General features: G+C 63.0%; 114 protein-coding genes and 1 tRNA gene (1 of these 115 only partly in view). 60 read left to right on the top strand and 55 right to left on the bottom strand.

The features are described from left to right. Window positions 1-4 precede the first annotated feature (4 nt). Together ONR57_RS02780 and ONR57_RS02775 are read right to left on the bottom strand one after the other, a co-directional pair. Window positions 5-577 (bottom strand): YdeI/OmpD-associated family protein, encoded by a 573-nt coding sequence (locus tag ONR57_RS02780; protein WP_265121353.1) that lies wholly within the window; start codon window positions 575-577, stop codon window positions 5-7. A gap of 406 nt (window positions 578-983) precedes the next feature. Next, the gene (locus ONR57_RS02775; protein ID WP_265121351.1) at window positions 984-2399 is read right to left on the bottom strand and encodes an amidase; all 1416 of its coding nucleotides are present in this window, start codon (window positions 2397-2399) and stop codon (window positions 984-986) included. 103 nt (window positions 2400-2502) lie between these two features. Between ONR57_RS02775 and ONR57_RS02770 the strand changes: the two genes are divergently transcribed. From ONR57_RS02770 to ONR57_RS02730, 9 genes are all read left to right on the top strand, one after another. Next, window positions 2503-3135, top strand: a complete 633-nt coding sequence (locus tag ONR57_RS02770; protein WP_265121350.1) for a TetR/AcrR family transcriptional regulator — start codon at window positions 2503-2505, stop codon at window positions 3133-3135. 261 nt (window positions 3136-3396) lie between these two features. Beyond that, complete coding sequence (locus ONR57_RS02765) at window positions 3397-4236, top strand: nitrile hydratase subunit beta (RefSeq protein WP_265121348.1); 840 nt, start codon at window positions 3397-3399, stop codon at window positions 4234-4236. Between the two features lie 18 nt (window positions 4237-4254). Then, the gene (scnC, locus tag ONR57_RS02760; protein ID WP_265121347.1) at window positions 4255-4962 is read left to right on the top strand and encodes a thiocyanate hydrolase subunit gamma; all 708 of its coding nucleotides are present in this window, start codon (window positions 4255-4257) and stop codon (window positions 4960-4962) included. 88 nt (window positions 4963-5050) lie between these two features. After that, entirely contained in the window at window positions 5051-5332 is a 282-nt protein-coding gene (locus tag ONR57_RS02755; RefSeq protein WP_265121745.1) for a thiocyanate hydrolase, read from the top strand. 89 nt (window positions 5333-5421) lie between these two features. Beyond that, the gene (locus ONR57_RS02750; RefSeq protein ID WP_265121346.1) at window positions 5422-6204 is read left to right on the top strand and encodes a sigma 54 modulation/S30EA ribosomal C-terminal domain-containing protein; all 783 of its coding nucleotides are present in this window, start codon (window positions 5422-5424) and stop codon (window positions 6202-6204) included. Window positions 6205-6234: 30 nt separating this feature from the next. Continuing rightward, window positions 6235-6546, top strand: coding sequence for a DUF1918 domain-containing protein (locus tag ONR57_RS02745; RefSeq protein ID WP_265121345.1), 312 nt, complete (start codon window positions 6235-6237; stop codon window positions 6544-6546). Between the two features lie 155 nt (window positions 6547-6701). Continuing rightward, entirely contained in the window at window positions 6702-8444 is a 1743-nt protein-coding gene (gene treS / locus ONR57_RS02740) for a maltose alpha-D-glucosyltransferase (RefSeq protein ID WP_265121743.1), read from the top strand. Further along, the gene (locus ONR57_RS02735) at window positions 8441-9796 is read left to right on the top strand and encodes a phosphotransferase (RefSeq protein WP_265121344.1); all 1356 of its coding nucleotides are present in this window, start codon (window positions 8441-8443) and stop codon (window positions 9794-9796) included. Before treS ends, ONR57_RS02735 begins: the two co-directional genes overlap by 4 nt. Window positions 9797-10068: 272 nt before the next feature. Beyond that, the gene (locus tag ONR57_RS02730) at window positions 10069-10650 is read left to right on the top strand and encodes a hypothetical protein (protein WP_265121343.1); all 582 of its coding nucleotides are present in this window, start codon (window positions 10069-10071) and stop codon (window positions 10648-10650) included. A gap of 6 nt (window positions 10651-10656) precedes the next feature. Here ONR57_RS02730 and ONR57_RS02725 read toward each other — a convergent pair whose 3' ends face one another. The 3 genes from ONR57_RS02725 to ONR57_RS02715 form a co-directional block, all read right to left on the bottom strand. Next, on the bottom strand, window positions 10657-11142 hold the full coding sequence (locus tag ONR57_RS02725) for an RDD family protein (RefSeq protein ID WP_265121341.1): 486 nt from the start codon (window positions 11140-11142) through the stop codon (window positions 10657-10659). 179 nt (window positions 11143-11321) lie between these two features. Next, complete coding sequence (locus ONR57_RS02720; protein WP_265121339.1) at window positions 11322-12758, bottom strand: GNAT family N-acetyltransferase; 1437 nt, start codon at window positions 12756-12758, stop codon at window positions 11322-11324. 134 nt (window positions 12759-12892) lie between these two features. Beyond that, on the bottom strand, window positions 12893-13333 hold the full coding sequence (locus ONR57_RS02715) for an SPW repeat protein (protein ID WP_265121337.1): 441 nt from the start codon (window positions 13331-13333) through the stop codon (window positions 12893-12895). Between the two features lie 270 nt (window positions 13334-13603). Between ONR57_RS02715 and ONR57_RS02710 the strand changes: the two genes are divergently transcribed. Further along, on the top strand, window positions 13604-13825 hold the full coding sequence (locus ONR57_RS02710; RefSeq protein ID WP_265121336.1) for a hypothetical protein: 222 nt from the start codon (window positions 13604-13606) through the stop codon (window positions 13823-13825). 4 nt (window positions 13826-13829) lie between these two features. On the opposite strand, the gene ONR57_RS02705 is transcribed toward ONR57_RS02710, so the two are convergent. Then, complete coding sequence (locus ONR57_RS02705; RefSeq protein WP_265121335.1) at window positions 13830-14603, bottom strand: NAD(P)H-dependent oxidoreductase; 774 nt, start codon at window positions 14601-14603, stop codon at window positions 13830-13832. A gap of 112 nt (window positions 14604-14715) precedes the next feature. On the opposite strand from ONR57_RS02705, the gene ONR57_RS02700 reads away from it, so the two are divergent. From ONR57_RS02700 to ONR57_RS02685, 4 genes are read left to right on the top strand one after another with little or no spacing between them, the layout of a single operon-like run. After that, a complete protein-coding gene (locus tag ONR57_RS02700) occupies window positions 14716-15054 on the top strand; it encodes a helix-turn-helix domain-containing protein (protein WP_265121333.1) in 339 nt (112 codons plus the stop codon). A 9-nt stretch (window positions 15055-15063) separates the two neighbouring features. Further along, the gene (gene lhgO / locus ONR57_RS02695; RefSeq protein WP_265121331.1) at window positions 15064-16248 is read left to right on the top strand and encodes an L-2-hydroxyglutarate oxidase; all 1185 of its coding nucleotides are present in this window, start codon (window positions 15064-15066) and stop codon (window positions 16246-16248) included. A 33-nt stretch (window positions 16249-16281) separates the two neighbouring features. Continuing rightward, window positions 16282-16713, top strand: a complete 432-nt coding sequence (locus tag ONR57_RS02690; protein WP_265121330.1) for a nitroreductase family deazaflavin-dependent oxidoreductase — start codon at window positions 16282-16284, stop codon at window positions 16711-16713. Window positions 16714-16763: 50 nt separating this feature from the next. Then, entirely contained in the window at window positions 16764-17171 is a 408-nt protein-coding gene (locus ONR57_RS02685; protein ID WP_265121329.1) for a VOC family protein, read from the top strand. Here ONR57_RS02685 and ONR57_RS02680 read toward each other — a convergent pair. Together ONR57_RS02680 and ONR57_RS02675 are read right to left on the bottom strand one after the other, a co-directional pair. Further along, entirely contained in the window at window positions 17152-17787 is a 636-nt protein-coding gene (locus tag ONR57_RS02680; RefSeq protein ID WP_265121328.1) for a helix-turn-helix domain-containing protein, read from the bottom strand. The two genes, ONR57_RS02685 and ONR57_RS02680, sit on opposite strands and share 20 nt — an antisense overlap. 51 nt (window positions 17788-17838) lie before the next feature. Beyond that, the gene (locus tag ONR57_RS02675; protein ID WP_265121327.1) at window positions 17839-18768 is read right to left on the bottom strand and encodes an EamA family transporter; all 930 of its coding nucleotides are present in this window, start codon (window positions 18766-18768) and stop codon (window positions 17839-17841) included. Between the two features lie 122 nt (window positions 18769-18890). On the opposite strand from ONR57_RS02675, the gene ONR57_RS02670 reads away from it, so the two are divergent. Further along, entirely contained in the window at window positions 18891-19424 is a 534-nt protein-coding gene (locus ONR57_RS02670; RefSeq protein WP_265121326.1) for a MarR family winged helix-turn-helix transcriptional regulator, read from the top strand. A 71-nt stretch (window positions 19425-19495) separates the two neighbouring features. On the opposite strand, the gene eda is transcribed toward ONR57_RS02670, so the two are convergent. Genes eda through zwf form a run of 4 tightly spaced genes read right to left on the bottom strand, consistent with a single transcriptional unit; the run spans window position 19496 to window position 24484 of the window. Continuing rightward, on the bottom strand, window positions 19496-20152 hold the full coding sequence (gene eda, locus ONR57_RS02665) for a bifunctional 4-hydroxy-2-oxoglutarate aldolase/2-dehydro-3-deoxy-phosphogluconate aldolase (RefSeq protein ID WP_265121325.1): 657 nt from the start codon (window positions 20150-20152) through the stop codon (window positions 19496-19498). Beyond that, window positions 20149-21165: a glucokinase gene (glk, locus tag ONR57_RS02660; protein ID WP_265121324.1), complete on the bottom strand. Its 1017-nt coding sequence runs from the start codon at window positions 21163-21165 to the stop codon at window positions 20149-20151. The genes eda and glk overlap by 4 nt, the downstream gene beginning before the upstream one ends. Next, the gene (edd, locus tag ONR57_RS02655) at window positions 21162-23006 is read right to left on the bottom strand and encodes a phosphogluconate dehydratase (protein WP_265121323.1); all 1845 of its coding nucleotides are present in this window, start codon (window positions 23004-23006) and stop codon (window positions 21162-21164) included. The genes glk and edd overlap by 4 nt, the downstream gene beginning before the upstream one ends. A 2-nt stretch (window positions 23007-23008) precedes the next feature. After that, window positions 23009-24484 (bottom strand): glucose-6-phosphate dehydrogenase, encoded by a 1476-nt coding sequence (gene zwf / locus ONR57_RS02650; protein WP_265121321.1) that lies wholly within the window; start codon window positions 24482-24484, stop codon window positions 23009-23011. 211 nt (window positions 24485-24695) lie between these two features. Between zwf and ONR57_RS02645 the strand changes: the two genes are divergently transcribed. Next, entirely contained in the window at window positions 24696-25877 is a 1182-nt protein-coding gene (locus ONR57_RS02645) for an ROK family transcriptional regulator (protein WP_265121319.1), read from the top strand. Here ONR57_RS02645 and ONR57_RS02640 read toward each other — a convergent pair. Continuing rightward, a complete protein-coding gene (locus ONR57_RS02640) occupies window positions 25857-26912 on the bottom strand; it encodes a LacI family DNA-binding transcriptional regulator (protein WP_265121318.1) in 1056 nt (351 codons plus the stop codon). The two genes, ONR57_RS02645 and ONR57_RS02640, sit on opposite strands and share 21 nt — an antisense overlap. 122 nt (window positions 26913-27034) lie before the next feature. Here ONR57_RS02640 and ONR57_RS02635 point away from each other — a divergent pair, with 122 nt between their 5' ends. The 3 genes from ONR57_RS02635 to ONR57_RS02625 all read left to right on the top strand — a co-directional run bounded on the left by ONR57_RS02635 (window position 27035) and on the right by ONR57_RS02625 (window position 30626). Next, window positions 27035-28732, top strand: coding sequence for a glycoside hydrolase family 13 protein (locus ONR57_RS02635; RefSeq protein ID WP_374116374.1), 1698 nt, complete (start codon window positions 27035-27037; stop codon window positions 28730-28732). A gap of 176 nt (window positions 28733-28908) precedes the next feature. Next, complete coding sequence (locus ONR57_RS02630; protein WP_265121315.1) at window positions 28909-30006, top strand: bifunctional 2-polyprenyl-6-hydroxyphenol methylase/3-demethylubiquinol 3-O-methyltransferase UbiG; 1098 nt, start codon at window positions 28909-28911, stop codon at window positions 30004-30006. A gap of 32 nt (window positions 30007-30038) precedes the next feature. Then, complete coding sequence (locus tag ONR57_RS02625) at window positions 30039-30626, top strand: hypothetical protein (RefSeq protein ID WP_265121314.1); 588 nt, start codon at window positions 30039-30041, stop codon at window positions 30624-30626. A 5-nt stretch (window positions 30627-30631) separates the two neighbouring features. Here ONR57_RS02625 and ONR57_RS02620 read toward each other — a convergent pair whose 3' ends face one another. The 5 genes from ONR57_RS02620 to ONR57_RS02600 form a co-directional block, all read right to left on the bottom strand. Next, entirely contained in the window at window positions 30632-31705 is a 1074-nt protein-coding gene (locus tag ONR57_RS02620; RefSeq protein WP_265121313.1) for a sorbosone dehydrogenase family protein, read from the bottom strand. Between the two features lie 6 nt (window positions 31706-31711). After that, window positions 31712-32086: a hypothetical protein gene (locus ONR57_RS02615; RefSeq protein WP_265121312.1), complete on the bottom strand. Its 375-nt coding sequence runs from the start codon at window positions 32084-32086 to the stop codon at window positions 31712-31714. Window positions 32087-32125: 39 nt separating this feature from the next. Further along, window positions 32126-32590, bottom strand: coding sequence for a very short patch repair endonuclease (locus tag ONR57_RS02610; RefSeq protein ID WP_265121311.1), 465 nt, complete (start codon window positions 32588-32590; stop codon window positions 32126-32128). Between the two features lie 40 nt (window positions 32591-32630). Further along, the gene (locus ONR57_RS02605; RefSeq protein WP_374116373.1) at window positions 32631-33554 is read right to left on the bottom strand and encodes an alpha/beta fold hydrolase; all 924 of its coding nucleotides are present in this window, start codon (window positions 33552-33554) and stop codon (window positions 32631-32633) included. Window positions 33555-33648: 94 nt separating this feature from the next. Continuing rightward, on the bottom strand, window positions 33649-35082 hold the full coding sequence (locus tag ONR57_RS02600) for a threonine/serine exporter ThrE family protein (RefSeq protein WP_265121309.1): 1434 nt from the start codon (window positions 35080-35082) through the stop codon (window positions 33649-33651). 260 nt (window positions 35083-35342) lie between these two features. Here ONR57_RS02600 and ONR57_RS02595 point away from each other — a divergent pair, with 260 nt between their 5' ends. Beyond that, the gene (locus ONR57_RS02595) at window positions 35343-36326 is read left to right on the top strand and encodes a DNA cytosine methyltransferase (RefSeq protein ID WP_279347400.1); all 984 of its coding nucleotides are present in this window, start codon (window positions 35343-35345) and stop codon (window positions 36324-36326) included. Here ONR57_RS02595 and ONR57_RS02590 read toward each other — a convergent pair. Further along, the gene (locus ONR57_RS02590; RefSeq protein ID WP_265121307.1) at window positions 36310-37395 is read right to left on the bottom strand and encodes a NaeI family type II restriction endonuclease; all 1086 of its coding nucleotides are present in this window, start codon (window positions 37393-37395) and stop codon (window positions 36310-36312) included. The genes ONR57_RS02595 and ONR57_RS02590 overlap by 17 nt on opposite strands. An 80-nt stretch (window positions 37396-37475) precedes the next feature. Here ONR57_RS02590 and ONR57_RS02585 point away from each other — a divergent pair, with 80 nt between their 5' ends. Together ONR57_RS02585 and ONR57_RS02580 are read left to right on the top strand one after the other, a co-directional pair. After that, window positions 37476-38225 carry an alpha/beta fold hydrolase gene (locus ONR57_RS02585; protein ID WP_265121306.1) on the top strand — a complete coding sequence of 250 codons (750 nt, stop codon included), beginning with the start codon at window positions 37476-37478 and terminating at the stop codon, window positions 38223-38225. Continuing rightward, on the top strand, window positions 38218-38718 hold the full coding sequence (locus tag ONR57_RS02580; protein WP_265121305.1) for a vitamin K epoxide reductase family protein: 501 nt from the start codon (window positions 38218-38220) through the stop codon (window positions 38716-38718). Before ONR57_RS02585 ends, ONR57_RS02580 begins: the two co-directional genes overlap by 8 nt. Here ONR57_RS02580 and nadE read toward each other — a convergent pair. The 3 genes from nadE to ONR57_RS02565 all read right to left on the bottom strand — a co-directional run bounded on the left by nadE (window position 38665) and on the right by ONR57_RS02565 (window position 40724). Then, complete coding sequence (gene nadE, locus ONR57_RS02575) at window positions 38665-39510, bottom strand: ammonia-dependent NAD(+) synthetase (RefSeq protein WP_265121304.1); 846 nt, start codon at window positions 39508-39510, stop codon at window positions 38665-38667. The two genes, ONR57_RS02580 and nadE, sit on opposite strands and share 54 nt — an antisense overlap. 32 nt (window positions 39511-39542) lie before the next feature. Beyond that, complete coding sequence (locus tag ONR57_RS02570; protein ID WP_265121303.1) at window positions 39543-40019, bottom strand: MarR family winged helix-turn-helix transcriptional regulator; 477 nt, start codon at window positions 40017-40019, stop codon at window positions 39543-39545. A gap of 84 nt (window positions 40020-40103) precedes the next feature. After that, on the bottom strand, window positions 40104-40724 hold the full coding sequence (locus ONR57_RS02565; RefSeq protein WP_265121302.1) for a TetR/AcrR family transcriptional regulator: 621 nt from the start codon (window positions 40722-40724) through the stop codon (window positions 40104-40106). A 141-nt stretch (window positions 40725-40865) separates the two neighbouring features. Between ONR57_RS02565 and ONR57_RS02560 the strand changes: the two genes are divergently transcribed. The 3 genes from ONR57_RS02560 to ONR57_RS02550 all read left to right on the top strand — a co-directional run bounded on the left by ONR57_RS02560 (window position 40866) and on the right by ONR57_RS02550 (window position 42439). Next, entirely contained in the window at window positions 40866-41441 is a 576-nt protein-coding gene (locus ONR57_RS02560) for an NAD(P)H-dependent oxidoreductase (protein ID WP_265121301.1), read from the top strand. A gap of 58 nt (window positions 41442-41499) precedes the next feature. Next, window positions 41500-41622 (top strand): type B 50S ribosomal protein L36, encoded by a 123-nt coding sequence (gene ykgO / locus ONR57_RS02555; RefSeq protein ID WP_265121300.1) that lies wholly within the window; start codon window positions 41500-41502, stop codon window positions 41620-41622. Between the two features lie 124 nt (window positions 41623-41746). Further along, the gene (locus ONR57_RS02550) at window positions 41747-42439 is read left to right on the top strand and encodes a hypothetical protein (RefSeq protein ID WP_265121299.1); all 693 of its coding nucleotides are present in this window, start codon (window positions 41747-41749) and stop codon (window positions 42437-42439) included. A gap of 13 nt (window positions 42440-42452) precedes the next feature. Here ONR57_RS02550 and ONR57_RS02545 read toward each other — a convergent pair whose 3' ends face one another. The 3 genes from ONR57_RS02545 to ONR57_RS02535 form a co-directional block, all read right to left on the bottom strand. Then, window positions 42453-44018 (bottom strand): hypothetical protein, encoded by a 1566-nt coding sequence (locus ONR57_RS02545; RefSeq protein ID WP_265121298.1) that lies wholly within the window; start codon window positions 44016-44018, stop codon window positions 42453-42455. Next, entirely contained in the window at window positions 44003-44761 is a 759-nt protein-coding gene (locus ONR57_RS02540) for an ABC transporter ATP-binding protein (protein WP_265121297.1), read from the bottom strand. Before ONR57_RS02540 ends, ONR57_RS02545 begins: the two co-directional genes overlap by 16 nt. A 64-nt stretch (window positions 44762-44825) precedes the next feature. Then, entirely contained in the window at window positions 44826-45470 is a 645-nt protein-coding gene (locus ONR57_RS02535) for a TetR/AcrR family transcriptional regulator (protein WP_265121296.1), read from the bottom strand. A 120-nt stretch (window positions 45471-45590) separates the two neighbouring features. On the opposite strand from ONR57_RS02535, the gene ONR57_RS02530 reads away from it, so the two are divergent. From ONR57_RS02530 to nrdE, 4 genes are all read left to right on the top strand, one after another. After that, the gene (locus ONR57_RS02530; protein WP_265121295.1) at window positions 45591-46610 is read left to right on the top strand and encodes a hypothetical protein; all 1020 of its coding nucleotides are present in this window, start codon (window positions 45591-45593) and stop codon (window positions 46608-46610) included. Window positions 46611-46936: 326 nt separating this feature from the next. Further along, a complete protein-coding gene (gene nrdH / locus ONR57_RS02525) occupies window positions 46937-47170 on the top strand; it encodes a glutaredoxin-like protein NrdH (protein ID WP_265121294.1) in 234 nt (77 codons plus the stop codon). A gap of 44 nt (window positions 47171-47214) precedes the next feature. Next, window positions 47215-47631 carry a class Ib ribonucleoside-diphosphate reductase assembly flavoprotein NrdI gene (gene nrdI / locus ONR57_RS02520; RefSeq protein WP_265121292.1) on the top strand — a complete coding sequence of 139 codons (417 nt, stop codon included), beginning with the start codon at window positions 47215-47217 and terminating at the stop codon, window positions 47629-47631. Beyond that, window positions 47616-49778 carry a class 1b ribonucleoside-diphosphate reductase subunit alpha gene (gene nrdE, locus ONR57_RS02515; RefSeq protein ID WP_374116372.1) on the top strand — a complete coding sequence of 721 codons (2163 nt, stop codon included), beginning with the start codon at window positions 47616-47618 and terminating at the stop codon, window positions 49776-49778. The genes nrdI and nrdE overlap by 16 nt, the downstream gene beginning before the upstream one ends. Before the next feature lie 61 nt (window positions 49779-49839). On the opposite strand, the gene ONR57_RS02510 is transcribed toward nrdE, so the two are convergent. Continuing rightward, complete coding sequence (locus ONR57_RS02510) at window positions 49840-50400, bottom strand: maleylpyruvate isomerase family mycothiol-dependent enzyme (RefSeq protein ID WP_265121290.1); 561 nt, start codon at window positions 50398-50400, stop codon at window positions 49840-49842. A gap of 37 nt (window positions 50401-50437) precedes the next feature. Between ONR57_RS02510 and ONR57_RS02505 the strand changes: the two genes are divergently transcribed. The 4 genes from ONR57_RS02505 (at window position 50438) to ONR57_RS02490 (ending at window position 53164) form a co-directional block, all read left to right on the top strand. Continuing rightward, window positions 50438-51268 (top strand): AraC family transcriptional regulator, encoded by an 831-nt coding sequence (locus tag ONR57_RS02505; protein WP_265121289.1) that lies wholly within the window; start codon window positions 50438-50440, stop codon window positions 51266-51268. A 125-nt stretch (window positions 51269-51393) separates the two neighbouring features. Further along, window positions 51394-51831 (top strand): hypothetical protein, encoded by a 438-nt coding sequence (locus ONR57_RS02500; protein WP_265121288.1) that lies wholly within the window; start codon window positions 51394-51396, stop codon window positions 51829-51831. Window positions 51832-51894: 63 nt separating this feature from the next. Continuing rightward, complete coding sequence (locus ONR57_RS02495) at window positions 51895-52344, top strand: hypothetical protein (protein WP_265121287.1); 450 nt, start codon at window positions 51895-51897, stop codon at window positions 52342-52344. A gap of 40 nt (window positions 52345-52384) precedes the next feature. Beyond that, on the top strand, window positions 52385-53164 hold the full coding sequence (locus ONR57_RS02490) for a maleylpyruvate isomerase family mycothiol-dependent enzyme (protein ID WP_265121286.1): 780 nt from the start codon (window positions 52385-52387) through the stop codon (window positions 53162-53164). Between the two features lie 25 nt (window positions 53165-53189). Here ONR57_RS02490 and adhP read toward each other — a convergent pair whose 3' ends face one another. Beyond that, window positions 53190-54203, bottom strand: coding sequence for an alcohol dehydrogenase AdhP (gene adhP / locus ONR57_RS02485; RefSeq protein ID WP_265121285.1), 1014 nt, complete (start codon window positions 54201-54203; stop codon window positions 53190-53192). A gap of 307 nt (window positions 54204-54510) precedes the next feature. Here adhP and nrdF point away from each other — a divergent pair, with 307 nt between their 5' ends. Further along, the gene (gene nrdF / locus ONR57_RS02480) at window positions 54511-55518 is read left to right on the top strand and encodes a class 1b ribonucleoside-diphosphate reductase subunit beta (protein WP_265121284.1); all 1008 of its coding nucleotides are present in this window, start codon (window positions 54511-54513) and stop codon (window positions 55516-55518) included. Beyond that, window positions 55519-56316 carry a DUF1206 domain-containing protein gene (locus ONR57_RS02475; RefSeq protein WP_265121740.1) on the top strand — a complete coding sequence of 266 codons (798 nt, stop codon included), beginning with the start codon at window positions 55519-55521 and terminating at the stop codon, window positions 56314-56316. A gap of 90 nt (window positions 56317-56406) precedes the next feature. Here the strand turns inward: ONR57_RS02475 and ONR57_RS02470 are convergent, their stop codons facing one another. From ONR57_RS02470 to ONR57_RS02445, 6 genes are all read right to left on the bottom strand, one after another. Further along, a complete protein-coding gene (locus tag ONR57_RS02470; RefSeq protein WP_265121282.1) occupies window positions 56407-56730 on the bottom strand; it encodes a hypothetical protein in 324 nt (107 codons plus the stop codon). A gap of 253 nt (window positions 56731-56983) precedes the next feature. After that, a complete protein-coding gene (locus tag ONR57_RS02465) occupies window positions 56984-57490 on the bottom strand; it encodes an NUDIX domain-containing protein (protein ID WP_265121280.1) in 507 nt (168 codons plus the stop codon). 9 nt (window positions 57491-57499) lie between these two features. Then, window positions 57500-58540, bottom strand: a complete 1041-nt coding sequence (locus tag ONR57_RS02460; RefSeq protein WP_265121279.1) for an AAA family ATPase — start codon at window positions 58538-58540, stop codon at window positions 57500-57502. Window positions 58541-58578: 38 nt separating this feature from the next. Next, complete coding sequence (locus ONR57_RS02455) at window positions 58579-59616, bottom strand: aliphatic amidase (protein ID WP_265121278.1); 1038 nt, start codon at window positions 59614-59616, stop codon at window positions 58579-58581. Between the two features lie 35 nt (window positions 59617-59651). Further along, window positions 59652-60314, bottom strand: a complete 663-nt coding sequence (locus ONR57_RS02450) for an AmiS/UreI family transporter (protein ID WP_265121276.1) — start codon at window positions 60312-60314, stop codon at window positions 59652-59654. A 100-nt stretch (window positions 60315-60414) separates the two neighbouring features. Then, window positions 60415-61539, bottom strand: a complete 1125-nt coding sequence (locus tag ONR57_RS02445) for a substrate-binding domain-containing protein (RefSeq protein WP_265121275.1) — start codon at window positions 61537-61539, stop codon at window positions 60415-60417. Window positions 61540-61644: 105 nt separating this feature from the next. Between ONR57_RS02445 and ONR57_RS02440 the strand changes: the two genes are divergently transcribed. Genes ONR57_RS02440 through ONR57_RS02430 form a run of 3 tightly spaced genes read left to right on the top strand, consistent with a single transcriptional unit; the run spans window position 61645 to window position 63433 of the window. Then, window positions 61645-62082 (top strand): MarR family winged helix-turn-helix transcriptional regulator, encoded by a 438-nt coding sequence (locus tag ONR57_RS02440; RefSeq protein ID WP_265121273.1) that lies wholly within the window; start codon window positions 61645-61647, stop codon window positions 62080-62082. 39 nt (window positions 62083-62121) lie between these two features. After that, window positions 62122-62931, top strand: a complete 810-nt coding sequence (locus ONR57_RS02435) for a thymidylate synthase (protein WP_265121739.1) — start codon at window positions 62122-62124, stop codon at window positions 62929-62931. Window positions 62932-62944: 13 nt separating this feature from the next. Next, window positions 62945-63433 (top strand): dihydrofolate reductase, encoded by a 489-nt coding sequence (locus ONR57_RS02430; RefSeq protein ID WP_265121271.1) that lies wholly within the window; start codon window positions 62945-62947, stop codon window positions 63431-63433. Window positions 63434-63435: 2 nt separating this feature from the next. On the opposite strand, the gene ONR57_RS02425 is transcribed toward ONR57_RS02430, so the two are convergent. Beyond that, window positions 63436-64440 (bottom strand): ABC transporter substrate-binding protein, encoded by a 1005-nt coding sequence (locus ONR57_RS02425; protein WP_374116388.1) that lies wholly within the window; start codon window positions 64438-64440, stop codon window positions 63436-63438. Between the two features lie 328 nt (window positions 64441-64768). Between ONR57_RS02425 and ctaD the strand changes: the two genes are divergently transcribed. The 4 genes from ctaD (at window position 64769) to ONR57_RS02405 (ending at window position 69927) form a co-directional block, all read left to right on the top strand. Next, complete coding sequence (gene ctaD / locus ONR57_RS02420; protein ID WP_265121267.1) at window positions 64769-66538, top strand: cytochrome c oxidase subunit I; 1770 nt, start codon at window positions 64769-64771, stop codon at window positions 66536-66538. Between the two features lie 115 nt (window positions 66539-66653). Next, window positions 66654-67880: a phosphoserine phosphatase SerB gene (gene serB, locus ONR57_RS02415; protein ID WP_265121266.1), complete on the top strand. Its 1227-nt coding sequence runs from the start codon at window positions 66654-66656 to the stop codon at window positions 67878-67880. Continuing rightward, window positions 67877-68605, top strand: a complete 729-nt coding sequence (locus tag ONR57_RS02410) for an aminoacyl-tRNA hydrolase (RefSeq protein WP_374116371.1) — start codon at window positions 67877-67879, stop codon at window positions 68603-68605. Before serB ends, ONR57_RS02410 begins: the two co-directional genes overlap by 4 nt. An 80-nt stretch (window positions 68606-68685) precedes the next feature. Further along, window positions 68686-69927 carry an HNH endonuclease signature motif containing protein gene (locus ONR57_RS02405; protein ID WP_265121264.1) on the top strand — a complete coding sequence of 414 codons (1242 nt, stop codon included), beginning with the start codon at window positions 68686-68688 and terminating at the stop codon, window positions 69925-69927. An 11-nt stretch (window positions 69928-69938) separates the two neighbouring features. Here ONR57_RS02405 and ONR57_RS02400 read toward each other — a convergent pair whose 3' ends face one another. Next, complete coding sequence (locus tag ONR57_RS02400; protein ID WP_265121262.1) at window positions 69939-71405, bottom strand: sodium:alanine symporter family protein; 1467 nt, start codon at window positions 71403-71405, stop codon at window positions 69939-69941. 5 nt (window positions 71406-71410) lie between these two features. Then, the gene (locus tag ONR57_RS02395) at window positions 71411-72853 is read right to left on the bottom strand and encodes an aspartate ammonia-lyase (protein ID WP_265121737.1); all 1443 of its coding nucleotides are present in this window, start codon (window positions 72851-72853) and stop codon (window positions 71411-71413) included. A gap of 266 nt (window positions 72854-73119) precedes the next feature. Here ONR57_RS02395 and ONR57_RS02390 point away from each other — a divergent pair, with 266 nt between their 5' ends. Beyond that, window positions 73120-74067 (top strand): asparaginase, encoded by a 948-nt coding sequence (locus ONR57_RS02390; protein WP_265121261.1) that lies wholly within the window; start codon window positions 73120-73122, stop codon window positions 74065-74067. Here the strand turns inward: ONR57_RS02390 and ONR57_RS02385 are convergent. The 4 genes from ONR57_RS02385 to ONR57_RS02370 are packed head-to-tail and all read right to left on the bottom strand — an operon-like array spanning window position 74064 to window position 78584. Then, window positions 74064-74618 (bottom strand): Lrp/AsnC family transcriptional regulator, encoded by a 555-nt coding sequence (locus ONR57_RS02385; RefSeq protein WP_265121260.1) that lies wholly within the window; start codon window positions 74616-74618, stop codon window positions 74064-74066. The two genes, ONR57_RS02390 and ONR57_RS02385, sit on opposite strands and share 4 nt — an antisense overlap. 25 nt (window positions 74619-74643) lie before the next feature. Then, window positions 74644-76683, bottom strand: coding sequence for an ATP-dependent DNA helicase (locus ONR57_RS02380; RefSeq protein ID WP_308198636.1), 2040 nt, complete (start codon window positions 76681-76683; stop codon window positions 74644-74646). A gap of 9 nt (window positions 76684-76692) precedes the next feature. Next, window positions 76693-77307, bottom strand: coding sequence for a nicotinamidase (locus ONR57_RS02375; RefSeq protein WP_265121259.1), 615 nt, complete (start codon window positions 77305-77307; stop codon window positions 76693-76695). Continuing rightward, window positions 77304-78584 carry a nicotinate phosphoribosyltransferase gene (locus ONR57_RS02370; protein ID WP_374116387.1) on the bottom strand — a complete coding sequence of 427 codons (1281 nt, stop codon included), beginning with the start codon at window positions 78582-78584 and terminating at the stop codon, window positions 77304-77306. The genes ONR57_RS02375 and ONR57_RS02370 overlap by 4 nt, the downstream gene beginning before the upstream one ends. A gap of 171 nt (window positions 78585-78755) precedes the next feature. Here ONR57_RS02370 and clpS point away from each other — a divergent pair, with 171 nt between their 5' ends. The 8 genes from clpS (at window position 78756) to ONR57_RS02330 (ending at window position 84754) form a co-directional block, all read left to right on the top strand. Then, on the top strand, window positions 78756-79064 hold the full coding sequence (gene clpS / locus ONR57_RS02365) for an ATP-dependent Clp protease adapter ClpS (RefSeq protein ID WP_374116386.1): 309 nt from the start codon (window positions 78756-78758) through the stop codon (window positions 79062-79064). Between the two features lie 62 nt (window positions 79065-79126). Beyond that, window positions 79127-79717 (top strand): DUF2017 domain-containing protein, encoded by a 591-nt coding sequence (locus ONR57_RS02360; protein WP_265121256.1) that lies wholly within the window; start codon window positions 79127-79129, stop codon window positions 79715-79717. A 2-nt stretch (window positions 79718-79719) separates the two neighbouring features. Beyond that, on the top strand, window positions 79720-80805 hold the full coding sequence (locus tag ONR57_RS02355) for a P1 family peptidase (protein ID WP_265121255.1): 1086 nt from the start codon (window positions 79720-79722) through the stop codon (window positions 80803-80805). 29 nt (window positions 80806-80834) lie between these two features. Continuing rightward, on the top strand, window positions 80835-81515 hold the full coding sequence (locus tag ONR57_RS02350) for a rhomboid family intramembrane serine protease (RefSeq protein WP_265121253.1): 681 nt from the start codon (window positions 80835-80837) through the stop codon (window positions 81513-81515). Further along, complete coding sequence (murI, locus tag ONR57_RS02345; protein ID WP_374116370.1) at window positions 81512-82357, top strand: glutamate racemase; 846 nt, start codon at window positions 81512-81514, stop codon at window positions 82355-82357. Before ONR57_RS02350 ends, murI begins: the two co-directional genes overlap by 4 nt. Before the next feature lie 164 nt (window positions 82358-82521). Beyond that, a complete protein-coding gene (locus ONR57_RS02340) occupies window positions 82522-83307 on the top strand; it encodes a cyclic nucleotide-degrading phosphodiesterase (RefSeq protein ID WP_265121252.1) in 786 nt (261 codons plus the stop codon). Between the two features lie 23 nt (window positions 83308-83330). Next, window positions 83331-84122, top strand: a complete 792-nt coding sequence (gene rph / locus ONR57_RS02335) for a ribonuclease PH (protein WP_265121250.1) — start codon at window positions 83331-83333, stop codon at window positions 84120-84122. Then, entirely contained in the window at window positions 84119-84754 is a 636-nt protein-coding gene (locus tag ONR57_RS02330; protein ID WP_265121249.1) for a non-canonical purine NTP pyrophosphatase, read from the top strand. Before rph ends, ONR57_RS02330 begins: the two co-directional genes overlap by 4 nt. Here the strand turns inward: ONR57_RS02330 and ONR57_RS02325 are convergent. From ONR57_RS02325 to ONR57_RS02310, 4 genes are all read right to left on the bottom strand, one after another. Further along, window positions 84751-85467, bottom strand: coding sequence for an LpqN/LpqT family lipoprotein (locus ONR57_RS02325; protein ID WP_265121247.1), 717 nt, complete (start codon window positions 85465-85467; stop codon window positions 84751-84753). The two genes, ONR57_RS02330 and ONR57_RS02325, sit on opposite strands and share 4 nt — an antisense overlap. Before the next feature lie 52 nt (window positions 85468-85519). Beyond that, entirely contained in the window at window positions 85520-85882 is a 363-nt protein-coding gene (locus ONR57_RS02320; protein WP_265121245.1) for a DUF3817 domain-containing protein, read from the bottom strand. Further along, a complete protein-coding gene (locus ONR57_RS02315; RefSeq protein WP_265121244.1) occupies window positions 85872-86282 on the bottom strand; it encodes a transcriptional regulator in 411 nt (136 codons plus the stop codon). Before ONR57_RS02315 ends, ONR57_RS02320 begins: the two co-directional genes overlap by 11 nt. A 58-nt stretch (window positions 86283-86340) precedes the next feature. Continuing rightward, window positions 86341-86422 (bottom strand) — tRNA-Leu (locus ONR57_RS02310). Window positions 86423-86869: 447 nt separating this feature from the next. Here ONR57_RS02310 and ONR57_RS02305 point away from each other — a divergent pair. Both ONR57_RS02305 and ONR57_RS02300 read left to right on the top strand, forming a co-directional pair. Continuing rightward, window positions 86870-96025 (top strand): type I polyketide synthase, encoded by a 9156-nt coding sequence (locus ONR57_RS02305; RefSeq protein WP_265121242.1) that lies wholly within the window; start codon window positions 86870-86872, stop codon window positions 96023-96025. A gap of 6 nt (window positions 96026-96031) precedes the next feature. Continuing rightward, window positions 96032-96424: a holo-ACP synthase gene (locus ONR57_RS02300; protein ID WP_265121241.1), complete on the top strand. Its 393-nt coding sequence runs from the start codon at window positions 96032-96034 to the stop codon at window positions 96422-96424. A gap of 66 nt (window positions 96425-96490) precedes the next feature. Here ONR57_RS02300 and ONR57_RS02295 read toward each other — a convergent pair whose 3' ends face one another. Further along, entirely contained in the window at window positions 96491-97168 is a 678-nt protein-coding gene (locus tag ONR57_RS02295) for a TetR/AcrR family transcriptional regulator (RefSeq protein WP_265121734.1), read from the bottom strand. Window positions 97169-97499: 331 nt separating this feature from the next. Then, entirely contained in the window at window positions 97500-97973 is a 474-nt protein-coding gene (bcp, locus tag ONR57_RS02290; RefSeq protein ID WP_265121239.1) for a thioredoxin-dependent thiol peroxidase, read from the bottom strand. 184 nt (window positions 97974-98157) lie between these two features. Here bcp and ONR57_RS02285 point away from each other — a divergent pair, with 184 nt between their 5' ends. After that, window positions 98158-98379 (top strand): DUF3618 domain-containing protein, encoded by a 222-nt coding sequence (locus tag ONR57_RS02285; protein ID WP_265121238.1) that lies wholly within the window; start codon window positions 98158-98160, stop codon window positions 98377-98379. Here the strand turns inward: ONR57_RS02285 and ONR57_RS02280 are convergent. After that, entirely contained in the window at window positions 98376-98996 is a 621-nt protein-coding gene (locus ONR57_RS02280; RefSeq protein WP_265121237.1) for a TetR family transcriptional regulator, read from the bottom strand. The two genes, ONR57_RS02285 and ONR57_RS02280, sit on opposite strands and share 4 nt — an antisense overlap. A 186-nt stretch (window positions 98997-99182) precedes the next feature. Here ONR57_RS02280 and ONR57_RS02275 point away from each other — a divergent pair, with 186 nt between their 5' ends. Further along, window positions 99183-100358 (top strand): ferredoxin reductase, encoded by a 1176-nt coding sequence (locus tag ONR57_RS02275; protein ID WP_265121235.1) that lies wholly within the window; start codon window positions 99183-99185, stop codon window positions 100356-100358. A gap of 106 nt (window positions 100359-100464) precedes the next feature. Next, a complete protein-coding gene (locus tag ONR57_RS02270) occupies window positions 100465-101697 on the top strand; it encodes an acyl-CoA desaturase (protein ID WP_265121234.1) in 1233 nt (410 codons plus the stop codon). A gap of 56 nt (window positions 101698-101753) precedes the next feature. Here the strand turns inward: ONR57_RS02270 and gdhA are convergent, their stop codons facing one another. The 3 genes from gdhA to ONR57_RS02255 all read right to left on the bottom strand — a co-directional run bounded on the left by gdhA (window position 101754) and on the right by ONR57_RS02255 (window position 105397). Then, window positions 101754-103091, bottom strand: a complete 1338-nt coding sequence (gene gdhA, locus ONR57_RS02265) for an NADP-specific glutamate dehydrogenase (protein WP_265121233.1) — start codon at window positions 103089-103091, stop codon at window positions 101754-101756. Window positions 103092-103127: 36 nt separating this feature from the next. Continuing rightward, complete coding sequence (locus ONR57_RS02260) at window positions 103128-104309, bottom strand: lipase family protein (RefSeq protein ID WP_265121232.1); 1182 nt, start codon at window positions 104307-104309, stop codon at window positions 103128-103130. Between the two features lie 152 nt (window positions 104310-104461). Continuing rightward, on the bottom strand, window positions 104462-105397 hold the full coding sequence (locus ONR57_RS02255; protein WP_265121231.1) for an ABC transporter substrate-binding protein: 936 nt from the start codon (window positions 105395-105397) through the stop codon (window positions 104462-104464). Between the two features lie 279 nt (window positions 105398-105676). Between ONR57_RS02255 and ONR57_RS02250 the strand changes: the two genes are divergently transcribed. Both ONR57_RS02250 and ONR57_RS02245 read left to right on the top strand, forming a co-directional pair. Beyond that, window positions 105677-106930 carry a fatty acid desaturase gene (locus tag ONR57_RS02250; RefSeq protein WP_374116369.1) on the top strand — a complete coding sequence of 418 codons (1254 nt, stop codon included), beginning with the start codon at window positions 105677-105679 and terminating at the stop codon, window positions 106928-106930. A gap of 9 nt (window positions 106931-106939) precedes the next feature. Beyond that, entirely contained in the window at window positions 106940-107176 is a 237-nt protein-coding gene (locus ONR57_RS02245) for a hypothetical protein (protein ID WP_265121228.1), read from the top strand. Window positions 107177-107182: 6 nt separating this feature from the next. Here ONR57_RS02245 and ONR57_RS02240 read toward each other — a convergent pair whose 3' ends face one another. Further along, on the bottom strand, window positions 107183-108646 hold the full coding sequence (locus ONR57_RS02240; RefSeq protein ID WP_265121226.1) for an NAD-dependent succinate-semialdehyde dehydrogenase: 1464 nt from the start codon (window positions 108644-108646) through the stop codon (window positions 107183-107185). Between the two features lie 116 nt (window positions 108647-108762). Between ONR57_RS02240 and ONR57_RS02235 the strand changes: the two genes are divergently transcribed. Both ONR57_RS02235 and ONR57_RS02230 read left to right on the top strand, forming a co-directional pair. Next, window positions 108763-110004, top strand: coding sequence for an aspartate aminotransferase family protein (locus ONR57_RS02235; protein WP_265121225.1), 1242 nt, complete (start codon window positions 108763-108765; stop codon window positions 110002-110004). A 10-nt stretch (window positions 110005-110014) separates the two neighbouring features. Beyond that, window positions 110015-110518 carry a DUF3830 family protein gene (locus tag ONR57_RS02230; protein ID WP_265121224.1) on the top strand — a complete coding sequence of 168 codons (504 nt, stop codon included), beginning with the start codon at window positions 110015-110017 and terminating at the stop codon, window positions 110516-110518. A 6-nt stretch (window positions 110519-110524) separates the two neighbouring features. Here ONR57_RS02230 and ONR57_RS02225 read toward each other — a convergent pair whose 3' ends face one another. The 4 genes in view from ONR57_RS02225 to ONR57_RS02210 are tightly spaced (at most 49 nt apart) and all read right to left on the bottom strand, a layout consistent with a single transcriptional unit that may run on beyond the window. Then, on the bottom strand, window positions 110525-110839 hold the full coding sequence (locus ONR57_RS02225) for an antibiotic biosynthesis monooxygenase (RefSeq protein WP_265121223.1): 315 nt from the start codon (window positions 110837-110839) through the stop codon (window positions 110525-110527). Between the two features lie 49 nt (window positions 110840-110888). After that, complete coding sequence (locus tag ONR57_RS02220; protein ID WP_265121222.1) at window positions 110889-111647, bottom strand: ABC transporter ATP-binding protein; 759 nt, start codon at window positions 111645-111647, stop codon at window positions 110889-110891. Continuing rightward, window positions 111644-112684: an iron chelate uptake ABC transporter family permease subunit gene (locus tag ONR57_RS02215; RefSeq protein ID WP_265121221.1), complete on the bottom strand. Its 1041-nt coding sequence runs from the start codon at window positions 112682-112684 to the stop codon at window positions 111644-111646. The genes ONR57_RS02220 and ONR57_RS02215 overlap by 4 nt, the downstream gene beginning before the upstream one ends. Continuing rightward, window positions 112674-113477, bottom strand: the 3' portion of a protein-coding gene (locus ONR57_RS02210) for an ABC transporter permease (protein ID WP_265121220.1). It continues 228 nt past the right edge of the window; only the last 804 of its 1032 coding nucleotides appear in the window; its start codon lies off the right edge, out of view; it ends in the stop codon at window positions 112674-112676. Before ONR57_RS02210 ends, ONR57_RS02215 begins: the two co-directional genes overlap by 11 nt.

Here is a 113477-nt window from a genome sequence, read left to right as displayed (position 1 = left end):
GGCATCAAGTTGGTTTCGCGCCTGCGAGCTTGCCGCTTTTCGACAATTCCGGATCGGTACATGACGAGAGATCGAAACAGCACGGGCGTCGTTTGCCAGAGCGCAGTTTCGATATGCTGACCGCGACGCGACGCGCGCGCGTCTGCGGGTTCTTCGTGGCGTTGATCCAGCGCACCCATTCCCAGCGCGCCATCGACGTGATGGTGCGCCATTTCTCTGCGATATCTGGAGCCTCGAGCAGAGCGGCACGGAAGTCGTCGGGCAGTTCGGGCTCTGGCCAGTTTTTGGTCGGTTCGACTTCGAGTGTCACCGGATCGTTGGCATCGAGGACGAGAAGGTAGATCAGCGAATTCTCGACCGGAAGCCAATGACCCCGCATGCCATCAGGTTCGACAACCGTTTCAAAGGAGTGTCCATTCAACACGGCCTTTACCGCGACCTGGCCACGCGACGGCAGTTGTGCGCTCGCCTTGTCGGGAAACCGCAGAATTGCCCGTTCACCGACTTTCTGCACGCGCCCGTTGAAGACGATTGCCGACGACGCGGATGTGTTTTCGACAGGCGGTTCCTTGGTCATTGCCCTGCTCCTGGGGGTTCCGTTTATGTCAGCGTAAGCGCTTTTCGCAGGCCGGACGATCGCGGCCTACCCCGGTTTCCGAGCCGGGACTTAGCGGACGCTGGCCGACTGTCCGGCGATGCCAGGATGAGACTCGGTGAGGATCTCGCGCGGGTGTCGCGCCACAACGCGCGGCCAGCGCCCGCGATGACTCGCCACCTTGGTACCGGCGGACGATCTCGGCTGGTGTTTCGAGTGACATCCGCTGACCGAGCTTGAATGACGGGGCTGCCGTCGTCCGGGTTCGCGGGTTGCCGCCTTTTTGCGGCTGACCAGGTGCCCGGGGTTTCCTGCTTGCCCGCTCGCCGGGAATCTGCCCTGTCCACGGCCCGGGCAAATTCCCAACAGCGGGGCAGATTCCCCCCAATCACCCCACCTTCGATCGTTCCCGATCGTGAATCGTGGGAAACGGCTGCTCAGCTTCGAGCAGGTATGCCAATTCGAGCAGCGTGCGTTCGTCGCCGCGGGCGGTGGAGAGCTGGACGCCGACGGGCAGCCCGTCGGTTGAGAGGCCGGCGGGGAGGGAGATGGCCGGGGCGCCGGCGACGTTGTGCAGCGGCGTGAATGACACGTAGGTGATCAGCCGGTCGATCAGTTCGTCGAACGGCACGGTCGGCGAGAGGTGTCCAAGGCGCGGTGTGAGGTGCGACAGCACAGGGGAGAGAACGACATCATGGCGGGTGAATGATTCCGCGTAGGCGTGCCGGACGGCGTGCAATCGTTTGAGCGAGGTGGGTATCCGGTGCAGTGACCGGCGGTGGTGGTCACGCAAGCCGCGTGTCAGGCCGTCGGCTCGGCTGCTGTTCCATGAGCGGTGGAGGGCCACTTTGCCGGTGGTTGTCGCGAGGTCGGCCAAGAGCCCCCAGTAGCGGACGAAATCGTCCACGAACTCAGTGGTCACCGGTATGTCTGCCTGTTCGATGATGTGTCCCGCGCGTTCGAGCGCCGTCGCAGTGCGCTCGACCGCGGCGCGAGTTTCTGCGTCGATGGTGGCGCCGGTCGGACTTTCGAGCTGAATTCCGATGCGCAGTGTGCGCTGTGCTGGGCCGAGGACTCTGCCGATGGGAGCTAGTCGCGGGTTGCGGCGGTAGCGTTCGGCTGCGGCCAGAAATGCGGCGGTATCGCGGACTGTTCTGGTGACGACGCCCTCACTGACGATGTTGACGGGCATGAACCGGGTCGCCTCGCTGTCAACGAGACGGCCGAGGGTGGGTTTGAGGCCGACCAGTCCCGTGCAGGCGGCGGGAATGCGGATCGAGCCGCCACCGTCGTTGGCGTGGGCGATCGGCACAACTCCAGCCGCTACCAGCGCTGCGGCGCCGCCAGAGGAGGCGCCGACCGAGAAGTCCGTGTGCCACGGATTGCGGCAGGGTTCGTCCGCGCTGTACTCGGTGCTGGCGTTGAGACCGAATTCCGGGAGCCGCGTCTTTCCCAGGACGGTGACGCCGGTGGCCAGGAACTGCTTCGCGAAGTTCCCGTCTCGTGTCGCGGGGGACGCTGTGTATGCGGAACTGCCGTTTTGCGTGGGTAGTCCGGCGAGGTCCACGTTGTCTTTGACGTAAGTCGGCACTCCGGCGAGCGCGCCGGTGGCATCGGACGCGTAGCGCGGCTGGTCGTAAGGCACTGCGATGGCTCGCAGTTGCGCGTCCACGCGTCCTGCACGCGCCACGGCGGCCGAGGCGAGTTCGGCGGCGCTCACCTCGCCTGCGGCGAGGCGTTCAGCCAGTCCGACGGCATCGTCGTCGCCGAGGGCGTCATCGGCGAATGCGTGAACTCGGGTCATTAGGGCGCTCCTCAGTGTCTGGAAGTTCTTCCAGAAAGGCTAGAAACTCTTTCAGACTTTGTCTAGTAGAACTTCCAGACATGCTGATTTAGGATGGCAAGTCATGACTGCTCGACGCCACGGTCCCAGCGCCCAGGCGCGCCGCGATGCCCTGCTCCGGGCGACGCTGGAGATTGTGGCGGAGCGGGGAGTTGCTGCGGTGACGCACCGGGCCGTCACCGAGCGCGCGGGCCTGCCGCTGGCCACGGTGAGCTACTTCTTCTCCTCTATCCATGAACTGGAAGCAGAGGCTTTGCGCGTGTTTATGGCGGACGAGTGTGCGACGCAGACCGCTGCGGCCGAGCATCTGGCGTCGCAGCAGTTGACGGCCGACGAGGTCGGGCGCGAGCTCACGGCGGCTACGGCGCCCCGATACCCAGAAACCCCGGCGTTCATGGAAAGCCTTCTGCACGCCGCGCGATCCGAGGAGTTTCGTGACGCGGTTCGCGACGCGCTCGCGGGGTCACGGGCGGTGGCTGCGGCGGCGCTGCAGGCTGTTGGCACCCCCAACCCCGAAGCAGTCGCCCCGGCGTTGACCGCCCTGGCGCACGGTTTGGCGCTGAATCAATTGGCGGTACCGGGCGACATCGATGAAGAAACGTCATATCAGGCGTTCCGGGCGCTCGTGCTCGGCTACCTTCTCCAGTCTGGGCACCGCGATTTGGCGCTCTCTCTGATTGATGCCGAGAGCGAGTGAGTCGCAGAAGTTCGCAAATCGCCCTCGTGGCGACAGGTTGATTCGAATTCCCTCCGCCCTCCTGTGACGGGGCTTACATTTAACGATGTGAAGCGTTGCTGCCCCGCAGCTGGGGCCGATCACAACGTGCGCGCTGCCTCCCATCCGGCAGCGAAGTTTCTCTACTGGCCGGGTAACGCGCTGCTGCAACGGGCCAGTTCATGTCGAGTGTCGATGCGACACATCTCTTAGTCACCCGTTCCCCCATCGATGGGAGCTTTCATGAGTACTGCAGCGGAACGTGCAGCCCGCCTGGAGTTGGTGGCCCGGCTCAAATCGTCGTATCCGGAATTGCCGGACGCGCCGACGCCTGACCTCATCGATCACGATCGGTTCTACGCGTATATGAAGACAGTTCATGACGTTGGTGGTGAACCCGATGCGCCGATGAAATACGAGAACAAGCAGTACGAGGTGTGGGAGCACAACACTTACGTGATTTGTGAGGTGCTCGCTTGGCGGGGAATCTGGCTCTCCGAGGAGCGGCGCCGGATGGGAAATGTCGACGTCGGGCGCGCAATCTACCTGGGCATCCCGTATTACGGCCGCTGGCTGCTCGCTGTCGCCCGCGTCCTCGTTGAGAAGCATCACATCGGTCTTGGCGAACTGAGCGAACGGATGGTAGAGGTCGCGCAGCGCTATGAAGGCGGTCTCGACGGGAAGCCTATCGAGGCACAGCCGAAGTTCGAAGGCGATGGATCGCAGGTTCGCCGCAATCAGCATCACCTGCACGCTGTCGGCAAAGGCGATCCGCAGGTGTATGCGGGGCAGGCCGGAGAGCCAAAGTTCAGGGTCGGCGATGCCGTTGTGGTGCGTGAGTTGCCCGCGTTGTTGTACACCCGGACGCCGGAATACGTGCGTGGTGCCACCGGTGAAATCGCTTCGGTTGCTTACGAAAGCCCGGCACCAGAAGACGAGACCTGGGACCGGCCGGACGCGAAACCGGAGTGGTTCTACGTCGTCCAATTCAATCTTTCTGAATTGTGGGACGGCTACACGGGAACGACCAGTGACAGCCTGCGAACGGAAATACCCGAACGCTGGCTGCAATCGGCAGAGTAAGGCCCCAGGAAGGTAGCTATGACAGGTCACGATCACGATCACGATCACGAGCGCACCGTCGCGCCCATGGTGGAGGAAATCACAGACTTCGAAGTGCTGGAGATAGCGCTGCGCGAACTGTGCATCGAGAAAGGAATTTTCACCGCCGAGGAGCATCGCCGTTTCACCGAGTTCGCCGAACAAATAGGCCCGACACCTGCAGCGCGCCTGGTGGCGCGGGCGTGGCTGGATCCGGATTTCAAACGGCTCGCGCTCACTGACGCGATGGCTGCGAGCAAAGAAGTTGGCGTTGACTGGCTCGAACCTACGGGTTTCGGCACACCCAGCGATTTCACCGCTTTCGAGATTCTCGAGGACACCCCGACGCTGCATAACGTGATCGTGTGCGCGTTGTGCTCGTGCTATCCGCGGCCGATTCTGGGAAATTCACCGGAGTGGTACCGCACCCCCAACTACCGGCGGCGCATGGTGCGCTGGCCGCGACAGGTACTGGCCGAGTTCGGGCTCTATTTACCTGACGACGTCGAAGTCAGTGTGCAGGATTCGAATCAGAAGCATCGGTTTATGGTAATGCCGCTTCGCCCCGACGGTACGGACGACTGGACCGAGGATCAGTTGGCGGAGATCGTCACACGCGACTGTCTTATCGGCGTTGCCCTGCCTAAACCGGGTGTGACGACGAACGTCATCACCGACACCCGTCCTGCCATCCACCCCGCCGAATGATGGAGCGACAGTGGAATCGAGCCCGATCGAAAACACCGAACTAGCACCCCTCAAGAACATTGTGGCGAGGAATCAGGTGTGGTCCCGCATGACGGCAAAGTATGGGGTTAGCAACCCGGTACCGCCGTGGAAAACGAGTTTGGACGGTATGTGTGACGCCCTGGACCGTTCGGTATGTGACGCGGACATCCCCACCTTCAAAGAGCGCCGCGACGAGGAGGACGCGCTCGCAGCATCGCTGTACGCGGACGTGCCGTACCCGGAAAATCAGCTTGTGGCCCTGGCGCACACCCTGCTGGCTCGGGGAATCATCACCGAAGCGGAACTTACCGAGCGGCTTGGCAGAATTCGGGCGAGGCTGGAGTCCTGAGCCGCGGGAAGCAGTCGGGCCGAAAGTCCCCGAAATTCGGGGTCCGTAGCCTCTCACCGCGCCGCTGCAGCTGGTGTTGGTTGGAGGGTATGGCGAAGCATCTAACTATCCAGCCTGGCGACGTACGTGTGACGACGCGCGGCAGACTTCCTGGCGCAGACGAATATGCGGTCACACGGATTGGGGCAGCGTTGCGCGTTGCGCCGGAGACGGTGCATTCCGCGCACGTGAAGCTGAGCAAGCACGATGACCCAGCGGTCGCCCAACCGTATGTCGCGCAGGTGAATGTGGACATGCGCGGACGTACGGTGCGTGCTGAAGCCTGCGGCGCGACCGCTGCGGAGACAGTGGACCTGCTCGAGGCCCGATTGCGCAGGCGGCTTGAATCGTCCGCGCGCAACTGGGAGGCAGTCCGCGCGCGCGTTCCTGCACCGGGCGAGTGGCGGCATGGGCAGCTGAAGGCCCACCGCGATTCGGTGTACCCGAGGCCACCAGAGGAGCGGACAGTGCTGCGTCACAAGTCATTCGGGCTTGGGGAGCTATCTGTTTCCGAGGCCGCCGATCTTATGATCTCGATGGACTACGGATTCTACTTGTTCACAGACGCCGAGTCGGGGGTCGACAGTGTCGTGTACGAGACGCCGGACGGCCTGCGATACGCCCGTGCCGTGCCTGGACGAGTCACCGCAGTGCCGGAAAGCCCTCCGATCATGCAGAGTGACCATTCCGCTGCAGAACTCACACTCCAGCAGGCGATCGAGCGGCTGAACATTGCGGGGCAGCCGTTCTTCCGCACGCCCGGATCAGTGCGTGGCAAGGTGCTTTATCGCCGCTATGACGGTCATTACGGCCTGATCGACCCTGCCGATTGATTCTCAGTCCTTGTAGAACGAGGTGTAATCGTGCACGCAAAGATCGGAGACTGGCTGGTGGTGGAAAGCAGCCAGCTCGGTCATGAACAGCGGCGCGGACTCATCGTCGACGTGCCAGCCGGCGATGGCTCACCGCCTTATCGCGTTCACTGGCTGGATGATGACCACTTTGCGCTGGTGTTTCCCGGTCCGGACGCGCACGTCATCTCAGGAGATGCGCTGGCTGAACAAAACGCGCGGCGGCTCCGTGAGCTGACAGGCATTCAGGCTGCCATCGCCAGCAGGGCGCATCCTGGGCAGTCAATCGGTGAATCCGGCCACACTCGCGTTTCGCCCAAGTGACGCAAGGGGCTTGCGGTGCGTGCCCGCAGGTAGCAACGTAGAAGGGAGACCGAAAACGATCAAGGAAGTCGGTGTCCGCGATGGCAATCCCAGCGCACGAATGGCGTCCCGACGCCGCCTTGGGCCTCGAAGGCATTCCGCATACCGGCGAGGGGATGACCGAGGACGGTCACCTTGTCGAGCCCCAGGCTGATGCGTTCAAGCATGCCCGTGAAGCAAAGCGGGAGCCGGAATGGTACAAGACCGCGGTCTTCTATGAGGTGCTGGTCCGATCGTTCTATGACTCGAACAACGACGGCACCGGCGATATGCGCGGGCTGGTAGACAAACTCGATTACTTGCAATGGCTCGGGGTCGACTGTTTGTGGCTGCCCCCGTTCTATGCGTCACCGCTGCGCGATGGCGGTTACGACATTTCGGATTTCCGTGCTGTCTTGCCGGAATTCGGTACTGTCGACGACTTTGTCTATTTGCTCGACCATGCGCACCGGCGCAACATCCGGATCATCACCGACCTCGTCCTCAATCACACGTCGGACGCGCACCCGTGGTTCCAGGAATCCCGCAACCACCCGGACGGCCCGTACGGTGATTTTTACGTCTGGTCCGACACCGACACCGGGTATCCGGACGCGCGGATCATTTTCGTCGATACCGAGGCGTCGAACTGGACATATGACCCGGTGCGCGGCCAGTTCTACTGGCACCGGTTTTTTTCGCATCAGCCCGATCTCAACTATGAGAATCCCGAGGTCGGTGACGCGATGCTCGACGTGCTGAGGTTCTGGCTGGATCTCGGTATCGACGGCTTCCGGCTTGACGCCGTTCCCTACCTTTTCGAAGAAGAGGGCACGAACTGCGAGAACCTGCCGCGTACGCATGAGTTCCTGAAGCGCTGCCGCAAGGTGGTCGATGACGAATACCCAGGCCGGGTGCTGCTCGCCGAAGCCAACCAATGGCCGTCGGACGTGGTCGCCTACTTCGGTGATCCGGCGGTGGGCGGCGACGAGTGCCATATGGCGTTCCATTTCCCGTTGATGCCGCGAATTTTCATGGCGGTGCGCCGCGAGTCACGGTTCCCGATCTCAGAGATTCTGGCGCAGACCCCAGCGATTCCATCCGGGGCGCAGTGGGGCATCTTCCTGCGCAACCACGACGAGTTGACGCTCGAAATGGTCACCGACGACGAGCGCGACTACATGTACGCTGAGTACGCCAAAGACCCGCGAATGAAAGCGAACATCGGTATTCGCAGACGGCTGGCGCCGTTGCTCGAAAACGACATCAACCAGATGGAACTGTTCACGGCGATGTTGCTGTCACTACCCGGGTCGCCGGTTCTCTATTACGGTGACGAGATCGGCATGGGTGACAACATCTGGCTCGGTGACCGCGATGCCGTCCGCACACCGATGCAGTGGAGTCCGGACCGCAACGCCGGGTTCTCGAAATCCAACCCCGGTCGCCTCTATCTGCCCCCGATTGCGGATCCGGTGTACGGCTATCAAAGTGTGAACGTCGAAGCGCAGCTCAACAATTCGTCGTCATTGTTGCACTGGACCCGCCGGATGCTCGAGATCCGCCGTGAACACCACGCGTTCGGGCTGGGGGAGTTCATCGAGCTGGGATCGTCAAATCCCAGCATGCTTGCCTACCTGAGGCACTACAACGATCCCGCGGATGGGGATGACCTGGTGTTGTGTGTGAACAATCTGTCGCGGTTCCCGCAACCGGTGGAATTGGACCTTTCCGAATATGCGGGCAGGCAGCCAATCGAACTGACAGGGGGCGTACGGTTCCCGGTGATAGGGGACTTGCCGTATCTCCTGACCTTGCCGGGGCACGGCTTCTATTGGTTCCAGGTGTCGGACCCGATCGAGGGCGGCGACGCACCGTGACGGCCGACAGTATTATTCGTTCGCTACTTCAGCCGTTACGCGAATGGTTGCCCAGGCAGCGGTGGTTCGCGAGCAAGAACCAAGCTGTGGACACGATCGAACCGCTGACTTCTGCGTGGCTGTACGAAGGCGATCCAGGTGTGTTACATGCGTTGGTGAACGTGCACCAGCAGGGCCGGGATGAGACATACCAACTCGTCCTCGGCGTATCACGTGAGCCAGGTGACCACGTGGAGGTGATCGCGAGGACCGGCGCTTTGTCGGTCTTTGATGCGGCCGCGGAGCCTGCGCTCATGGCGCGGCTGCTGGATCTGTTCGCGAGCGGTGCGAACTGCGACGGTGTGGTCTTTCAGCTTGAGCCAGGGGTCGGCCTCGATACTGGCCTCAGGGCACGTGCTGTGGCCGCCGAGCAGAGTAACACCTCTCTGATCTTCGGTGACGCCTACATTCTTAAGCTGTACCGCCGCCCACATCCAGGGCCCCAGCGCGACCTCGAGCTGCATAGACTGCTTCATTCCGCGGGCAGCAAACACATCGCTGCACCGTTAGGCAACATCCATGCGGGTGACACGGTTCTCGGGTTTCTGCAGAACTACCTTCCGTACGCGACGGAGGGGTGGGCGGCAGCGACCGCCAGCGTCCGCGATTTGATGGCCGAGCGCGACTTGCACGCGTCGGAAGTCGGTGGGGACTTCGCTGGCGAGGCACGCCGCCTCGGCGCGGTAGTCGCGACGGTGCACGCCGATCTCGCTCGGGCTGGCGGCAGCGTCACAGCGAGCTCTCAGCAAGTGTCTGACGTCGCGGCGTCGATGCACGCGCGGCTCGACAATGTGCTCGAGCAGGTTCCAGAGGTGGGCGAGCATGAGCAGGTCGTGCGCGCCGCGTTTGATGACCTGAAAGACCTGCCGCTCACGCTGCAGCATGTGCACGGTGATTTGCATTTGGGGCAGACGCTGCGCACGACCACCGGCTGGGTGCTCATCGATTTCGAAGGTGAGCCCGCAGCAACAATGGAAGACCGTTCCGCCTTGAGCAGCCCGTTGCGGGACGTCGCGGGGATGCTCCGATCGTTCGACTATGCGGCGCACCACCTGCTCGTCGGAGAGGCGAGTGAGCGCGGAGAGCATCAGCGCGAAGTCCGCGCGAATGAGTGGGCGGAGCGCAACCGCGCCGCGTTCATTGAGGGGTACGCGGCGGTCGGCGGAGTCGAAACTGGCGCGGCGGACACCCACGCGGTCCTGCGCGCTTTCGAACTCGACAAAGTGGTGTATGAAGCCGGGTACGAGCGCCGAAACCGGCCGCTGTGGTTGCCCATTCCGCTGGCCGCACTGATGCGGCTGGCCGGCGGGTGAGGCTTCGGGGCGCATCTGGGCGGATGAATTAGTACACGACGTATTCATACTGTGATATGTAATTCGCGCGTGCAATTGTGCGGTTTGTAATTGGTTGCCGTGATCCTCGTCGCACAGATCCCTGCCGCGATAAGGCTTGACACGCTCTTAATTCTCCTGGTCAATGCTGTTTTTGCCGATTGCGCCGAGAAATTCGGACGCAGTGATCAACTTGGCACTTCACGTCAACAGTACGTATGTTCTGTGAGCAATTTGTCTCGAAAGGACATGACGTGAAGATGTACCGGCTCCCCTCAGCAAGGATGCGCGGACTGATAGCCATCACTGTGGGTATCGTCCTGGCATCCACCAATGTGGCCGTCGCCGAAGCGCCCTCACCCGTGCCCAGCGAACGCCCAACTGTCGGCATTCTCGCGCTCGAGGCAGCGCATTCCTTTATTCCACGGACCATCATTCACCCGCCGGTCGCTGAAGAGCCACCCGTCCCGTCGGTAGTTGATATCTCGCAGCGCCCGTGTCCCTTCGGGTCGCCCGAGAGCCTGGGGCTGACACCGAACGCGGCGCGCGCATACCTGGCGATCTGTGCGCTGTTCCCCGACGTCACTGCGTTCGGCGGTCTCCGGCACGGCGACTGGGGTGATCACGGCACCGGTCATGCGATCGATGCGATGATCACGAGCAACGTCGGTGACGCGATCGCGGAGTTCGCGCTCTCGCAGGCAGCCCATTTCGGTGTGAAGTACGTGATCTGGCGGCAGCGGATCCGGTATCCAGGTGGCGGATGGCAGCCCATGGAAGACCGTGGTTCAGTAACGGAGAACCATTTCGATCACGTACACATCAGTTTCCACTGAACTCGATCACCGCTTCACAACCTGGGTGCCGCCAGCGAAGCGATCGTGGAAACCCTGCTTCGATGAACTCGTACTGATCGTGAAGCCGATTGCAATGACGGCGATCAGCCACAGCAGCCAGCCCACGAACGAGATCAGATTCAGCAGCATGTAGGCGTTGCGCAACGCGGAGTCTTTCAGGCTGGGTTTCGGTTGCCCTCCTGATCCGTTGACGTGCAACCCGAAAACCTTCTTGCCGGGCGTGGAGCCGGTAGTGACCTCGAATACGAGGAAATACAGGTAGCCGAAGCCTGCACCCGGCAGGACGGCCGCCCACGCGGGGACCTCCCCACCCTGCCGGAGCAGCCAGAAAACGATCGCGCCGAGAATCCCGGCAATAATCCAGTCGATGAAGCGGGCAGCGCCGCGGGAGAAAACGCCTGCTGGGCGGGCGTTGAAACCTGCGGCGCCGAACTGTGGGTCTGTACTGGGGTTATATCCACCTGAGCTCATTGTCACTCACCTCGCCTCGGTTTTTCTATTCAGGTTACGCCAATTCGCGCAGCGTGCGATCCTTGCTGACACTTACCAGAATGAACAAACGAATGCCAGGATTTTAATTGCGTTCTCGCCATTTTTTAGCCCGAAAAAGGGCCGCGCTGGGGTGACAGGCGCTGAGTTTACGTGCAGGTTTATGCCAGCCCGCCCCGCCGCACGCGCCGCCACTCCGACACGGTGAAATCACGAATTCGCTGGCCCTGGGAACGTGCGCATTGAACGTGCTGAATATCTATTGGACGGCTGCCGACGCGCTGCAGGCGCAGCACGTCACCGCTGGGCGCAAAGTCGGGAAGCCACGCGGCGAAGCAGAAGCCCAGTCGCTCCGTATCCTCTGCCAGCGTAATCGCGGCGGGGTCGCTCAGTGGGACGTCAAGGTAGATCACCGCGAGGTCGAACGCACCGAGACCATCAACTTCTTCGGCCACTCTCGTGGCGGCGTCCGCCCCGAAGCGTTCAATCCGAATGTGCGCCACCCCAGTGGCTGGCGCCGTCATCACCCTAAGTTTCGTATGACCCACGGGGCTGCGCGCGCTTTCCGCGGAAATGCGCTCGAGACCCGCTGACGCCGCCAAATCCGCGATCAGTGCGTCAAGGTGGCGGGGCAGATGCACCACCTGGGCGCGCCGCATCAGCGGTGTGTACATGGCGAGAAGTGTGCGCCGGCCGTCGTTGGGGTTGTCGAGCTCTGCCATCGCTACCGTCGCCGGTGACGCGCCGAGAAGCAGGCCGACCTCGAGACCGCCGAGCTGAATGACTTCTCGCTGGCTTCCAGTGTGGTTCGTGACGGCCTGAGCCCACGTGCCGGGCAGTCCTTCGTCAGAGGCAATCTGACGCCGCAGCGTGGCCATTCGTTCCGCCAGGTGGCGGCCGCGGTAGCGGGGATCGACGACAAGTTTTCCCGCTTCCGGAACGGGATCTCCTTCGCGCTGCACGAAATACGCCGCGTGACCGACGACGCCCCGTTCCTGGCTCACGGCCACCACCGAATGCATGTGGCCATGTTTCAGAAGGTGGGCGATGTGCCGTGGTTCGTAGAGCGCGGGGTCTTTATACGTGTAGCCGTAGCAACGATAGATGCATTGCACGAGCCCTTCCGCGTCGTCCGGAGTCATGCGGCGAATCTCCACTGCGGCGGCCTCGTCCGCAGTGACACGTTCCGCGTTTTCCGCGAGGATGGTGCCCGCCAGACCGGCTTTACCCGCAGTCAAACTGATCGCGCAGGACGCGACGTTTCCCTCCTGCCCGTGGCTGGCAATGTGGAGTTCGTCCACGAATCCGAGCGCCGCGAGCCGCCGGGACGGCGCGGTGCGGGCCTGGCTTCCCGTCATGGGCAAGCCCTGGTCGATGACGGTTACAGTGAGGACCGCCGGGCGCGATTGCACAGCGACCTGGATATCGGGCACGGTGCCTTCATGTTCGCGCGAGAGGGCCTCGCGGACGAGTTCCTCCACGACAACGCGAAACCGTGTCGCATAGTCTTCTCGTAAACCTGCAGTTGTCGCGATGGCGCGAACGGCTGCTCCCACTGCCGTGAGAGACCCTTCGGACCCGTCGATATGGATCCTCATCAGCGCTCATGCTCCGGTCGTTGCCATAGCTTGTGAACGTACCCGGCACGTTCCTGGAGCGCGGGACTTTGCGAAAACATGCGAGACGCCAGGGGTTCAGCTCTCAGCGGGTCGGGCTGAACCCCGTGGATGCGTCACTTCCTTGAGCGCTGCATGCGCAGATACGGCATCATCGCGGCGAAGCCGAGGAGTACTACCACCGCCCCGGCGATGACGTTCGTCCATATGGTTGCCATTGCCAGCACTGTGCCGCTTACCAGCCACACAGCGACGATCGTCCAGACACCCAGGAGCGGGCAGAGGAACGTCAAGCGGTGGGTGCGGTCGAAGGCAGCTGCATAGCCGACACCTAGCGCGGCTATCACCAGTCCGACAACCAGGTTGTTCATCGCTAGAGCAACTGAAACGTCGTGGAACCCGACGATCCAGGGGGACAGGGCGACGAACAGCCCGGCGAGAACCAGTAGTGAGTCAGTGAACTGGGCGGATCGTGACTCCGAAATCTCTTCGTAGCGCGCGCTCATGGCCGCGAGATCAGGATGGGATTCGATATGGGGCGCGCTGTGCGTTGTCATCGCACACCTCCGATGTGATGAACCGTTGGTTGAGCACCATCGACCGTCCGTAATTCGGACAAAACGACCATGGTGCTGATCACAGGATACGTCAGCGAATTCCGCTCTGCACCGGCGTTCCGGCGCGGGCAATGTGCAGCTGCTGTGGTTGCTCGCGAGGGATTGTGCGGTGCATCATCCGCGCGTCTAATGGAGTAGTCAGGCTGTTTCGCGCACGGGCGGGCATGGCCTCGCTGTGCGGCTTCTATTAAGCGTCCTCGAGGAGGAGCGATGAAACGCAGGGCGACGGTTCTGGGGGCATCTGTTCTGATGGCTGCAGGTATCTCGCTGGCGGCGGCGCCGAGCGCATCGGCGCACCCGGGGATCGGGTTCCATGTGTACCCGAACCAGGCGGAGTGCCTTATGGGAATGCATCAGCACTTGATGGCCGGGCAGTGGCGGCTGTCCTGTTTGGGTGTGTTCAACACGCCCTGGATACTCATTCACTACTGAGTGTTCACGCGCAGTGCTTGTGCACCCCGAGCCCCTGCTGGCCAGGGAGAATCGTGGGTGCGAGTGTGCGGTCGGCGTCATAGTCGCCGCTGCGCAGTGCGCGGTACGGGATGGGCTGTTCGTCGGTCATCGTGGACAGGCGTGCCAGGAGGCAGCGTTCATCCTGGCCTGCGCCGGCCCAGCTGGGGGTGTCGACGGCTGGTATGAGGTGCGGCCGCAGCGGTGCGATGCCGGTGTACCAGAATGTGCCGTGGAGAATTGGCCAGAGCAGCGACTCAATATCACCGTTGATGCCGCGCGCTCCGAACGATGTGGCCCGGTCGCCTGCTGTCACGACAATTAGCGCTCGCTTTCCTTGTAGTCCGCCTTCCCCGTACTTGAGTGTTCGGCCGGATGCGGGATCTTTGACGCCGAAGGCGAATCCTTTGACGAAGACGCGATCAAACCAGCCCTTCATGATCGCCGGCATCCCGTACCACCAAAGCGGAAATTGCAGCACCACCGTGTCCGCCCACGCGATTTTGCCCTGCTCCAGGGCGATGTCGCCGGCGATGCTTCCGGAGCGGAACGCCCGGTGGGACTGCTCACTCACTGTCGCATTGTCGCGCCTGTGCTCGCCGAAGTCGTTTTGTGAGAACACCGGGTTCCAGTCCATTGCGTAAAGATCCGATGTGACGACGTCGTGTCCCGACTGCCGAAGGTGAGCTGTCCCAGCCAGGTGGAGCCGCGCATTGAGTGATTCTGCGCTGGGGTGCGCATATATCCAGTGAACTCGCATGAAGAAGTCCTTCCCTGAGGGATGCTTTCAGGTTCATGCTGGTACGTATATTCGAAGCAAGCAAGTACGGTCATTAATGTGCAGTACTAACACTTATGTAACCAAGGAGGGAATGCCGGTGCGAGATCCTGTACTCCGCGCCATGGACGTGTGTCCGGTAGAAGTGGCGATTGCGGTGCTGGGTGGCTCGTGGAAGATGACAATCGTCAAGCACCTCACGGGGGCGACCCTGCGATTCGGTGAACTGGCCCGGGCGGTCGGTGCGGTAAGCGCGCGCATGCTCACGCGCCAGCTTCGCGAACTGGAAACGGATGGCATCGTCCACCGGGAAGTGTATGCCGAGGTGCCGCCACGCGTTGAGTACTCGCTGACCGAACTCGGTGCCACCCTAGCCCCGCTGGTTGCGATGCTTGACGACTGGGGCGCGCGCTATCAATCGCAGGCGGGATAGGTTCGTGCGGTGGTCTTCGATTATTGCGTAATCGGTGCCGGGATTATCGGACTAGCTACCGCGGAGCGGCTGCAGCGCGACCGGCCCGGCGCAAGCGTGCTCGTTCTGGAGAAGGCGCCCGCACTCGGTGCGCACCAAACTGGCCATAACAGCGGCGTCATCCATTCCGGGATCTACTACCCGCCGGGCAGCCTCAAAGCGGACCTCTGCCGCCGCGGCGCTGAAGTAACGAAGGCGTTCGCGAAACAGCATGGCATCCCGTTCGACGTCCGTGGCAAACTTCTCGTCGCCACGAACTCGCGCGAACATGCACGAATGCTTGCGCTGCATGACCGTTCACGCATCAATAACCTCGAAGTGGAGCGCATCGACGGAGCGGAACTCGCCCGGCGAGAGCCGAACGTCACGGGTGTAGGGGCGCTCTTCGTCCCCAGTACGGGAATCATCGACTTCCGCCGCGTGGCAGACACATTGGCCCACCTCGTCGCCGAACGCGGTGGTGAAATACGTGTCGGTGTTGAAGTAATAGATATCGCCGAGGACACCGACGCGGTCACTGTCAGAACGCGTGCGGACACCTATCGGGCCCGTCACGTCGTCGTGTGCGGAGGATTGCAGGCGGACCGGCTCGCACGACTGGCCGGCCTGCGGATTGACTTGCGCATCATCCCGTTTCGCGGTGAATACTATCGGCTGCCGCCGCACCGCTCCGGCCTGGTGCACCACCTCATCTATCCCATACCGGATCCAGACCTGCCGTTTCTTGGGGTTCATCTGAACGCGACGATTGATGGAGAAATCACGGTCGGACCGAACGCTGTGCTCGGTTTGGCGCGGGAGGGGTATCGCAAGGGCGCGGTCAGCTTCGCGGATGTGCGGGACTATCTGTCCTTCCCTGGCTTCTACCGGGTAGCGAAGGCGAACATGCGCGTAGGGTTCCGTGAAGCCCGAAACTCACTGTTTAAGCGGGGTTATCTCGCGGAGTGCAGAAAGTACTGTCCCGCACTCACGCTCAGCGACCTTCAGCCGCGCGAAGCTGGTATCAGGGCGCAGGCGGTGCTTCGGGATGGAACATTGGTTCACGACTTTCTCATCGAGCGGACCGACCGTACTGTGCACGTTCTGAACGCGCCTTCACCAGCGGCGACATCTGCCATGCCGATCGCTGAGCACATCGTGCAACTGTTGCCGTAGTCCCTGCAGCAGATTTAGTAATAGGCTGTCGCTATGACGCAGCACAGTGCCCTTTTTAAAGCGGTCATGCGTATCGGCACCAAAGTCGAAACGTGGCGATTTCGCCGCTCTGGAGGGACGGCCACCATGGGGGGCCACGAGCAGTTGCTCTTGACGACAGTCGGCCGAAAGTCGGGGAAAGAACACACGACGCCGCTTTTCTTCACGCGTGACGGTGACCGTCTCATCGTGATCGCATCGTTCGGCGGCAGCGATACCCACCCAGCCTGGTATCTCAATCTGCGTGATCGTGGCGAGGGCTGGGTTGAGTTGGGGACCGACAAGTTTCGGGTGACTCCGACGGTTCTCGAAGGTACGGAGCGAGAGGAGCATTGGCGCGCGATGGCGCAGTTCTGGCCGGACTACGACAAGTACACGACGAAGACGACGCGTCGCATACCTGTCGTCGCGCTGACGCGCGGCTGACGTCCGATTCGTTCAAGACACGGTGAGCGATGGTTTCTACTGTGGGTAGTATGAAGCCTCGTTTGAACGTTATCGCCTTGGTGGTCGCGGATATGCGCCGCTCACTCGAGTTCTACCGCAAGCTGGGTCTAGCGATCCCTGACGACGCGGATTCGCAGCCGCACGTCGAGGCGGAACTCGGCGGCGGCATTCGCTTGGCGTGGGACGACCTGGCCACGGTGCGGTCATTTGAGCCCGATTGGCAGCCTCCGCAGTCTGGTCAGATCAGCCTCGCTTTTCAATGCGAGCGCCCGGCGGATGTTGATGCCGTCTACCGCGACCTCGTGGAAGCGGGATACGACGGCCACCTCGCGCCCTGGGACGCTTTCTGGGGTCAGCGCTATGCTGTCGTCCACGACCCGGACGGCAACGGTGTTGACCTGTACGCGCTGCTCCCGGCTACGCAAGCAGCGACGTGACGGTGCGACCGGTCAGCGATCTCGCGTCCCGCGCCAGATGTGCTTGGTCCGCGTAGCCGGACTGGGCTGCTGCGTCACCGAGTGAATGCGCGGAACGGGAGAGACTGAGCGCCTGATTGAACCGCAGTATTTTCCCGAGGGTTTTCGGTCCGTATCCGAACGTGTCGCGGCAGCGGCGGTGCAGCTGGCGGGTACTGAGTCCCAGCGCGGCGGCGAGTCCAGACACCTTCGTGCCCTGTTGAAGCATAGTGAAAACGACTTCACCGAACGTGTCGGGCGGCTCAGTCAGACGCTGCCGCGCGATGTGCTCAAGCGCTGTGCCAGCATCGTTGGACGCGGCGACGATGGTGTGGAATCGCCGCGCTTCGCTGGCAGAAAGCAGCTCTGCGAACGGCACGCGCTGGTCCCTTATCTCGTGTGCGGGCACCCCGATTATGTGCTGACCGATGCCGCACCGCAGCCGCAGCCCCGTCCACGAATCCGCACTCCACGTGGTGGTGTGGGCGCGCGTATCGGGCCCCGCAACGAGCAGGTTTCCGGCGTGCCAGAGGAGGTCGATACACCCGTCAGGAATGACGAGCTGAGCCGACTCGCTAGGGTCGGTTGCCGTCCACACCACAGCATGGTGGATGGGAGAGCTGCGCTCGGCGTACACCAGACCAGGATGTCACGTTGGGTGGCGTTTCGTGTTTGGGGTGACTTGTGAAGTCACCATTGCGGCGAGCGCGATGACGAAGCCAACCGTCTGCCACGCAGTCAGGGTTTGGCCCAGGATGACGAGACCCGCGAGGGTCGCGGTCATGGGGTTCGCGAGGCCGAGGAAAACGACCGACGTCGACGGGAGCCGCTCGATGCCGCGGAACCAGCACACGTAGGCGAGAGCACCTCCGATGATCGTGAGGTACGCGTACCCGAGGATGTTGGTACCGGTCAGTGATGGCGGGATGCCCTCGCCGATCAGCGCGACAGGGATTAGCATCAGCCCGCCCATCGTCATCTGCCACCCCGCGATCGACAGCATCGAGGTGCCCTGCGGCCGTCCCCATTTCTTCGCGAGAACGATCGCGGTGCCCATCATGGTGATGCCGGTCAGCTGGGCGATTACCCCGGTTGTGTCGAGTGCTCCAGCTGCGGTCAGGACAAGGAGGCCGACGCCGAGGACGCCGGCCAGCGCCGCGCCGAGTGACCAGAGCGTGGGGCGGGTCCGGAATACAAGGTAGGCCACGGCGAGCACAATCAGCGGCTGCACAGCCGCGATTGTTGCCGCGACACCGCCGGGCAGCCGGTATGCGGCGAGGAAGAGGAGGGGGAAGAACGCGCCGAAGTTGAGGGTGCCGAGCACTGCTGCCTTCCACCACCAGTCGCCGCGGGGGAGTTGACGCGTGATTGCGAGCAGCAGGAGCCCGGCTGGGAGCGCGCGGAGGAGGGACGCGAGCAGCGGACGGTCCGGCGGCAGCAGTTCGGTGGTGACGACGTAAGTCGTACCCCACGTGATGGGCGCGATGAGCGTGAGCGCGATGTCGGACAGGCGTGCGCGGTGGTAGCCCTTATGAGCTCCGTGTCCGGAGGTGGCTGCGGTATCAGCCGTGTACGCCATGTCCGCCGAGCTTTCTGTGCATTCATCGTTGGTCGTGTGGCACGGTACTGCGGTGCCGCTGTCAACTCTCCGCGTCCAATCTCTTAATGTCAAATAGATCAATATTGAGATAAATTGGATCCGTGAGTGAAACGGACGCTATTGACGAACTCGTTGCACAGTGGTGCCGACGGCTCGACCGTGACGGACGTCCGGTGGACTTCTTCGGCGATCTCGCTATCGTCGGGACGGGTGCGCGACTGACTCGCGCCGCTCAGCACTTCGGTAAACACGTGCGTGATCTGCACGCTGAACATGACCTCGAGTGGTGGGAGTTCGATGTACTCGCGACCCTGTACCGAGCAGGTGATCCGCATGGCCTTTCGGGGAAGGCGCTCATACGGGCGATGCTGTTGACATCCGGCGCCATCACCAACCGCGTCGACAGGCTCGTGCAGCGCGGTTTAGTTGCGCGCGATACCGATCCGTCCGATCGGCGCTCGATGCTGGTGCGGCTGACAGAAGCGGGCCGCAAAAAGGTCGAAGACGTGACGCCGCCACACATCGCGAACGAAGCGAGTGTCCTCAACGCTCTCACTATCGAAGAACGTGCCCAACTTGATGCGATCCTGCGCAAGTTTCTTGTCAGCCTCGGCGACACCACCCTCACGCCGTAAACGCGAAACCCGTCCCTGGCTAGCCGGGAAAGCCAGGGACGGGAAGCGTGCGCTGCGGAAAGGAGCCGCTGTCAGAGTGCCATGCTCGACGCCTGCGCAGCGAGTTCGGTGATGCGCGCCCAATCACCGCTCGTGACCGCTGCCTTGGGCGCCAGCCAGGTGCCGCCCACGCAGCCCACGTTCGGCAGCGTGAGGTAGTCACGCGCGGTGAGTGGCGTGATGCCACCGGTTGGGCAGAAGCGCACCTGCGGCAGCGGCCCGGCCACCGAACTCAGGTAGGCGTGCCCGCCTGCGGCCTTCGCGGGGAAGAACTTCATTTCGGTGACACCGCGGTCGAGTAGCGTCATCATTTCCGACAGAGTCGAGACACCAGGCAAGTACGGCACACCGCTATCATCCATCGCGGCCAGCAGCCGTGACGTCGACCCGGGACTCACCAGAAATTGTGATCCTGCCGTGACGGCATTGCGTACGTCAGCGGGGTTGAGGACCGTGCCAGCGCCGACCACCATGTCCGGAACTTCGGCGGCGATCCGTTCGATTCCGGGCAGCGCAGCCTCCGAACGGAGCGTCACCTCGATAATGCGGATGCCCCCATCGAGCAGCGCACGGGAAAGCGGCACCGCCTCGTCCGGGCTGTTGAGCACAACAACGGGGATCACCGGAGACACGTCGAGAAGGCTGGTTACAGCAGCGGCGGTGTCCTTGGATGCAGTTGAGGCGGTCATACCAGTGCTCCTTTTGGGCTGGTTTCGGTGATGGGGGTGAGTTCCTGAGCCAGCCACGTTGCTGCTCCGAGTAGTGCTGGGGCGTCCGCGATGATCAGTTCGGTCGAGATCGCCGACACATATCCCGTCATCGGTGCCTTGTTGTCAAAGCGCGCCCGGAAGTCGCTGGCGAGCAGGACCTCGCGCATGCGGGGCAGAATACCGCCGCCGATAAGCACACCACCACGGGCGCCCATCGTGAGTGCTGTGTTGCCTGCGAACGAGCCGAGCATCCCGCAGAATACCTGGAGAGCCTCAGTACAGATAGTGTCCGCGCCAGATTGGCCGCGCGCGCACACCTCGGCGGGTGAGATGATCACTGACTCTTCGCCGCGAATCGCGGCGATGCAGTGGTACAGCCTGGTGAGTCCGACACCGCAGAGGACGGTTTCCGCGCTGACATGACCAAATCGGCGCCGCAGCAACGTCGCGATTTGGGCTTCGAGCTCCGTCTCGGCGGGCAGCGTAACGTGCCCGCCCTCCGTAGCCACAGGGATCCATTTGTCCCGGACGGGGATCAGGGAAGCGACACCCATGCCTGTGCCTGGACCGATCACTGCGACCGGAAGATCGGTATTGCGCACACCGCCGCCGAGTGGGACGACCGCATGATGGTCGAGATGCGGGACGGCGAGCGCGAGAGCGCTGAAGTCGTTGATGAGCCCGAGAAAGTCAAAGCCGAGTGTGTGTTTTGTTGCCGTGACCGAGAAGTCCCAGGCCGCGTTCGTAAGCCGGAACCTGTCGCCGCTGACCGGGCCGGCAACTGCGATGCCACCGACGCGCGGACGGCCAACGCCGGACACGGATGCGAGATACGCCTCGACCGCGGCAGCAAGGTCCGGGTACTTCGCGCCAGCGAGGCTGGCTATCTGTTGCGGCCTGCCCCCTGGCTCGGTGATGAGGCCGAAGCGGGCGTTAGTCCCGCCGATGTCAGCCACAAGCCACGGGGCGGCGATTGAAGGTGTCGGGGTCATGCCTGAGCTCCAGAGAGTGTCGCACCGAAAACGGAAGCACCGCGATCAGCGGTTCCAACAGCGCCGCGCAGCGCGGCGAATAGTTCACGCCCAGTTCCGAAGGTCGTGCCGCCAGCGGGTGCAGCGGGAACCCGGTTTTCGAGGTCGTTAGCAAATACCGTCAGCGTCCCGGCTTCCGCGTCGAGTTCGACAACGTCGCCGTCAGCAACTCGCGCGATTGGGCCGCCGGTGGTCGCCTCCGGGGTGACATGAATTGCGGCCGGGATCTTGCCCGACGCTCCGGACATGCGCCCGTCGGTAACGAGCGCAACCTTAAAGCCCCGATCTTGCAGCACCCCCAAAGGCGGCGTCAGCTTGTGCAGCTCAGGCATCCCATTCGCTTGGGGGCCCTGGAAGCGGATCACGGCGACGAAGTCTCGCTCGAGTTCGCCGCGCTTGAAGGCGGCGAGGAAGTCGTCCTGATCATCGAAGACCACGGCCGGTGCCTTGACGACGCGGTGCTCCGCCTTGACGGCTGACACCTTGATGACGCCCTTGCCGAGGTTGCCTTGCAGCATGCGCAGGCCGCCGTCCGTGGAGAACGGGTCGGCCACGCTGCGGAGGACCTGCTTATCGAGGCTGTCGCGAGGACCCGCGCGCCAGGACAGTTGGCCGCCCTCGAGCACGGGCTCGCGGCGATAGCGAGCGTCGAGGCCGCCGCCTGCAACTGTTGTGACGTCCGGGTGCAGCAACCCGGCGTCGAGCAGTTCGCCGATAAGATATGCCATGCCGCCAGCGGCATGGAAGTGATTAACGTCCGCACTGCCATTCGGGTAGATCCGCGAGAGGAGCGGCACAACCTCGGAGAGTTCGCTGAAGTCGTCCCACCGGAGGTCGACGCCCGCGGCGGCCGCCATCGCGACGAGATGCATCGTGTGATTGGTCGACCCGCCTGTAGCGAGCAGCGCGACCACCCCGTTGACGATGGCTTTCTCATCCACGACCTCGCCGATCGGGGTGAACTCTGGCCCGCCGGCCGTCAACTCCACCACCCGCTGTGCGGCTGCCGTGGTCAGTGCGTCGCGAAGTTCCGTCCCCGGGTTCACGAAGCTTGCGCCAGGCAGGTGCAGGCCCATGACCTCCATCAACAGCTGGTTGGAGTTTGCCGTGCCGTAGAACGTGCAGGTTCCTTCGCTGTGGTACGACTTCGCTTCCGCATCCAGGAGCGCTTCCCGGTCGACCTTGCCTTCCGCGTAGAGCTGACGCACGCGGGCTTTTTCCGTGTTCGGCAGGCCTGACGTCATCGGGCCCGCGGGTACGAAAATCGTCGGTAGATGGCCGAAGGAGAGGGCACCGATGAGCAGGCCGGGCACGATCTTGTCGCAGACGCCGAGCATCAGGGCGCCGTCGAACATGTCGTGCGAGAGCGCGATGGCGGTGGACATCGCGATGACATCCCGGCTGAATAGCGAGAGCTCCATACCGGGGCGCCCTTGCGTGACGCCGTCACACATGGCGGGGACGCCGCCGGCGAACTGAGCGATGCCGCCGTGGTCAATCACGGCTTCTTTGATGCGCCGCGGATAACCCTCGAAAGGTTTGTGTGCCGACAGCATGTCGTTGTACGCCGACACGATGGCGATATTCGGCTTGACGTTGCGCCGGAGCAGATCCTTGCTGCGGGGCGCTTCCGCGGCGAAACCGTGCGCGAGGTTGGTGCACCCAAGCTTGCCGCGCGCGGGCCCTTGTGAGGCTGCGGCGCGTATGCGCTCGAGGTAAGCGGAGCGGCTGTCGCGGCTCCGGTTGATGATCTTTTCGGTGACTGCGGTGACCGTCGGATGAATGCTGGGGTGAACAGGCACTATCATTCCTCGTCGTTCCAGGTGCGGCCGTCACGCTCGATCAGGGCTGTCGCAGCTGCGGGGCCATGGCTGCCTGAGGCGTAACGTTTCGGAGCAGTTTGGGAGTCTTCCCACGCGGTCAGAATGGGTTCGGCCCATTCCCATGCGGCCTCGACTTCGTCGCGGCGCATGAAGAGCAGGGGATTACCGCGCACGACGTCCATCAGGAGTCGTTCGTAGGCGTCGGGGAGACGCTCGTCGAAGGTCTCAGCGAAGCTCAGATTCAGTGGGACCTCGCGCATCCGCAATCCACCTGGACCGGGCGCCTTTGTGACGAGGTGCAAGCACACCGCTTCGTCTGGCTGGAGCCGGATTACCAAACGGTTAGGCGGGATAACACCGTCCTCGATGCCGGGGAAAATCGAGTGCGGAATCTCTTTGAACTGCACAACGATCTCGCTCGCGCGCCGGTCGAGGCGCTTCCCAGTCCGCAAGTAGAAGGGGACGCCCGCCCAGCGCCAGTTGGCCACTTCTGCCTTGAGGGCAACGTAGGTCTCAGTGGTGCTGGAGTCGCCGTCGAGCTCTTCGGCGTAACCGGGGACGCTCTTACCGTCGACCGCGCCGGCGCTGTATTGTCCGCGCACGGTATTTCGGATTACGTCGTGGCCGGTCAGCGGCTTGAGGGCTTGCAACACCTTCAGCTTCTCGTCACGGACGGAGTCGCGGTCGTAGTGGTTGGGTGCTTCCATCGCAACGAGACAGAGCAACTGCAACATGTGGTTCTGCACCATGTCCCGCAATGCGCCTGAGCCGTCGTAGTAACCGATGCGATTACCGACCCCGACGGTTTCGGAGACAGTGATCTGGACATGGTCGACGGAAGCCGACCGCCACAGTGGCTCAAGGAGGGTGTTGGCAAAGCGCAGCACCAGCAGGTTCTGCACCGTCTCTTTACCCAGATAGTGGTCGATCCGGAAAATCTGCTCCTCGGAGAAGACAGCGCCGACCTCGTCGTTGATCTGTCGCGCCGACGCGAGATCCGTTCCGATGGGCTTTTCGAGAACGACGCGCGACTGCGGGGTGACGAGTCCGTTGCGCTGCAGGCGCTCACAGATGGCACCAAACAGTTTGGGTGCGCTCGCGAGGTAGTAGACGCGAACCCGGTCGGGATCAGTGCTGAGTAGGCCTGCGAACTCTTCCCACGGCTCGGTAGATGTGACGTCGAGCGTCACATGGTGCAGACGGGTGAGGAATTCTTCAATCGTCTGCTTATCGAATGTGTCAGCCGGCAGGAAATGCGGGAGTTCGGCGGCTACTTTGTCGCGGTAGCCCGCGGCATCGAGCCCGGCACGTGACACTGCGATGATCCGCGATTCGCTGCTGAGCTGGCCATCGCGGTCGCGCAGGTAGAGCGACGGGATCAGCTTGCGCATTGCCAGGTCACCGGTGCCGCCGAATACGACGATGTCGCACGTAGCGACCTGTTGAGTGGTGAGCATTTTCGGGCTCCTCAGTTGCCACTGATTGTGAGGGGGCGCACATCACGTTACAGGACTTAGGTATGATGTGGCTAGACCTTATGTATTTTTCGTACATTACTTGTGGATCCGAGGGTACTACGCCTCGCGCCAAAGGTCAGCTAGCGAGCCCATGGCGCGCGTGAGAGCGCCGTGGTCGGGTAGAACAGAGAGAACGCGAAAGGAGTCGGGGGTGAAAGAACCGCTCACCGTGGTGCCGGGTGCAACCGCGGGCGAGATCCTGGCGCTGCTACGCAGGCGCGGACCGCTGACTCGCAGCGAAATCGGACGTTTGACAGGTCATTCGCGAACGGCTGTCACCGCACGCGTGGACCAATTGCTCGCGCGTGACTTAGTGGTTGAACGCGCGGCGGCCGAATCCACCGGAGGCCGCCCGCCCGTACGTCTCGAACTCAACGCGCACGGCGGCGTGGTGCTCGCGGGCGCTCTGGGCGCCAGCCGCACAATCATGGCGGTGTGTGATCTCGCGGGCGAGCCTCTCGCAGAAACCGAGCTCAGTGTCGACCTCTCCGACGGGCCAGCGGTCGTTCTCGGTGCGGCCGCCGCCGAGTTTGCCCAACTGCTCGATGACAGCGGCTTCGGAAAAGAGGCGGTCCGCGGCATCGGGCTCAGCGTGCCCGGTGCGGTCGATGTCGTCACTGGACGAAGTGTGAGCCCTCCCGTTCAGCAAGGGTGGGGCGACGTGCCGTTCCTTGACTACTTCACTGCCCGCTTCCCGGTGCCAATCACGGTGGACAACGACGTCAACGCGCTGGCCCTCGAGCAGCGCCGGCGGCACCCAGACGTCGATGATCTCGTTGTCATCAAAGCGTCGACCGGTATCGGCGCGGGAATAATCTGCCGGGGCACGCTTATACGTGGCACCGTCGGGGCTGCAGGCGAAATCGGCCATATCAAAGTCAGTGACGGTGGCGGTGCGCTCTGCCGGTGCGGGGGCATCGACTGTCTCGAAGCGGTCGCTGCGGGCTGGGCGCTCACACCGAAACTCGCTGCGGCGGGTTTGCCCGTCAAACGGACGCTCGATATCGCTGACCTGGCCCGCGATGGGGACCCGGCAGCGGTGCGCGCCGTCCGCGACGCCGGCCGGTGCATCGGCGAGGTCGCTGCCGCGCTCATCAATGTGCTGAACCCAGAACTGCTTTTCGTCGACGGTGACCTCGCATACGCCGCGGAACCACTCATCGCCGGGATGCGCGAAGTGATCTACCAGCGCGCGACGGCTATGGCCACGCGGAAGCTGCGAATCGAGGCGAGTGACCTGCACGGACAAGGGTCGGTAGCAGCGTGCGCGACAATGATTCTTGATGACATCCTTTCGCCGCGAGCGGTCGATTCACTGCTCGCTGCGGCGTAACCGATCGCGCGTTTCCGAGGGTGCGGCGATGGATTCGCCCGCACGTACCGGCATCGACACCAAGATGTCGCCGATGAAGTCCGGCTTATCCAGCAGCGCGTTCACGGCGATGGTACCCAGCTCGTAGTGGGGAAGGGCAACACTCGTGACGCGTGGGCGCAGCCACGAAGCCAGGTCAGAGCCGTCGAATGAGACGACCGAAACGTCGTGCGGAATATCCAGCCCCTTTTCACCGAGTGCCTGGTAGGCGCCCATCGCCAGCCGGTCAGTGAGGCAGATCAGCGCTTCTGGCTTCTGGCCTCGCTCCAAAAGCTCACGCACGGCTCGGTACCCGAATTCCGGTTCGTACTGGCACTCAATCGAAAACGAGAGTGCGGCGCCCGCCTCGCCCAGAACATCCTCGATGCCGCGCATGCGGGTGTTCCCGGCATGCAGACCGCCCGGCGTGTGCGGCAGATCGTGATGACCCCCGATGGCGCAGATCCCGTCGCGGTGCCCGGAGTCGAGCAGCGCGGTAGCTGCCGCCCTGCCGCCCTCGTATTCGTCGGGGAGTACGCACGCGGTCTGTGAACCCGGCGCGATGCAGTTGATGAGCACTGCGGGGACGCCAGCCAGCGCCTCAGGGGGTTGTCGCTCTTGCGTGTGCATAGCCGCGTAAATGACCCCGTCGACCTGCCTGTCCAGCATCTCTGAGATCAAGTCAGCTTCGACCGCGGAGTCGCCGCCGGTTTCAGCGACGAGCAGCAGATGCCCCCGCGCCAGTGCGGCGTCGAGGGCGCCGTGGATGACCTCGCCGGCGAACGGGGTCGTAGCGATGACGTCGGAAACGAGTCCGATGGTGTGCGTCTTGCTAGTACGCAGGCTGCGGGCAGTCAGGTTGGGGCGATAACCGAGTTCCGCAGCAGCCTCGAGTACCTTCTGCGTTGCGGCTTCCGAAATACGCATGTCCGCAGACCGGCCAGTCATCACGAACGAGGCCGCGGTTCGGGAAACACCGGCTTTTCGCGCGACGTCAGCAAGGGTAACTCTGGGCATAAGCGGCCCCTCCTCGCTGAGTTCGGCAAATGTGCGTGGGCAGGCTTGACACTGCTGTGATGGCCCTAACATACTCGATTGTAGCTAACTCGATTTAGCTATGCGAAACCGAACCGCCCACAATGCACTCGATCGGAGGACAGGTGTCCGACACCACGGCACAGCCCAAGTCCGCAACAAAGGACGCCCCCAGCAAACCAAATTGGTGGCGTCAAGCAGCCGTGTACCAGATTTATCCGCGAAGTTTCGCTGACCACAACGGTGACGGACTCGGTGACATCAAAGGCATCACGGCCCGCGTGCCGTACCTCAAGGAACTTGGCGTAGACGCGGTGTGGCTGAGCCCGTTCTACCCGTCCGAACTCGCAGACGGCGGCTACGACGTGGCTGATTACCGCGATGTTGATCCGCGCCTCGGGTCACTCGCTGATTTCGACGAGATGGTGTCTGCCCTCCATGCATCCGGTATCAAACTCATCGTCGATATCGTGCCGAACCATACCTCTGACCAGCATGAGTGGTTCCAAGAGGCGCTGCAGTCGCCACCCGGGTCGGCGGCACGCGACCGGTATGTCTTCCGTGACGGCATCGGCCCGGACGGTAGCCAGCCACCCACGGACTGGCAGTCGGTATTCGGGGGGCCGGCGTGGCACCAGGTTCCCGATGGGCAGTGGTACTTGCATCTTTTCGCGCCGGAGCAGCCTGACCTCAACTGGGACAACAAGGATGTCCACGAGGACTTCATCAAGACGCTGCGCTTCTGGTCGAACCGCGGCGTTGACGGTTTCCGCATCGATGTTGCCCACGCGCTGACAAAAGATTTGTCTGAGCCGCTCCCCACCTGGGAGGAATTGCGCCACCTGATGCACGAGAACCTGCCACTCGACGGCACGCACCCGTTCTGGGACCGCGATGAGGTTCACGAGATCTATGCAGAATGGCGCAAGGTGTTCAACGAGTACGACCCGCCGCGCACCGCCGTCGCTGAGGCGTGGGTGCCGCGCCCGCGGCGGCCCCGCTACGCAAGTGCGGAAGGTCTGGGCCAGGCATTCAACTTCGACCTCCTCGAAGCCGCCTGGGATGCCAGCGAGTTCCGTGAGGTGATCGACGACAATCTCACGTTGTCCTCGGAGTCTGGCGCGTCGTCGACGTGGGTGTTGTCCAACCACGATGTCGTTCGGCATGTAACGCGGTACGGTTTGCCGCAGGATCCCGACACGAAAAACGGCAAATCGTGGCTCATGACGGACGGCAAAGAGCCGAAGCTCGACCGCGAGCTGGGCGAGCGGCGTGCGCGCGCCGCTGTCCTGCTGCTGCTCGCTCTGCCTGGTTCCACGTACATGTATCAGGGAGAAGAACTTGGCTTGCACGAAGTCGGCGACCTTCCCGAAGAGGCCATGCAGGACCCGTCGTACTTCCGTAATAAAGGGGTCGAAAAAGGACGCGATGGTTGCCGGGTGCCGCTGCCGTGGACGCCGGACGGCGCATCCTTCGGCTTCGGTTCGAATGGCGCACACCTGCCGCAGCCGGGCTGGTTCGCGGATGTAGCGGTGGCGGTCCAGGAAAACGATCCAGCATCGACGCTGTGGCTGTACCGCCGGGCGCTTGAGGCGCGGCATAAGTTGCAGTCGGGCGAGGCGCTCGAGTGGGTCGACAACGGCAACGCTGAGGTGCTGCACTTCGCGCGCCCGGACGGCTGGCAATGCGTGACGAACTTCAGTGCGCAGCCGGTGCCGTTGCCCCCGGGTGAAGTCGTGCTGGCGAGTGTGCCCGTCGACGACGAGATCCCGGCGGACGCGACCGTCTGGCTCAAGGTCTGAAAGACCCCTTGAGACCGCGAGCGTTCGGGCCGATTCACCGCGGTGAAATTGGGCCAAACGCTCGCGGGGGCGGAGTAATCCGCCTTTCTGCGAAATAAAATGAACCATCGGGCACGACCCGTCCGTGTTGGTTCCTGAGTGGGACGCACCCACCGGCCACGCAGAGAGGCGGAACCATGACCATCGAGCAGACCCACGACACAAGTGCGATTTCGGAAACCTCTGAGGCGTTCGCCGAACGAGTTTTCCACGCCCTCCTCGGGGCGGCGACCACCCAAGCAATGCACCTGGGCGCGAAGCTCGGCTACTACACCATCCTGGCCACTGGAGCCGCCTGCACGGCCGCGGAACTCGCGCAGCGCTCAGGCACACATCCACGCTATGCCCGCGAATGGCTCGAGCAGCAGGCAGTGTGCGGCTACCTCCGCGTCGATAATGTGCGTGCAGAACCGGATGCGCGCCGATACACGTTGCCCGCTGCCCACGCTGATGTGCTCGCGAATGCCGACTCCCTCAATTACCTCACCCCAATCGCGCAAATATTCGCGGCGAGCGCACGGCACCTCGACGATCTCGCCGACGCCTACCGGCACGGCACGGGTGTGAGTTGGGACCGTCTCGGAAATGACGCCCGTGAAGGTCAAGCAGCGATCAACCGGCCGTTGTTCCTGGGGCCGCTGGGCAGCGAATACCTCCCGGCCCTGCCTGAAGTCGACGAGGCACTGCGCACAGGCGGCCGGGTGGCTGATATCGGCTGCGGTTACGGCTGGTCGTCAATCGGGATCGCCACCGCGTACCCAGCGGCAACGGTGGATGGCGTCGACGTTGATGAACCATCGGTTGCGGCGGCCCGGAATAACGCACAGTTGCACGGGGTGAGCGATCGTGTGAGCTTCACCGCGGCTATGCCCGCTGCCAGCGCAAGCTATGACCTGGTGTGCGCGTTCGAGTGTATACACGACATGTCCGATCCCATCAGCGTCCTCGCCGAGATGCGGAGGCTCGTCCGCCCGGACGGGACAGTCCTGATTATGGATGAGCGTGTCGCACCCGAGTTCACTGCGCCCGGAGACGACATCGAGCAGATCATGTACAGCTACAGTGTGCTCTGCTGCCTCGCTGACGGCATGTCACACCAGCCATCTGTGGGCACTGGGACGGTGATGCGGCCAGCGAAACTTGAAGAGTACGCGCGAGCTGCGGGGTTCGCCGGAATCGAGATCCTCGACATCGAGAACGACTTCTTCAGGTTCTACCGGCTAGTTCACGGCTAGCCGGCGAACAGGCCGGAGTATGTTCAGTAACTGTGAGCGCAAAGCAGGACGCACAGAGCGGTGCGGCTACAGAGTATTTTTCCTACGCGGACTTCGGTCTCGCGTTCTTCCATCGCGCGATCTCCTATGAACGGATTCTGTCGGCGGTATCCGGAATAACCGGAGCGCCCATCGAATTCGGGCCGATCGGCGCCGGTCCAGGGCGCATCGCAAAAGTAACGGCCCACGGTGTCGTGAATGACCCAGTGGTGTCGCGCATCTCGGAGGACGAACCACTTCGGTTCAATCTTCATATCCCGGTCGACCTGAGATTCGTGGTGCGGCTGACGGGGACGGTTCATAGATTTCGGGCCGACGTCGCCGTCGATCTTAAGCTCACGGCACGAGCAGCGAAACCGCTGCGCGCGATCATTGAAGTTGAACCGCCGCACCGCAGTGATGTCGCGGTCGACATTCGCGCCGAGGGTCTCGCGTCGAGCGTGCTTCAGATCGTTTCGGGGATGGAGAACGAAGTGAAGCGATTCGTCGCCAAGTACATCAAAGAGGAAGTCGCGAAACCGCATGTGCAAAAGGCACGTGACGTGGATCTGGGCCCGATGATCGACGCGGCCGAGTACTGAGCCGATCAGCCCGGGCGCACCGACACAATGCGGTCGTCGCCAGGCTCGGGACGTCCGCGACCGTCCCGGTTACTCGTTGATACCCACAGTTCGCCGTCCGGCCCGGTGACCGCGGCCCGGAGTCGGCCGTATTCACCGAGAAATGAGCGCGGCTCGCCGGTTGCGCCAGTCGCGGCGTCGGTGATGGGAATTTCCCATAATCGGTTGCCGCGCAGGGCTGCCATGTACAGCACGTCGTCGACGATGGCGAGCCCCGCGGGTGATGCTTCCGCTGGCCGCCAGACATGTGCCGGATCGACGAAGCGGTCGTCGTCGCCGATACCCTCGACTTCGGGCCACCCATAATTCGCGCCAGGCTCGATCAGATTGAGTTCATCCCACGCGCTAGCGCCGAATTCTGAGGCCCACAACCGATTCTGTGAGTCGAACGCGAGCCCCTGAACGTTGCGGTGTCCCAGGCTCCACACCACTGAGTCACCCGGGTTTCCGGAAGCTGGTTCGCCATCTGCTGTCATCCGGAGTATTTTCCCCGCGAGCGACTCTGGGTCTTGTGCGCTCTGCTGCTCCGTCGCATCGCCTGTCGAGGCGTACAGGTAGCTGTCCGGGCCGAATGTCAGAGCGCCTCCATTGTGGATCCGGGCCGCGGGAATGCCGGTGAGGACCGGTTGCGGTGCGGTGAGGGCTGGGCGTGTGTGCTCGTATGTGTACCGAACGATCCGGTTATCGGCCGCCGTCGTGTAATAGACAAAGACATGATTATCCTCCGCGAAGTCGGGGGACACGGCGATTCCCATCAATCCGCCTTCGCCGCTGTTGTCTACCTCGGGGATTGCTGCAAGCTCAAAAGCCGCTCCGCCGTCTCCGAGTTGCAGCACCCGGCCAGCGTCGCGTTCGGTAACCAGCGCTTCACCGCTGGGCAGAAAATCGACATCCCACGGCACCGCGAGGTCCTCGGCGATCACCGTGACCGCCATGCTGGTGTCCTCCGCGGGCGGCGGTGTGGCTTGTTGCGCACAACCCGCTAGCGCCGCGGCCACCGCGCAGGTAGTGGCCGCGGTCCGCCAAGCGGGGCTGCTCATCGATCCTTACGTTTGCGTGTCGTAGCCGAGGCCGATCTGCGGTGAATCGGGACCACCTTCGGAGAGTTCGTCCCAATGCTTCGCCATATATGCAGCAAGGCCAGCCAATCCGGCCGCGCTCGTCACCCAGAGGGTGCCGCGCAGAACGCGGGCCTTCTTAGAGCGTTGCTTGCGTGCCGGAGCATCCGTGTGGCGTGCCTTGCGCCGTGCGCGCAGACGCTGTGCTGCCAGGAGTCCGATTCCGGCTGGGCCGCGGGCGATTGTGAGACCTGCGACCGCCGCCTTACCCAGCGTCTTCGCCGTGGGAGACGACGTATTCTCGGTCTTCTCTTCTGCAGTGGCGATCGCATCATCCAGGGCCGTCTCCTGGGGAGCGTTCATCCTCTCACCCCTCTCGAAGTCAACTACGTCTCCACCCTGTCACGATCCCTCAGCTGATGGTGCCGGAATGGTCCGTGTTCGTTGGGAGCGAAGCGCCGCGACAATCGCGGCACAGGCTGCTTCCACGGAGTCGTGCTCCCAGATGCGCAAAACCATCCATCCGGATGCTTGCAGCGCCAGGGTCTGGCGGCGGTCTCGGGCCGCGTTACCAGCAAGCTTTGGATTCCAGTACGTGCTATTGGTGCGTGGTGCGGCGCCGTGCTCGGGACAGCTATGCCAGAAGCAGCCGTCGATAAAGACCGCCACTCGCGCGCGCGTGAACACGATGTCGGGGCGAATGAGCATCCCGCCCTCCCGCAGGGGGAGATCTTTGCGGAAGCGGTAACCCTGCCGGTGCAAAGCGGAGCGCACCAATCGCTCCGGCTCGGTCCCTGACCGCTTGATTGCCGCCATGTTGCGCGACCGGCCGGGAGTCGGCGGTGTGAAGTCGGCAGCGCGCGTCATGGCCTCCACCCTGCCACGGCGCGCGAGTTGTCAGAAAGGTTCAGTCCTGGACACGTTCGAGGACGTCCGGGCACTCGGCACCGCCAAGCACGTCGATGAAGGTGATCGTGGCTTCCACCAGTTCGTCCGGGCTCGATATCGGTGACCAGTGTCCGGCGTCGATTGTGCGCCGCCACAGCGCCGACGCGAACTTCCCGTAATCGTCGTAGCCCGCAGGCCGGACCGCGCGATCGCGCTCGTTGACGATCACCTGTACCGGGACGTTTGTGGGGCGGGGTGCGGGCCGAACCAGCCGTGAAGTGATGTTCGCCCGGTAGCGCTTGACGCCATTGGCCATGTCTGTCGCTAATGTCGCGGCAGGAACGACCCGGGCCGGATCCATGCCGTCGAAAAGCCCCAGAAAACGTGGCCAGTTGCGGGCCATCACCGTCCGGAGGAAAGCCTCAGGGAGCAGGGGGAGATGAAACAGGTACGTATAGTACGACGCCAGCCCCTGTTCCAGCGGACCAGCAAGGTTTCGTATGGTGGGGCGCTTGATGCGATCACGCACCCAGTAGCCGAGGATGTCGAGATTTGGGCCGGACGTTACCGTGAATGAGGAAACCCGCTCGGCGCCCTCGGGGTGGCAGATCGCTTCCCACACCTCCACGCCGCCCCAATCGTGGGCCAGGACATGCACTGGCCGGCCCGGGCTCACCGCGTCGACAACGGCATTGAAGTCAGATGCAAGTTTCGCCAGTTCATACTCTGATGCGCTTGTCGGTGCGGAACTCTCGCCGGCGCCGCGCGTGTCATACATGACAACACGGAACCGATCAGCGAGGCCCGGTACGACATAGCGCCACAGGTCGTGCGTGTCTGGCCAGCCATGCACCAGCACGATCGTCTCGCCAGCCAGATTTCCCGTTTCGAAAACTGCCAGCGATACGTCACCGTTGGTGACAGTTCTCCGTTGAACGTCCACGGCGCTGATCATACGACTCTCCAGTTCGCCCAGGTGTTGCAATTCGGCAGAGTATACCAATCATTACTGTGTCAATGTTCGTTGTCACTGTTCGCTAAGTGTTCGAACGGGCCCACGGGCGGGGCAGGAAGCGCGTCGAGACCACCACGGGGCGGAATGGCAACTGTGGACGGCGCAGTGTGCGCGCCATCCACTCGCCGAGCACGACACCCGCCGCGAGTGCCACACCGATCGCGAGCGCGTTGGCGAGGTTAGCTATTCCCTCAAACCGGTCATCTGCGACCAGCCCATACAGACCGCGGTAGATCGAGAGGCCTGGCAGGAGCGGGGTGATTCCCGCCACCGCGACGACCAGGGGTGGTACCAGCGCGCGGCGAGCAACGAGACCACCCGCGAAGCCCACGAGAATCGCTGCTGTGCCAGCGGCTGCGAGAGTGCCTGCTTGCGCGTTGACGGTGATGAGGAAGGTTGCCATCCCCGCGGCGCCGCCCAGCGCTGCCGCTGTCAGCGCGCGCCGCTCCGCATAACTCGCGAGTGCGAACGACATTGCGGCGACCGCACCCGCCAGTATCTGCACCGGCATGCGGGTGAAGCCCTGTACCAGGGTGGTCCCGATCATCGGCAGCTCAGCGCCAAGCTGCTGGCTCACTTGCAAGGTCAGCGCGACACCGGTGATGATGCCGGCGGTCATCATCACGACCTCGAGAAGACGTGCCGACGCAGTAATTGGCGCTCCGGTGATGGCGTCTTGCACGGAGCCGACGAGCGAGAGCCCGGCAAGAAGCACGACGATCCCGGTTGCCACAATCTGCGAGGGGTGCACGGTAATACCGAGGGGGCCGCTCAGCGCGTACATGATCGGCGCCGGGATCGTCGCGATGATTCCGCCCACCACTTGCTGGAAGAACAACGGCAGGCCGAGCTTGTTGAGCGCGAGGTTGGTCCGGTAGATCACCACGGTTGTCAGAAACGCAACGATTGCGATCACCGGTCCGGCGCCGAGCAGCACAGCCACCGCCGCGGCGAGCCCAGACCAGCCAAGTCCCGCCACCCAGCGCGGATATGGGTGCGGCGCGGACACGATCGTGTCGAGAATCCGGTGCGCCTGCGCCGGTGTCAGCGCGCGATTGCGCATCCGCCGGAGCAGCCGGTCGACGGCGGAGAGCCGGGAGAAATCCAGGGAGCGGTGGTGCACCACGCGCATCGTGGTCGCCGGAGGCATAGCGGCGCCGCGATGCGCGGTGATGAAGATCGAGTTGTAAGTCACATCGACTTCACATTGCTCGAGGCCGTAGGTCGAGGCGACGAACTGGATCTGGGTTTGCGTGTCTATCGCTCCGGTCCCTGAGTCCAGCAGGACGGCGCCGACGCGGACAGCGAGGTCCAGTGTTTCGGTTACCGCAGCGTCATCGGTGAGATCGATCGGTTGCAGCGGGAGGATCGCTGGCAACGCCGCGGTGTCGATAGTCGCTGGTTGTGCGCGTTCGCCGAACAGCATCGACGTGAGGCGCTGCGACCACCTGCTCATGCTGGATTACGTCCCCTCTCGCGGAATGTGGCGTGATTGTTGAGGCAAGTGCTGCAGCTCTGCAGCCACCCAACTCGCAACAGCTAGTGAACCGTTCTTCTTCCATGATGGCGAGTCCCGTTCCGGAGTGCGATGTGGGGGTGGTCGCTTCACATACTGAACCTGGTGTGTTGCGCAGGAGCAAAACTTGTCAGACCGATACCGTACGGTGCGAGACGACAATCAGGCGGCGGGCATTGGAGGAACCGGTGACGGAGGAGTTGACGTGCTTGGAGATCTGCGCTGGAGCAGGCGGGCAGTCACTCGGACTTGAGACCGCTGGGTTCCGGCATGAGCTCGCTGTCGAGATCGAGCCCGAGCCCTGTGAAACGTTGCGGCTCAACCGGCCGGACTGGAAGATCCACGAGGGTGACGTACGGGAGGTTCGGGGCCGTGATTTCCGCGGGATCGATCTGCTGGCGGGCGGAGTGCCCTGTCCGCCGTTCTCGATCGCGGGGCACCAACTCGGCGCGGACGATGAGCGTGACCTCTTTCCGGAGGCACTTCGGCTTGTAGCGCAGGCGCGGCCTGCCGCTGTGTTGCTCGAGAATGTTCGCGGGCTTTCCAGCGCGCGGTTCGCTCCCTACCGGCAGTCAATCCTCGAGCGGCTCGATTCCCTGGGGTACGACGCCGACTGGCAGGTTCTTAACGCCTCGGAGTTCGGGGTTCCGCAACTTCGGCCGCGGTTCATTCTCGTGGCTGCCAAACGGCGCCATATGCGACGTTTCGAGTGGCCGGGCGCGAAAGGAACGCCGCCCACGGTCGGCGAAACGCTGTATCCCTTGATGGCGCGAGACGGGTGGTCTGGAGCGCGCCGCTGGGCAGGAGGAGCCAAGGGGATCGGCCCGACGATCGTCGGGGGGTCGCGCAAACACGGCGGGCCAGATCTTGGGCCCACGCGTGCTCGCGCCAGCTGGTTAGCACTCGGCGTGGACGGTAAGGGCATCGCTGATGCTCCGCCCGGCGCTGAGACCCCGGCCGACTTCACGCCGAGACTCACACTCGAGATGGTGGCTGCGCTGCAGGGCTTCCCACCGGAGTGGCAATTCTTCGGGCGCAAGACCGCCGCGTACCGGCAGATTGGCAATGCCTTCCCACCGCCGGTTGCCGCGGCGATCGGCGCGTCGATCAGCCGGATGCTGGCGGGCGCACGGGGCAGCGTTCCGCGCCGCCACGCGCTACGTGTGGTCAAAGCAGCGGGATGAGGAGGTCATCCAAGCGTGCCGCGGCTACGTCGCGGCGGGCGGCAGGCAGCGTTGGCGCAGCAGTCACCGCCGCTTCGCCCGTGCGTGCCTGACGCCATAGCGAACCTTCGATCTCAGCGGTCGGGGCCGCATCGGTAGGCAGCGCGGGAACAACCCGGATGCTTACGAACTCGCCGGGCTGCGGTACCTCTGCGCCAAGGGCACGAGCAATCGCGCGGTGCGCAACATAATCTCCGCCAGTGATCACGATGCCTTCTGCCTGCAGCGTGGAGCGGGCGCCACCGTTCGCGCGCACCCGCTTCATGTAGTCATCCTGCTCCGCCACGGTAGCCACCGTGTTGCGTCCGATCCGGCGATTAGTGACTCTGCGGAACAGTTCGTTGACGCGCTGCTGGCCGGTAGGGAAGGCGAAAATGCCAGTCACCACTGCGGGGTCCACCCGGAGCAAGACGTTCGGGGGCAATTCGGCGTCCTGGTGCAGCCAGACGATTCCCGCTACGCCGGCGGGAGTCAGCGCGGTCTTGCCGTCGCGGTTCACACTCAGCCGACACGTCTCGGGCCGGGCACGGACGACGCCGACACTCCACGTGCCCGCCTGGTCGCTCGCCGTGCACGCGAGAATCACGTGCCCGATAGCCTCCGGCGGCAGCATCCAGCCGCCGGAGCGCTGCGAGAACTTGCAGTCAACATCGTGGCCGCGGACCTTGTAGTCGAGTAGCTCGCCATCGTGCAGCACATCACCGAACTCGCGGCGCAAGTTGATCTCGATCAGCGTGCCGAAATGCGTCTTCTCTGTCTTGTACAACTGGTCCCAGCAGTATCGTCCAGTGTGCTGACCGTCGTACAACTGATCGAAGGTTGCCCGGAAAACGGCGGCGAATCGCTCACCCCGCGGATCAGCGCGCCGGAGCGCCGCCGCTATCTCATCGACGACCGGATCGGGGACTCCTGTACTAAAGGGGTGTGCGCCGAGCTCCTCCAAATCGAATAGTGCGTCCGCCTGGTGCGTGCCCGGTGCGCCGACGTGCGCAGCAGCACCAAGAGGCAGGAAACTAGAGTCGTCGTGCACCCCGTCACTGTAATGCCGGCGCGCCGTCAGGTTGAGACGCGGTGCGAAGCGTGTAAAGCGAGCAGGAGGCCAGGACCGTAATGGGAAACGCGGAGTCAGGCGGCCCGGTGGCGTCCGGGCACGTACGGACCGGAGACGCACACATCCACTTCGAGACGTACGGCCGGGATTCGAGTGCACCCCTGGTTCTGTTGCATGGCAATGGCGAAGACCTGCGCTCACTTGATCAGCAAATCGGCGCCTTCGCTGAACACTATCGCGTGATCGCGATCGACACTCGTGGTCACGGCAGGTCAAGCCACGGCACGGTCCCGTGGGATTTCCCGCTGTTCGCCAGCGACGTTCTGGCCGTGCTGGACGAACTGAAGGTCCGTTCGGCACACTTTTTCGGATACAGCGATGGCGGCAACATCGTGCTGCAGCTCATTAGTGACCACCCGCAGCGGGTACGTTCCGCCGTGGTTGTGGGGGCAAACCTCGATCCCACCGGGCTGCACGCATGGACGCGGGCTGTGCTGGCGGTTCAGCGCGCTGCACTTGCTGTCCTGGCCCGCGGCACCCGGCGCGCAGCCCCAGCTCTGGCGCGTGTGACACTGATGACGAATCATCCGCACCTCGACCCGGTCAGGCTGCGGCGCACGCACGTCCCGGCGCTGGTAATCGCGGGAGAACGGGATGTCGTTCGGACAGCGCACACAGAACTGATCGCCCGTTCGCTGCCAGGTGCACGTCTTGAGATTATCCCTGGGGCGAAACACGAGATTCCCTTCGACCATCCCGAGCGCTGCAACGCCGAAGTGCTTGAATTCGTGCGGGCCACGGATGCGTAGAAGGCCTGGTGCGCGCGTCACCGGATCACTGCTGATTGCTGGGGGAGCAGCGGGCTTCGCGGCAGCAGTCCTGCTGACCCTCGAGCGCATCCGCATGTTCAGTGACCCCGGATACGTGCCCGTATGTGACTTGGGCGCAGCATTCTCGTGCGGGCGAGTGCTGCTGTCCTGGCAGGCCGAGGTGTTCGGTTTCCCGAATACGTATCTCGGCCTTGCGGGCTTCCCACTAGTGGCAGCGGTGGGCGTGCTCGCGCTGGGGCAGGTGCGGATACCACGGTCGGTGGCGTGGGTCCACCTTGCCGGAGTGATCGCCGCAACCGGGTTCGCGGTGTGGCTGGTGTATCAAAGCACCGTTGTGCTAGAGGCTTTGTGCCCCTATTGCATGGTGGTGTGGGCCGCCATGCCGCTGGTCATAACTGGCGCGGTGAGGTTAGCGGCGCTAAAGCCACCAGTCGTCGAACGGTGTGACCGGGACGGTCCGCTTGTGCCGTGACGCCAGGTATAGGGACTCGAGTCGCTGCGCGGCCGCAGCGCTCACGTCACCGCCCTCGAGATAGTTGTCGATCTCCTCATAGGTCACGCCGAGCGCCGCCTCGTCGGGAAGCGCGGGACGGCCGTCTTCGAGATCTGCGGTCGGGACCTTTTGCCAGATGCTCTCGGGCGAGCCGAGCGCCTGAAGTAGCTGTTTGCCTTGCCTTTTGGTCAGCCCCGCGAGGGGCATGACGTCGGCGCCGCCGTCGCCGAATTTGGTGAAGAATCCGGTGATGGCCTCGGCCGCATGATCGGTACCGGCCACGAGCATCCTGAGCTGGCCCGCAAGTGCGTATTGGGCGATCATGCGCTTGCGCGCCTTGATATTGCCGCGCACGAAGTCGCTGATGCCGGTGGCGCTGTCCGCGCTTTGGACGCTGGCTAAAGCTTGGGACGTTTCCGCTGTGATCGAGTCGGTGCCCGCTTTGATGTTCACTGTCACCGTGTGGTCAGGCTCGATGAAGTCGATCGCCACTTGGGCGTCGGACTCGTCTGCCTGGACGCCGTACGGCAGCCGCACGGCGACGAACCGCGCCACAGCGCCGTCGGTGCGCAGCTCGGATACCGCAATCTGACACAGTTTGCCGGCGAGTGCGCTGTCCTGTCCGCCGCTTATCCCCAGGACGAAGCCTTCAGTACCGGTCGTGGCGAGGTAGTTCTTCAGAAAATCGACTCGGCGCCGGATCTCAGAGGCAGGGTCGATTTCGGGTGTGACCCGCAGTTCACGCCGGATAGCTTCACGCAGACCGTCCATGAGGACCCACAATACTTGGGGTCCCCGCTGAGTCAGCGAGCGTCGCGCTCTGCATCTGGCCGGAGATGGTCGCGGATTGCCCGTAGCGCCTCGAAAAATGGCGCGCGCACGTCGGCTGGGACGCCATCGAGGAAAGCATCCTGCACGATCGTGAGGTGTCCTGGCAGGACCTCCAAGACCTTGTCGATGCCCTTGTCAGTGATAACGGCTGTGGTTCCGCGCCGGTCATCGGGGCTAGTTTCCCGCGTCAGGAGGCCACGTGATTCGAGGCGATCGACGAGGCGAGTCGCCCCACTGTTGGTGAGCCCCGCTTGCGCGGCAAGATCGGACATGCGGAGACTGCGCTCCGCGCTACGGCTCAGGCGCAGCAATGCCTCGAACTCCGCGGGTGCGAGTTCATGCTCGCTGATCTGACTTGCTGTTCGCGCGGTAAGCGCACCGTGCGCCTCAACGAAGAGGCCCATCAGCGTGATTCTGGGGTCGTTAAAGAGCCCGGGGTCGTCCGCCATACCGAGAATGTTAAGGCTTCACGATCGTGAAGTCCTTGCTCGCACAAAAGCTTGTGGCGGTAGCCACAGTCCCGTGGGCGGTATTCACCGCCCGGGGGCGACGCTCCGTATCACGAGGTATTCCCATGCGGCCACGAGATCATCAAGGGAAATACCTTGTGAGTGATGCTGATAAAGCACATTGGGCGTGGCGAGGCAGCTGAGAAGCGAGTAGGCGAGCAAACGTGGGTCAATCGTCACCTGGGCCTCGGTCAAGAGATTCGTCACATGGGTGTGTTCGACGATGCGAGGCGGGGCCCGGAATGACTCGAACGGTTCTCGCTCCGCTTGCAGTTGCAAGTCGCCGTGCTCGAGAAGAAACCGCAATCGCGCCTCTCCGTATGCAAGCAGGCGATCAAGCGGCGGCGCACCGGGACCAAGTGGTGGCGGGCCAAAGAGATACCCGTGCTGGATTTCTTTCTCAGCCTCGTCGAGGAGGGCGAACATAAGCCCGGAACGGCTGCCGAATCGCCGGAATACCGTCCCTTTGCCCACGCCTGCGTGCTGCGCGAGCCGCTCCATGGTGAGCGCTGCGGCGCCCTCCGTGCGGACGATCTCCCGAGCGCTGCAGATGAGACGTTCTCGGTTGCGCACCGCATCTGCCCGCGCTATCGGAGGGCCTGGCGCGAAGTTTATGCCGACGGGGTCGGGACGCGGATTCGTCATCGAGGGCATCGTAACCGCGCATCCAGTGGTGTGACGATTGCCACTATACGTGCGCGCTGGAATTAAGCGGACCACGGTCCGGTTTGAACTGTATGTGAGCGGCACTGCCGCAGCCGATTGACGCAAGCACTGGAGGGCAGTATGGGAACGAACAACGGGAAGACCGCAAAGGTGGCAGTACTTGTTGGCAGCCTTCGCGGCGGATCCTTGAACAGGGAGCTGGCGGAACTGGCGGTGGCGAACGCGCCTGCCGGTGTGCAAGTCGAAATAGTCGAGGGCCTCGGTTCGGTGCCGTTTTACTCCGAAGACATCGATAGCCCCACTGAGTTGCCGCAGCCTGCCGCGGAACTCCGAAGTGCGGTTGAGCGTGCGGATGCGCTTTTCCTGGTGACGCCCGAATACAACGGCACCCTGCCCGCGGTCCTCAAGAACGCAATTGACTGGCTGTCTCGTCCTTTCGGGGAGGGTGCGATCAAGGACAAGCCCGTTGCAGTCGCTGGGATCGCGGCCGGTCAGTATGGCGGCACCTGGGCGCATGACGACGCTCGCAAGTCGGTTGGAATCGCCGGGGGCAAAGTTGTCGAGGGGGTTTCGGTCTCCATTGGCGGTGCCTACCAGCGCTTCGCGGAGGTGCGACCAGGGGCTGACGCCGAGGTGGTGGCACAGATTCGTCACGCGATCGAGACTCTGGCTGGCGACGTCGCCCTCGTCGCTTAGGAAGATTGCGCGCTGCTAGCTATAGTGAAAATCATTATCGTGTAGCTAGGAGGCAGCCATGAAGGTCCGCAAATCACTGCGGTCACTGAAGAACAAGCCAGGTGCTCAGGTCGTCAAGCGCCGGGGCAAGGTGTTCGTGATTAACAAGAAGGAGCCACGATTCAAGGCTCGGCAGGGCTGACCGCCCAGGTCGTAGTTATAGTGTGACTTAACTTCGCGCGGTTGCCGCCGCTGTGCGGTAGACAGAATGAATCAGCAACGCTGACACCAGCTACCGCGCAGCGGCAAGCGGCGAGGAGTCACCTGTGACCACATCTAAGACGGCAAGACCCGCCTTCCCTGGGTTCGTCGCGAGCTCACCAAGCGCGCAGCACTGCTTGACAGTGCTCATTCGGGGCGGCGAGTTCCGCAGCGCCAACTTCGTCGTCCCGATCAGCGACGGGGGCCTGAAGATTAGCGGCGGCGTGCAGGATGGGGCGTTTGTCGCGCCGTCGGACGGCAGTCACGGCATCTACGGCAAGGCGCTCGCTGTCCCCGGCGGTGTCACCGGTGTGGGTGCCGTCTCGCGGGCACTAGGTTCAATGGGCAACGTGACGGCACAGGTGCAGGCTGTGAAGCCCCTTGTCATCAACGACCTGCTCGCGTTTGATCTCACCCTGTTCCTGCGCATTCATGTGCAGAACCCACTCGTGGGCGGCGAGTGCTACATCGGAACTCCAAGCGCGCCACTCACTGTGCGTATGCAGCGCATTGAGGGTGACGACTACATCCCGATTCTCAAGCGCGACGGGGTTCCGTCCAGCGTGATTGCGATTGGGAACGTGAACGTCGCGGCCTCCAACTTCAGGGTGCCCGCGGTTACCGGCGCCGGGCCGCTCGGCGCCTTCAATACCGTCGTGAATGTGCGCGCTAGTTTGCCGAACTCGGGCGTCTCCACGTCCCTGAAGATCAAGGCCGACGCGTACCTGGCGCAAAACCCGGACTATGCTGGCGGCTGATCACCGCACCGGTTCACGGTTCTTTGCGAACAACCTCAAGAAGGTCGGGACCGCGGCGCTGCAGCGCTTGCGCTGCGAAGCGCTCGCCCACACGCCACGCGCCGTAGCCCAGCAGAGCACCTGCGGGGACAGCCAGCCACGCAATCCAGCCGCCCGGGGCCGTCACCAGCGCTAGCCCGAAAAACACTACGGCGATGGCGGCGATTGTGACGAGCAGCGAGGCGAGCGAAGCGGTATTGAACGAGCCGCGCGTAGAGAACGGGTTGCCCTGCTTCGCCGATGGCACCGGATACGGCGCGAGGACCGACGACAGAGCCAGCGCCGCGGCGCCGACACCCAGTACCGCGAGGAAAGCCGCTACGTCATACGGCAGCGCGTCCGTTCCCCGGTCGTAGAACACGTACCTGCCAACCAGCACAAGCAGGAGAATCGGTGCGGCGAAAGCCATCCAGGCGACCTGCTTACCGCGAATGTCATACCGGGCACCATGCGGTATGACGAGAACCTGCCACGTAGAAGGTCCGTCGAAGCCGTACAGATTCAGAAAGCCAGAAAGAAGCGCAATGGTCATGACCGGCAGCGCGATGGTCAGGTATATATCGAACCCCTCCATCACAGCGGGGCCGACGAAGAGGAGGACCAGGAACATCGGAACAACGATCAGTGCAGCCTTGCGCCGCGGGTCGCGCCACAACAGTGCGAACTCTTTGCTCACGGCGGCGGCTAATGCGCTCGATGGGCTGCGCCTCGCGCCCGCGCGCCCCCGGCGCTTAGTGTCACCAGAGCCTGACTCCGTCCCCGGCCACTGCATTTGCCGGGTGACGACGGGGACCGATGCCGCAGCGATGAGTGCCACACTGACACTCAGCGCCACCATCATCCCTAGTGCCCCGGCCCACGCACCCGTCACCGCGAGCTCGGTTGCGTGTGCGGCCCAGCCGAAGGGCAGCGCCCGCAGCAGCGTGTTCAGCCATGGCGGGTCACCGTCGAGGACAGCGGGCACGATGAGTTGCATCGCCATGTAGACGAGCCACAGTGTGGCCCCGAGGATGACTGCCGCGAGCATCGCGATGTCCCGGCCGCGACGCGTACTCGCCAGTGCGGTGAGCAACAGGCCGGTCAGCCGCGCAAGGCCGACGATCAGAGCTGTCTGCAGCACGACCGCGGGGACGGCGACCACCCCCGCGACCCACGTTTGCCGCAGCGCGTAAAGAATAGGGGCGCCCAGTCCTATGAGGGTGATCACCACCGGTCCGGTCGCAAAGGACGTCACTAAGAACGCGACAGCGAACGTGCGCGGGGGTACCGGAAGCAACGCAAACTGGGTCGGGCGCAGACTGCTGCCGATGGTGCCTGCAACGAACGGCGTGAAGAGCCAGATGACACCCCACGTGGCAGCAATCAATGCGATCATGTCCGCCACCGCTCCGGGCCGTTCGAAGTCCGCGAGCCCAACGGCGAGGGAGCCGAGGCCAGCGAGGGCGCCCACGACCGCGAGCACGATGTAGAGAATAAGCCGGTTGCCCGAGTAGTTGTTGCGCGTGATGATCCAGCGCAGCCGCATCAGGAGCGCAACCACGAAAGCTCCTCTCCGCCGTCGGTGCGCCCGCCGACGAGCCGGACGAAGACATCTTCGAGCGGTTCGCTGCCGCGTACCTCATCGATGGTGCCCGCAGCGGCGATTGTGCCGTGCGCCATGATCGCCACGTGGGTGCAGATTTGTTCAACCGTCGCCATGACATGGCTGGAGAGAATCACTGAGCCTCCACCCGCGACGAAGCGCTGCAGGATTTTCCGGATCGTCGCGGACGAGACCGGGTCGACGGCTTCGAATGGTTCGTCAAGGAGCAGTAGTCGAGGCGCATGGAGCATCGCGCACGCCAGTCCGATTTTCTTGGTCATGCCTGCGGAGTAGTCAGCGACGAGTTTGCTTTCAGCATCCCGCAGGCCGAGCACGTTCAGAAGGTCATCGGTTCGCTGCGTCACCGTGGCTTTGTCCATACCCCGCAGCAGCCCCTGGAACGTCAGCAGTTCTCGGCCAGTGAGCCGGTCGATCATTGTCAGCCCGTCGGGCAGGACGCCGAATAGGGTTTTCGCGGTGGTGGGGTCCGACCACACGTCGTGCCCGAACACCGCGGCGCGTCCAATATCGGGGCGCAACAGACCGGTGGCCATAGCGAGGGTCGTAGTCTTGCCAGCACCGTTCGGTCCGACCAGTCCGTAGAAGGATCCCTTTGGCACGGTGAGTGTCAACGACCGCACGGCCGGTGTTGCACCGAACGACTTCGAGAGCCCTTCGAGATAGAGCGCTGAATCAGACACTGAGTAAGCCTCCTGAAGCGGTTTTGTAACAGCCTGCCGCACAGGGCGCGAGTTCGCAGCCCGCCTAGCCAGTCGGTTCGCTCGCGCCATCCGTTGCCCGGTGCTCGTCCTGTGTCCGTTCGAGCAGCGCCGTGAAACCGGATAAGTACTGGTCAATGTCGATGTCACCGACAAGGTTCCGCTGGACCAGGAAGCCCGCCATGGCTCCGTAGAGAAACTTGCTGATCTCGCCAGGTTGTGCCGAGTTCGTTATCAAACCCGCGCGCTGCCAGCGGATCGCGATCGCTTCCCAGCGGGCACGCGCCGCGATGCCGAAATCGCGTGCTACGGCGCCGACTTGCGGTTCCCGCAACGCTTCTGACCACACGTGCATCGCAATCCGGGTGGGGTCAACGGGTTGCGCGGAGACAAAATCAAGCACCGACGTCATGACCTGGCGCAATGCCTCGACCGGCCGGGGTACCGGTTCGCTCACTTCAATCTGATCGAAGGCGCTGCTGAGGCCTTGGGAAACCCGCTCGGCCGTGGCCTTGATCAAGTCGATCTTCCCGGGAAAGTAGCGGTAGACCGCCCCGGCCGAAAGCCCGGCCTCATCGAAGATGTCCTGCATAGACGTCATGTGGAACCCGTCGCGCGCAAAGCAGCGCCAGGCGGCGGTGAGGATTTGCTCTCTGCGGGCGCTGAGGTGTTCTTCGGAGACGCGGGGCATGGCTGTGACCTTAATGACCTTAATCGGTGGCTGCTGACGATGGCCGGGGCTCTTGTGCGCCGGGCTACCCTTTGAGGGTATCAGAGAACGAGCATTCGTTTTTTAAGAGGAGTGATGACGATGGCAACGACTCACCCGCAAAGCGTCACCTGGCAGAAGGCGATTGGCATAGGCATGGCTGTCGCACTGGGTGTAGGACTGCTGGTAGCGGCCTTCGCATGGCCTGCCGCGCGTTCGGCACCAGCAAATATCCCTGTGGCCGTGGCTGGTCCACCTCCGGCGGTTGCCGAGTTCAGTGCTCAACTGCAGCAACGTGCACCTGGTGTTTTCGCGGCGCGCGAGGCGACTGACGCTGATGCAGCGGAGCGCCTCATTCGGGAGCGGGAGGTGTACGGGGCGTTCGTACTGGCCCCTGGTGCGCCGCCAGCGGTGATTACCGCGTCTGCGGCTAGCCCGGTGGTCGCGCAGCTTTTGCAGTCGGCTGCGGTGGGGCCGGTGGATCCGGCTGAAATGTCGGCGTCCGAGGTCACCGACCTGGTGCCGCTGCCGGAGAATGATCCCCGGGGTGCTGGATTTGCTGCCGCCGCGCTACCGATGGTGATGGGCGGCCTGCTCCTCGGCGTCGCGTGTGCATTGCTGCTGCCAAGTGCGGGCAAGCGGGCGGCTGGGCTCGCTACCGGCGCGGTGCTGTCCGGTCTGGTTATGGGCGGGGTGACGCAAGGGTGGCTCGGGGTGCTTGCCGAAAACTACTGGCTGAACAGCGCCGCAATTGCGCTAACGATAGGTGCGATCGCGGCGACTGTCGCGGGTCTGCACGCGATACTCGGCCGCGCTGGAATCGCACTGGGTGCGATCACCGTCTTTCTGCTCGGCAATCCCTTGTCCGGTGTTGCGGTGCCGCCTGAAATGCTGCCGAGTGGGTGGGGCGTGCTCGGCCAGGCGCTACCGCCTGGCGCGGGTGTCGCGCTGCTGCGGTCGGTCGCGTTCTTCGATGGTGCGGCGGCCGCGCGTCCGGTGTGGGTCCTAACCGCGTGGCTCATCGTTGGCCTTGCTCTGGTGCTGCTCGGGGGTGTGCGGACGCGGCTGACTCGGCGTGAATCGCCTCGAGTGTTTGCTGGCAGCTTGCTTACGCGAGTGTGATTCGCGTGTCGTCCACAGGGCCTGTGGACGACACGCCACCGCTTCCGCGACACGCCTTGTTGCCTCTTCGTTACGGCTTACAACCTGCGAATTTCAAAAATGTGATTACTAGATATGCGATTCGCTTGCGGTGTCAGACACTAGGTGTAGTGTTTAGACCAGAGCGGCACCCAAGGGGTCGGCGGTCGGAGGGGAAGCCAGCCGACGGCTTGCGAGGGAGCGTTCGGCCGCATTCATCAATGATGACGGAGCATCCGCACGGCGATGAGTGTTTTCAGATGCAAGCACCAGAAGTGTGCGCCCTTACCAAGAGAGGTCGGTAGCAGATGAGCATCACCGTCTACACCAAGCCAGCGTGCGTTCAGTGCAATGCGACCTACCGGGCCCTCGACAAGGCTGGCCTCGCATACGAGATCGTCGACATCACGGAAGACGCCGACGCACGCGACTTCGTCATGGCGCTGGGCTATCTGCAGGCTCCAGTGGTAGTGGCTGGCGATGCGCACTGGGCGGGCTTCCGGCCGGACCGGATCAAGTCGCTGGAAACTGCCGCTGCCTGACCTCCCGTGGGCGCACCTCACCGGTGCGGGAAGCGGTGTAAGGAATGGGAATGCTGGTCTACTTCTCCAGTATCTCGGAGAACACCCACCGATTCGTGCGCAAGCTCGACGTCCCCGCAGTCCGGATACCAGTCCACGGGCAGGACGGGAACATCGAGGTTAATGAGCCATTCGTTCTGGTGGTGCCGACATACGCGGGCGGGAAGGACGAGTGCGGCCGCCATGTCGGCGCGGTGCCGAAGCAAGTAATCCGGTTCTTGAACAATCCGCACAACCGTGCGCTCATCCGGGGCGTAATAGCTGCGGGAAACACGAATTTTGGCGACGCTTTCTGCGTTGCAGGAGACATCATCTCGAAAAAGTGCAAGGTTCCCTACCTGTACCGCTTCGAGCTCATGGGAACAGCTGAGGACGTTCACCGCGTCCGCGAAGGATTGGAAGAGTTTTGGCACCGACAGTGACTGCAACTGCGCCTGCCGCGTCAGCGCGCGCGGAGGGCGAGCTTGACTACCACGCCCTCAACGCGATGCTGAACCTCTACAGCCCGGACGGCAAGATCCAGTTCGACAAGGACCGGGAAGCCGCCCGTCAGTACTTCCTGCAGCACGTGAACCAGAACACGGTCTTTTTCCACGACCTCGACGAAAAGCTCGATTACCTCGTCGAGAACGACTACTACGAGCCTGAGGTCCTTGACCAGTACAGCCGCGAGTTCGTCAAATCCCTGCTCCAGCGCGCGTACGCGAAAAAGTTCCGATTCCCCACGTTCGTCGGCGCGTTCAAGTACTACACCTCGTACACTCTGAAGACATTCGACGGTAAGCGCTACCTCGAACGCTTCGAAGACCGTGTGTGCATGGTGGCGCTGACGCTTGCCGCTGGGGATGAGCGTCTCGCTGAGCGTCTCGTAGACGAGATGATTGCAGGCCGGTTCCAGCCCGCGACGCCCACCTTCCTGAACTCGGGGAAGAAGCAGCGCGGCGAGCCAGTGAGCTGCTTCCTCCTGCGTATCGAAGACAACATGGAGTCGATTGGGCGTTCGATTAACTCGGCGCTGCAGCTGTCAAAGCGTGGTGGCGGCGTGGCGCTGCTGCTTTCGAACATTCGTGAGCACGGTGCGCCGATCAAGAAGATCGAAAACCAGTCGTCGGGCGTCATCCCAGTGATGAAGCTGCTCGAGGACTCGTTCTCCTACGCCAATCAGCTCGGTGCTCGGCAGGGCGCTGGCGCGGTGTACCTGCACGCCCACCACCCAGATATTTACCGCTTTCTCGACACCAAGCGGGAGAACGCGGACGAAAAGATCCGCATCAAGACACTGTCGCTGGGCGTTGTGATCCCGGACATCACGTTCCACCTCGCGAAAAAGAACGAGGACATGTATCTCTTCTCGCCGTATGACGTAGAACGCGTTTACGGCGTGCCGTTCGCGGACATCGACGTCACCGAGAAGTACTACGAGATGGTTGACGACAAGCGCATCAGCAAAACCAAGATCAAGGCGCGTGAGTTCTTCCAGACCATCGCTGAGCTGCAGTTCGAGTCGGGTTACCCGTACATCATGTTCGAGGACACGGTCAACCGGGCGAACCCGATTAAGGGAAAGATCACGCACTCGAACTTGTGCTCAGAAATTCTGCAGGTTTCGACCGCGAGCGAATTCAACGATGATCTCTCGTACAAGGTCATCGGCAAAGACATATCGTGCAACCTTGGTTCGCTGAACATCGCCAAAACCATGGACTCGCCAGATCTCGGGGAGACCGTCGAGGTTGCGATTCGCGCGCTCTCAGCTGTTTCCGACCAGACGACGATTTCCTCGGTGCCGTCAATCGAAAAGGGCAACAACGAGTCTCACGCGATCGGCCTGGGGCAGATGAACCTCCACGGTTACCTTGCGCGCGAGTACATCCAGTACGGGTCCGAAGAAGGCATCGACTTCACGAACATCTACTTCTACACCGTCCTGTTCCACGCGCTGCGTGCGTCAAACAAAATCGCGATTGAGCGTGGAACGTATTTCAAAGGATTCCCCGAGTCGAAGTACGCAAGCGGTGAATTCTTCGACAAGTACACCGATCGGGAGTGGGCGCCGCGCACCGCGCGGGTGCAGAAACTGTTCGACGATGCGGGCGTTCACATCCCGACACAGCAGGACTGGCTGGAACTGAAGGCGTCTGTGCAGGAGCACGGCATTTACAACCAGAACCTTCAGGCTGTGCCGCCCACCGGGTCGATCAGCTACATCAACCACTCGACGTCGTCGATCCACCCGATCGCGTCAAAAATCGAGATCCGCAAAGAAGGCAAGATCGGCCGCGTCTATTACCCGGCGCCGTACATGACGAACGACAACCTGGAGTACTTCCAGGACGCGTACGAGATCGGCTACGAGAAGATCATCGACACGTATGCGGCGGCGACCCAGCACGTCGACCAGGGCTTGTCCCTGACGCTGTTCTTCAAAGACACAGCCACCACGCGTGATCTCAACCGGGCGCAGATCTACGCATGGCGCAAAGGCATCAAGACGCTGTACTACATCCGCCTGCGTCAGCTCGCCCTCGAAGGGACGGAAGTCGAAGGCTGCGTCAGCTGCATGCTGTAGCGCCGAGAAGCCAGTGTCATTCTGCCTCCGAAAAACGGAGGCAGAATGACACTATTTCCGCTTAGCCCGCCCGGCCCATCTTTGCGAGCAGCGCGGTCTGCCTATCGGCGCCAGCCGATGTTTCCAGCGCGGGTTTGCAGATGCCCTCCATGTACATGGTGTCGCCGAACGCAGCGACCCGTTCTTCAATTGCCTCCAGTTCTTCCTCAGTGAAGGTCGCTGCAAGGCCCGCAGCGGTCGCGATATCCCATCGGTGGACGAGGACGTCGAACAGGTAATACGTGTCGAACGTTGCGCCTATGGTTGTGGGGCCAAAGTAGCCGTCGAACCTCGCTGCCGTGAACTGCTCGTCAGCGAGCAGGCTCTGCACTCGTGCGCTGTGTGCAGCCCAGGCGGCATTGGGGTCGGAGGCATCCGGCTTAGGCCGGAGATCCACGCCGTGCTGGGCGAAGAAGTCTTGTTCGGTGTCAATGACATGCCGCACTACATCGCGGGCCGTCCAGCCTTCGCATGGTGACGGCGCGTCCCACCGCGCCATGGGGGTAGCAACGAGCACCGCTGTCAACCGGCCGCTGGCCCTCTCGAATCGCTCAGCGAGCGAACTCTGCGCTTTCGTTTCCATGCGCTAACCGTAGGACGCTCGGGCATGCTGGGAATTGATGAAAGCCGACAAGCCGCGTCCGCTCGACATGATCGAGCGAGCCCACCTGAAAACCCCCGGCGACACGTCGCACACGGTCTTTCGCTACGACCCGCCCGGCACGCTCACGCCGCTAGTACGCAGATTCTGGATACCGGTGTGGTCCGTCCCCGCGGGCAAGGAAGCGGTGCAGAGAGTGCTCCGCTACCCCGTAGCGCTCATCGTTATCAGCGATACCTACGCGCGCTTCTACGGTGTAGACCGCGGCCTGTCGACAACGACGCTCACCGGTGCGGGATGGGCGGTCGGTGCGATGCTGCAGCCGGCTGGCGGGGAACGCGTAGCGGGCGCGTCGATGGTCGCCTGGCGTGACAGGTTCACCGACTTGAGCGAAATCCTTCCCGAGATTGGCCCACCGCTGACCAGACGGGTCCGTGCGGTGATGGGAACCAATCCAGAAGAACCAGCGAACCATCACCGAGCGATGACAGCGCTCAGTGACGCGCTAGCGCCGTACTGCACGGGTCTGAGCGACAGACTCATCAATGACGTCGTTGCCTACATCGAAAATGACGCTGGGGTTATCCGTGTGGCACAGGTGTGCGAGAAATTCGGTGTGAGCGAGCGGCAGTTGCAGCGTTTGACGCGGCGGACGATAGGTCTTTCGCCGAAATGGATCATTCAGCGCCGTCGACTGCAGGAGGCGGCAGAACACCTGCGAGGGCCGCGCCGTCCACTGGCCGACGTCGCAGCTGACCTTGGGTACGCGGACCAGGCGCACTTCATTCACGACTTTCGTGCTGTCACCGGGATGACACCGGGCGACTTCGCGGCTCGTTTTGGCGACTGAGTTGCGTGGACTGGCACAAATTTCTTCGTTTCCATTCCGTTACTTTTAACTCGGGTTTACTGTAAAGGTGACGATCTTCGTACGCGCACGTTTTCTTTGTTGGGCATCCAGGAAAGGGGTACGTTATGTCGTCGATTCCGTGCCGGGCCGTGGTTGTCACCGCGTCAGCCGCAGGCCTCGTTCTCGCCGCATCGTCGATCGCGACAGCACAAGAGTTCGGTGAACTGCCGCAGGTCACCTCAGGGCACGCCGTCATCCAAGTCGCCTTCACGACGCCAGGGGGTTGGCAGCACGCTAAAGACTGTGACGTCACAGTCAGTGGAGAAAACACTTTCGTGCCAGTAAATATCACGCAGAGCAGCAGTCTTGTGGGCGGCGAGGAGCAATCGTTCACCTTCGCACCGTTGCCGCCGGGTGACTACACGGTCGAGGTTTACTGCGTCAATACCAACCCTAACCAGATTCCGCCGAATGAATGGAGTTTCTCCGAGTCGGGGGTCACAGTGACGTTCCCCGACGACATCTTTGAAATCATCGATCTCCTGGTGACTTACCTCAGCTGAACGCGGCGATACCGTCACGCCCCAGAAGTGCTAATCCCACATACGTTTGTGAAAGGAGAACGCGTGCCCAGAGTCATCCGCCCCCTGTTCGCGACCAGTGCGGCCGCTGCGGCAGCCATTGCTGCTCCCGCAGTGGCTGCTGCGGCTCCATTCGACTCTCAGCCAACAGTTCTGTTCTGTGAGAGTGGTATGGCTGCGGTTCAATCAGTTGTCCATACCAACAATGACGCGGTGCCACCCGGGGAAATCTTCTACGTGATCAATGAGCAGGGCGGCGACGGTGCGAATGTCGGCTGGCTCAACATCGACTCATTCCAGTTCGGCACTCAGCCGCTGATCCCCACTGAGTTCCTCGCGGACGGTGTCTTTGTGCCACTTACCCTCGCAGAGACCGGGCCGGGCACTGTTGTCTCCGTGGTGTACGGAGTCTACGAAAACGCGGCAGGCGAAATGTGTGGCGTGATACCTGGTTTCACCACGGACGCCGTACCCGCTGGAGGCAATGCAGATTAGTCGCGCTGACTGAGGAGCCGCGGGCGTTACCTTTGTATGCGTGCAACCCGACGAGTACCTTGCCGCGATCGTGCGCGATGGTGAGCTCATCGCCGCTCAGCCCATCGAAGCGCTTGACGTTCCCGTGCCGACGTGTCCGGGCTGGAAGCTGGAGCGTCTTGTGGCCCATCTCGGCCGCGTGCATAGGTGGGCCACAAGCTACCTCGCGGGCGGTGCAGAAGCCGCTGCGGCAGTATCGCAGGACAGTCGCCCGCCGTCAGGCCCAGCGATCATGCCGTGGTACCGAGAATCGTACGAAGCCCTGGTCGATGAACTCAATCGGCAGGATCCGGACGCTCCAGCCGACACGTTCACCGGTCCCAGTACGGCCGGCTTCTGGTTCCGGAGGCAGGCGCACGAAACAGCAGTGCACAGGTGGGACGCGGAGAATGCCGTGCTGCCAGGAGCAGCTAGCCGCATTGACGCCCGCTTGGCTGCTGACGGCATCGACGAGTGGCTCACCGTATTCGTGCCGAGGATTCTTGCGGGCACCAGGACCGCTGCGCTGCCCAAGGTTGCGCTACAGCTGGACTGCGTTGACGTCGATGCCGCGCGGTGGACGCTGACCATTGGCGAAGATGGACCAATTGTGCGTCGCGGCCGCGGCCGCGACGAGGCGCATATGGTGCTCAGAGGCGCAGCCTCCGACCTGCTGCTCGCTGTGTGGCGCCGGATGGGCCTTGACGGCAACGGCACTGGTCCGGTCGCGTCGGACGTCATCGAGATCACGGGTAACCCGGTCGGCCTCCGTCTCATTCTCGACGCAGTGCAGGTGCGGTGAGCCCCGCGCCTGCACACTCAGTGCGTTAGGACATGTCGAACACGAGACGAGCGTCGACCCGGCCATTCTCGACGTCACGAATGGCGTCATTGACCTCGTCCAGCTTGCGCGTGTGATAGTGGACCGACGTCTTGCCTGCGGCGTGCAGTTCGAACACTTCTTGCAAGTCGACGCGTGTGCCGACGATGGATCCGACAACTTTGATGCCGTTGAGCACGGTTTCGAAGATCGGCAGATTCATGTTGTTGTCAGCGGGCAGTCCGACGAGGACAAGCGTCCCCCCGCGTTTGAGTGAGCGGTAGGCCTGTTCGAACGATTTGGGGTTGACGGCCAGGGCGATCGCGGTGTCTGCGCCCCCGAGTCCCTGAATGTACTCGGCAGGATCCTTTTCGCGTGCGTTGAGGGTATAGGCCGCGCCGAGTTCGCGTGCCATGTCCAGTTTCTCGTCGATCAGGTCAACCGCGACAACCTGGGCGCCCGCGATCTGCGCATACTGCAGAGCGAGGTGGCCGAGCCCGCCGATTCCGAAGATCGCAACGAGGTCTGAGGGGCGCGCACCCGATACCTTGACTGCTTTGTACGTCGTTACTCCCGCACAGGTGAGTGGCGCCGCTTCGAAGGGATCGACGCCCTCGGGTACCTTGACGACATAGCGACCGTCCGCCAGCACGTACTCAGCCCAGCCTCCGTCGATCGAGTAGCCGGTGTTTTGCTGGCTCTCGCAGAGCGTCTCCCAGCCAGTGAGGCAGTATTCGCATTCACCGCAGGCGGACCCTAGCCACGGCACCGCGACCCGGTCTCCGGGCTTGACCCGCGTAACGCTTGCACCGGCGCTCTCGACGATACCCACGCCTTCGTGGCCGGGAATGAAGGGGGGAGCTGGCTTGACCGGCCAGTCTCCGTTGGCTGCGTGGATATCGGTGTGGCACAGCCCGGATGCTTCGATGCGTACGAGAACCTGGTTCGGCCCGGGGTCTGGTACGGTTCGCTCTTCGATCTCGAGGGGTGTGTGGAATCCGGTGACGACCGCAGCTTTCATTTGTTTCTCCATTAGTGGCGAGTCGGCTGACGGTTCAAGAGTCGCGTGTGCCGGGGGTTGCGCGCAGGGGCCGAAAGGCCTCAGTTCAGATGACGTTCGATCATCGGATCGGTCCGTTGATACGACACGCCGTGACACGCACCAGACCGGGGAATTCCATCAATGTAACTACTAGATGTTCCTGCTGAGCTAGAGTGAGCCCCTAGGTGTTGTGGTTCGCACCCCGGCGACTCTCGGGGTATTTCGGGCGCCCGCGCGACATTTGAGAGACTGGTAATGAGGCATCCTCTGACAGGAAGAAGCACCCATGACGATCACTTCGGATTCGCACACTCCCGCTGAAGGGGGCAAGGTCAAGCTGATCAGCCGCGTCTCGGCGATCAACTGGAACCGTGTGCCGGACGAGAAGGACGCGGAGGTGTGGGACCGGCTGACGGGCAACTTCTGGCTGCCGGAAAAAGTCCCGGTATCGAACGACATTCCGTCGTGGGGGACTCTGACGGAGCACGAGAAGCAACTGACTATGCGCGTCTTCACTGGTTTGACGTTGCTTGACACTATCCAGGGCACAGTGGGCGCGGTGAGCCTGATTCCCGATGCGCTCACTCCGCACGAAGAGGCGGTGCTGACCAACATCGCGTTCATGGAGTCGGTGCACGCCAAGTCGTACTCACAGATTTTCTCGACGCTGTGTTCGACCCGCGACATCGACGATGCGTTCCGCTGGTCGGAGGAGAACGAGAATCTGCAGCGCAAAGCCGAGATCGTCATGGAATACTACCGTGGTGACGATCCGCTGAAACGCAAGGTCGCGTCTACGCTCCTCGAATCCTTCCTGTTCTACTCAGGCTTCTATCTGCCGATGTATTGGTCGTCACGGGCAAAGCTGACGAATACCGCAGATATGATCCGGCTGATTATCCGTGACGAGGCGGTGCACGGGTATTACATCGGGTACAAATATCAGCGCGGGCTCGAGCTCGCGAGCCCGGAGACGCGCCAGGAACTCAAGGATTACACGTTCGAACTGCTTTTCGAGCTCTATGACAACGAGGTCGAATACACGCAGGACCTGTATGACGGTGTCGGCCTCACGGAGGATGTCAAAAAGTTCCTGCGTTACAACGCGAACAAGGCGCTGATGAACCTTGGTTACGAGCCACTATTCCCGAAGGACGAAACGGACGTGAATCCGGCGATTCTGTCGGCGCTCTCGCCAAACGCCGACGAAAATCACGACTTCTTTTCGGGTTCGGGATCCTCATACGTGATTGGGAAAGCAGTCAACACCGAGGATGAGGATTGGGATTTTTAGCTGAGCAAGCATGATCAGCGAGCCGTAGCGCAGCACAGTGCTTTCGAGCGAGTCGCGCGCAGTGGGTTCGTAGTCACCGGCCTATTGCACATCGCGATTGGCTACCTCGCGGTGCAATTAGTGATGGGCGGTGGCGACGTCGCGGCAGACCCCGACCCGTCGGGGGCATTCGCTGAAATGTCGCAGCGTGCCGGCGGGCAGGCGGCGCTGTGGGCGGCGTTTGGGTGCTTCGTCGCGATGGCGCTGTGGCGATTGGTGGAGACATTCCTGGGCCGTGTTGCGGACGGCGAGCAATCTGTGTCGCTGTTCCAGCGGGTGAGCGCATTCTCGCTCGCTGTTATCAACGCGGGCCTGGGTTACCTCGCGTTTCGCTATGCCACCGGTCAGGGTGTCGAAGACGGTGAAGCGGTGGCCTTCACCGGCCGTCTCATGCAGACAACTGCTGGGAGCGCGTTATTGCTGATCGTAGGCCTCGTCGTCGTGGGCGTCGGAGTCGGTTACATCTACAAAGGCGCGAATCGCAAGTTCATCGACGACCTCGTGGGCCGCGCCGGCGGCATGCTGCGAAAGCTGGGTATCGCGGGCTACGTAGGCAAGGGTCTGGTGATCCTGATGGTCGGGATTCTTGTGCTGGTGGCGACAGCACGTTCGCAGCCCGAGGAGGCTGCCGGGCTCGACGCGGCGCTGCGAACACTGGCAGCGCAGCCCTTCGGCCCGATTCTGCTCTACCTCGCGGCGTCCGGAATGGCGATCTTCGGGGTCTTCAGTTTGGCAATGGTGTGGCGCGCGAAAATGTAGCGAAGGGCCGGGCAAATTGCGGATCATACTGCTTCCGGAATTTGCCCGGCCTTTCTGCGTCACCGTTGTGATGCAGATGCGCGGCTCGGACTACTCGCCGGCTTCGTCACCGGTCGCAGCATCGTCGCCGACTGCATCTTCGGCGTCTTCCGTGCCAGCGGCCGTGGATTCGTCCACTGTTTCGTCGATTTCCGCTTCGCCGTTATCTTCGTCGGCGTCACAGAAGCCAAGCGACCCGGCAAAGTCGAAAGCACACACGAAGTCACTGATAACACCGCCAAAGTCGAGCGTCGGGGCGGCTTCGGTATCGTCCGTTTCTTGAGCGAATGCGGTGCCTGTTCCGGCGAGCATGCCGCCCGATATAAGCGCTGCAGCAGCGCCAGTTGCAGCGAATCGTTTGATCGACTTGCGCATGGATGTAACTCCTGTGCTTGGGTGCAAATTTCACGATCGAGCACGGGTGGTCCCACCGCGCGTAGGGCGGAGTGGGTAATTCTTACGACACCCGGCTCGGCTGTTCATATTGCCGGTAGCGTTGGGAAAATTCAAGAGTTACCGGAAAGGAATTATAATTAAATAGCGGAGTAACAGGCTGTGAAAAGGTAAAAACACCTATAAGCAATTCGCAATACTAATTCTCAAATCGTGCAAAGCGCCGAAGGGCTGTTCAGCGGCGAAACCACGGCGCACCAGCATTTTCGAGCCCGGCAGCTTGCTGCTTACGGTGCGTGATCGCACGCTCGATCCGTCGCCGTGACGTGTCGGTGAGGCCGGCAGGAAGGTTGAGTGGCGAGAACCAATCGATTGCAATGTTCTCGTCATCCGCCAGATGCGGGACGCCGCCTACGGCGCGCGCGGCGAAGCATAGGTCAAGGTACTGGCACTGGTCCCCGTTGGCGTGCACGACTTCCGGACTCACATCGACACTGCTGAGACCGAGTAGTGCCACGTCGATCCCGGCCTCCTCCTTGATTTCACGCTGGATCGCGGGCCCAGGATGTTCACCCGGTTCGAGGACGCCGGAGATCACCGCCCAGGCACCGTTGTCGGCTCGCTGAGCAAGCAGGATGTTTTGCTCAGAATGATCGAAGACGACGGCGCTGACGCTGGGCAGCCACAGCATGCGATGGCCGATGTGTTCACGGAGTTCGAGGATGAAATCGGGAATCGCCACACGCAGAGGCTAGCGGACCTCCACGCAGACTTCTCCGTGTGCGACGCTGACGAATGCGTCCACAGGGCTTCGAGCCGACAGGAGTGCCCGGGCGAGGGGGTCACTGAGGAGGCTCCGGACCGCTCGCCGCAAACCGCGCGCACCATAGGCGGGGTCGAATCCTGCCCGGGTGAGCGCATGGACCGCTGCGTCGCTTACGGTGAGCGTGACGCTGCGGCGTGCGAGCCGTTTGGCGAGCAGGTCAAGCTCCCGCCTGGTCACTTCGGCCGCAGTTTCAGCGGTGAATGCGTGCAAGACAACGGTCTCATCAATCCTGTTGAAAAACTCCGGCTCGAGGAACCGCTCGAGTTCTCTGCGGATCGTTCGCTCCGGGCTGCGGGAGCGGAAGTGTCGTGCCGGGGCGAACGCCGCAGCACGCCGTCGCCGCATCTGAAGCAGTGCTCGTGACCCCAGGTTTGACGTGAGAAAGACATAGCAGTTGCGAAACGAGATGGTGCGCTGGCCGTTCGCGAGCCGCAGGTGACCGTTGTCGAGAACGTGCAACAGCGCACGCAGGACGGCCCGGTCGGCCTTCTCTATCTCGTCGAAAAGCACGATTCCGGGTGTGTACGGATCGCCCTCGATGACGCCCTTGTCGAAAAGACTGTACGATTCTTTGCTACCCGCGTATCCGGGCGGCGCTCCGGAAAATGATGCCGCGTAATGCTCCTGGGCGAGGGCGCTCATGTCGATGCGGCAGAAGTCTTCGGAAGACGCGCGCAGTTCGGCGGCAACCCGGCGCACGAGCTCAGTCTTTCCCACGCCGGTGGGTCCGGCGAGCAGGACATTGCCCAGCGGCCGCTCTGGGTCGTTCAGGCCGCTCTGGCCGACAGTGACCGTGCGGGTGACGGCCCGGATTGCAGACTCTTGACCAGCAATCCGCGCACGCAGTTGGCGTGCGAAATGGTCGGGATCAAAGCCGTGGTGTTCAGGTGCGGGCGTGTGCCCCGGACGTGAGGTGCTAGATCGGCCCTTATTGTTGTCGTGGTACATATCGGTCAGAAACGGCATGTGAGTCCTCGCATCCGGGGGTGTTCGCTACTGCGTGGTCAGGCTTCCCGTGTTCGCTCGACCGGCAGAGAGCCGACGCGGCAGTCAGCGACGCCCACGGTGTCCCGGGTGATCGCTTCCACATGCTCCTGCGCCTTTTGTGCGTCTGTCACCCACAGCTTGTAGAACTCGAACGGGCAGTCCGCGACGCCTCTGTCGCCATCGCCTGCGGCGTGCACGCCGGAGTACCCGCGGTGTAAGAGCTTGAACAGGTGGTTCTGTGACTGGTCATGTATGCGTGCGTCGCGCAGCGCGCTGAGCGACAGCTGAGCGAATTGGATGCCGTACTCTTCCTCACCCGTTTCACCGAGTGTCCGTCCGTCGAAGCCGATGATCGACGAGTGGCCGAAGTATGAGTAGACGCCGTCGAAGCCAGCCGCGTTCGCGACTGCGACATAGCAGTTGTTCGCCCAGGCCATGGCCTTGGCCATGAGCACTTGCTGGTCTTTTGCGGGGTACATATAGCCCTGGCAGCGCACGATGAGCTCGGCGCCCTTCATTGCGCAGTCACGCCAAATCTCCGGGTAGTTGCCGTCGTCGCAGATGATGAGGGAGATTTTCATGCCCTTGGGCCCTTCTGTGACGTACGTAGTGTCACCCGGGTACCAGCCTTCGATGGGGCACCACGGCAGAATCTTGCGGTATTTCTGCACGATCTCGCCCTGATCGTTGATGAGAACCAAGGTGTTGTAGGGCGGCTTGTGCGGGTGGTCTTCGTGTTGTTCGCCGGTGATTGAGAAGACGCCCCAGGTGCGCGCCTCGCGGCACGCGCTCGAGAAGATGGCGGTTTCCTCGCCAGGAACCGTCGCCGCGGTGTCGTACATTTCCGCTTCGTCGTACATGATGCCCTGGGTTGAGTACTCAGGGAAGATGACCAGATCCATGCCCGGCAACCCGGTTTTCATGCCCACGAGCATGTCGGCGATCTTTTGCGCGTTGGTGAGCACGTCAGCTTTGGTGTGCAACCGAGGCATCTTGTAGTTGACAACCGCGACTCCGACAGTGTCTGGGCTTGACGAGATATCTCCGTGACGCATTGAGTTGACCTTTCTCTGGATTGGTTTTCTGGCGTTCAGGCGTGCGCGGCTCGTGCGGAGACGTGCACGGAGTGGGGAGCGGATTCGCTGGACCGATCGTGTTGGCGGGGAAGCCCGCGTCGTGCGAGTAGGGCCGCTGTGGCCAGGAGGATCGCGAAGGATGCTGCGGCCAGCCAGGCTGCGTCTGCGCTCGCTGTGTAGCGATTTGCGAGGCCGAGGAATGCGGGGATGGTGCACGTTGGCTGGCTCAGCAATACGACGGCCCACCCGGTGAATCGCGTGAGTTCAGTGCGGCCTACCCCGAGGACGAGGAAGAACAGTGTCCACAGCAGCGCCCATGCCAGCCAGATGACGCCGAACACCGGATCGGCTGTGACGGTGAAGGACAACACTGAGTACACACCGGCGGCGACCGCGACGAAGAGGGAGAACCAGCCGAGACCCTGGGGGTCGAGTCCAGCGAGGGTATTGATGCCGACGTAAAGGTAGGTGAAGCCGAACAGGTAGAGCCCGGACGCGGCGAGGACCGCATCGGGGGCACCGGCGGACTGGATGAGCAGAACCGTCGGTATCACGCATTGCAGTGCACCCACGAACAGGTTGAGGGCAGCGGCGGAGCGGCTGGGGACGGCCCCGAGAAGCATGAGCCCGTTAACGAGAAGTACGGCTCCGACATAGAGCAGCCCGACGTTGCCCATCGCGACCTCCAGTTAATTTCATTTGAAAAGCTTTCATATGAATTTAAGTGTTGGCCGTCACATCGTCAAGGGCTGGCGGAGAACTAGGGTTCGGCGCTGGTTAAAGGGAAGTGATGACCTCGAAGTCCACACCGGACGCGGCGGCGAGGTGTACCCGTTGGTGGCCCTGCGAACCGCGGAACGAGACCGGGCCGCGTGGCCCGTCATAACCTGCACCATCGACCGCCGAATCAAGCGCGGTCACGTCCAGTGAACCCGCACGCCGGGCTAATGCGGCGAGTGTCTGCAGGCCCTCGTAGCACGACTCGGCCGCATTGTTGAGTGCTGGCGCGTGCGGACCGTGCAACGCCGTGTAGCGGCCGATGAGGTCAAGCGAATTCGCGCCGATCAGCGAGCGAAAGTAGGCGGCAGCGACAAACAGGCCGCTTGTCGTCTCCGGGCCGCTCGCCATCAGCATGTTCTCCTCCATGAGTGGGCTGAAGCGGGTGATGTGTTCGTGCAGCCCCGCGCGTGCGAAGGCGCGATTGAATTCGACCGCGTCTTGGCCCACGAGGAGCATGAGGACGCCTTCGGGCCGTACTGCGCGGACATCCGCGATGAGGTCCCGCATGTCGCTCTGTCCGAGCCGGACGAACGCTTCACCAGCGATTGTCAGACCGAGCTGGTGGGCGTATTGGTGAATTGCGGCAGCGGAAAGGTGTGGCCACACGTAGTCGTCCCCGACGATCATCCAGCGTCGCGTGCCAAGGTTGTTGCGCAGCCAGCGCAGCGCGGGCCCGATCTGCTCGCGCGGGGTCTCGCCGCAGCAGTAGATGCCGGAACGGCTCTCGCCACCTTCATACAGCGAGGTGTAGGCGTAGGGAAGGCGGCCGGCGAGGATGGGGGCGAGGGCGTGGCGCACTGACGAGATGTGCCAGCCGCTGACCGCGTCGATGCGTCCTGCGTGTGCGAGTGCACTGACGGTTCGCGCGACGTCCCGGGGCGGTGCGCCGCCGTCGATGATCTCAATCTCCACCTGGCGGCCGAGGATGCCCCCTGCCGAGTTCAACTCGTGTGCCCCTAACGCGCTTATCGCTTCGCATGACGGGCCGAACAGACCGGCGGGCCCTTGCAGTGGAACAACCATGCCGATGCGCAGAGTGTCCGGCGTGTTCGCTGGAGCGCTCTGGCGGGCCGGGCTGCGGTGCGGCGGGGTGAAATCTGGCGTCGCGGGGGCTACACTCATTTCAATTGAAAGTATTCGCGGTGTCAGCATCGAACGCAAGTGGAGACTGTGATTTCCGGAAAAGCCACAACGCAGCCCGGCAGGGCGTCTGCCACGGATCCATCCGTGACAGACTCGTCGCTGGTGTACGCGCTGAACCGGCTCGCGAAACTCCGGGCCCGCGCCGCTGAGCAACTCTTGCAGCGCGATTCACTCACTTTCGACCAATGGCTCGCTCTCGAGGCCGTGGCCCTCACACGCGGCCGCGATGCTGGTCTTACGATGGCGGAGATCCAGCAGGCCACCCAAGTGTCCGGGCCCACGCTGACGCGCGTCGTCGACAAGTTGGTGCTTCGCGCACTGCTGTATCGAGAAGTCGATTCGGTCGATCGCCGCAAGGTGCGTGTGCACCTGAGTCCGCGTGGCGGTGAGCTTCACGCCCGTGTCGCGGCGGAGCTGCGTGCTGCAGAAGCTGACTGGTTGCGCGACGCTGAGCTAGACACGGAAATGCGCCAGGCGGTCGCACGGCTCGGCGAACTGCTCCATCCGGGGACGATTCGCTAGCGCCGCCCGGGTTTGGATTACCGTAGTGGGGTGACCGGTGTGCCTGAAGCTATCCCGACCCCCTACGAGGACCTCCTACGGGATGTGCTCGAGTCCGGCGAAGTGAAGCCGGACCGAACTGGAACCGGCACCCGTAGTGTCTTCGGTCGCCAGCTCCGCTACGACCTCTCGCGCGGTTTCCCGCTGATAACGACCAAACGAGTGCACCTGAAATCAGTGGTCTACGAGTTGCTGTGGTTCCTGCGTGGTGATTCGAACGTCCGCTGGCTCCAAGACCACGGAGTCACGATTTGGGACGAATGGGCCCGCGGCGATGGCGAACTTGGACCCGTGTACGGCGTGCAGTGGCGCTCGTGGCCCACGCCAGACGGGCGGCACGTCGACCAGATTGCGCAGGTTATCGAGTCAATCCGCGCCACGCCGCACTCGCGCCGGCACATCGTGTCGGCCTGGAACGTCGGCGAACTGGAGAACATGGCACTGCCGCCGTGCCACGCGTTCTTCCAGTTCTATGTCGCGGGCGACAAGCTTTCGTGTCAGCTGTATCAGCGCAGCGCGGACTTGTTCCTCGGCGTCCCGTTCAACATCGCCAGTTACGCGCTACTCACGGAAATGGTCGCTCAGCAAACGGGGCTCGCGGTGGGAGAATTCATTTGGACTGGCGGTGACTGCCACATCTATGACAACCACGTCGACCAGGTGAAAGAGCAGCTGTCACGCTCCCCGTACCCGTATCCCGCTCTGCGTTTCCGGCGGACGCCGCCGTCGCTCTTCGATTACGAGTACGACGACATCATCGTTGAGAACTACCAGCATCATCCGCCGATCAAAGCGCCTGTCGCTGTCTGAGTGAGGTGCATCGATGAGACTGATCTGGGCTGAGGCCCGTAACCGTGTCATCGGGGACAGGGGCGCGATCCCGTGGCATGTCCCTGAGGATATGGCCCATTTCCGGGAAGTCACCCAGGGCTATCCGGTAATCATGGGGCGGGCGACGTGGGAGTCCTTGCCGCCGAAGTTCCGCCCGCTGCCGGGGCGGGACAACGTGGTGGTCACCAGGCGGCATGACTGGTCCGCGGAAGGCGCGATTGTCGCGCACTCGCTGACTGAGGCGTTCGAGGAAACCAACCGAAAAGCGTGGGTCATGGGCGGCGCCCAGATCTACGCGGAGGCGCTGCCGTATGCCACCGAGCTTCACGTCACCGAGATCGATCTCGACGTGGCCGGAGACGCGTACGCGCCCACCCTCGGGTCCGGTTGGCTGCGCGCTGCCGTAGACCCGGGGGAGGGCTGGCACGAGTCCCGCAACGGAATTCGCTACCGCTTCGTCACCTATACACGCGAGAGTTGAGTTTAGGACCGGTACGGGTCGACGTCGAAGATCTCGGCGAGATTATCGAGGATCGCGTGGGCGCCCTGCAGGCTCACCGGTGTCATCCAGACGTTGTCCCGTACGTCGACCTTCCGGCCCTGCAGCGTGCCCCACAGCGGACTGTCAGTGAACTGTGCCGCCGCGTCGCGGACCTCTCGGTTCTCGCTGTCTGAGCCACCCAGCCAGGTCGAGACGAGGATCACATCAGCCTCTGCGAGGTGCAGGTTTTCCGGACTGATCGACGCCATGATGCTCGTGGGGTCCTGCGGGTCTGGGCCCTGTGATTCGGGCCGCTGCAGGCCCGCGTCGTCGAGGACGATCCCGCTGAACGACGTGGAACGGTAGAGGCGGGCCGTGGGCTCCCCGGCGAAGCGCACGATGGAGATCACCGGGTTGTCGTGCTTCTCATTGATGGCTGCGCCGATCCTGCGGGCACGTTCCTCGTAGGCGCTGATTTTTTGTTCCGCGAGCTCTTCCTTGCCGAGGGCGTCAGCCAGGAGACGGATGTTGTCTTTCCAGGTCGGCCCGGTCGTCTGGGAAAAAACGGTGGGGGCGATTGCAGCGAACTGGTCGTAGAAGGCTTCGTGCCGCACTGCTGCCGAGACGATTAGATCAGGTGCAACCGTCGCGAGTTTTTCGAGATTCGGTTCGGACAGGTCTCCGACCGGCTCGGCAGAACTGGCGTACAGGTCGCGGTCATCGCCGAGGTATGACGGCAATCCCGGGTCGTCGTAGTTCGTGTAAGCGACGAGTTCGCTTTCGAGCAGCAGGACAGCGTCGGCGTAGCTTCCGTCGAGACCCGCGACACGCAGCGGCTGCTCAGGAATCTCGGTCTCGCCCATGTAGTGCGAGACGGTGCGCGGGAAACCGTCCTGCCCGAGACTGGGGCTCACGGGTTCAGCGTTGTCGCCACACGCTGCGAGCAGGAGGGTGGCGGTGAGGGCGCTGGCGATGTGAGCGCGGCGCCGCCGGGCGGGGCAAGAAATCAACGTTCGTCCGATCCGTACTAGGCAGAAGTGATTTAGGGTTGGCAAACCTATTTACCAGATGGGGCGCGGGTTCGGGAAGCGATGGGGCCGCGTGAGGTTTCCGGTGCTGCCGTAACGCTGGCCGGTGTGGCGCGTCATGTGCAGTAGAAAACCCCAGGTCGGCATGGCGGCTGTCCGGTCCGTCCCCGGTGTTTTACGGCTCATTTACGACAATCCGTAGGACCGGTGCGCAAGCACTATCCGCGAGGGTTTAGGATTCCCATCAGCGACAGCAATCAGTCTGCGCTCACACGTTGTGCCTGCAGACGCGCAGTCAGGAGGATCAGTGACCGCCGTAGCGCCCAAGCCGGACCTGGATCGGCCCTACCCGCCTAGACATAGGCCGAAGGGTGGACTGATCTATGACATGATGACGACGACCGATCACAAGCTGATCGGCATGATGTACCTCGTTACATCGTTCTTCTTCTTCATGGTCGGTGGCGTCATGGCGCTGCTCATGCGCGCCGAGCTCGCCGTCCCCGGCCTGCAGTTCCTTTCCAACGAGCAGTTCAACCAGCTGTTCACGATGCACGGCACGGTCATGCTGTTGCTGTACGCGACGCCGATCGTGTTCGGTTTCGCGAACGTGATTCTTCCGCTGCAGATCGGTTCGCCTGACGTCGCGTTCCCGCGCCTGAATGCGTTCAGCTACTGGCTGTACCTCTTCGGCGCACTGGTTGCCGTCAGTGGCTTCGTCACCCCGGGCGGTGCCGCGGACTTCGGCTGGACCGCGTACACCCCGCTGTCAACTGCCATCCACTCGCCCGGCCCCGGCGGTGACCTCTGGATCATGGGTCTGGCCATCGGTGGTCTTGGCACCATCCTTGGCGCCGTGAACATGATCACCACGGTGGTCTGCCTCCGCTGCCCGGGTATGACGATGTTCCGGATGCCGATCTTCACCTGGAACATCCTGGTAACCAGCGTTCTGGTCCTTCTGGCGTTCCCGCTCCTGACTGCCGCGCTGCTCGGGCTGTTCGCTGACCGTCAGCTTGGTGCCAATATTTACGACCCCGCTAACGGCGGCGTCTTGCTATGGCAACACTTGTTCTGGTTCTTCGGGCACCCTGAGGTGTACATTATTGCGCTGCCGTTCTTCGGCATCGTGTCGGAGATCTTCCCGGTCTTCTCGCGTAAGCCGATCTTCGGTTACACCGGCCTCGTGTACGCAACGCTCGCGATCGCTGCGCTTTCCATCGCAGTGTGGGCACACCACATGTACGCGACAGGTGCTGTCCTCCTGCCGTTCTTCAGCTTCATGACCTTCCTGATCGCGGTGCCTACCGGTGTGAAGTTCTTCAACTGGATAGGCACTATGTGGAAGGGTCATCTCACGTTCGAAACGCCGATGCTATTCAGCCTTGGCTTCCTCGTGACCTTCCTCTTCGGTGGTCTTTCTGGTGTCCTGCTCGCGAGCCCGCCGCTGGACTTCCACCTGACCGACTCCTACTTCGTGGTCGCGCACTTCCACTACGTGCTCTTCGGCACGATCGTGTTCGCCACCTACGCCGGCATCTACTTCTGGTTCCCAAAGATGACGGGCCGCATGCTCGACGAGCGTCTCGGCAAATGGCACTTCTGGACGACCTTCATCGGCTTCCACACGACCTTCCTGGTCCAGCACTGGGTGGGCAACGAAGGTATGCCGCGCCGCTACGCGGACTACCTGCCGGGTGATGGTTTCACCGAACTGAACACCATTTCGACGATCGGTGCTTTCATCCTCGGTGCCTCCACGATTCCGTTTATCTGGAACGTCTTCCGCAGCATCCGCTTCGGTGAGGTCGTGACGGTGGACGATCCGTGGGGCTACGGAAACTCGCTGGAATGGGCGACCACCTGCCCGCCGCCGCGGCACAACTTCTACGAGCTGCCCCGCATCCGGTCGGAGCGCCCAGCGTTCGAGCTGCACTACCCGCACATGATCGAGCGGATGCGCGACGAAGCTCACGTCGGCCCAGGCCACGGCCACAAGTCGAACGAGCTGATCGAAGCCGACCGTCATGCGCCGCCACCGTACCGTCCTGTGGCGAAGCCCGAGGACGAGAAGTAGCCCGCGCCGAATACTCAGCATCGCCGCAACGGCCCTGCCTGCACCCGCTGGCAGGGCCGTTGCGGTGAGCAGCGGATAATCTCTCTTTGACAATGCGAGCCGAAAGGGGAGCGCGGTGACCACACCGGAAACCACGGTTCTTATCACGGTGACAGGCCGCGACAAGCCGGGTGTCACCTCCGTGCTGTTCGGTGCGCTGTCGCGTCACGAAACCAACCTGCTCGACGTGGAGCAGGTCGTGATCCGGGGCCGCCTGACACTCGGTGTACTGCTGACCATTCCGAATGATGCGGAAGCGTTGCAGGACGAAGTGGAACAGGCTATGGCATCGATCGGGTTCCACGTGGACGTCGAGATCGGTGCCGACCCCGTGGGCGGGCGCGCGCTTTCTACACACGCCATCGTCGTGCTCGGCAGGCCAGTGACCGCCCGGACCTTCAAAGTGATCGCGCGCGAACTCGCACGGCAGGGCGTCAACATCGACACGATTCGCGGCGTCGCTGATTACCCGGTCACTGGGCTCGAGCTTCAAGTCAGCACCCCGACCGGCTCCCACGACGACGACCTCGCTCTGCGGAAAGGGCTCGCGAGGGTCTCCGTCGCTGAAGGTGTGGATATTGCGGTGGAGCGGGGTGGCCTCGCCCGCCGTGCGAAACGGCTCATCGTTTTCGACGTCGACTCGACGCTCATACAGGGCGAAGTGATCGAAATGCTCGCCGCGCACGCGGGGCGCGAAGAAGAAGTGCGCAAGGTGACAGAAGCCGCGATGCGGGGCGAGATCGACTTCACCGAATCCCTTAATCAGCGAGTTGCGGCACTCGAAGGCCTCGATGCTGCCGTAATCGACGAGGTGTCGGCGAAACTGGAACTGACACCGGGTGCGCGGACGACAATCCGCACCTTGCGCCGTCTCGGCTTCCGGTGTGGCGTGGTTTCCGGTGGCTTCCGTCAAGTGATCCAGCCCCTCGCGGACGATCTGGAACTGGACTTCATGGAGGCGAACACGCTCGAGATCGTCGACGGCAAACTCACCGGGCGTGTCCTCGGCCATGTGGTGGACCGCGCTGCTAAGGCAGTCGCGCTACAGACGTTCGCCGATCAGCGGGGTGTTCCGATTGAACAAACAGTTGCTGTGGGTGACGGAGCGAACGACATCGACATGATCCAGGCGGCAGGGCTCGGTATCGCGTTCAACGCGAAACCTGCGCTGCAAGAGGTAGCTGACGCGTCCCTCAGCCATCCCTACCTTGACGCGATCCTGTTCATCCTCGGCATTACCCGCCATGAAGTGGAACACGCCGATGCCGCCGAGGGTGTGTTGCGTCGCGTACCTATCATATGACGGCTGGTTTTGAGCAGCAGCACGCCCAGCTTGCGCGACTGTGCGGCCCGGCGACGCGCTTCGCAGCCCGCACCGATCCTGAGAATCCTGCGGACATCCTGGCGATGCAGATCGTGCTTCACATACCAAAACAGCAGCTACCGCGCCGCAGCGCGCTGCTCGCCGCAGCTGCCGCGGCATCGATCGCTGTGTGTATGGACGAACGGGTGCGCGACGGCGGTGAATGGCAGAAGCCAGTCTCAGATTGGATGGCCGCGCGGATCCGCAAGGTGGCTAGACGTGCCCGCGGTGCACAGTGGAAGGCGGCGCAGGACGTTCCAGGCGTCACCATCGAGGTGGAAGGCGCGCAAGCCCGGGCGTGCGTGCCGGGCCCTGTCGGCGCGCTAGACTCGCGGATCAAGCGACTGCAGATCTCGGGCACCGAGCTTGAGCGCGATGAACTACCGAGCCCTGCCGAGGGACTGCCAGTGTTGTCGGTAAACGCATCGCTGGGGATGACGGTCGGTAAGGAAGCAGCCCAAGTTGGTCACGCCGCGATGCTGCTTGCGGCCGTGCTTCCCACCGAAGCCGTGTCCGTGTGGGCGGCGCAAGGTTTCGCATGCACTGTGCGAGAAGCGGACGAGGAGGCCTGGCGCCGATTGTTGCCGGAGGCGTTCGTCGTGGTGCGCGACGCGGGATTTACCGAGGTCGCGCCCGGATCGGCAACAGTGATTGCCGTGCCCTGAAACGGCCTGCTGTCTCGTTTGCGCTGTGAGCGTAATTTTCTTGCTAGCGAGCGTTCGCTCATATGTTCGATAATTGTGGGGTGTTGGGGGGAGACGAGGGTCCGGAGCTATACCAGCTCACTGACGCCGAATTGATCGCTGTTCTTACAGACGCAGAGAACGTGGCGCGGGCCGCGGCGGCGCGGCAATGCGCGGTGATTGCAGAGATCACCGCGCGTGGTGTGAGCAGCTGTTATGGGTATCGGGATGTCCCCGGACTACTGCAGGACGTGCTGCGCGTAGACCGCGGCATGGCGCGCCGGTGGACCCGCCGCGCCTCCGTCACTTGCGCGGGCAGCGGCGCGCCGACCGTGTTGCCCGTGGCTGCCGCGGCGTTCGATGACGGAGACATCAGCGCCGCGCATCTTGACGCGATTGATGACGCCCTCGCTGGGCTGCCGCCACATATCAAGTCCGATCAGCGCGCCGAGCATGAAACGACCCTCACAGAATTGGCGCGGGCAGCGCATCCCGGTGCGGTGCGTGCCGCGGGGCGCTATCTGATCGCACTGGCTGAGCAGGACACCCCGCCGCGTGACGAGGAACTCGCCGCTCCGCGCCGGGAATTGACGTTGGAGTGGAACGCTGCCCGAAGCACCCTCCGAGTGCGCGGAACTTTCGATAAGGAATCCGGCGTGCGGCTCGAAACGCTGCTGTCCCCGCTGGCCGCGCCGCGTCCCGCCACCGAAGGCAGCCCGGATGTGCGCTCCAGGCCACAGCGGTACGGTGACGCGCTGGCGGAACTGCTTGATCACACCGAACGTGCGGCGGCGCTGCCTGCCGACGGTGGGGAACCACCACACATCGTGGTGACGATGACCCTCGAACAACTCACCGGTGAACTGGACGCGGCCGCGCTCGTGAATCACGACTCCCCGATCCCCGCTGGGCTGGCGCGAAGGCTCGCGTGTGACGCGAAAATAATCCCCGCCGTTCTCGGCGCCCGAAGTGAAATACTCGACCTAGGCCGAGCCGAGCGGACCTCTCCGCCCGGGCTGCGCCGCGCGCTCAACCTGCGTGACAAGGGATGTGTCTTTCCTGGCTGTACCCGGCCTCACAGGTGGTGCCACGCTCACCACCTCAAGTATTGGTCCCGAGGCGGGGCGACCAGCCTGGCCAACATGGCGTTGCTGTGCACGTACCATCACACACTCGTCCACCACAGTGATTGGGAAATCCAGATGGGCGCAGACGGCATACCTGAAGCCGTCCCGCCCGTCTGGATTGACCCCACGCGAACGCCGAGGCGCAACCACTACCACCGCAAGAGACACGCGGGTTAGCTACCGTGCTCCTACTTGCGGTCCGCGAAGAGTGCTGGGCGGGAAGATTCCCAGCACTGGATGCCTTTGACGCCAGGCAATCTGTCACGTGTGAAGACGGGGTCAAGTCCAGCTCGGCGCTGCTGCTGATAGTCCGAGAGCAAACGCATTGCGAGGACGCTGAGCGGTGCTACGGCGATCAGGTTGATTACCGCCATGGTGCCCATCGTGACGTCCGCGAGATTCCACACGAGGTCGAGCGAGCCGATCGCCCCGAGGAACACCATCGCGACAACCAGTGAACGGTAGAGCGTCAGCATCTTCGGCCGAGTCGTCAGGAACTCGAGATTCGATTCGCCGTAATAGTAATTGCCGATTACCGACGTGAAAGCGAGCAGCAGGATGATGAGTGTCAAGACATGGAGGGACCACGTTCCGAGACTCGCTTCCACCGACCGTTGCGTGAGCTGCGCGCCTATTTCCTCACCATAGACCGGGTTCGAGAGGAGGATGACGAACGCGGTGATCGAGCAGACGATGAGAGTGTCGAAGTACACGCCGAACGTCTGCACGAGGCCCTGCTTGACCGGATGGCTCACAGATGCGGTGGCAGCGGCATTAGGGGCCGACCCCATTCCTGCCTCGTTGGAGAACAACCCGCGGCGAATGCCCATCATGATGGCCGTCCCTACGCCGGCGGCGCCGACTTCCCGAATGCCGAACGCGCCGGCGACGATGTCGGACAGTACCGCTGGCACCTGATCGATGTTCGTGGCGACAATGACAGCGCCCATGACGAGGTAGATGAGCGCCATGAACGGCACAATTGTTTGTGCAACGTGCGCGATGCGCCTAACGCCACCGAAGATGATGGTCGCAGTGATGGCAGCGAGCACGACACCGACAACGGGAGCTACCCAAGTGCCAGCGGGCGTCGCCGACACCGTCGACACCGAATTACCGACAGCTGCAGCGATGCTGTTGGCCTGCACCATATTGAAAACGAAACCGAATGTGAAGATGGTTACGACCGCGAACACTGCTCCCATCCAGCGCGCGTTGAGGCCGTGAAGCATGTAGTAGGCAGGGCCGCCCCGGTATCCCGTGTTGTCCCGCACCTTATACAGCTGGGCCAGCGTGGATTCGACGAACGCTGCCGAAGCCATGATGAGGCCCATAATCCACATCCAGAGCACCGCTCCCGGACCGCCGAGTGCGATCGCGATCGCAACGCCAGCGATGTTCCCCGTGCCGACGCGTGAGGCCGCGGAAATTGTGAAGGCCTGAAAGGACGAAATTGACTTCTTGCCGTCTGGTGCCACCTCCGGGGTGCCGCGAAAGTTGCGGATCATTTCCGGCAGGAGCCGCACCTGCACGGCACGTGACCGGATGGTGAAGTACACACCGAGCACGGCGAGTAGCGGAATGACCGCCCAGGACCAGAACGCATCGTTCAGGCTGAGGATCGCGGTGTTGACGGCATTGTTCAGGGCGTCCATCGGGCTCACTCCATTGGTTCGGTGCTGATGCTGGCTGCCACGCGGCGGAAACCAGGACGCGCGATTGCGTCGGGGCTGAGCAGCGCGGCGAGTTCGTCGGCACTCAGTAGCCCCTGCTGCAGGACAAGTTCGGCGATGCTGCGCCCGCTGACCAGGGCATCCGCGGCAAGTGCGGACGTTGTGGCGTAACCAAGGCGGGGATTGAGCGCGGTCGCCAGGCCGATTGAGTTCTCTACGGACATCAGGAGAGTCTCACGGTTCGCGGTGATCCCCGTGATGCAGCGCTCTGCCAGTACCATGCATGCTGCTCGAAGGTGGCTAATGCTCTTGTGCAGTGAGTGCACGATGATCGGTTCGAACGCGTTGAGCTGCAGCTGACCGGCTTCCGCTGCCATGGTGATCGTCACGTCGTTGCCGATCACCTCGAACGCCACCTGGTTGACGACTTCCGGGATAACGGGGTTGATTTTTCCGGGCATGATGCTTGATCCGGCTTGCATCGGCGGCAGCGTGATTTCACCCAGGCCAGCGCGGGGGCCAGAGGCCAGCAGGCGCAGGTCGTTGCACGTCTTCGACAGTTTGACCGCAATGCGCTTCAGCACGCCGGAGACGTGGACGAAAGCACCGGCGTCCTGGGTGGCTTCGACAAGGTTGGGTGCGGCCACCAGCGGTAGCTCGGTAATGCGTGAAAGGTGTGCGCGCGCCGCTTCGGCGTAACCCGGGGGAGCATTGAGGCCGGTGCCTACTGCCGTCGCGCCCAAGTTGATTTCGGTGATCAGGGGCAGGCACTCCTGCAGGCGTGCGCGATCCTCCTCGAGCATGACCGCGTAGGCCCCGAATTCCTGTCCAAGCGTCATCGGTACAGCATCTTGAAGCTGCGTGCGCCCGACCTTGAGGATGTCGGCGAACTCAGCAGCCTTGGACGCGAACGCGTCTTGCAGCGTGGTCATGGCTTCCGCTAGGCCCTGAAGCATCCATGCTGTGGCGATGTTGACGGCTGTGGGATACGCGTCGTTGGTCGACTGGCTGCGGTTGACGTCGTCATTTGGGTGCAGGTGTTCGTAACGGCCCCTCTCGTAGCCGAGGAGCTCGAGTGCGCGGTTCGCGATCACCTCGTTCGCGTTCATGTTTGTCGACGTTCCGGCGCCACCCTGAATGGCGTCGACGATGAACTCGTCATGGAGATCGCCAGCCGCGATTTCCTGGCACGCGCGAACGATGGCATCAGCCCGTTCACGAGAAAGCAGCCCGAGTTCCTGGTTGGCAAGTGCAGCCGCTTCCTTGACGCATGCGAGGGCCTTGATCAGTTCGGGGCAGCGCGCGATCGGGAGACCCGTGATGGGAAAGTTCGCTGCCGCTCGCACTGTGTGAACGCCGTGATATGCTCCGGCGGGAACGGGCTTGTCACCGAGCAAATCGTGCTCAATGCGGTGCGTTTTGGGATGCATGACGTGGGGTGCCTCCGATTCGAACGTTGCATCAGCGAAGCCAATGTTCGTGTGTCTGCCATCACACAACAATCGGTCCTGTGCAGAGATTCGAAAATTTTTCAATCGCCGAGATTTTGTTCGGTTTGACGTCGCTACTGCACGCGTGGAGCTGCACAATATTCGATCTGCGTGCGCAGATAGTGCACAGCATGCGAAGCAGGTTGACGGTATCAACCGCTTGACCGGAGCATTCCGCGGCAGTGGCACAACAGTAGGGAGCAGCAGTGGATACAGAAATCCTTGTCGAGGTCGAGCGCAATGGATTCGTCGAGAGTCGCCACCGTGGTTCCGTAGTGGTGCTCGGTGCTGATGGCGCAGTGCTGCATCAGGCCGGTGACATCGAGTCACCGATTCTGCCCCGGAGCTGTATGAAGCCCTTGCAGGCCACCGGCATGGTGCGCGCGGGGCTTAGCCTTGCGCCAGAGCCGCTTGCTCTCGCATGCGCCAGTCATTCTGGGGAAGAGCGCCACGCCGCTTTGGCAGCGAAGATGCTTGCCGACGGGGGCTTGTGCCCGGCAGACCTGCAGTGCACACCTGATCTTCCACTCGATCGAGACACTCGTCACGAATACTTGCGGGCCGGTGGTATGCCCTCAGTCCTGCACGCGAACTGCTCCGGCAAGCACGCGGCAATGTGCCTCACAACCCGCCGGTGCGGCTGGCGCCTTGACAACTATCTCGACCTTGCTCATCCGCTCCAGCAGGGCTTGATCGCTACGGCGGAGCAACTTTCAGGCGAACGAATCAGCACCGTCACCATCGACGGGTGCGGCGCGCCCGCGTTCGCTCTTTCGCTGACCGGTCTCGCCCGTGCTTACGCCACGATCGCGAGTGGAGCGGATGACGCGACGAGGAGTGTGGCAGCAGCGATGCGTACGCATCCGTGGGCGGTTGGGGGCGAGGGCCGGCCAGTGACGCGCCTTATGCGTGAGATACCGGGACTCATCGCAAAAGACGGTGCTGACGGTGTCGCAGCGGCTGCCCTCGCAGATGGACGGACGGTGGCGGTCAAAGTCGAGGACGGTGATCTAGGTGGGCGCGCGTTGTTCCGCGTACTTTCCGCCGGCCTGCGATTCCTGGGTGTTGATGCTCCGGTCGTTGGCGACCTTGGTGTCGCGCCTATCTTCGGTGGCGGCAGGCCTGTTGGGGTGGTGCGAAGCGTGCCCTGCTAAGGCCGTTTCCGTGCCGTCACCGTAGACGCCGTGCGGGCATGCTCATGCGGCGCGATAAGCGGTGGCTCCCGGCGCCGCGCGTCCACGGGCCGGATGTCTCTGAGTTCGGTCCGCTCGTAAACGAGCGACGTCCGCACATGTGACGCTTCGCCACGCTGTGACATCACGTCGAGCACCAATCGCTGCAGGTGGCCGGCGTCCGCGACGCTCACGAGTATGAGGAAGTCGTCGTCGCCGCTGACGTGAAAGAGCGTTCGGGTTTCCGGCAGGCTGAGGGCAAAGTCTGCGAAGCGGCTGAATACCTCGCGAGTGTGCGGGCGAACTTGCACGGCGAGAAGAGCGTCCACGCCAAGCCCGACAGCGGCCGGTGAAACGGCTGCGTGGAACCCGGTGATGACTCCGCTTTCGCGCAGCCGGCGCACTCGAAGCAGGCAGGTCGACGGCGCGAGCCCGACCTCGGCCGCAAGTGCTTTGTTGGAGATCAGCGCGTCACGCTGGAGCAGTTCGAGGATTGCCCAATCCTTCGAATCCAGTTCGATATCTCGGCTCATCGACCGAACATAGCGCGAACCGCTCTCAGAGGCGCTGCAATGCCCCCCGCACTACGTTGGAATCCGTTGTTCGCCAGTACGGTGGCAAGGAGGCTGACAAGAACCCGCCGTAGCGTGCGGTCGCCAAACGGGAGTCAAGCACCGCGATCACGCCGCGATCAGATACTGAACGCAGCAGCCTGCCGGTGCCCTGAGCGAGCAGCAGCGCTGCGTGAGTGGCTGCAACAGACATGAAGCCGTTTCCACCGCGTGCTTCCACGGCACGCTGGCGGGCTTGCAGCAGTGGATCGTCGGGCCGGGGAAACGGGATCCTATCGATGATCACAAGCGTGAGCGAGGGCCCAGGAACATCAACGCCCTGCCACAGCGAAAGTGTGCCGAACAGCGACGCTGCCGTGTCCGCACTGAACTTTCGCACCAATTGGCCCGTTGAGTCCTCACCCTGACAGAGGATCGGTGTATCGACGCGCTCACGCAGCGCCTCCGCTGCAGCACGTGCGGCCCGCATCGACGAGAAGAGCCCCAGAGTCCGCCCACCGGCAGCCTTGATAAGACCTGTGATCTCGTCGATGTGGGCGGGCGCGAGGCCATCCCGCCCTGGCGGCGGCAGATGCCGCGCCACGTAGAGAATCCCCGCACGCGGATGGTCGAACGGCGAGCCGACGTCCAAACCCGTCCAGCGGATCTTTCCGGTTGCTCCGTCGGGACCTGGTTCAGGCTCGCCGCCGGACGTAGGAAGCCCCCAGTTGCGTGCGAGCGCATCGAAGGTGCCGCCCACCGTGAGAGTCGCGGACGTGAGAATCACGGTGGCCTCAGAGAAGAGCTTCGAACGCAAGAGCCCGGCGACAGACAGGGGCGCGATACGCAGGACTGGACCCCGCCGATCGTCATGCGTGAGCCACACCACGTCCCGGCGCCGCGACGGGTCGCTTTCGGCGTAGGCTTCGAGCACTCGCACAGCGGTGTCATGCAACTCGTCAAGCATCGCGAGCGCACTGGTGCGGGCCGCTGCGGCGTCTGGCTCTTCTGCTGCCATGTTGTGACGAATCGGCCCGATCGCTGTACGGGCGGCCCACGCGGCGTCCCGCAAGCCAGACAGGGCAAGTGCCGCGCCAGCGGGCAATGTCTGCCATAGTCCGGCAGGTGCGTCGCCTGTACTGTCGAGCAGGCCTTCAAGGTCATCAGCGGCCGCGTGGAGCGCGTCCGTCTGCGCCTCGTCGATGATGCGGGCACACTTGCGGGCCGCCGCCACTACGGCCGCAGGCGTCAGTTCGGCCGTTGCGGCGCCGGTGACACGGTCGACGAGTTCGTGGGCCTCGTCGATGATGACCAGGTCGTGTTCCGGCAGGATGCTTGCCTCAGATAGCGCCCCGATCGCAAGCAGTGCATGGTTGGTCACGATCACATCGGACTGTGCCGCGGCCACCCGGGCGCGCTCGGCGAAGCAGTCCTCCCCGATGGGGCAGCGGCTTGCACCGAGGCATTCGCGGGAGGTGACGCTCAGCTGCCGCCACGCCTGGTCGGTCACCCCGGGAACGACTTCTTCCCGGTCACCGGTCTCGGTGGTTTCCGCCCATTCGTGCAATCGCCTGACATCCCGGCCGAGCCGCGACGCCGCAAAGGGGTCGAACAGCGCGTCGTTGCCTTCGTCGGGCTCTTCGGGTGTGTGATGCAATTTGTGCAGGCACAAATAGTTGTTGCGGCCTTTGAGGATGGCGAACTCTGGTGCGCGGCCAAGTGCGGGCGCGAGCGCTTTGACCAGCCGCGGTAGATCTCGGTCGACGAGTTGTTTCTGCAATGCGATCGTGGCGGTGGAGACGATCACGGTCTTACCCGTCTTCACCGCATGCGAGATCCCGGGGACGAGATACGCGAGAGATTTCCCAGTGCCGGTACCTGCCTGTACCGCGAGGTGTTCCTGAGTGTCAATGGCGCGGGCGACAGCGATCGCCATGTTCATCTGGCCGGTGCGTTCCTGACCCCCGAGCGCGGTGACGGCGCAGCGCAGCAACTTTTCAGTCTCGGCAATGGCAGCAGCCTGTTTGGTGTTGGGCGCAGTCGTCACGAATCGAGGCTACAAGGAGCTCTTCGAGAGCGCGCCCCCCACTGCGCCCGTGACCTCAACACCGTTTTCTCGCAGTTCGGCGAGGGCGCGATCGATGGTGTCAGGGCTGACGCCCACCGTGTAGTCGAGGAGCACGCGGGTGTCGAGTCCTGCGCGTGCCGCGTCGAGTGCGGTTGCGCGCACGCAATGATCAGTTGCGATACCGACGACATCAACCGAAGTCACCTGATGATTACGCAGCCAATCCGCGAGCGGAATGCCATCACTGGTTGCGCCTTCGAAACCCGAGTATGCAGCGGTGTATTCACCTTTTGAGAAGACCGCTTCCACACGCTGCAGCTCCAGGTCGGGGTGGAATTCCGAACCCTCGGTGCCGACCTTGCAGTGCACCGGCCAACTGTCCACGAAATCGGGGCTGTCCGAGAAATGGTCACCCGGGTCGATGTGGTAGTCGCGCGTGGCGACGATCATGTCGTAGCCGACTTCGGTGTCGGCCGTGTCGGCGATGAGAGCGGATATCTCACCGGCGATGGCCGCGCCGCCCTGCACAGCTAGTGAACCGCCTTCGCAGAAGTCATTCTGCACATCCACCACGATCAGCGCTCTCTTCGCTGCCTGATTCATAGAGTCGCCTCCCTCGGCTGGCCGGTCGCGAATCGGGTGGGGATGGCTGGCTCACCGGCCGAGAGAGCTAGCCCTTCCCACGGCAGACTCTTTAGTTCCGCCGCGACGTATTCGCGTGTTTCTTCCAGTGTGGGAGACGTGACCACCGGTTCGCCACCCGCGAGGTAATCGACAGTGAGCGCACTCGAGCGCAGCCCATCAGGTGACTCAGGCGGCTGCGCCCCGGCGGGATAGACGACCTCTTCCACAACCGTGCCGGTCGCACGGGCAAACCGGAGCGCGCGCTTCGCGCCGCCCTTGGTCTCTTTGCTGGAGCTGCGTTTGGCGACGGGCTGTCCGTCGACCTCGACGAGCTTGTATACCATGCCTGCAGTGGGCGCACCCGATCCCGTCACGAGGGACGTTCCTACGCCATACATGTCAACTGGTTCAGACCGGAGTGCGGCGATCGAGTATTCGTCGAGATCCCCAGACACGACAATTCGCGTGTTCACCGCACCGAGGGCGTCAAGCTGTTCGCGAACCTGACGTGCAAGCATGCCGAGATCGCCGGAGTCGATACGGACCGCACCGAGTTCGGTTCCGGCAACGCGCACCGCGGTGCGCACGCCCTCCGTGATGTCATAGGTATCGACCAGCAGTGTGGTTTTGGTGCCGAGGGAGTCGAGTTGCGCCCGGAAGGCGCTCGCTTCATCAGGGCCTTCGGGTCCCGTGTACAGCATCGTGAATGCGTGCGCACTGGTGCCTGCGCTGGGCACCTTATACCTGCGTGCCGCCTCGAGATTCGACGTGGCTGTGAACCCAGCCAGGTATGCTGCGCGGGCAGCGGCGACAGCTGCTATTTCGTGCGTTCGCCGCGAGCCCATTTCGATGAGGCCCCGGCCATCCGCCGCTGTTGCCATGCGGGCGGCGGCGGATGCGATGGCGCTGTCGTGGTTGAGGATAGCGAGAACCACAGTTTCGAGCAGCACGCACTCGGCGAAACTTCCGGTGACGCTCAGCACTGGTGAGCCGGGGAAGTAGAGCGTGCCTTCCCGGTAACCGCTCACGGCACCGCGGAAGCGAAAGTCCGCCAGCCAGCTCAGCGTGTCCTGGTCAAGAAATGCCGACAAAGAGCGCAGTTCGGCGCTGGTAAACCGGAACCGCGCGATCGCGTCGAGAACTCGCTCGGTGCCAGCAACGACTCCATATCGACGGCCGTTGGGGAGCTTGCGGGCGAACACTTCGAACGTACAGCGCCGGTGTGCGGTGCCGTCGCGGAGCGCGGCGGCAAGCATCGTGTACTCATACTGGTCCGTCAAGAGCACTGTCGGTGAGGCAGTCACAGTCTTCACCGTACGGCCAAGTCACCGCGCGCGGTGTTCCGGATACAGCCGTTTTGGGGGTTTTCGGCACATGGCGGTCGACGGTATGGAGGAAGGTCGTACTCTGGTTGTATGCCTGTTCCGATGGAAACCGACCCCCAAGTCGAACCAGGAGTGTCACCGGGTGGTCTCGCCGTCGAATCCGAGGAGGAGGCCAGCCAGCGCCCCTGGGTGACTATTGTGTGGGACGACCCGGTCAATCTCATGCAATATGTGACGTACGTCCTGCAGAAGATCTTCGGCTACAGTCGCCAGAAGGCGACTGAACTGATGCTGAAAGTGCACAACGACGGCAAGGCCGTGGTGTCATCTGGGACGCGTGAGAAAGTCGAGGTCGACGTCCGTAAACTCCACGCTGCGGGCCTGTGGGCTACGATGCAGCACGAGTCGTGAAGACACTCGTGCCGGATGTCCGTGTGCAAGGACGCAGAGATGGAGAAGGGCGCGATTAGCTGGTGCATGCCTGGAGCAGGAAGAACACCATTGGCGGGCTGAGGCTGCGCTCGCAAATTGACGCGCACGAGGCCAAGGTGCTTCGCTCGGTGGTGCAGTCGGTCGTCGCGATGCTCGACGAGCGTGAGTCAGGCTCTCCGCATGACGAACTCGAGGAGCTGACCGGCCTCAGGACCGGTGCGACCACCCCGCCAGAAAATTCTGTGCTGGCGCGGTTGCTGCCCGAGTTCCACCGTCAAGATGAGGAAGCGCCGGGCAAAACTGAACGACCAGACGATGTGGCCAGCCTGAATAGTGCGCTGCGCAGCCTGAATGAGCCGCTGATCATTGAGGAAAAGCGCGGTGTCGCGTCGGTGTTGCTGGACACCGTTCCGCCGGAGGGCGGCAAAATTTCGCTGACGCCCGAACAAGCGGACGCATGGATTTCTGCGGTCAACGACGCGCGGCTGGCGCTAGGCACAATGCTTGAGATTTCGCATGAGACGCCTGAAGAGATCGACCCGAACGACCCCCGCGCCCCGCAGCTCGGCGTGTACCACTGGCTCACCTGGATTCAGGACTCGCTCGTCACCGCACTCGTTGGTGAAAGGTAAGTATGTTTCCGATCGCCGGTGCGCCGGGTCCGCGCAACGCCATCACCGATGTCGCCGGCATTCTGGTTGGCCAATGGGACCGGATCGATCCTGATGCGACTCTTGGCAGCGGATGGGCGACTGGGTGCACCGTTATTCTCGCCCCGAAGGGTGCCGTCGCGAGCGGTGATGTCCGCGGCGGCGGCCCGGGCACCAGAGAAACTGACCTTCTCCGGCCCGGAAACACCGTCCAGCATCTTCATGCAGCGGTGCTATCGGGGGGCAGCGCGTATGGTCTCGCCGCCGCTGACGGTGTCATGCGATGGCTCGAGGAGAACAGTATTGGGCTGCAGATCGGCGGTCCGGATCGGTTGGTCCCGATCGTCGGGGGAGCGGTGATTTTCGACCTTCTCGTTGGCGACTGGTCATACCGGCCGGGACCTGAGGCGGGTTACGCCGCGGCGCAGGGCGCCGGCCGGGAGGTGCGGACGGGGTCCGCGGGTGCGGGTGCGGGAGCGTGTGCCGGGAGCATCAAAGGCGGCACCGGAACGGCGAGCGTGGTGATCGACGGGGGCCCCGCCGCCGGGTACACGGTTGGCGCCCTGGTTGTTGCTAACCCCGTTGGTTCCGTGTTCGACACTCGGACCGGGTTGCCGTGGGGTGCGTCCAGCGAATTGGCTGGTGAGTTCGATCTGCCGGAGCCGACGAGCGAGCAGATTGTCGCTGCGGCCGCGCACGCTCACAAAGGCACTGTGTTCAACACCACCATCGGAGCGGTCGCCACTGACGCAGCCCTTGACAAGGCGGGCTGCGAACGTCTGGCCGTTGCTGGCCACACTGGCCTGGCGCGTGCGATCCGTCCGGTCCATTCGCCGCTGGACGGCGATACTGTGTTTGCGCTCGCCACCGGTGAAAAAGCGCCCGATCCCGCAGCCGCCAGTGTGACACCCGCATCGCCGCCGGGTATACCGGCAAGTACGGCGATGTTAGACGCGCTGTGTGCGGCCGGGGCCGCTTGCGTCGAGCGCGCCGTCGTGCACGCGGTCCTTGACGCGGTGCCGATCGCGGGAATTCCCGCGTACCGGGACCTGTTTTCAGGGTCGGCGTGAAGATATGCCGTGATGAGCGAGGAGGCGCGATGACATACAGCCTGGGGGGCTCGGGCGGTTTCGGACCACCATCTGGTGCTGGGAAGCCGGCGCGCAAGCCACCAGGGCCACGCTGGCAACAAGCCTTGGTTGCGACCGTCGGGTTCGTCGCGGTGCTCTATGTCGTGGAGCTGCTGGACGTTCTTACCGCGTACCCGTTCGCGCTGTCGGGCATCGCACCCCGGTCGATGGACGGATTGAGCGGTGTCCTGTTCGCCCCGCTTATCCATGCTGACTGGGCGCATCTCATGGCGAACTCGGTGCCGCTGCTGGTTCTGGGTTTCTTGGTGTTCCTGTCGTCGCTGACGCGGGCCGTCATGGCGACCGCCATCATTTGGGTCGTCGGCGGGATGGGAACGTGGCTGACCGGTGGCGATAACACGGTGCACATTGGTGCTTCGATCATTGTCTTCGGATGGCTCGCTTTTCTCATTACGCAGGGCCTGTTCACACGCAGTGGGATGCAACTTCTCGTGGGCGGTGTGGTGCTGTTCTTTTACGGCACTCTGCTGTGGGGCGTCCTGCCTGGGCAGGCGGGTGTGTCCTGGCAGGGGCATTTGTTCGGTGCGCTCGGCGGCGTGGTTGCCGCCTGGATTCTGTCGAATGACGAGCGTGCCCGGCGGCGTGCCTCGCGACAACAGTTGCCTCCGCACGGTGGTATGTATACGTGACGCAAACCACCGCGAGTGAATCACGCGATCGCCCGCAGTTTCGTGCGCCAGATTCGAATGCGCCAATCGGAATTTTCGATTCTGGAGTAGGCGGACTAACTGTTGCCCGGGCAATAATTGACCAATTGCCGGATGAAGACATCATCTATGTGGGTGATACCGCAAACGGCCCATATGGCCCGCTTTCGATTCCCGAAGTTCGGGCGCATGCGCTCGCAATCGGAGATGATCTTGTTCATCGCGGCGCCAAAGTGCTTGTAATCGCGTGCAATACCGCGTCCGCGGCGTATTTGCGTGATGCCCGCGAGCGATACCCAGTCCCAGTGGTTGAAGTAATCCTCCCGGCTGTGCGCCGTGCCGCGAAAGCGACCCGGAATGGCCGGATCGGGGTAATCGGCACACAAGCGACGATCGCGTCGCGGGCGTACGAAGACAGTTTCGCTGCAGCGCGCGACGTGGAGGTCGTGTCGGCGGCGTGTCCGCGGTTCGTCGACTTTGTGGAACGAGGCATCACCAGCGGTCGGCAGGTCATGCAGCTCGCGCAAGGTTATCTAGACCCACTGCAACGCGCAGGAGTAGACACGGTGATTTTGGGCTGCACCCACTATCCGTTGCTGTCTGGTGTCATCCAGCTGGCTATGGGTGAAGACGTCACACTCGTGTCGAGCGCAGAAGAGACCGCAAAGGACGTCTTGCGCGTGCTCACCGAACGAGACTTGCTCCACGAACACACCGATCGCATCGCGCAAAGGCAGTTTCTCGCGACGGGGGAGCCGGAACCATTCCGCAAACTCGCCGCCCGGTTCCTGGGCCCGTCGGTACCCGTCGTCGGCCACGTGTGAGCGCGAGCGACGCGGCAAAAGACGCATAGCTGCAAAGCTGATATGTCACAAAAAGATTCGGGTTGCACCCAGGTTCAGTCACGGTCCGGTGTAAATCTCGTACATTTCAGGGATTTGGGGGAGAAGTTGAATGTGAATTGACGCGACGTGGCAGCATTAGGCGTATGCGTGTAACCGTCCTGGGCTGTTCCGGAAGCGTCACCGGTCCGGATTCGCCAGCGTCGGGATATCTGATTCGTGCAGAGAACTCCCCGCCGCTGGTTCTTGACTTTGGCGGCGGCGTGCTCGGTGCGTTACAGCGGTTCATCGATCCAGGTGACGCGACGATCCTTCTTTCCCACCTGCATGCGGACCACTGCCTGGACATTCCAGGGCTCCTGGTGTGGCGTCGATACCATCCCGACCCGCCCGAAGGGAAAGCGCTCGCTTATGGGCCCACCGATACGGCGATGCGGATTGGTGCAGCGTCATCGGAGATCGGTGGGCATATCGACGACATCTCGGACGTACTCGACGTCCGGGCGTGGGAAGACGGCCAGGCAGTGACATTCGGCGACATCACGGTGTTGCCGCGCCGCGTGTTCCACCCTCCTGAGTCATACGGATTCCGCTTCACCTCCAGCACTGGCGCCGTTTTCGCTTCCAGTGGCGATACCGGTGTGTGTGACGCGGTATACGAACTCGCGGACCGCGCTGACGTGTTCCTCTGCGAAGCGTCATGGACGCATTCCCCGGACCGGCCTGTCGGCGTCCACCTGTCCGGCACCGAGGCAGGACGCATCGCCCGTGAAGCGGGTGTCGGTCAACTGCTGCTCACTCACGTCCCGCCGTGGACACCGCGCGAGGCTGTGCTGGCTGAAGCGCAGGCCGAGTTTGATGGCCCAGTGCGGCTGGTCGCGCCGAATGAGCACTTCCAGGTAGCCCAGGTTGCGCCGGCAGACCTTTCTTGACGTGAACGGCTACGCTCGTTGGTGTGACGAGACGTGCTGATGGCAGAGCAGACAATGAACTTCGTCCCGTTCGGATCACCCGGGGCTTCACGAATTACCCAGCAGGGTCTGTGCTGGTCGAATTCGGGCAAACGCGGGTGCTATGCACCGCGTCTGTAGAAGACGGTGTTCCGCGCTGGCGTGACGGCTCCGGGCAGGGCTGGCTGACTGCTGAGTACGCGATGCTTCCGGCGGCGACGCACAGCCGCAGTGGCCGTGAGTCGGTGCGCGGCAAACTCGGCGGGCGCACGCAGGAGATCAGCCGGCTGGTGGGGCGTTCGCTGCGAGCCTGCATCGATCTCGGGGCGATCGGTAACCGCACTGTGACCGTTGACTGTGACGTCATTCAGGCCGATGGCGGCACGCGCACGGCGGCGATCACCGGGGCCTACGTTGCCCTGCACGACGCGATGACGTATCTGGGTGCTGCCGACGCGCTCGTTGACCCCAAGCCGCTGTCGTGTGCCATCGCGGCGGTCAGCGTCGGAGTTGTTGACGGGCGGGTGCGGCTAGATCTCCCATATGACGAGGATTCCCGCGCCGAGGTGGACCTCAATGTCGTCGCCACGGACGTCGGAACCCTCGTGGAAGTTCAGGGCACGGGCGAAGGCGCCACCTTCCCGCGCTCGACGCTCGACAAGCTCATCGACCTCGCGCTTGAAGGCTGTGAGCAGCTGTTCGCGGTGCAAAATGAAGTGCTTGCCGCACCGTATCCCGGTGAACTCCCGCAGCCTGACCCGCACGCGCCGAAGAAGAAGGCTTTCGGAACAAAATGACCAAGAAGTTGCTGGTCGCGAGCCGCAACAGAAAGAAGCTTGCCGAGCTGCGCCGGATCCTCGATGTGTCTGGCATCGCCGGGGTTGAACTCGTCGGGCTCGACGACGTGGAACCCTATCCCGAGTCGCCGGAGACAGGTGAGACATTCGAGCAGAATGCGCTGCTGAAAGGGCGTGACGGCACGCACGCTACGGGTCTCGCGTGCGTAGCCGATGACTCTGGCCTCGAGGTTGACGCTCTGCATGGCATGCCTGGGGTCCTGTCGGCCCGCTGGTCGGGGGAGCACGGCCAGGACGCGGAAAACAACCGGCTCCTTCTCGCCCAGCTGCGGGACGTGCCAGATGAGCGCCGGTCTGCGTCCTTCGTGTCCGCTTGCGCTCTTGTCGTGCCCGATGGGGTGGAAACTGTGGTCCGCGGCAGCTGGAAGGGCGCAATCGCGCACGAACCGCACGGCGACGGCGGATTCGGCTACGACCCCATCTTCCTGCCCGCAGAGCTGCCTGAGGGTGTCGACGCCGACGAAGGACGCTCAGCGGCGCAGCTGACCGCTGCAGAGAAGGATGCGGTGTCACACCGCGGAAAGGCATTGCGCTCGCTCGTACCCGCACTCGCCCAGTGGGCGAGCAGCTAAGCTCGGGCCGTGACCGTCAGGCTGCTATCGATCTCCTGTACTGAAGCGGTCACAGCCTCGGCGTCGCGCGACTGCGCGGTGATGCGGAGCTGGATCACGTACGTCGCAGCACCGTCATCCATGACGACGGTGCGCTCCACAATCGCGATGTAGCCCGCTTCGGCGTCGGCATACTCGCCGGAGAGCGCATACGACGGGTATCCGCTGACTTCCGAATCGGGATCGTCGAGCGCAATCTCGAATTCGGGCAAATTCAGCACAGCGCCGCTCGCGAGGCCGAGGGCCTCATCGGGATCGACGACGCGGTCAAGGCGCAGCACAGTGAGCACGGCCGCGGGCACCGGCCCAGGTTCTTCATCGTTTTCCCACCGCGTGCCTACGGCGGCACTATACGACTGAGGAAAGAGACCGGGATCGGCAATGTGCCAGCCATCCGGCAGATCGAACTCGACGAGCGGGCCGGTTTCGGTGCCCGCTGCGAGAGGTGTCCGGCCGATACCCTGCTCAGCCAGGTAATCCGCGAGCGTGGGTGCGGGTTCTGCCTCCTCCGGTTCAGGGATCGGCGTCGTCGTGGTGGTGACGGGCGGAACGGATACAGCCACAGTTGTTGGCGGGGCGAGACTGGCTGTATCCCCCTCTCCTGTACCGCACGCGCCGAGAATGGCGGCGGCAGCGAGAATCCCAGTAACCCGGACGAGGGGGCGCTTTGTCATGTGAGTTACATATCCCGCAGTATCGACCATGTCAAAGTCCCGCGCGGGCGGTTCACAGCCGCTGCCCGGCCTTGACCTTCTGCGTGACGCGATGTTCAACGTAGAACGAGAGGAACGGTACGGTGCCCGCGAGCAGGACACCGATCGTGGGAAAGGGCCGCCATCGCGCCTTGACCGCGAGATCCGTCGTCATGATGAGGTAGATGAAGTACACCCAGCCGTGCACGATGGGGACGATGCGGGCCCACTCGGGCAGATCGACGTCCATGGGGTACTTCAGCACCATTTCGACAGTGAGGACGAGCAGCCAGATCCCTGTGGTGATCGCGAGGACGCGGTATCTCGTGAGTGCCGACTGAATGCGGGGCGAAAGTTCGGCCACGGTACTCGTCGTCGCCGCACGATCAGATGTCACGAGTGCTCCTATCGCGGTTATGGGGGGAACTTGGCTGTCCGCCGCTCTCGTTGGCGAGCTCAGCAAGATACTGGTTGTATGCGGCGGTTTCGGGGTCGACGTCTGCAGCTGCCGGTCGCGAAGGCCGGGCGGGAAGCAGATCCTCCGGGATTTCCTTCGGCTGATCGTCGTTCAGTTCACCGCGTTCTTCCTGGCGTTCCAGCCGTACGAACTTGACGTAGGCGTACACGAGGAAGCCGGCGAACAGTGGCCATTGCAGGGCGTATCCCAGGTTTTGCGCGGAACCCGCGGCCGATTCGTAGCGCTGCAGTTGCCACCATCCGAGTGCGAGGCAGGCAGCAGCACCGACGATCACGAAAATGATCAGAGCTAGCCTCGGTGATCGGGTTGGTTGCGCCACGTTATAAAAGGTACCTGGAAAATCCGGCAAACTCTGTGTGAGCAGCCACACCTGGGGGTGCGCGAGGGGGGACTTGAACCCCCACGTCCTAAGACACTGGAACCTAAATCCAGCGCGTCTGCCAATTCCGCCACTCGCGCATCTGGGCGTACCGCGGTAAAGATTACGTCGTTGCGCTGTCATTTGCCAGTGCACCCAAAAAAGGCCTTCTGCCTGCATTTTCTCTCATTGCGAGACAGGCTGTGTGGCGTGCATCTCAGCAAATATAACAATTCGGTAACGTTGACATATTCACCCGAGATGTCAAATCGATCAAAATATCCTCGCTGACCTGCGGGGATGGAAAAACTTGAGGGAATCCTCATGATCTGCTCGCAAGCTACTCACTAGTAGAAAAAATCGCTGGTGTGGAACATGAGGAAATCCTCACGAATGTGTGCCACTCTTGGGTCAGCGCGTGAACGGACGCACAACGCCCAAAGCAGTGCAGAGCGTGTGACGTCGCGTTGCCTCCTGAACCCCACAATCTCGCCTGGGTAGTTGCCCTTACCCGGGTCTATTCAGGCACGTCTACACAGGAGCGAACAGTGACCCTGAGCGATAATCCAATCTTCTCCTCACGGAGTGCACACACCGCGAACAACACCCTCGCGCTAAGCGCCCAGTTCCGTAACGGAGTTCCCTACACCGTGGCCTTTGGCGGTCAGGGTGCAGAATGGCTCCCCGCGCTCCGCGAACTGATCAACGATGGCGGCTTCGCAGCTGAGCTCGCGGACCTTGTCGCAGAAGCAAACGCTATGCTCGCCCCGGTCGATAGTGACCTTCAGATCGTGCGCGCGGAGTTCGCGCCGCTGCAGTGGGCTGAGCAGACCGGTGACGAAGAGACCACCGTTGACGTCTCCACCGCCGCTATTTCCCTGCCCGGCGTATTCCTCGCCCAGCTCGCTGCGCTGCGGTTGCTCGAGCTTGAAGGTCTCGACACTGTCGAGGTCGCGCCCGCCGCGACTGCCGGCCACTCACAAGGTGTGCTCGGCGTCGAAGTTCTGCGTCAGGGCGGTAGCCGCAATGCGGAACTCCTCGCAATCGCCCAGCTGATGGGTGCAGCCGCATCACTCACCGGCCGCCGCCGCGGCTTGCGCTCGGTCGGCTCGCACTCCGCGATGGTTTCCGTTTCCAAGGCTGATCCGCAGCGCATCGCCGACATCGTTGCCGAGGCGACCAGTGGCATGTCGCCCGACGAGGCGCCGGTCGTGGCCATCCGTAACGCTCGCCGCCGTGTTGTCATCTCCGGCCGGCCTGAGCAAATCGAGCGAATCCGCCTGCGCTGCGCCGAAATCGCCGAGAAAGAAAAGCAGGAGCGCGCCGACCGTGTCCGCGGCGGCGAAATCTTCGCTCCTGTTTTCGATCCCATCGCAGCAGAGGTGGCCTTCCACCACCCATCGATGTCCGCCGCCGTTGAACTCGCAGTCGAGTGGGCCGAAGAGTGCGGCATCGACACCGAACTGACCCGCAACCTCGCTACCAGCGCGCTCGTCGACCCCGTCGACTGGGTCGCGGAAATCGAGCGTCTCGCCAAATCCGGCGCGCAGTGGCTGCTGGACGTCGGGCCGGGCGACGTTTTCGCCCGCCTCACCGCATCGTCAACTCGCGGACTCGGCGTCGCCGTGATCCCCGCCGGCACCCGTGGCGGACACCGCAATCTTTTCACCCCCGGCGCCACGCCGGAGGTTCCCAGCCCGTGGACCCGCTTCGCGCCGCGCGTCGCCGAACTTCCTGACGGCACCAAGGTTGCAGAGACCCTCTTCACTCGCCTCACCGGCCGTTCACCGATTGTCCTCGCGGGCATGACCCCGACCACCGTCGACGCCAAGATCGTCGCAGCCGCAGCGAACGCTGGCTATTGGTCCGAACTCGCAGGCGGGGGCCAGGTTACCGAGCCGATCTTCAACGATCGCGTCGAAGACCTGAAGAAGCTCCTCGATCCGGGCCGCGCGGTACAGCTCAACGCGATGTTCCTCGACCCGTACCTGTGGAAGCTGCACGTCGGCGGCAAGCGCCTGCTGCAGAAGGCGCGCGTCGCGGGCGCACCCTTCGATGGCATCACCATTACCGCCGGTATCCCTGAGCTCGATGACGCGCTGTCAATCATCGAAGACCTCACCAATGCCGGACTGTCGTACATCGCCTTCAAGCCGGGCACGGTTGCGCAGATTCGCTCAGTCATCCGGATCGCCGCGGAAGTACCGCACCAGACCATCATCGTTCAGATCGAAGGCGGCAAGGCCGGCGGTCACCACTCGTGGGAGGACCTCGATGACCTCCTCCTCGAGACCTACGCTGAGCTCCGGGCACGGCCCAACGTCGTCATCGCCGCGGGCGGTGGCATCGGCACGCCCGAGCGCGCAGCCGACTACCTGACCGGCCGCTGGTCCGTCGCGCACGGTTTCCCCGCGATGCCCGTTGACTCCATCCTCATCGGCACCGCGGCGATGGCCGCACTCGAGGCGACGACCTCACCTGAGGTCAAGAAGCTGCTCGTCGACACCCAGGGCACCCCAGAGTGGATCCCCGCTGGCGGCGCGCAGAACGGAATGTCCTCGGGCCGCAGCCAACTCGGCGCGGATATCCACGAGGTCGACAACACCGCGTCGAAGACCGGGCGTCTCCTCGACGAGGTGGCTGGTGACGCAGCGGAGGTCAAACGCCGCCGCGACGAAATCATCGCCGCGCTCAATGGCACCGCCAAGCCGTACTTCGGTGACGTCGCCGCGATGACGTACCAGGAATGGCTGGAGCGCTACGTCGAACTCGCCGTTGGTGAGGCTGCGACAGACTTCAACATCGGCGGCGACTTCTCCGATGCCAGCGACACGATCAATTCCGTATGGCTCGACGTCACCTGGCGGGAGCGGTTCGCGTCGATGATCCGCCGCGCCGAGGCACGCCTCAACCCGGCCGACCGGGGCCGCATCACGTCGCTGTTCTCCGACGCCGTGCACCTGGAGCGTCCACACGCGGCGATCGCGGAACTCGTCACCACGTACCCGGAGGCAGCCACCACGGTTCTGCACCCCGGTGACGTCCCGTTCTTCATGTCGCTATGCCGTACCCCGGGCAAGCCGGTCAACTTCGTGCCCGTCATCGACGCTGAGGTTCGCCGCTGGTGGCGCTCGGACTCGCTGTGGCAGGCCCACGACCCGCGTTACAGCGCCGACCAGGTATGCGTCATCCCCGGCACCGTTTCTGTCGCAGGCATCACCAAGGCCGACGAGCCGGTGGCTGACATCCTCAAGCGCTTCGAGGACGAGACCGTTTCCGCGCTCTCCACCGAAGCTGTTTCGGTACCGAGCCGCCGCCGCGCCGAAGCCGATGGTGTCCTCGGAATCCTCCTCGCAGCACCCGACGCCACCTGGGGGAGCCGCCTCACCAAGAACCCTGTGTTCCGTATCGGCGAGCCCTCAACCTGGGACATCACGTCCAATGATGTCGCGCGGCACGCCGCCACCGGCGCCGTGCTGCGGGCCGCTGGCGAGAACGTCGCGGTCCTCGAGGTTCCGGTGCTGCGCGGCAAAGTTTCACTGCGCCTTACCGTTCCCGCGTCCTGCACCACCGGTGGCGCACCGATCGTCAGCGCTGAAGACACCGCGACCGCTATGAGCGCCCTTCTCGAGGTCGCTGCAGGCGGCGGCGAACTGCCTCCAGTCGTTGATGGTGTCGCTGAATTCAGCACCACCTACCTGCCTGAACTCGTGGCTGACCACGCTGCCGTCACCGCCACCGGTATCGGCGCGGACATGATGCCGGGCACCGTGCCGGACGTTCTCGTCGGCACCTGCTGGCCCGCCGTCTTCGCTGCTATCGGCGCGGCGAAGTCAGCGGACGGCGCACCCTGCGTCGAAGGTCTGCTTGATCTTGTTCACCTCGACCACCACACGTCCCTGCTCGGCAGCCTCCCCACGGAAAGTGCGACACTGGACGTCCGCGCGAAGCTCGGCCGCGTTGTCGACGCCGAGGTTGGCCGTGTCATCGAGGTCGAGGTTGAGATCCGCACCGGCAGCGAACTGATCGCCACGCTGAGCGAGCGTTTCGCCATCCGCAACCGGACGGGCAGCGCGTCCCTCACCGATCCGGTTTCCGTCGCGAGCAAGGACGCCGCCAGCACGCCGCGCAAGCTCGTCCGAAAGGTCAGCTTCACCGCGCCGACGTCCATGCGTGCCTTTGCCCGGATCTCCGGCGACCACAACCCGATCCACACCAGCGATGGGGCTGCTGCGCTCGCGGGCCTGCCCGGCCCGATCGTGCACGGCATGTGGCTCTCCGCTGCGGCACAGCATGTGCTCGCCGGCCGTGACATCAGCAGCGACCAGCGCAAGTACCCGGGTATCGAAGCCTGGACCACCCGGTTCCTGGCACCCGTGCTGCCGGGCGACACCATCGATGTCCGCGCTGAGCGCGTCAGCATCGAAGCGGGCCGCGAGATCATCGAGGTCACCTGCAAGGTCGGCGACACCCCCGTCATGATCGGTACGGCCCGCATGGCGCCGCCACGGATCGTGTACGCGTTCCCCGGCCAGGGCATCCAGCACAAGGGGATGGGTCTTGAGGCAATGACCCGCTCCAAGGCTGCCCGTGCAGTGTGGGAGCGTGCCGATGAGCACACCCGCAAGGAACTCGGCTTCTCGATCCTCGCGATCGTCCGCGACAACCCCACCGAGATCCGGGCCCGCGGCGTCACCTACTACCACCCGGACGGCGTACTCTTCCTGACCCAGTTCACGCAGGTCGCGATGGCCACCCTCGGCCTCGCGCAGATTGCGGAACTGAAGGAATCCGGCGCGTTCATCGAAGGTGCGTACTTCTGCGGTCACTCCGTCGGTGAGTACAACGCGCTCTCCGCCGTTGCTGAGGTCTTGCCGCTGCCCGCAGTGCTCGAACTTGTGTTCCGGCGTGGTTCAGCGATGCACACCCTCGTGCCACGTGACGCGAAGGGCCGCAGCGACTACCGGCTCGGAGCGATCCGTCCGTCCCAGGCTGGGATCGCGGACTCCGATGTCACCGCGTACATCGATGGCATTGCCGCCGAAACGGGTGAGTTCCTGCAGGTCGTCAACTACAACCTGCGTGGCTCGCAGTACGCGATCGCCGGCACGGTGAAGGGGCTCGAGGCACTCGAGTCGGACATCGATGCTCGCCGCACCGCCCTGGGCGGCAAGCGCGCGTTCATCCTCGTGCCCGGCATCGACGTCCCGTTCCACTCCTCGGTGCTGCTTGGCGGTGTGCCGGAGTTCCGTGAGAAGCTGCGCGAACTCGTTCCGCACGACATCGACCCGCAGATCCTCGTGGGCCGCTACATCCCGAACCTCGTGCCGCGGCTGTTCAACCTCGGGCGCGACTTCGTTCAGGAGATCGCCGACCTCGTCGACTCGGAGCCGCTGAAGGCTGTGCTCGCGGACTTCGACAGCTGGTCAGCCAAGCCTGTCGCACTCAGCCGCGAGATCCTCATCGAACTGCTCGCGTGGCAGTTCGCAAGCCCGGTCCGCTGGATCGAGACGCAGGATCTGCTGTTCACCGACGAAGCCGAAGGCGGCGTCGCCGTCGAGCGTTTCGTTGAGATCGGCACTGGCAGCGCCCCGACGCTCGCGAACCTCGCGAAGTCGACACTGGGACTGCCCGGTTACGTCGCGAAGCCTGAGGTCTTCAACGTCGAGCGTGACGCGCTCGCAGTCAAGGGCCAGGACGAGAGCCAGGACTTCGAGGACGACGTGGACGACTCGGCGGAAGCGACCGCTGAGGCCGCTCCTGCGGAGGCCGCCGCGCCCGCAGAGGCTGCCCCGGCACCCGCGCCGGCTCCGGCCGCGCCTGCTGGCGGACCGCGTCCCGACGACCTGCCGTTCTCCGCAGCGGACGCCACCCGTGCGCTCATCGCGTCGCTCACCAAGCTGCGCCCCGAGCAGATCGGCTCCGCTGACACCATCGAGGCCCTGTGCGACGGTGTGTCCTCACGCCGCAACCAGGTGCTCCTCGACCTTGGTTCCGAGCTCGGCCTCGGCGCGATCGACGGTGCCGCGGACGCGGACATCCCGACCCTGTCGCAGACCGTGAACAAGCTGGCGCGCACGTACAAGCCGTTCGGCCCCGTGCTCACCGACGCGTTCGGCGACCAGCTTCGCAAGGTGTTCGGTCCGACCGGCAAGCGTCCCGCCTACATCAGCGACGTCGTCACCGACGTGTGGCAGCTCGAACAGGGCTGGGTCCACCACGTCACCGCTGAGCTTGCCCTCGGCACCCGTGAAGGCTCCAGCTCACGCGGCGGCGAACTCGGCGGCATCTCCGGCAGCACCGCGGACGAACTGATCGACGCGGCAATCCAGTCCGTCGCGGCCCGCAACGGTGTCACCGTCGGCAAGCCAAGCGCCGGTGGCGCGGGCGGCGGAACGGTCGACTCTGCTACGGTCTCGGCTCTCACTGAGTCGATCACCGGACCCGACGGTGTGCTCGCTTCGACGGCGCGGCACCTGCTCGCGGAGCTGGGACTGTCGGCGCCGAAGTCCATCGCCGACGCTGAGGATCCGTCCGCGGAACTGGCCGAGCTTGTCGCCCAGGAACTCGGCAGCGACTGGGCACGCCAGGTTGCTCCCGCGTTCGACGCCAACAAGGCCGTCGCGTTCGACGACCGGTGGGCGAGCGCTCGCGAAGACCTCGCGAAGCTCTGGCTGGGTGACAACGCCGACAACGCCGGCACGTTCACCGGGACCGGCGAGATCGTCGCTACCCAGGCGCGCTGGTGGGCACAGAAGGCACAGGACGCGGGACGTCCTGCCCTTGCCGAGGCCTACAACCGGTTCGCCGCAGAGGCCATGGACACCTCCACGGGCAAGTGGGACTCCGAAGTTGCGATCGTTACCGGCGCGAGCGAAGGCTCGATCGCCGCGGCTGTCGCCGGTGAGCTGCTGAACGGCGGCGCAACCGTCATTGCCACGACCTCGCGCCTCAACTCCGAGCGCGTCGGCTTCTACAAGGAGCTCTACCGGGCGAACGCCCGCGCTGGCGCCACCTTGTGGGTCGTCCCGGCCAACATGGCAGCATTCAGCGACGTTGACGCTCTCGTCGACTGGGTTGGCAGCGAGTACGCCATCACCGCTGGCCCCGAGACCAAGGTGCTGAAGAAGGCACTCACCCCGACGATGCTGGTTCCGTTCGCGGCACCACGAGTCAGCGGTGAACTCGCCGACGCTGGCGCCAAGGCGGAACTGCAGATGCGTGTTCTGCTCTGGTCGGTGGAGAAGATGATCGGTGGCCTATCGGCAATCGGCAAGGACAACGACATCGACACCCGTCTCCACGTCCTGCTGCCAGGCTCACCGAACCGCGGCATTTTCGGTGGCGACGGTGCCTACGGTGAATCCAAGGCCGCGTTCGACGCGATCATCGCCAAGTGGAAGTCCGAGTCGAGCTGGTCACAGCGCGTGACCTTCACCCACGCTCTCATCGGCTGGGTGCGCGGCACCGGACTCATGGGCGGCAACGACCCGCTGGTCCGCTTTGTCGAGGCAGCTGGCGTCAAGACCTGGGCCACCACTGAAATGGCGGCGGAACTGCTCAAGGGCTGCACCCCCGAGGCACGCACGTACGCCGAATCCGAGCCGGTGACCCTCAACCTCACAGGCGGGCTCGACACGGCAGACCTCGATCTCTCCGCGCTGGCCGGCAAGGCACACGCGGCTGCTGAGGAAGAGAGCGAAGAAGCCGTCGAAGAAGGCGACAACGTCATCAGCGCGCTGCCAGCAGCACCCGCTGCTGACCCGGTCCGCCGGGTCGAGTGGAACAAGGTTGCCGCTGATCCTGCCGACATGGTCGTCATCGTCGGTGCGGGCGAACTCGGGCCGTACGGCTCGGCACGTACCCGCTTCGAGATGGAGGTCTCCGAAGAACTTTCGGCGGCTGGTGTTCTCGAACTCGCCTGGACCACGGGTCTCGTCACCTGGCACAACGATCCCAAGCCAGCGTGGTACGACACCGAGTCCGGTGACGAGGTCGCTGAGGAGGACATCTGGGAGCTGTACCACGACCGCGTGGTTGAGCAGTGCGGCATCCGTCCGTACGAGAACGATGGGGCACTGCAGGACGGCACCCAGCCGCTCCTCAGCTCGGTCTTCCTCGACAACGATCTGACCTTCACGGTCAGCGGCGAGGCTGAAGCTCGTGCGTTCGTGTCCGCCGCGCCCGATTCCACGGTCATCGAATCGCTGGAGTCTGGTGAATGGCAGGTCACCCGCAAGGCTGGCACCGAAATCCGGGTCCCGCGGCGGGTCGAGATGACCCGTACCGTCGGTGCTCAGATTCCGCTGAACTTCGACGCGACCCGCTGGGGCATCCCCGCGGAACTGGCCGATTCGATCGACCGGGTCGCACTGTGGAACCTCGTCACCACTGTCGATGCGTTCCTCGGCTCCGGGTTCACACCGGCTGAGCTGCTCCGCTGGGTACACCCGGCAGACGTCGCGAACACGCAGGGCGTCGGTATCGGTGGCATGAAGTCGATGCGCTCGCTCTACATCGATGCGATCCTCGGCGAGAACCGCCCGAACGACATCCTGCAGGAGGCCCTGCCGAACGTCATCGCGGCGCACGTCGTCCAGTCCTATGTCGGCAGCTACGGCGACATGCTCCACCCCGTGGCGGCATGCGCGACCGCAGCAGTGTCGGTGTCGGAGGGCTTCGACAAGATCCGCTCAGGCCGGGCGCAGTTCGTCGTCGCCGGCGGCTTCGATGACCTCGGAGTTGAAGGCATCACCGGCTTCGGTGACATGAACGCCACCGCCAACACCCAGGCGATGCTGGACAAGGGCATCGATCCGCGACGCTTCTCCCGCGCCAACGATCGCCGCCGTGGCGGCTTCGTCGAGGCCAACGGTGGCGGCACCGTCCTCCTCGCCCGCGGTGACCTCGCGTTCGAGCTGGGACTGCCAGTGCTCGGTGTGGTCGGCTGGACCGGAACCTTCGGTGACGGTGCGCACACGTCCATCCCGGCACCCGGCCTCGGTGCGCTCAGCGCCGGGCGCGGCGGCACGACGTCGAAGCTGGCGAAGGAACTCGCTGCTCTCGGTGTCACCGCAGACGACATCTCGGTGATCTCGAAGCACGACACCTCCACCGGTGCCAACGACCCGAACGAGTCGGAACTGCACGAGCGCATCGCCACGGCGCTGGGCCGCACGGACGGCGCACCGCTGTTCGTGATCTCCCAGAAGTCGCTTACCGGCCACGCGAAGGGCGGTGCGGCAGCGTTCCAGATGATCGGGCTCTGCCAGGTCCTCGCTGACGGTGTGGTGCCTCCGAACCGCAGCCTCGACTGCGTCGACGAGGTGCTCGCCCAGCATCCGCATCTCGTGTGGGTGCGCCAGGCCCTGAAGTTCGGCGAGCGCCTGCCGCTCAAGGCGGGCCTTGTCACCAGCCTCGGGTTCGGGCACGTGTCCGCGTTCGTCGCAATCGTGCACGCGGAAGCGTTCCTGCAGGCACTCGGTGCCGAGCGGGCCGCTGACTACCTGGCACGGGCAGCGAAGCGGGTCGCCGACGGCCGCCGCCGTATCGCCGCCGCGATGGTTGGTGGACCGGCACTCTACGAGCGCCCGGAGAACCGCCGCTTCGCCGGTTCGGTCCGTGAGTCGGAGGCAGCGCTGCTGCTCGACCCCCAGGCCCGGCTCGGCGAGTCCGGAACCTACCCGGTGCCCGGAGTTCAGTGACCGACCGTGACGGTGCGGGGTATCGGGTTTGACCTGGTGTGCGTGAGCGAGTTCGCTGAGCAGCTCGCGCACCCAGGCACCACGATGCTGAAGAACTTCACCGTCGGCGAGCGGCGCTACTGCTCGGACGTCACGGACGACCCAGCACGCCACTACGCCGCACGGTGGGCCGCGAAGGAGGCCCTGATCAAAGCCTGGTCAGGGTCCCGGTTCGCCCAGCCCGTCCAAATGCCGGATGTCCGCTACGACCAGATCGAAGTGGTCAACGACAACTGGGGCCGGCCGAGCATCGTGGTCAAAGGCGACATCGCCGGCTACATCGGAGATGCCGCCATCCATGTATCCCTGACTCACGACGGGGACATGGCAGGAGCCTTCGTCATCATCGAAGATCCATAACGAAAGAAAAGGAAACCCCGAGTGCCGCATCCAGCACTCGGGGTTTCGGCATTGCGGCGTCCGGTCTTAAGTGCGCTTCCGCTTGCGGAGGTCGCGCTCGGTCTGCAGGAGATACGAGCCCAGTAACCGCTTAAGCTCGCTGACCGCCTCCGGATGATTCTGTCCGTCACGGACCGCGAAATTGAGCATCGAATAGGCGATATGTACGAGCACCTCGGCGATCTTCTGACGGTATGCCGAGTCCGCGCTAGGGAAGAGGGGCTGCAACAGCTCTGAGACTTGCTGAGCGAGCGCGCGTTCGTAGATGGCAGCTGTTGCCCGGGTCGCTGGTGTTGATTGCACAGCGAGCCATACAGCCCGTCGTGACGGGTCGTTCAGCCACAGGTCCGCAAGATGATCGAGGAACCGGTTGAGGATTATCGGCCATTGCAGGGTTGGCACCATAGTCTGGAACGCTGCGAGCTCGCGCTGAACTCCTACAAGGTCATGACGATCCAGTTCACACACAATGACGTACTTGTTCGCGAAGAACTGGTAGAGCGTACCGATCGGCACCCCCGCGCGATTGGCGACCTCCTCGCAGGTGAACGACTCGAAACCAACCTCGACGAGCAGGTCGCGTGATGCGTTCAAGATGGCCTCGAACTTCCGGCGGCTGCGTTCCTGGGCTGGACGGCGGCGCGGCAGCAACTCCTCCGGTGCTCCGGAGGGTTCGGGGATGGAGAGGCTATCTGGGGTGTTGATAAGCGGATCCGATTCATCGAGTTTCAGGGCATCGGCACCAGCTGTCTGCGGGCCCACGGCACCACGCAGGCGGCTTTCTGTCGATGACTCCACGCCCGAAGGATATCTTTACCCGTCGATTTTTGCCCGAACAGGGCACGCTGCCTGAGGGTTTGCGAGGAGCCATCCCCGTCGCACGGTGTGGTAGCCGGTATCGCGCCGCGATCACGACCCGTTCTGTGAAGAGATATGCACAGCAATTTATAGATTGTGGATAACTCGGTTTCTGTGGATAACCCGAAGTATCCGGGCCGGAAGTGAACGCGGCCCGGATACGGTACTCGCGGGTAGCTTAAACGGCGAGGTCACGCCGGAGTTTCGCTACGTGGCCGGTGGCCCGGACGTTGTACTGAGCGGCCTCGATCTTGCCGTTTTCGTCGACCAGAAATGTCGAACGGATGACACCCTGTACGGTCTTCCCATACAGTTTCTTTTCCCCGAACGCACCCCACGCTGCGAGCGTCGATTTCGCGGGGTCCGAAAGTAGCGGAAATGAAAGCGACTCAGCGTCACGGAATTTCGCTAGCTTCTCGGGCTTGTCAGGGGAGATCCCGATGACATCAATCCCGGCACTGTTGAGCTCGCTGAGGCTTTCCCGGAAGTCGCACGCCTGCTTTGTGCAACCGGGAGTGCCGGCGGCGGGATAGAAGTACACGATGACCTTCCGGCCGCGGTAATCTCCGAGGGAAACGGGGTTGCCGTCGGCGTTGGGCAGGGTGAAATCGGGGGCGGCATCGCCGGGGCTGAGGCGGTTGTTTTCAGTCACAGCGCAAGACTAAGTTACGGCGCTGACAGCCGGTCCCATCCCTGTGGATAAACACCCCAAAACCGGCATCCTGTGGATAACTCGTCGATTCCTGTTGTCGGCATTGTGGGGTTGGTGCAGGATGTTGTGCGGGCTCTCAACTACGGTAGGAGCAAGCCACATTTTCGCCGACGATGGAGGACGCGTGTCGAGGGACACTGAGAGCATTGAACGCGACATCGAGCGTGCCCGCGAACAGCTTGCAAGCACGCTGGACGAGCTGGCGATTCGTGCGAACCCGCGTCGTGTCCTCGACAGTGCCAAGGAAAAGGCAATCGCGAAGTCGGAGGAGCCTGAAGTTCGTATCGCGATCGTGGGCGTTGGCGTGCTTTTTGTCTTTGTCGTGCTGTGGCGGATCTTTCGCTAGCGGGCAAGATTCCACTGTGACACCCCGAGCGCGATCACACGAAGCTGGTTCTCGCCCCGTTTGAGCGCGTCCCGTGCCTCGGCGGGGTTGCGGGGGTCCGCGTTCAGCAAGGCGTCGATTATCGCCAGAATAGCGGTGACGCTGAGGTCGGCGACCCATTCGATGTCGTCGTAGTCCCAATCGCGCATGGCGGGTACCCGGGCCAGTTCAGCGGCGAGTTCGCGGGAGAACAAGCGCAATTCGGTAGCGATTGCCCGGCGAATCTCTGCAACGCCTCCATAACGTTCCTGTGTAATAAACCGGAATTCACGCTCATGCTCGCGTACCTCGCGCGCAATGATGGTCAGGAAGTCTTTGATCGTGGGGTTGTTGTTGCGGCGTGCCTCTCGGAGAATCTGGCGCAGCGCCCGTGTACTCATCTCGACGAGGTTGACCCCGAGGTGCTCCATGGAGTCGAAATGGCGGTAGAAGGCCGTAGGAACAATCCCCACCGCGCGTGTCACCTCTCGCAGCGACACGCTCACGAAGCTGCGGTCATCGAGCAGTTCGAGCGTGCCGTCAAGGAGTGCCTGGCGCGTGCGTTCCTTGCGCTCAGATCTGCTACCGGGGTTTGTCACGACAATCAGTTTAGGGGGACTTGGCACGGTGAACGCACAAGCACTGTCATGCGGATCACGGCGATTGCTGTTGACATCGTACGGAGACAATCGGCAGACTCTTCGGTGTACACACGTTCACTGAAAGTTCGAGCGTCGGTCTGAGGGGCCGGGCCGGAGGATCAGCACAACGATGAGGAGACAACGATGACTGCATCGATCTCGCCACGGGCGCTACCCACCGCACCAAACCCGCCTCGCTTCCAGAGCGCGAAGAAAGCTACTCAGGAGTCTGCGCGTAAAGTGCGGTTCTCGCTGGTCAGCCTGGTGGAGAAGCTCGCCACGCCGCACGCGCTGGACCGCTACCTCGAGCTCGTCAACCCGATGCTCACGGTGCGCGATTTGCGCGCCAGAGTGACCCGCGTCGAGCGTTACACCAAGGACACTGTCACGCTCGAACTGCAACCGACCCGGCAGTGGCAGGGATTCGAGGCCGGGCAGTTTGTCCAGGTCGGTGTGGTAGTTGATGGTGTACGCCATACTCGCTGCTTCTCGCCGGCGAACTCACAGCACAGCGCAGATGGCCGCATCGAGCTGACCATCAAGGCGCATCCGGATGGCTTCGTATCACGCTACTTGCGTGACGAGGCGCAGCCAGGCCTGGTTGTTGACCTTTCACAGGCGGCAGGTGTCTTCCATCTTCCCGCGCAGCGTCCGGAAAGAATCCTGCTCCTCAGTGGCGGCAGCGGCATAACACCTGTGCTCTCAATGCTGCGTACGCTGGTCGACGAGGGTTACACGGGCGATATCACGTTTCTGCACTATTGCGACACAGTCGCCGATGTTCCCCATGCTGAGCTGCTTCGGGACATCGCCGCGAAGCACTCGAACGTCACGCTGCTGGTCGCATCGACAGTGCCCGGCGGCGGTGGTGACCTGGAGGGATTTTTCAGCGCCGAGCATGTGAACACGGCTGCGCCGTGGTTTGGCGAGGCGCAGACATACCTCTGTGGTCCACCTCCGATGATGAACGCGATCCGCGAGTTCTACTCCGATCTGGGCCTCAGTGAACGGCTGCACACTGAGGAGTTTCAGACCGCACCAGCAACCGTCGATGATACCGAAGATGCCACGGGCACAATCCGTTTCACCGGCAGCAGCGTCGAGCGGGAGAACACAGGCTCATCGCTACTGGAGGAAGCCGAGGACGCGGGCCTCAGCCCTGAGTACGGCTGCCGGATGGGCATCTGTTTCACCTGCACCGCCGTCAAGAAGTCGGGCTGCACCAAGAGCCTGCTGACTGGCGAGATCAACGACCTCCCGGACGAGCCAATTCAGCTGTGCGTCTCACGCGCAGTCGGTGACGTCGACATCGATATCTGACCGCTAAGTACCCCTCAAACCCCAGTTCTTTGACCCGTGACGGTAGCCCCATCCCAAAAACATGGGCCGAGCCGCCAACGGATTACATCCCGAAGGAGACTTCACGATGGCTGTTCTCACCCTCCCGGTGTCTGCACCTGCGCTGCCTGGCAAGAAGCTTCGGCGCCGCGTCACCAAGGCCGCGACTGCTCCGTTCGCGAAGGCGCTCGGCAAGTCCGCTGAGGATAAGGCGCCTGTGCGCTTGACCCATGAACAAGTGGAAGCGTTCGGCAAGGAACTCGATGACCTCCGCGCACGCATCGTCGCTGATCTCGGTGACAAAGACCGCGACTACATTTACAAGATCATTAAAGCGCAGCGCGCACTCGAGGTTGCCGGCCGCGGCTTGATGTACGTGCTTCCAGCCTGGCCTCTCGCCGTGGCGTCACTCGGTGTCGCGAAGATCCTCGACAACATGGAGATCGGCCACAACGTCATGCATGGTCAGTATGACTGGATGAAGGAAAAGGGCCTGAACTCCCGGGTCTTCGAATGGGACAACGTGTGCCCCGGCGACCAGTGGCGGCATTCGCACAACTACATGCACCACACGTTCACCAACATCCTGGATATGGACCGTGACATCGGTTACGGCATCCTGCGCATGGACAAAGACCAGAAATGGAACCCGTACTACCTGGGTAACCCGGTTTACGCTTTCCTGCTCATGGTGCTGTTCGAATGGGGCGTCATGCTCCACGACATGCATGCCGAGGAAGTTGTGCAGGGCAAGCGGGACATGAACGAGGTGAAGGAACTCGCCAAGGGCTGGGTTCGCAAAGCCGGTCCGCAGGCACTCAAGGACTATGTGATGTTCCCAGCACTCACGGGACCACTGTTCCTGTCCACGCTGGCTGGCAATGCCGCGGCCAACTTGATCCGCAACGTGTGGGCGTACAGCATCATTTTCTGCGGCCACTTCCCATCCGGTGTCCAGGTGTTCACCAAGGAGGAGACGGCCAGCGAAACGCGTGCTGAGTGGTACCTCCGCCAGATGCTGGGTTCCGCGAACATCACCGGCGGCGACCTGTTTCACATCATGTCGGGCAATCTGTCACACCAGATTGAGCACCACCTGTTCCCTGACATCCCGGCGTACCGTTACCCGGAGATGGCGCCGCAGGTCGAGGCGATCGCCAAGAAGTACGGGCTTCCCTACAACAAGGGCCCGTTCATGAAGCAGATCGGCTCGGTGTGGGGCAAGATCTTCAAGCTTGCGCTGCCGGACTCGCTGGTGAAGATCGAGGAGCCAGCAGGCGTGATCGTAGAACGCGCAGCGGATCGGAACTCTGTCGCGTAACGGCTGACCAAGAATGGCGACGGATCAGGGTGCTCCCTGATCCGTCGCCATTGGTCTTACACAACCCCAAGTGCACACATCGCATCGGCGACAGTGGTGAAGCCAGCGATGTTGGCGCCGAGCACATAGTCATCCGGGGCCCCGTATGTTTCGGCAGTGTCGCGACACCGTTGGAAAATGTCGGACATGATCGACTCCAGGCGCTGATCGGTGTAGTCGAAATGCCAGGAGTCGCGGGACGCGTTCTGCTGCATCTCCAGGGCAGAAGTGGCGACGCCGCCCGCGTTAGCTGCTTTTCCGGGCCCGAACTTGACGCCTGCCTGCCGGAGCGTCCGGACGCCGGCTGGAGTGACGGGCATATTCGCTCCTTCCGCGACGATGGTGCAACCGTTGCGGGCTAAGGTTTCGGCAGCTGTGTGGTCGAGTTCGTTTTGCGTCGCGCAGGGGAGCGCAACGTCGCAGTCCACGTCCCAGACTGATCCGTCACGCACGAAAGTGGCGGAACCGGACTCGTCAGCGTACGTATGGATGCGCGCACGGCGGCGCTCCTTAATGTCCTTCAGCAGCGGTACGTCGATGCCCTTTTCGGTGACGATATATCCACTGGAATCGGAGCACGCGACGACGATGCCACCCTGCTGCTGCACCTTCTCGATCGCGTAGATCGCGACGTTGCCCGACCCTGATACGACCACGCGCTTCCCGTCCAGCGAATCGCCCGCGGATTCAAGCACATTAGACACAAAGTAGGCCACGCCGTACCCGGTGGCCTCTTTCCGCACAAGGGATCCGCCCCAGGAGATCCCCTTGCCCGTGATGACGCCGGACTCGTGGGCATTCTTGAGGCGCATGTACTGGCCGAAAAGGTAGCCAATCTCGCGCTGGCCCACCCCGATGTCGCCGGCAGGAACGTCGGTGTGCTCACCGATGTGGCGCTGAAGTTCCGTCATGAATGACTGGCAGAAACGCATGACCTCGCGGTCGCTGCGCCCTTTGGGGTCGAAGTCGGAGCCGCCCTTGCCGCCGCCTATCGGGAGGCCGGTCAGCGCGTTCTTGTAAATCTGCTCAAAACCGAGAAACTTGATGATGCCGAGGTTCACCGACGGGTGGAACCGCAGGCCGCCCTTGTATGGGCCGAGCACACTGCTGAATTGGACACGGTACCCCCGGTTGACGTGAATACGGCCAGAATCGTCGGCCCACGGCACGCGAAAGATTATCTGCCGTTCCGGTTCGCACATACGCTCGACGAGAGCGTCGTCGGCGTATTCGGGATGACGGCCGAGGGCAACCGCGAGGGACCCAAATAGGCTCTCGACTGCCTGGTGAAATTCCGGCTCACCGGGGTTGCGGCGGATCACGGCGTCATAAATGTCATTGAGGTGCGCGTCCATGGTCCCACGGTACCGATTGCGACCTTGTCAAGATCGCTAGCAATTGGACGGCGCAGGCTGGCCCCGCACGAGACTCTCGAGGTACGCCATTGCTGGCCCCGCCCCTTCGACCGCCGCCTGGACGTGATCCTCGGCGCCGACGGTGTCGAACTGCACCGGTGTGCCGCCTGCGCAGTAGCGTCCCGCAGTGGCGGCGGCATCGTCGTAAGGAATGATGGAATCGTTACGGCTGTGCCACATGTAAACGGGCGCGGTGGGTGTTTCCGGGGCGAACCGCAGGCTGTTTTCGTGGAGAACTCCCAGCGCTTCCGGTGTGCCCACTATCGAGGCTCCGGGTGCGACATCGGCGATCCCGAGGTTGGACCCGGCGTTGAGCAGGTCTTGGGTGCATCCGTCGCGCAGCTGCGTCGCGAGCGCGTGACCCGCCGGGCTCAAGTGTCGTGAGGTGGGGAAGCGGTGTGGATACTCCCGCTCGAGTCCGATCGCGGCGGCAAAGGCCAGGCCGAACGCGGGATGTGGCTGATCGTCGATCATCGATACCAGGCGCTCCAGATTGGTGGGGACACCGCCCGCAGCGGCTCCGAGCAGCCGGATTTCGGGTGCGTAGCGAGGGGCGAGCGCCGCGGCGAAAAGCGTTGTCATTCCGCCACCCGAGTAGCCAGCAAGAGTCACTGGACTGCCGCCGAGCCCGAATTGGCTGCGCTGGACGGCACGCACACCGTCGAGCGTGATATGAGCACCGAGCCGGGCGGCGCCATAGGCGCTCTGCGGACCTAAATGATCGGGTAGCGCCACGACCCAGCCCTGCTGCAGTGCGCTGTTCAGGCCTGGGGTTTCCCAGATCCACTCGAAGGGATTCGCGGTGTAGAGGGCGCGAGAGGGTGTGCAGTGCACGCCGAGACCGTTAATGATGTGCTGATACGACACCACCGGCGCATCCGGGCTATAGCCCCGCGGAAGCAGCAAAGTGGTGGTTGCCGCGATGGGCGCACCAGCAGAATTCGTTGAGCGGAACATGATCTGCTGCACGTCCGTGTTGATCAGCGCAGGTACGGGTGGGAGTTGCCGGGTTTTCAGGACATCCCCTGGCGCGGCACCACCGAGATCAGCGGGTGCGCTATAGAAGGGGTCAGGATCCGGCGTTGCCTGAATCGGCTGCGCCGCGGCGACGCCGATTCCGGTGACGCTGGCAACAACGAGCGCGGTGCCAATCGCCACGGCAAGCCTGCTCAGCCGAGCAACGCGGAATGCATGTCGCTTCGCGAACCTTTGGCCCAGAGCCGAGATCGCCCCCTCGTTCGGATCGCTGAAAGGTGTCCTCAACGTACCAAGATTGTTGCAAATGTGGGACAGATCACGAAAATTTGTTGCTACCTCAGCACGGGCACCTCGTCGGCGCTGGAAATCCACTGGTCCGCGAGGTTTTCGAGGATGCCTTCGTGGTGGAGGTGCTCGAGCGCCAGCGTCGCGCATTCGGTGAAGGGGCTGTCTTTTTCGAGCACGAGCCCGAAGAATTCGGTCACCTCATTGGGCGCCGGGAATCGGCCGGCAACGACGCCGTCATCGAGGCGGGCGCTGGCGATTTGGAGGGCCGTGGGAAGGTCGGCTATCAGCGCGTCGATATCCCCGTCAATCAGCGCGTCGATCGCGTCGTCTGTTGTGGGGTACTCCGCCGGCGCATCGGCCGGGTGGATGCTGTGCGCCGCGGCGTACAGCGCGGTGGAGCCAGCGTGCGCGCCGAGCCGGACGTTCTCGAGGTCACTCAGCGTGGTGGCGCTTGCAGCGGGGTTCTCGGCCCGGGTGACGACGGCCTGGGCCACCGCGTAGTAGGGCGCTGAGAAGTCGACGTTGTCGCGGCGCTGGCCGAGGATGCTGAATTGGCTGATGGCGAAATCGAAATTCTTAGGGCCGCTTTCGAGTGCGTCGGTGAAGGGAACGCGAATGAAGCTTGTGAGGTCTGGGGGATAGCCGAGGGAATCGGCAACTGCGCGGGCGACAGCGCCTTCGAGCCCCTGACCGTTTGCGGGGTCGTTGTCGATGAACCAGGGTTCGTACGCGGGATCGTCGGTCGCAATCGTCAGTTCGCCCGGGGTGACGGTGCGTCCGCCCCCGGGCGCGCAACGCGGCGGGAGGTCCGCGGGCACGGCGCCGGGCAGCTGCAGGGATCCCTGCGGTGGCGGGAAGAAGTCGTCGAGCTGGCTATCCCGGGATGTGTCGTCCGCGCTGCCGCCGCCGCACGCACTCGCGAGCATCGCCAGCGCGGCCGTCGTTGCGCAGGCGCCGAGCGCCGAGATCAGTCGTGGCATCGCGTGTATCTTCTCGTTGCGCGGTTACAAGGGTCTGCCGGCCAGTATGACGGACTGCGCGCGGTGATGGTGGTGTGCGACACCACTCCGGCCTGGCGGCTCGTGCCGCGAATACCGCTGGGTATACGAGTAATCTCAGGGTGATCGCAAAATGGCGACAATCTGTTAGTGGGTAGTGACTTTGTTCATATCGCGATGCCCGCATCCTGCTGTCTCAAGTATTGTCTATCGAGATCAGTGGCGATCTTGCAGTAATGGGGTATATGGGAGGGCGTGCATATGGTAGCTCTGCCGCTAAATGGCTTCTTCGGGGGAGACGCCGGGCGGGCTGGGGTAGTACCGGTGCGCACACTCAAGCGAATCCCTTTTATTCGGAATGTCTCCTTCGTTCGCAACGCGCCGGGCCAAGAGCCCGCGAGCGACGAGCCTATTCGATTGACGCCCGACCAGGTCGAGGAGTTCGGCCGGGCGCTCGATGAGATCCGGGAACGCGTATTAGCAGACCTGGGTGAACGCGACCGTAAATACATTTATAACGTAATTCGGGCGCAACGAGCATTGGAATCAACGGGACGCGGCCTGTTTTTTCTGGGGTTTGTGCCCCCGATTTGGTGTGCTGCGGTCGCTTCATTGACTTTGTCGAAAATCATCGACAATCTCGAAATCGGCCACAACGTCATGCATGGGCAATACGACTTCATGCGTGAGCACGGCCTGAATTCGCGCGTCTATGAGTGGGACATGGTCGTGCAGGGTGATCTGTGGCGATACAGCCACAATTACCGCCACCACACTTACACCAACGTGATCGGCCAGGACCGCGACATCGGCTTCGGTGTAATGCGGATGGACGATGAACAACCCTGGCACCCGGTCTTCCTGCTGAATCCAGTGATCGCGGGCGCGATTGTCCTCTTCTTCGAATGGCTCGCTACCTTGCACGTGCTGGAACTCGATCACTCGGTGCTGCCAGGTGATCACTGGAAGAACCTGAAGAAGGTGGGGCGGCACTGGTGGGCGAAGATCGCGCCGCAGGTTGCCAAAGATTACGTGTTCTTCCCCGCGCTGACTGGTCCGCTCTTCCCGCTGACGTTCGCGGGTAACGCCACGGCCAACCTGATCCGCAACCTCTGGGTCGGCAACCTGATCTACTGCGGGCATTTCCCGACCGGAGCGCAGACCTTCACGGAAGCCGAGATAAGTGGCGAGACGCGCGGCGAGTGGTACCTCCGCCAACTGCTTGGGTCGGCGAACTACACCGGCTCACGTCTGCTGCACATTCTGGCGGGCAGCACCGGGTTCCAGATCGAGCACCACCTGTTTCCGGATCTCCCGTCGTGTCGCTTGCCGGAAATATCGCGTGAGGTTCAACACCTGTGCGACGTGTACGGGTTGCCGTACAACACAGGCACACTGCCTAAACAGCTGTTTTCGGCGTGGAAGAAGATCGTCAAGCTGGGTCTTCCCCAGTCGTGGGTGACGCCGGACAGGGTGCGCACTGTTATCGTGGAGCGCAAAACTTCCCAGGCTTAGGAGGGGGACATGGTCGGGAAGCTGGAGCGTGGCAAGGATGTCACGCAGCAGCTCGTCGAATCCGCTGCCACGCATGTCGGCCGGATCACAGTGATCATCACTGGTGCCGTCGCTGGCGTCGCACGCGAAATTGGCGATTGGATCACCGACGGTTTCGAGATGGTCGAAGCCGCACGCAAGGCCGAGAATGACGTCCCGCGCGCGGACCGCGAGTATGACGACGAGGATGAAGCCTTAGAAGACTGACGTGCACTACATCTGAACGCCGACGTACTTCATTTCGAGGAATTCGTCGATCCCGGTGAATCCGCCTTCGCGCCCGAGTCCTGACTCTTTAACACCCCCGAATGGGGCGGCGGGGTTCGACACGATGCCTTGGTTGAGTCCGACCATTCCGGCTTCTAGTGCCTCGCACACCCGCAGTCCGCGGCGGAGATTCTCCGTGTAGACATAAGACACCAGCCCGTACGGGGTGTTGTTTGCCCGGCCGATGACCTCGTCTTCGGTGTCGAACACGCTGATCGCGGCGACGGGGCCGAATATCTCGGTGCTGGTCATTTCTGCCTCATCCGGCACGTCGGTCAGCACGGTTGCCGGGTAGAAATAGCCGCTTCCCTCTGGCGGAGTGCCGCCGAGCGCGACTTTCGCTCCCCGCTGGGTCGCATCAGAGACGAGATGGGTGACCTTGTCAATGGCTTCTTTCTCGATCAGCGGGCCGACCACGATGCCGTCTTCGGTGCCGCGTCCCATTTTCAGCTCACCCATGCGTTCGGTGAGTTTGCGGACGAATTCTTCTGCGACTGGACGTTGTACGTAGATTCGGTTCGCAGCGGTGCAGGCCTGCCCGATATTGCGCATCTTCGCGGCCATGGCGCCGTTGATCGCCTCGTCGATGTCCGCGTCGTCGAAAACGATGAATGGTGCGTTGCCGCCGAGTTCCATGGATGTGCGCATGACGGTCTTCGCGCACTGTTCCAGCAGTATCTTGCCCACCTCGGTCGAGCCGGTGAATGACAATTTTCGGCTGCGCGGGTCGTAGATCAGTGGCGGTATCACCTCACTGGGGCGGGTCGTCGTGACGACGTTGACTGCGCCGTCCGGCAGACCGGCGCGCTGGAGGATTTCCGCGAGCGCCAGCATCGACAACGGTGTGTACTCGGCTGGTTTGATGATGGACGTACACCCCGCCGCGATTGCGGGCCCGATCTTGCGGGTTCCCATAGCCATGGGGAAGTTCCACGGCGTGATGAGGATGCTGGGGCCCACTGGCTGGCGCGTCACGAGGAAGCGGGCGTTTCCCGCTGGTGCGGGCATGTATCCGCCGTCGATTCGCACGGCTTCTTCGGAAAACCACCGAAAGAACTCCGCGGCGTAGGTGACCTCCCCGCGGGCTTCGGCGAGAGGCTTGCCCATCTCGAGGGTCATGATCAGGGCGAGACGGTCACGTTCCTCGATGAGGAACTCGTAGGCGCGGCGGAGTATCTCGCTGCGCTCCCGGGGTGAGGTGGCGGCGAAACTGGGCTGGGCCTTTGCGGCGGCGTCAAGGGCGGACATCGCCTCGTCGATGTTCGCATCCGCGACGTGGCACAGCGTCCCCCCGGTCGACGGGTCATCGACGGCGAACGACTTTTCCGTCTCGCGCCATTGACCACCGACGAACAGTCCGGTTGGTACTGACGCGATGGCGTCGCGCTCGTCCTGTGGTGTGGGGGACATCGCCGCTCCTTCAGCAGTCGGGTTCCGGTCCGGTTGGTCAGGGCGTTGCCTCACCGTCGACGCCATGGTATGCCTATTGTTGACAATCCGACAATACTTTGATTCGGAGGGTGTCAGTGACACGGTTATCACCGATCCTCAAGCAAGCAACTCCCGTCACCGTCGAACGCGGTGAAGGCTGCTATCTGCACAGCACCGACGGGCGCCGATACCTCGATTTCACCGCCGGGATCGGGGTCACCAGCACCGGTCACTGTCATCCCCGTGTCGTGGAAGCGGCGCAAGCCCAGGTCGGAAAGTTGATCCACGGGCAGTACACAACGGTCATGCATAAACCGATGCTTGAACTCATCGACAAACTCGGAGAGGTGCTGCCCGAAACGCTCGACTCAGTGTTCTTCGCGAATTCCGGCAGCGAGGCTGTCGAAGCCGCGCTCCGGCTCGCGCGGCAGGCAACTGGCCGCCCAAATGTCGTCGTCTTCCATGGGGGTTTTCACGGGCGAACGGTGGCTGCCGCGTCGATGACGACTTCCGGGACGCGATTCAGCGCGGGATTCAGCCCGTTGATGGCTGGGGTGCACGTAGCCCCGTTCCCCACGCCGTACCGCTGGGGATGGAGTGTGGAGGAAGCAACTGATTTTGCGCTGCGCGAACTCGATTATCTCTTCGCCACGATCAGTTCGCCGCAAGAGACAGCAGCGTTCATTGTCGAGCCGATGCTCGGCGAGGGGGGGTACGTTCCGGGCAACACCAGGTTCTTCGAGGGGTTGCGAGAACGCGCCGACAAGCACGGCATAGTGCTGGTCATCGACGAAATTCAGACTGGGTTCGGCCGCACCGGTAAGTTTTTTGGCCACGAGCATTTCGGTATTACCCCGGATGTCATGACGATTGCGAAGGGGCTTGCCAGCGGGTTCCCGATCTCGGGAATCGCTGCGCGGGAAGAACTCATGGCCAAGGCCTGGCCGGGTTCCCAGGGCGGCACCTACGGCGGCAACGCGGTGGCATGCGCGGCGGCAAGCGCAACCATCGACGTTATTCGGGACGAGGGCCTGGTCGACAACGCCGCCGAACGCGGAGCCGAACTACTGGCCGGTGTCACGAAACTTGCCACGGATGCGGTGGGGGACACCCGCGGGCTCGGGTTGCTCGTCGGCAGCGAGTTCGTCGCAGCGGATGGCAAGCCCGACAGTGCCAGGGCCGCAGCGGCACAGAAGCTCGCCGCGGAGAAAGGTCTGCTGCTGTTAATGTGCGGCGCCTACATGAACACTGTTCGCATGATTCCGCCGCTGATCGTCACGAGCGAACAGATTGATGAAGGCCTGCGCATCTGGGAGGAAGTCCTCGCCGAGATCTGAAAGGAACTGCGTGACCCGATACATCACGATCACTTTGGTTAAGCGGGACGTTACGTGCCGCGCTCGCCTACTCGATAAGGAAGCACCCGGGACGTGTGAGGCGGTCTGGAATGCGCTGCCGCAAGCGGGCGCCGCCTATCACGCGAAGTATGCGCGCAATGAGGTGTATACGTTAGTCCCGCGGATCAGTGGGGCGCCGCGCCGCGAAAACCCGACGGTAACGCCGATTCCAGGTGATGTTTGCTTGTTCGACTTCGAGCCGTGGGAGATCGGCAACCCAGCGTACGGATACGAGCCCGGCTCGGAAGCGCACGCCGCCCTGGGCGCGACGGACCTGGCGATCTTCTACGGCCGCAACAATCTCCTCATCAATGGCGACATGGGGTGGGTGCCAGGCAACGTTTTCGCCGCCATCGAAGACGGCCTCGATGACATCGCCGCCGCCTGCAATGACCTGTGGATCAATGGGTTTGCAGGGGAGGAGATGGCATTCGCCCGAGCCGGAACCCAGTGATGCCAGTTATGCCGCTGACTCTTGCGGGGCACGTCCCGCGTGCGCCGCGACGTCGAGCGCGAGGAGATTCGGCTCGACCCCAACGCTGCGGAACAGAAGAATCCCGCCTGGCGTGTCCACGGACTTGCGGTATTCCTCAAGCGCTTCCCGGCTGTGCCAGATCGTGATGATGCGCCACACCGAGGGATCATGCGCGCTATGGGCGAGAAAGGTCTCGATCATTTGCGGTGGCAGAGTCCCGGCGGTCACGGCGCGGTAGTTCGCGGCGAACTCGTCGAACTTGTCGATAGGTACGGTGCCTTCGAGAATGGTGACAACCATGACGAACCTCCCCGACTAGGATCTCTCACGGCTGCATTCCATCGTAGTCTCACGTGTAGTACAGCGCGACGGGCCTGCCATCGATATGACGCACATCGACGTCCGTGTCATAGACCTCGCGCAGCACCGGTCCGCGCATGATGTCACTCGCAGGCGCGTCAGCCACGATTCTGCCTTGTCGCATGGCGACGATTCGGTCGCTGTAGGTGGCAGCGAAGTTAATGTCATGCAGCACGACGACAACCCGCTTGCCCAGTCCGTCTGCCATCCGGCGAATGAGCTTCATGATTTCCGTCATGTGCCGCAAATCGAGATTGTTGAGTGGCTCGTCAAGCAGGATGTACTTGGTGTCTTGCGCCAGCACCATCGCGATGAAGGCGCGCTGGCGCTGGCCGCCAGACAATTCGTCGAGAAACCGGTCCCGGAAGGGCTGCAACTCGAGGTACGCGATCGCGCGCTCAATGTGGTCGCGGTCGTCGAGTGTAAGTCGGCCCTGTGAGTGCGGGAACCGTCCGAACTCCACAAGGTCACGGACCGTGAGGCGCGCCGTGATGTGGTTATCCTGCCGCAGCACGGCGAGTATTCGCGCGAGGTTTCGCGAGTGTGCTTTCGTCACATCCATTCCGTCTACCGACACAGTTCCCGCGTCGGGCGTAATCAGGCGACCGATCATGCCAAACAACGTCGATTTCCCCGCACCGTTGGGGCCGATCAATGCGGTCACGCCCTCATCCCCGAAGGAGATACTGACGCCGTCTAGCACTGTGGTGCTGTTGTAGCGCTTCGTTGCTTTGTGCAGCGAGATCATCGCGCCCCTTTGCGAAGTACGAGGTAGAGAAAGAACAGTCCGCCCGCGAACTCGATGACCATGGACAAGGTGCCGGAAAAGCCCAAGACTTGCTCCAGCACAATCTGCCCGCCGAGGAGGCACACGACGCCGAGTAGTGCGGCGGCGGGAAGTGTCCACACGTGCCGGAAAGAGCCAGCATACGAATACGCGAGGTTCGCAACGATGAGGCCGAAGAACAGTATGGGCCCCACCAGTGCCGTGGACGCTGCGATCATCACCGAGACGACAGTGAATAACGTCATGACCACTCGTTTGTGATTGACGCCGAGACCCACAGCCGCAGGCTCACCAAGGGTGAGGACGTCAAGCGTCCGCAACAGCGGGATGAGGACGATGACGCCTGCCGCTACCAGCAGCGCGGTGAAGGTCAAGAGTGCCGGGTTCGGCCGAGTGAGCGTGGCGAACATGGTGTCGGTCAGCACCTGGTAGTCGAGCGGGTCGAGCATGCGCTGCATCCACTCGGTGAAACTGCGGAAGAACACACCCAACACGATGCCGACCAGCAGCATCAAGTGGATCGAGCGTCGTTTCCCGCCGAACATCCACGTGAACAGCGCGACGCTGAACGCTGTCATCACGGCGACTTGGAGTGACCACAACGTCAACGGGCTCGCGGTGAGAAAGACGAGTGACCCGAAGAAGAAGACGACGAGTGTCGAAATCAGCATGTAAAACGCGTCGAAACCCATGATTGACGGCGTGAGAATGCGATTCTGCGTGATGGTGTGAAACACGACAGTTGAGCAGCCGACCGCGATAGCGACCACAACCATCGCCAGTATCGACATGCCGCGGATCTTCAGCGCGAAGGCGAGTGAGCCGGGCACATTGAAGAAGAGGTAGAACGCTGCGAGGACGATCGCGACCACAGCGAGGACCGTGACGCGCACGGCGGGCTCCTGCCATGCCGAGCGGATCGCGCCTCTCATCGTCAGCGCCGGGCTTTCGGCGGCGGCCGGCACAGTGGCAGCGCGGTCGGTGGGGTCAATGAGCATGGCTTTTCCTTCTCAGCAAGAGCCACAGGAAAAGAAAAGCGCCGATTATTCCCACCACAACGGAAAGCGGTATCTCATAGGGGTAGCGGACGACCCGTGCGATGATGTCGCAGGCGACGACGAACACGGCACCCAGACCGGCCACCCAGGGGATTGATCGGCGCACGTTGTCGCCGACTATCAGGCTCACGATGTTCGGAACGACAAGGCCGAGGAACGGCAGCACGCCTGCCGTGACGACGATGGTCGCAGTGATGACCGCGATAATCACCATTCCCACGGCCACCACGCGGCGGTAGTTCAGCCCCAGGTTGGTCGCAAACGCTTCCCCCATGCCGATGACGCTGAAGCGGTCAGCTGCGAACCAAGCGATGACGATCATGACTGCGGCGATCCACAAGAATTCGTACCGGCCTTGCATCACGTGTGCGAAGCTGCCCTGCGACCAATGGCTGAGTGATTGCATCAGGTCCAGGCGATAGGCGAAGAATGTGGTTGCCGCGCCCACCACGCCGCCGAGCATGATGCCGACGAGTGGCACGAGCACGCGCTGTCGCACGGGCACGCGGCGGATGACTCGCAGGAACACCCACGTGCCGAAGAGCGCGAAGCCACCGATGAAAACCATCCGAGTCAGAATCGGCATGCCTGGCCAGAAGACCATCGCGACCAGCATCCCGAGGGCCGCGAACTCCGTCACACCGGTTGTACTCGGTTCGACGAAGCGGTTGCGAACCAGCATCTGCATGATCAGCCCGGCGATACCGAGCGATGCGCCAACCAGTATGAGCGC

Origin of the sequence: Hoyosella sp. YIM 151337, from assembly GCF_026041215.1 — a bacterium.
In the GTDB taxonomy this organism is placed as follows: domain Bacteria; phylum Actinomycetota; class Actinomycetes; order Mycobacteriales; family Mycobacteriaceae; genus Hoyosella.
The sequence above is the reverse complement of the archived record's forward strand: the minus strand, read 5'-3'. Positions and strand labels throughout refer to the sequence as shown.

Excerpts from the sequence above, each read along its gene's own strand:
- ONR57_RS02560 (WP_265121301.1), top strand. The coding sequence starts at position 40,866 with ATGGGAACGAACAACGGGAAGACCGCAAAGGTGGCAGTACTTGTTGGC.
- ONR57_RS02500 (WP_265121288.1), top strand. The coding sequence starts at position 51,394 with ATGTCGTCGATTCCGTGCCGGGCCGTGGTTGTCACCGCGTCAGCCGCA.
- ONR57_RS02620 (WP_265121313.1), bottom strand. The coding sequence starts at position 31,705 with ATGAGCAGCCCCGCTTGGCGGACCGCGGCCACTACCTGCGCGGTGGCC.
- ONR57_RS02585 (WP_265121306.1), top strand. The coding sequence starts at position 37,476 with ATGGGAAACGCGGAGTCAGGCGGCCCGGTGGCGTCCGGGCACGTACGG.
- ONR57_RS02505 (WP_265121289.1), top strand. The coding sequence starts at position 50,438 with ATGAAAGCCGACAAGCCGCGTCCGCTCGACATGATCGAGCGAGCCCAC.
- ONR57_RS02770 (WP_265121350.1), top strand. The coding sequence starts at position 2,503 with ATGACTGCTCGACGCCACGGTCCCAGCGCCCAGGCGCGCCGCGATGCC.
- zwf (WP_265121321.1), bottom strand. The coding sequence starts at position 24,484 with ATGCTCACCACTCAACAGGTCGCTACGTGCGACATCGTCGTATTCGGC.
- nadE (WP_265121304.1), bottom strand. The coding sequence starts at position 39,510 with ATGGACGGTCTGCGTGAAGCTATCCGGCGTGAACTGCGGGTCACACCC.
- ONR57_RS02240 (WP_265121226.1), bottom strand. The coding sequence starts at position 108,646 with ATGTCCCCCACACCACAGGACGAGCGCGACGCCATCGCGTCAGTACCA.
- ONR57_RS02710 (WP_265121336.1), top strand. The coding sequence starts at position 13,604 with ATGAAACGCAGGGCGACGGTTCTGGGGGCATCTGTTCTGATGGCTGCA.
- ONR57_RS02610 (WP_265121311.1), bottom strand. The coding sequence starts at position 32,590 with ATGACGCGCGCTGCCGACTTCACACCGCCGACTCCCGGCCGGTCGCGC.
- ONR57_RS02535 (WP_265121296.1), bottom strand. The coding sequence starts at position 45,470 with ATGCCCCGCGTCTCCGAAGAACACCTCAGCGCCCGCAGAGAGCAAATC.
- ONR57_RS02395 (WP_265121737.1), bottom strand. The coding sequence starts at position 72,853 with ATGCATCCCAAAACGCACCGCATTGAGCACGATTTGCTCGGTGACAAG.
- ONR57_RS02640 (WP_265121318.1), bottom strand. The coding sequence starts at position 26,912 with ATGCCCAGAGTTACCCTTGCTGACGTCGCGCGAAAAGCCGGTGTTTCC.
- ONR57_RS02715 (WP_265121337.1), bottom strand. The coding sequence starts at position 13,333 with ATGACAACGCACAGCGCGCCCCATATCGAATCCCATCCTGATCTCGCG.
- ONR57_RS02615 (WP_265121312.1), bottom strand. The coding sequence starts at position 32,086 with ATGAACGCTCCCCAGGAGACGGCCCTGGATGATGCGATCGCCACTGCA.
- ONR57_RS02270 (WP_265121234.1), top strand. The coding sequence starts at position 100,465 with ATGGCTGTTCTCACCCTCCCGGTGTCTGCACCTGCGCTGCCTGGCAAG.
- ONR57_RS02220 (WP_265121222.1), bottom strand. The coding sequence starts at position 111,647 with ATGATCTCGCTGCACAAAGCAACGAAGCGCTACAACAGCACCACAGTG.
- ONR57_RS02460 (WP_265121279.1), bottom strand. The coding sequence starts at position 58,540 with ATGCCGTTTCTGACCGATATGTACCACGACAACAATAAGGGCCGATCT.
- ONR57_RS02450 (WP_265121276.1), bottom strand. The coding sequence starts at position 60,314 with ATGGGCAACGTCGGGCTGCTCTATGTCGGAGCCGTACTTCTCGTTAAC.
- ONR57_RS02630 (WP_265121315.1), top strand. The coding sequence starts at position 28,909 with ATGACCATCGAGCAGACCCACGACACAAGTGCGATTTCGGAAACCTCT.
- ONR57_RS02580 (WP_265121305.1), top strand. The coding sequence starts at position 38,218 with ATGCGTAGAAGGCCTGGTGCGCGCGTCACCGGATCACTGCTGATTGCT.
- nrdI (WP_265121292.1), top strand. The coding sequence starts at position 47,215 with ATGGGAATGCTGGTCTACTTCTCCAGTATCTCGGAGAACACCCACCGA.
- scnC (WP_265121347.1), top strand. The coding sequence starts at position 4,255 with ATGACAGGTCACGATCACGATCACGATCACGAGCGCACCGTCGCGCCC.
- ONR57_RS02705 (WP_265121335.1), bottom strand. The coding sequence starts at position 14,603 with ATGCGAGTTCACTGGATATATGCGCACCCCAGCGCAGAATCACTCAAT.
- adhP (WP_265121285.1), bottom strand. The coding sequence starts at position 54,203 with ATGAAAGCTGCGGTCGTCACCGGATTCCACACACCCCTCGAGATCGAA.
- ONR57_RS02510 (WP_265121290.1), bottom strand. The coding sequence starts at position 50,400 with ATGGAAACGAAAGCGCAGAGTTCGCTCGCTGAGCGATTCGAGAGGGCC.
- ONR57_RS02215 (WP_265121221.1), bottom strand. The coding sequence starts at position 112,684 with ATGCTCATTGACCCCACCGACCGCGCTGCCACTGTGCCGGCCGCCGCC.
- ONR57_RS02400 (WP_265121262.1), bottom strand. The coding sequence starts at position 71,405 with ATGGACGCCCTGAACAATGCCGTCAACACCGCGATCCTCAGCCTGAAC.
- clpS (WP_374116386.1), top strand. The coding sequence starts at position 78,756 with ATGGAAACCGACCCCCAAGTCGAACCAGGAGTGTCACCGGGTGGTCTC.
- glk (WP_265121324.1), bottom strand. The coding sequence starts at position 21,165 with ATGACCCCGACACCTTCAATCGCCGCCCCGTGGCTTGTGGCTGACATC.
- ONR57_RS02635 (WP_374116374.1), top strand. The coding sequence starts at position 27,035 with ATGCACTCGATCGGAGGACAGGTGTCCGACACCACGGCACAGCCCAAG.
- ONR57_RS02750 (WP_265121346.1), top strand. The coding sequence starts at position 5,422 with ATGGCGAAGCATCTAACTATCCAGCCTGGCGACGTACGTGTGACGACG.
- ONR57_RS02430 (WP_265121271.1), top strand. The coding sequence starts at position 62,945 with ATGAGACTGATCTGGGCTGAGGCCCGTAACCGTGTCATCGGGGACAGG.
- ONR57_RS02725 (WP_265121341.1), bottom strand. The coding sequence starts at position 11,142 with ATGAGCTCAGGTGGATATAACCCCAGTACAGACCCACAGTTCGGCGCC.
- ONR57_RS02565 (WP_265121302.1), bottom strand. The coding sequence starts at position 40,724 with ATGACGAATCCGCGTCCCGACCCCGTCGGCATAAACTTCGCGCCAGGC.
- ONR57_RS02250 (WP_374116369.1), top strand. The coding sequence starts at position 105,677 with ATGGTAGCTCTGCCGCTAAATGGCTTCTTCGGGGGAGACGCCGGGCGG.
- ONR57_RS02275 (WP_265121235.1), top strand. The coding sequence starts at position 99,183 with ATGACTGCATCGATCTCGCCACGGGCGCTACCCACCGCACCAAACCCG.
- ONR57_RS02780 (WP_265121353.1), bottom strand. The coding sequence starts at position 577 with ATGACCAAGGAACCGCCTGTCGAAAACACATCCGCGTCGTCGGCAATC.
- ONR57_RS02675 (WP_265121327.1), bottom strand. The coding sequence starts at position 18,768 with ATGGCGTACACGGCTGATACCGCAGCCACCTCCGGACACGGAGCTCAT.
- ONR57_RS02455 (WP_265121278.1), bottom strand. The coding sequence starts at position 59,616 with ATGCGTCACGGAGATATCTCGTCAAGCCCAGACACTGTCGGAGTCGCG.
- ONR57_RS02570 (WP_265121303.1), bottom strand. The coding sequence starts at position 40,019 with ATGGCGGACGACCCCGGGCTCTTTAACGACCCCAGAATCACGCTGATG.
- ONR57_RS02375 (WP_265121259.1), bottom strand. The coding sequence starts at position 77,307 with ATGAATCAGGCAGCGAAGAGAGCGCTGATCGTGGTGGATGTGCAGAAT.
- ONR57_RS02340 (WP_265121252.1), top strand. The coding sequence starts at position 82,522 with ATGCGTGTAACCGTCCTGGGCTGTTCCGGAAGCGTCACCGGTCCGGAT.
- ONR57_RS02530 (WP_265121295.1), top strand. The coding sequence starts at position 45,591 with ATGGCAACGACTCACCCGCAAAGCGTCACCTGGCAGAAGGCGATTGGC.
- treS (WP_265121743.1), top strand. The coding sequence starts at position 6,702 with ATGACCGAGGACGGTCACCTTGTCGAGCCCCAGGCTGATGCGTTCAAG.
- ONR57_RS02410 (WP_374116371.1), top strand. The coding sequence starts at position 67,877 with ATGACGGCTGGTTTTGAGCAGCAGCACGCCCAGCTTGCGCGACTGTGC.
- ONR57_RS02355 (WP_265121255.1), top strand. The coding sequence starts at position 79,720 with ATGTTTCCGATCGCCGGTGCGCCGGGTCCGCGCAACGCCATCACCGAT.
- ONR57_RS02600 (WP_265121309.1), bottom strand. The coding sequence starts at position 35,082 with ATGAGCAGGTGGTCGCAGCGCCTCACGTCGATGCTGTTCGGCGAACGC.
- ONR57_RS02765 (WP_265121348.1), top strand. The coding sequence starts at position 3,397 with ATGAGTACTGCAGCGGAACGTGCAGCCCGCCTGGAGTTGGTGGCCCGG.
- ykgO (WP_265121300.1), top strand. The coding sequence starts at position 41,500 with ATGAAGGTCCGCAAATCACTGCGGTCACTGAAGAACAAGCCAGGTGCT.
- ONR57_RS02445 (WP_265121275.1), bottom strand. The coding sequence starts at position 61,539 with ATGAGTGTAGCCCCCGCGACGCCAGATTTCACCCCGCCGCACCGCAGC.
- ONR57_RS02700 (WP_265121333.1), top strand. The coding sequence starts at position 14,716 with ATGCCGGTGCGAGATCCTGTACTCCGCGCCATGGACGTGTGTCCGGTA.
- ONR57_RS02690 (WP_265121330.1), top strand. The coding sequence starts at position 16,282 with ATGACGCAGCACAGTGCCCTTTTTAAAGCGGTCATGCGTATCGGCACC.
- ONR57_RS02225 (WP_265121223.1), bottom strand. The coding sequence starts at position 110,839 with ATGGTTGTCACCATTCTCGAAGGCACCGTACCTATCGACAAGTTCGAC.
- ONR57_RS02470 (WP_265121282.1), bottom strand. The coding sequence starts at position 56,730 with ATGCGCAAGTCGATCAAACGATTCGCTGCAACTGGCGCTGCTGCAGCG.
- ONR57_RS02720 (WP_265121339.1), bottom strand. The coding sequence starts at position 12,758 with ATGAGGATCCATATCGACGGGTCCGAAGGGTCTCTCACGGCAGTGGGA.
- nrdH (WP_265121294.1), top strand. The coding sequence starts at position 46,937 with ATGAGCATCACCGTCTACACCAAGCCAGCGTGCGTTCAGTGCAATGCG.
- ONR57_RS02685 (WP_265121329.1), top strand. The coding sequence starts at position 16,764 with ATGAAGCCTCGTTTGAACGTTATCGCCTTGGTGGTCGCGGATATGCGC.
- ONR57_RS02350 (WP_265121253.1), top strand. The coding sequence starts at position 80,835 with ATGACATACAGCCTGGGGGGCTCGGGCGGTTTCGGACCACCATCTGGT.
- eda (WP_265121325.1), bottom strand. The coding sequence starts at position 20,152 with ATGACCGCCTCAACTGCATCCAAGGACACCGCCGCTGCTGTAACCAGC.
- nrdF (WP_265121284.1), top strand. The coding sequence starts at position 54,511 with ATGACGATCACTTCGGATTCGCACACTCCCGCTGAAGGGGGCAAGGTC.
- ONR57_RS02330 (WP_265121249.1), top strand. The coding sequence starts at position 84,119 with ATGACCAAGAAGTTGCTGGTCGCGAGCCGCAACAGAAAGAAGCTTGCC.
- ONR57_RS02325 (WP_265121247.1), bottom strand. The coding sequence starts at position 85,467 with ATGACAAAGCGCCCCCTCGTCCGGGTTACTGGGATTCTCGCTGCCGCC.
- ONR57_RS02370 (WP_374116387.1), bottom strand. The coding sequence starts at position 78,584 with ATGCTTGCCGCCGCGCTCCGCGACGGCACCGCACACCGGCGCTGTACG.
- gdhA (WP_265121233.1), bottom strand. The coding sequence starts at position 103,091 with ATGGACGCGCACCTCAATGACATTTATGACGCCGTGATCCGCCGCAAC.
- ONR57_RS02385 (WP_265121260.1), bottom strand. The coding sequence starts at position 74,618 with ATGAGCCGAGATATCGAACTGGATTCGAAGGATTGGGCAATCCTCGAA.
- ONR57_RS02755 (WP_265121745.1), top strand. The coding sequence starts at position 5,051 with ATGACGGCAAAGTATGGGGTTAGCAACCCGGTACCGCCGTGGAAAACG.
- ONR57_RS02775 (WP_265121351.1), bottom strand. The coding sequence starts at position 2,399 with ATGACCCGAGTTCACGCATTCGCCGATGACGCCCTCGGCGACGACGAT.
- ONR57_RS02255 (WP_265121231.1), bottom strand. The coding sequence starts at position 105,397 with ATGCCACGACTGATCTCGGCGCTCGGCGCCTGCGCAACGACGGCCGCG.
- ONR57_RS02245 (WP_265121228.1), top strand. The coding sequence starts at position 106,940 with ATGGTCGGGAAGCTGGAGCGTGGCAAGGATGTCACGCAGCAGCTCGTC.